The following is a 106,458-nucleotide window of genomic DNA, read 5'->3' on the forward strand; positions in this document are numbered from 1 at the left end:
CAGCAGCGCCGCCACGGCTTCGGGCTCGATGCTCATGCCGGCTTGCTCGCGCATCACCTCCAGCGCCGCATGGCCGCGCCGCTCCAGGCCCTGCAGCAGGGTCAGGTGTTGCGCGGCGATCTGCAGCAGGGCCGCGTCCTCCAGGCTCAGCTCCAGCACACCGCGCAGCTTGTTGCCCAGGCGCCGACCGACCTGGCCCAGGCCCTGGCTGGCCAGACCGCCAATGGTCGCGCCGAGTGTGGCGGCGGCGCCCAGCGAGAGCCCGGCCAGCGCCACATCGGCCACCACGCCGATGGCGCCGCCCACTGCCGCACCGGTGCCGAACTGGCGGCCGGCCTGCTTCAGCAGCTCGGGGTTGAACAGATCGGCTTCCCAGCGCCCGGCCAGCTGGGGCAGCTCGGCAGCCTCGGCCGTGTCGGGGCCAAAACCATGCAGGGCCAGCAGCTGCAAGCGGCTCTGCCGCAGCCGCGCGTTGATGGTCTGGCGAAAAGCGCGCACAAAGGCGGCGCGCGCATGGTTGTCGTCCAGCTGCTGGCCGGGCGCGGCCTCGCGATAGGCCGCCAGGCCCAGCAGCGAGGCGGCAATCAGGCGCAGGCTGGCGCTGCGGCGGGCAGCGCGCTCGCGCTCCAGAAACGCCACCACGCCCGCCAGCTGGGCGCGGCGCTCGGGTAGCAGGGCGCCGAGATCGCCATAGAGATGGGCCTCGGCGCCGACAAAGGGCGCCACCACATCGAAGCGCAGCAGCGCATGCAGGCCATGGGCCGCCAGCAGCGCGCGCCAGCCCGCCTCCTGCGCAGCCGGCTCGCGGACGAAGTTCAGCACCGGCATCAGCGGGCGGCCGCCGAGCATCAGGATCTCGAGCTCGGCGGCGAACTTGGGCAGGGCCGGGTCTTCGCGGGCATCGATCACCAGCAGGCCGGCATCGACCTGCAGCAGCGCGCGCAAGACCTTGGCTTCCTGCTCGAAGGGTCCTTTGGCCGCCTCGCCCTGCAAAAAGGCCTGCAGGCGTTGCGCTCGCGGCAGCGCGGCGTCCAGGCCATGCAGATGATCCAGCAGCGCGACCGCGTCCTCCAGCCCCGGCGTGTCGACAAAGCACAGCGCTGGCTCGCCGTCGTCCAGGTCCAGCGTGATGGCCTCGACATGGCGGGTCGTGCCCGGCCGGTCGGACACCGCGCCGAAATCGGCACGCCGCGTCAGGGTGCGCAGCAGCGAGGTCTTGCCGGCATTGGTGTGGCCGACCACCGCGATGTTCAGCGCCGGGAATTCAGCGGCCATGGTCCACCCCCTCCAGCCAGGCGCGCGCCGGCGCCGGTGCGTCGAACACCGCCTGCAAGGGCAGGGCGCAGTCCGCCACCCAGCTGCGCCAGCGCGCGGCGCCCGCCTCGCCGCTGAGCAGCAGGGCCCCGGTACCGACCCGCTGCAAGGCCTCGCGGACAAATCGCTCGGTGCCGCGGTCGGGGCTGGATGGGCCATGGCAGACCAGCAGCAGGCGCTGCGGGGCCAGGTCTTGCAGCTGGGCCAGCAGGCGGCGTTTTTCATCGGCCGCACCGGCGATGCGCAGGGCCAGCGGCGGCGCCGGCAGCCCAGCCGGCGGCCAGGGCAGGGACAGCGGCAGCTCGTAGCCGAGCAGGGCCACGCCCTGCATCACGCGCCCGCCCTCGGGCGGCGCGGGCGGCGGCGGCGCGCGGTGGTGCTCGGCGTCGAGCAGAGCGCTGGCGTCCAGCGCGGCAAAGCGCTGCATCAGCTGGCGCAGCTGCGGATCTTCGCTGTCCAGGCCCAGCCCGGCGAGCAGGCGGCGCGTGCGCCAGGCGCTCAGCAGCAGCGCGATCAGCCGCAGGCCCAGGCCATAGACCAGGGTGCAGCCCAGCAGCCACAGGGCCCAGCCCCGGTTGTCATCGGCACTGCCGCCCAGCTCCGGCGTGGCAAAGCCCAGCAGCCCCGGCAGCCAGCCGCTGATGCGGGCAAAGCCGGCGAAGAAGCCGGCATCCAGAATCGTCGTTTCCCACGTCAGGCGGTAGGCCAGAAAGGAAAACGCGAACACCAGGCCGGCCAGCGTCAGCAGCAGGGCCAGCGACCAGATCGCATGGTTGACGGCACCCAGCGCCCAGGCGCTCAGCCCCCTCTTGCGGCTCAGCACATCGAGTCCGGCCTCCAGCACCAGGGCCTGGGCGGGCGTACCGCCCGGCAGCCGGGCAGTGGCCCAGGCCAGCCAGCGCGCCAGGCCACCGCCCTCACCCCCATGACCGCCGACCGTCAGCATCAGCAGCCACAGCACCAGGCTCAGCAGATGCGGCCCCAGCACCGCCAGCAGCGCAGCCACAGCGTTGATCTGGCGCTGGCCACCGACCACCGCCTGCAGCAGGCCAAAGCCCAGCAGACCGATCAGCATGGCCGCCACCAGCGCCAGCCAGGGCAGGCGGCCGCGCCACTGCGCCAGCGCCACATCCAGCCCCTGCTCGCGCGCCAGCCAGGCGGCCCGGGCCAGCAGGCGCTGCGGCATCGCGCGCTGCTGCGCATGAGCCTCGCGCATCGCCTGCGCGTCGTCCAGCGGCCCCTGCTGTGCCTCCAGGCGCTGCACGGCGCGCAATAGGATCAACTGGCTCAGGGAGGCGGTGGACGGGGACGACATGCGGCGCAGTTTATGAGCTGCGGCCGCTCGGGACCTGTCAGGACTGAGGGTCGAACTGAAAGACGCGCAGCTCCTGCTGGCAGCGGCAGGCCTTGGCGATGCGCGCGGCCCAGGCAATGGCCGCCTCGCGCGAGGGCAGTTCGAGCACGGTGAAGCCGCCGTTGAGCGCCGGTGCCCAGGGATAGCCGCCCTCGGCCGCCGTGCCGTCGGCCGAGACCAGTACGGGCGGCACGGCCTCATTGATGCCGCCGCCGAAGACATAGACGCCGGCGGCTTTTGCCTCGTCGATCACTGCATGCGCGTCGCGGCCGACGGCCTCCCACTCACCATCGGGCACGACCATCGCGGCGCTGGGGAAGGAGATCAGGTATTTGGCCATGGGGTTGCTTGCGCGCTGGTGGGATGGCGGATCTGTGCGGGGGTCAGGTCTTGATGAGGGAACTCATGCGACGGAACACTCCTGCTACCGTCTAAGCGGCATTTCGATAGAGGCTGGCGGTGCCGCCGGTCGGCTGCACCAGCAGCTGGATCTGAGCGCCGAATCTCTGGATATCCTCGTAGGTCGCCACGAGCTCGAAGCTTGCGCGCCCACGGCTCTCCGGCCGCTGACGCTCATACGTTCCATCGCCCAGCTCCAAGCGAACCCCGATCTCGCCAGTAATGCCAACCGGGTAGATCCGGATGCCGACCAGCACGTCCTTCAGTCGGGTTGGCGAGCAGCTGGAATCCCAATACCCTCCTTCGAGTCGCAGTTCCGTGCCCGGGAGCAGCGGGAAGCACGATTGCAGCTTGGCACCGAAGGCCCGGACTTCCCACTCATGAAACCAAGCCGACCCGGCGCCGGAAAAGTTCTCACACCGGGCCGAGGCGAACAGCTCACCCGTGCCATCCGTGTCGGGTTCGAATCGAAGCTTGAGGTGGTGGGTCATCATGGCGGATCGTAGGAAAGCGGCCGGAACAGTAGCCACGCTGATGGGGTCATGCCTTGACTCTAGGCCTTTGATTCAAGACCTGAACCCTTGCTCCTGCTCGCTGACTATCTGCTTCAGCTGATCAGCAATTGCCTGAGTACCAGTGGTTTGGCTGAAACTGGAATTTGATTGCGCCGCCTTCCGCAGGCAAAAATGAGAAGTAGATGTCGTCGTCCATGCGTTTGACCCAGACACCCTGCCAGGAACTACCTCGTTCGACCTTTGCCTCAAATTCGCGGCCGGCGAAGCGCACCGTGGCTGACGATCCAGAGACCAAGTAACTCAGCTTGTAGCTCACCCCCGCTTTGACGATCTGGCGGTCAAAAGTTTCCAGGTTTCCAAGGCATGTATGGTCTACGAATTGGGCATTCGCCGTGCCTGAGCACAAGGCACCTACGGCAACGAGTGCGATCCTTCTGATCTTTGCATGGTTCAAGCGAGCGCTCCTTGGCAGGCTGACTCCCGACAATCAACGTTTACCTGCCCCCGCACAGCTTTGCCAATCATTGGGAACTTGATCGAAGCGAGCAACTTCATGCACATCATTATGGGCGGCCTGTTGTGTTGGGAAGCAGAGGAGATGACCGCAGAGCCCTCTCGCAGGCACAACCTCGCATGCCGCCCTACCCCGCCTCCCCCGCCCTCCCCAGCAGCAGCTCCCGCTCCCGTCCATTCCTCGTCAGTCCCGCCGCGCGCTCGAACTCGGCGCGGGCCTCGGCGCCGCGTCCCAGCTTGGCGAGCAGGTCGCCGCGCACGCTGGGCAGCCAGTGGTAGCCCTGCAGCTGCGGGTCGGCGGCGAGCGTGTTGACCAGCTCCAGCGCGGCGGCGGGGCCAAGGCCGGGGCCCTGGCCCATGCCGACCGCGACAGCGCGGTTCAGCGCCACCACCGGCGAGGGCATCAGCTGGTGCAGCGCGTCGTAGAGCGCGACGATCTGGGCCCAGTCGGTGTCCTCGGGGCGGGCCGCGCGGGCATGGCAGGCGGCGATCGCGGCCTGCAGGCCGTAAGGGCCTAGCGCCGCGCCGGGGCCGGCGGCGCGCTGCAGCGCGGCCAAGCCGCGGCGTATCAGCAAGCGGTCCCAGCGGCTGCGGTCCTGGGCCATCAGCAGCACCGGCCGGCCTTGCGCATCGGTGCGGGCATGGGTGCGCGAAGCCTGGATCTCCATCAGCGCCACCAGACCATGCACCTCGGGCTCATCGGGTGCCAGCCCGGCCAGCACCCGACCCAGGCGCAGCGCCTCCTCGCACAGCGCCGGGCGCATCCAGTCGTCGCCGGCGGTGGCCGAGTAGCCCTCGTTGAAGATCAGGTAGATCACCTCCAGCACCGAGGCCAGGCGCTCGGCGCGGGCCGGGCCGGCCGGCGGCACCTCGAAGGGCACGCGCGCCGCCGTCAGGCTGCGCTTGGCGCGCACGATGCGCTGGGCCACCGTGGTCTCGGCGGTCAGGAAGGCGCGCGCGATCTCGTCGGTGGACAGGCCACCCAGCAGGCGCAGGGTCAGTGCCACCCGCGCCTCGGTCGAGAGCAGCGGATGGCAGGCGGTGAAGATCAGTCTCAGCAAGTCGTCGCCGATATCGTCCTGGCGGGCGGCGTCGAGCGCGTCGACGAAATCGGGTTCGACATGCTGCTGCAGCGCTTCCAGGTCCAGTCCGATCTCCTCATGTTTGCGCTCGTGCAGCGCATGCTCGCGCAGGCGGTCGAGCGCGCGGCGCTTGGCCGTCGTGGTCAGCCAGGCGCCGGGCTTGTCGGGCAGGCCGTCGACGGGCCAATGCTCCAGCGCGGCCACCAGCGCGTCCTGGGCCAGTTCCTCGGCCAGGCCCACATCGCGCACCATGCGGGCCACGACCGCGATGATCTTGGCCGACTCGATGCGCCAGACCGCATCGATGGCGCGATGGATCTCGCTGCGCTCAGGCATCTTGGGCGGGATTGGCGGCGGCGCTGGCGTCCATGAACATCAGCTCCCAGGCATGGCCGTCCAGGTCCTCGAAGCCATGGGAGTACATAAAGCCATGGTCCTGCGGCGGGCGCGGCACGGTGGCGCCGGCGGCCACCGCCTTGGCGACCAGCGCATCGACCTGGGCCCGGCTGTCGCAGGACAGGCAGGTCAGCACCTCGGTGCTCTGGTGAGCATCGACGAGGGTCTTGGCCGTGAAGCCCTTGAAGAAGTCCTCGACCAGCAGCATCGCATAGAGGTTCTCGCCCAGCACCAGGGCCGCGGCCTGATCATTGGTGAACTGGCTGTTGAACTCATAGCCGATGGCGCGGAAGAAGGCCTGCGAACGCGCCATGTCCTTGATCGGCAGATTGACGAAGATTTGCTTGTGCATGATGGGGTCTCCCCGGATGGTTTGTGTGCTTGGTGGGTGGGTGGGTGATTCAGTGCTGCTCGGCCAGGCTTTTCAGGTTCGCCAGCCCGTCCTCGAAGTCCTGGCCGATCATCCGGTCCATGCTGATGAAGACGCCGATCAGCTTGGAGACAAAGGGCGAGGGGCCTTGCATGGCCCAGCTCACCTGGGTGGCGCCGCCCTCGGGCCTGAGCCTGAACTCCACCTGGTTGTGGGCCTCGAAGGGCTTGACGAAGTCCAGCTTCATGGCGACCCGGCTGGGCGCGGCCACCTCGGTGATCTCCATGCTGCCGACACCGACCTTGTCGCTCTCCCAGCCATAACGAGCGCCAGGGCCGGCGGTGACGGCGCTGTACTGGCCCTTGATGGCTGGGTCCTTCTTCTCGTAGGGGTTCCAGCGGTTGAAGCCCTTCAGATCATGGATCAGCGCATAGATCTTCTCGGGCGGCGCCTGAATGCGGGTGCTGCGCTCAACACGAAAGCTGTCGGGGCGAGTAGCGGCATAGATCAGCAGCAGGGCCAGGGCGGCGACGATGACGAGGGCAATGGTCTTGATCATTGGATGTTTTCCCTGAAGTTTGATGTTAACGATGTGACTCAGTTCTTGTAGGGCGGCAGCTCGCGGAAGCGGTCCACGGAGGCCTGGTCCTCGAAGTCCTCCAGCTCGTAGAGCCGGCGCACCTCGATCTCGCAGAGCTGGTCGCGAAAGGGCGCCGGAAAGCGCCGCGCCCATTCCATCGCCTCTTCGCGCGAGCGCACCTGGATCAGCGTGTAGCCGGCGATCAGCTCCTTGGTTTCGGCGAAGGGGCCGTCGATCAGCAGCCGCTGGCCACGCTGGTGGCGGATGCGCCAGCCTTCGCTGCTGGGCCTGAGCCCGTTGGCGTCGAGCAGCACGCCGGCCTGGGCCAGCTGCTCGTGGAAGGCGGCCATCTCGGCCATCAGCCCGTCCTCGGGCGGCGGCATCACGCCGGCTTCGCTCTGGGCCGTGGCCCGGACGATGATCATGTAACGCATGGTGTTCTCCTTGGCTGGGTGGAGCGTTTCGTCGGCCCCTGCATGCACGACGAAGCAGATCGGACGAAATCGACAAGGCCATCGAAACCAGGGGTTTTCACCGAAGCGGTTGACGATCGGAAATCATGAAACATATGATGTTGCATGACTAGAGACAGCCGCCTCTCCGCCGTTCTGCATGTGCTCTTGCACCTGGCCGAAATGGACGGCCCCGCCACCTCCGAAACGCTGGCCAAGGCGATGGGCAGCAACCCGGTGGTGGTGCGCCGGCTGCTGGGCGGCTTGCGCGAGGCCGGCTTTGTCGCCTCGGAGAAAGGCCATGGCGGCGGCTGGTCGCTGGCCTGCCGGCTGACCGACATCAGCCTGCGCGATGTGCACGAGGCGCTGGGCGCACCGACCCTGCTGGCCATTGGCCACCGCTCGGAGCACCCTGACTGCCTGGTCGAGAAGGCCGTCAATGCGGCTCTGGGCAGCGCCTTCACCGAGGCCGAGGCCTTGCTGCTGGCGCGGCTGGGGGGCGTCAGCCTGGCCCAGCTGTCCGCCGATTTCCATCAACGCCTGAAATCCCACCGGGGCACGGCCCATCAACATCACCATGACCATGACTTTTGATGCGCTGGTCATCGGCGGCAGCTTCGCCGGCCTGTCCGCCGCAATGCAGATCGCGCGCGGGCGCCGTCGGGTCTGCGTCGTCGACGCCGGCGCGCCACGCAACCGCTTTGCCAGCGCCTCGCACGGCTTCTTCGGTCAGGACGGCGAGGCCCCATTGGCAATGATCGCGAACGCGCGCGAGAAGCTGCTGGCCTACCCCAATGTGCGCTTCATCCAGGGGCTGGCCGTCGGCGCGGCGGCCGAGGCTGGCGGCGGCGGCTTCTCGGTGGTGCTGGACACCGGCGAGGCGCTGCTCGCGCGCAAGCTGGTGCTGGCCTGCGGCATCGTCGACCGCCTGCCCGATGGCATCCCGGGCCTGCACGAGCGCTGGGGCCGGACCGTGCTGCACTGCCCCTATTGCCATGGTTACGAGTTCGACGGCCGCCCGCTGGGCGTGCTGTGGCTCGGGCCGATGTCGGCGCACCAGGCCCAGCTGATTCCCGAGTGGGGCCCGACCACCCTGTTGCTGAACGGCCGCGAAGCTGAGCTCGATGGCGAGATGCGGGCCCAGCTGCTGGCGCGCGGTGTCAGTCTGGAGCCGGCGCCGCTGGCCGGCATGGAGGACGGCGGCGTGCGTCTGCGCCACGGCCGGCTGATCGAGATCGCGGCCCTGTATCTGGCCAGCCGCACCGAGATGGCCAGCCCGCTGGCCGAGCAGCTGGGCTGCGAATTCGACGCTGGCCCCTTCGGTCCGGTGATACGCACCGACGCCTTCAAGCAGACCACGGTGGCCGGCGTCTACGCGGCCGGCGATGCCGCGCGTGTGCCGCACAACGCCACTTTCGCCTCGGCCGACGGCGTGATGGCCGGGGCCTCGGTGCATCAAGCGCTGGTGTTCGGGCCGCCGGTCTGAGGGCGGCGGTTCGGCCCAACCGCGCGGGCTGCGGCCGGGCCTTCGTCGGGCGCCGCCGAGTCCGCAGGGACTCGCCGTGACTCAGCCCAGCCGCACGAGACGCGTCTGGGCCTTCGTCGGGCGTCAGTGAGTCCGCAGGGACTCGCCTCGGTCCCGACTCAGTCCTCGTAGCAGGGGGCGATGCGGCGGACCTCGACGCTCGCCCACTGGGCAGCCGGGCATTCGGCGGCGATGGCCAGCGCCTCCTCGCGGCTTTGGCAGTTCAGCAGGAAATAGCCGCCCACCAGTTCCTTGGCCTCGGCAAATGGCCCGTCGGTCAGCACCCGCCGGCCCTCGCGCATCTGCAGGCGCACGCCGGAGGTGGCCAGCGAATTGGCGCCCACCAGCAGACCCTTGGCCTGCAGATCGGCGCCGAAGCGCCCCATCTGCTCACAGGCATCACGGCCCGCGTCAAGACCGCGCTCCGCGCGCTGGCCGGTGGGTTCAACGATCAAAAGCAAGTAGGACATGGGATCTCCCTGATCTTTGTGAACCACGCCATTGTGCAGAAATACCCCGGCTAACGCAGCGGTGGCAGCCGCCGCTGCACCGGGGTGGATTTGACCAGCGCACTATTGGTCTCGGCACAGTCGGCAAAGGGCTCCAGCACCTGGTCCAGATGCTGGATCGAACGCAGGACCAGGCGGGCGACAAAACAGTCCTCGCCGGTGATCTTGTCGCATTCGATGCATTCGGGCGTCTGCAGCAGCAGGGCCTCGACATCGCGCAGCCGGCCCGGCACTGGGCGCAGCCGCACCAGGGCCTGCAGCGGGTAGCCCAGGCGCTGCAGATCGAGCCCGGCCGCATAGCCCCGTATCACGTCCTCGCTTTCGAGCCGGCGCACCCGCTCGGTGACGCTGGGCGCCGACAGGCCCAGCCGCCGTGCCAGTTCGCTGATGGGCAAGCGGCCCTCGTCGGCCAGCAGGGCGAGGATGCGGGCGTCCAAAGCATCGACCACAGGATTGAAGGCAGGCATCGAAAATCTCTTGGTTTTTGAAGGCTGGTGAGCGTTTTTTCTCAGATAAGCCTACGTGAATTTCGGGAGCAAGCCAAGAAAATTGGGCGATGAAACTCAGCACGCAACAGCTCGGCAGCCTGCAGATGGTCGCTGCCATGGCGATCTCCGGCACGATCGGCGCCTTTGTCTTCGAGTCGGGCCAAAGCCCTTTCAATGTGGTGTTCTTTCGCTGCCTGTTCGGTGCCCTGTGCCTGGCGGCCTGGTGCGCCGCGACCGGCCTGCTGCGGCGCCGCCACTTCACGCGCCGCATGCTGGGGCTGTCGGCGCTGGGCGGGGTCTTCATCGTCTTCAACTGGGTGCTGCTGTTCGCGGCTTTCCACCACGCCTCGATATCGATCGCCACCGCGGTCTACAACACCCAGCCCTTCATGCTGGTCGGCCTGGGTGTGCTGCTGCTGGGCGAGCGGGTCGACGCCGCCAAGCTGGCCTGGATCGCGCTGGCCTTTGTCGGCCTGCTGCTGCTGGTCGGCATCGGGCCGCTGAGCCAGGGCGGCGCCAGCCTGCTTGGCTTCGCGATGGCGCTGGGTGCGGCCCTGCTCTACGCCTTCGCGGCCCTGGTGATCAAGCGCCTGGCCGGCGTGCCGCCGCAGCTGATCGCGCTGGTGCAGGTGAGCCTGGGCACGCTGTTGCTGCTGCCGCTGGCCGACTTCGGCGCGCTGCCGGCGCCGCAGCAGTCTCCGGCGCCCTGGCTATGGTTGCTGGGCATGGGGGTGCTGCACACCGGGCTGATGTACATCCTGCTCTATTCGGCCATCCAGCGCCTGCCAACCACGCGGGTTGCTGTGCTGAGCTTCATCTACCCGGCCATTGCCTTGGCCATCGATCACGGCTTCTACGGCCAGCAGCTGGGCTTGCAGCAATGGCTGGGTGTGGCGCTGATCGCGCTGGGCAATCTGGGCGTGAATCTGGGTCTGGGCTGGCGCCGCGCGCAACTCAGCGGCTGAGGCCCCGCGCCGCGATCGGCCAGACGGCCTCGACCCGTCCGGCGCGCAGCACGACGATCTCGTCGTGCAGATTCAAGGTGGGGTCGCAATGGCCGGGCACCAGCAGCAGCTGGCGGCCCAGCGCCGGCCGGGGCACGCTCGCATCGGCGAGCTGCACGAGGCCATGCTCGTCATTGGCCGAGACATAGGCCAGCCCGGCCTCGCCCCAGAGCGTGGGCAGACCGGAGTCCAGCGCCAGCGACTTCAGTCCGGCGTCGACCACCACACGATCGCCGCAGCCCTGGCTCATCACCGTGGTGGCGACAAACAGGCTGTGCTCGAAGCGCAGCGCCTGGCCGTAGTCGTTGCGCCCGTAGTCGCCGTCCATGAAGACATAGGAGCCCGGCTGCAGCTCGGTGTAGACACCCGAGTGCAGATCGAACTCGGCGCTGCCCGTGCCACCGCCGGTCACGGTCTCGCAGCGCACGCCGGCCCGTGCCAGCGCCGCGACGACCGCAGCCGTGCGCGCCGCCGCAGCGGCCACCGCCTCGCGCCGCTCGGCATGGCCGCGCAGATGCTGGAGCGCACCGTGATAGGCCTGCAGGCCCCTGAAGTGCAGCTGCGGATGGGCGGTGATCACCTCGACCAGGCCCAGCACGGCCGGCGCCTCGGCAGCGACGCCGCAGCGGTTCTGGCCGATATTGATCTCGACGAAGACATCGAGCCGGCTGCCGGCCTCGGCCGTGGCTGCGGCCAGCGCCGCGACCTGCTCGGCGTGGTCGACACAGACGCTGAGCCGGCCCTGCAGCGCCAGCCGGGCCAGCAGCGCGGTCTTGGCGGCGCCGACCACTTCGTTGCTGATGTGGATGTCGCTGATGCCGGCCTGCAGAAAAGGGATCGCCTCGCTGACCTTCTGGCAGCAGATGCCTACCGCGCCGCGCGCGAGCTGGGCCTGGGCGATGGCCGGGCATTTGTGCGCCTTGGCATGGGGGCGCAAGGCCAGGCCGGCGGCCGCGGCAGCGGCCTGCATGCGATCGAGATTGCGCTCGAAGGCGTCCAGGTCGAGGATCAGGGCCGGCGTGTCGACGGCCGACAGCAGGTCGCCGGGTCGTGCAGCGGGAGGCAGGGCAAGAGTCATGGCAGGTCTTTTTGTGGCGACCGGTCGATTTTGCTTGGCTCCCGCCGTCGTGCAGATGCCAAGCCCTCTTTTCTAGGAGAACCGAGATGAGTTATGTCGATGGATTCCTGCTCGCCGTGCCCACCGCCAAGCGCGAGGCCTACCGTGAACTTGCCGCCACGGCGGCCCAGGTCTTCAAGGACCATGGCGCCTTGTCGGTGGTCGAATGCTGGGGCGACGATGTGCCCGAGGGCAAGCTCACCTCCTTCACGATGGCCGTGCAGCGCAAGGAGGACGAGAGCGTGGTGTTCTCGTGGATAGTCTGGCCCTCGCGCGGCATGCGCGACGAGGGCATGAAGAACGCGATGGCCGATCCGCGCATGGATATGGATCCGGCCGCGATGCCTTTTGATGGCCAGCGCATGATTTTTGGCGGCTTCGAGGTGCTCGTCGAAGCCTGATCGGGCGCTCAGGCGCCGGCCGGGAAGTCGGTCGAGGCGGCCAGCGCTTGCCACTCGGCCGTCTCCTGCTCGACAAAGGCATTCTTGGCGCGGATCGTCTGCAGCGTATCGCTGCCCAGCGGCAAGCGCAGTGGCGGGCGCGAAGTCTCGACCAGCAGGATCAGGGCCTGGGCCAGGCGCTGCGGATCACCGGGCTGGTTCAGGCTGATGCGCTTGGCCGCCTCGCGCACCTGGCCGGCGCTGGCCGCATAGTCCTCCAACACCTTGGGCGACACGGCCAGCGACTGGCTCTCCAGAAAGTCGGTGCGGAAATAGCCCGGCTCGACCACCGTGGCATGGATGCCCAGCGGCGCCAGTTCGGCGTGCAGCGCCTCGGTCAGGCCTTCGACCGCAAACTTGGTCGAGCAGTAGACACCGAAGCCGGCCGCCGACTGGTAGCCGCCCAGCGAGGAGATATTGATCAGATGGCCGCTGCGGCGCGAACGCATGCTTGGCAGCACCGCCCGCGTGACGTTCAACAGACCGAACACATTGGTCTCGTAGAGACGCCGCACCTCGTCGCCGCTCGCCTCCTCCACCGCGCCGAGCAGGCCATAGCCGGCGTTGTTGACCAGCACATCGAGGCGGCCGAAATGGGCCAGCGCTGTTTCGACCGCATGGGCGGCATCGGCCTCGCGGGTCACATCCAGCGGCAGGGCCAGCAGCCCGGCCTGGGCACCGAAGCGCTGGTGCAGCGCGGCGCTGTCGCGCGCGGTCGCGACGACCGCGTCACCATGGGCCAGCACGGCCTCGACGAGGCGGGCACCGATGCCGCGCGAGGCGCCGGTGATCATCCAGACACGCTTGAAAGAAGGGGAGGAGCTCATGGTCGTTTCCTTGCAGAAAAGTGATGGGGTGAGCTCAATGTAGGTTTTCGATTGCGCGCCAACTAGCCCACAATCTCGTCATTGATCCGCAAGTTAATCATGACAATTGGAGGGCTTGCATGGCATTCAACGAACTGCGCGCCGTCGCCACCTTCATCAAGGCCGTCGAGCTGGGCAGCCTGCGACAGGCCGCCACATCGCAGGGCATCACGCCGCAAGCGGCCAGCTTGTCGCTGAGCCAGTTGGAAACGCATCTGGGGGTGCGGTTGATCCACCGGACGACGCGCAGCCTGAGCCTGACCGAGGAGGGCCGCGCCTTTCTGGAAGCCGCTCAACCGGGTCTGGCGACGCTGCAACGCGCACTGCACGGTGCACGGCGCGGCCGCGACGAGATCGCTGGACCGCTGCGCATCGCGGCGCCGCGCTCCATCATGCTGCCGATGCTGTGGCCGGTGCTGGAGGAGTTCTGCCGGCGCTACCCCGAGGTCGAGCCCGATGTGCAACTGGATGATCGCATCGGCAACTGGGTCGAGGACCGCATCGATGTCGGTTTTCGAGCCGGCAGCCCGCCGGCCGAGGGCGTCGTGGCGCGACGGCTGCTGCCGATCCAGCTGATCGTCTGCGCCGCACCCCGCTATCTGCAGCGCCATGGCGCGCCGTCCAGCATCGACGAGTTGCTGTCCTCACAGCATCGCTGCAGCGGCTTTCGCCACCCGGCCACCGGCAAGCTGATGAGCTGGGACTTCAAGGTCGGTGATGAGATTGTTTCGCGCACGATTCCGGCGCGGCTGTGCACCAACGATGTCGAGCTGGAAGAGAAAGCCGTGCTGGCCGGCGAATTCATCGGCCAGCTGGTCGGCGTCAGCGCCGCGCCGCTGATACGCGCCGGCCTGCTGGTGCCGCTGCTGATCGACCATGTAGCCGAGCATCTGGGCTTGTATGCCTATTACGGCAGCCGGCTCGCGCAGCCGGCCCGGGTGCGCGCCTTCATCGATCTCGCGGTGGAGCGGTTGGCCGGCAACCGCGAGTTCTTCCTGACGGCGCAGGAACTGCGCCAGCACGGGGCGGGGCAGAGGCGGCGGTCGAAGAAGCCCGGCTGATGCCGACCCAGCTACTGGGCCGTGTGGCAGGCCACGCCGAGCTTGTTGCCCTCGGTGTCGCGGAAATAGGCGCCGTAGTAGTGCGGGTGGTAATCGGGCCGCAGGCCTGGCGGGCCCTCACAGCGGCCGCCCAGTCGCAGCGCCAGCGCATGGGCGGCATCCACAACGGCTCGATCAGCGGCCAGAAAAGCCGGCATCTGGCCATTGCCCGGCAGATGGGCCTGGCCGTCATGGGGCCGGCCGATCAGGAATAGCGGGCGGCCGTTGGCGATTCCCGGCGTCTGCCAGCCGGCCCAGGGACGGCCGTGATCGCAAAAGCGCGGCGGCAAGCCCAGGCAGGCCATCAGCGGCGTGTAGAAGGCCAGAGCGCGTTCGAAGTCGCTGACACCGACAAAGACGTGGGAAAACATCGACGAGCTCCCGGTGGCCGAATGGAGGGACGGACCTCTGGATGCTACTGGCGGATCTCGGGCTCGACGAGTTGGGCCAGCAGGGTCAGCGACTCCTGCCAACCCAGATAGCAGGCCTCGGCCGGAATCTGAGCCGGTATGCCCTGCTGCTCGATATGAACTTCGGTGCCGCAGAACACCGCCTTCAGCGTCACGGTGGTGCGCATCTCGCCGGGCAGGTTCAGCGCCGCATCGAAGACGGCTGTATAGCTCAGCCGCTCATGCGGAACCAACTCCAGATAGCGGCCCCCGAAGCCATGGCTTTGCTGGGTCGTCAGATTGGTGAAGGACATGCGGTAGCTGCCGCCGACCCGCGGATCCATCTCGTGGACCGTGCCGGTGAAGCCATGCGGGGGCAGCCATTTGCTGAACGCCGCCGCATCGAGGAAGGCGCGGTAGATGCGCTCGGCCGGCGCGCGCAGCACGCGGTGCAGACGGATGGTGGTCGTGCTCATGGGGATGTTTCTCCTTTGCTTGAGGCGGTTTGGAGGATGTCTCCGTTCAGACGACGTCCGACCGGCCCCCGGATCGACCAGCGAGCCGCGCCCGGATGCGACTCAGCGCCACCGGGGTCACACGCACATAGCTGGCGATATCGCGCTGGCGCAGCTGCGCAGCCAGCTCGGGGCGCTCGCGCAGAAAACCCAGATAGCGCTGCTCGGGCGACAGGGTCAGCAGCTCCATCTCACGCCTCTCCTTGCGCTGGCCGTAAATCTTGAAGGCCTGGCTGAGCGCACGCTGCCAGCCGAGATGGCGCTCGGCCAGCCGCTGGATCTGGCGATAGTCGATCTGCTCGACCAGACAGGCCGACTCGGCATAGGCCGAGTAGCTGGTGCGTGCCTGCTCGCCCTCTTCAAGCGCGGTGAGGCTGGCAAAACAGGTGCTGGCCTCGGCGAAGCCCTTGATCCAGCCCTCACCGCCCGATGTCTCGTAAACCATCTTGATCACGCCCGACAACACGGCAAAGACCTGGGGCCGTTGCTCGCCGGCCAGAAACAGCGGCTCGCCGGGGGCCAGTCGCAAGCGCCGGGTCGCGCCCTCCAGCAGATCCCGCTCGGGCAGCGGCGAGGTCGCCAGGCGGCAGAACAGGTCGAAGCCGGACAAGGCCGCAGCGGGGTCGTTCATGTCTCTCGATCACTTGTTGAGCAGTTAACCCAGGTTATCGCAAGCGGGGCCATGGGTCGGCAGACTGGCCGCCTCATTTCCTTACAGATCGATGCGATGCGAGTGCTGCTGCTTCCCCCTTTTGTCTTTCTGATGCTGGCCGGCCTGATGTGGGCCGCGCATGTCTGCGCCCCGTTGGGCCTGTGGTTGCCACGGCCGCTGAACTGGGCCGGGCTCGGCCTGATCGCCCTGGGTCTGGGTCTGGCCCAGTGGCATGCCCGGCTGTTCCGCCGGATCGGCACCAATATCAACACCTTCGGAGAACCGGACCGGCTGACCACCGAAGGCCTGTTCCGCCGCAGCCGCAACCCCATGTATCTGGGGCTGCTGATCGCACTGCTGGGCCTGGCCCTGACCCTGGGTTCGCTGTCGCCGCTATTCGGGCCGCTGAGCTTCTTCGCACTGGCGCAGTGCTGGTACATCCCGCTGGAAGAGCGGGCGATGGCAGCGAAGTTCGGGGCGGAGTACGCGCGGTATCGGCAGGCGGTAAGGCGCTGGTGCTGAGCCGTCCGATCTCCGGGGCCGCCGTCCCGGCGCCCTGACCGCCGTTCATCCGGCCTTGCCATAGAGCACGGTGCTGTGGCCCTTCCCAAGGCTTTTCATCGTGGCATGACGCTGAAGCGGTGGGCCCGAAGGGACTCGCTCAGGCGCCGGCGCGCGCTGCGGCCAGCAGGGCTTGCAGCGCGCCGAGCAGCACATCGGTGGCCTCCTCGGCGCTGAGCAGGGCCGAGCTGACGAAGGCGCCGTTGACCAGCAGCGCCAGCTGGGCGGCCAGCGGATCGGGGCGCGCCACGCCCAGCCGCCGAGCGATGTCCTGCAGCCGACCGCGCAGCGCCAGCATATGGCGCTGCGCGACCTGGCGGGCCGGGTGATCCTGCTCGGCGAATTCGGCGGCCACATTGATCTGCGGGCAGCCGCGGTAATTGGCGCGGGCCAGGCGTTCGCCGATCCAGCGCATATGGGCGGCCAGCTCGCCGGCGGGGTCGTCGGCATGCTGCGCGGCCACGCTGTCCCACAACGCCCAGAACTCCAGATCCTCGCGCTCCAGAAAGGCGACGATCAGATCGTCCTTGGTCGGGAAATAGCGGTACAGGCTGGTCTTGGCCACCGCCGCCTCCTGCACGACCAGATCGACGCCGACGGCACGCACGCCGCGCCGATAGAACAGCGTGGACGCGGTGTCGAGGATGCGGTCGCGCACGTCCGGCACCGGCTCGATGGCGACACCGCCTGCGGCCTTCGCCGCACGTTTGACGGCCGCACCGGCCATGGGATTTCGCGGGGGACGGGGGGTTGTTGTGCTGCGCATGCTTGACATGATACAGACCTGTCTGTAATCATTGAAGAACAGACAGGTCTGTATCTACTGAAAGGTCATCATGCAAACATCCACGAGCAATCCCTCTTCTGCCACCGCCATCGCCGTCTACGGTGCCAGCGGCACTACCGGTCGGTTCGTCGTTGATGAAGCCCTGCGCCGCGGGCTGAACGTGGTCGCGGTCGGTCGCAATGCCGCACGGCTGGCGGAGATGTTTGCGTCGGCGGCCGTGACCCACCGGGTCGCAGCGCTCGACGACGCCGCCAGTCTTGAACAGGCTTTTGCCGGCTGCGCCGTGGTGATCAACTGCGTCGGGCCCTTTCTCGACACCGCCGGGCCGGTGGCCCGGGCCGCATTGCGCGCCGGCTGCCATTACATCGATGTGACGGCCGAACAGGGCAGTGCCCAGGCCAGCTTTGCCGAGCTCGACGCACCGGCGCGCGCCGCTGGCCGGGTCGTGATCCCGGCGGCCGGCTTCTATGGCGGCCTGGCCGACCTGCTGGCCAGCGCGATGGCCTCGGCCGGCGCGATCGATGAGATCACCGTGGCGATAGGGCTTGACCGCTGGTGGCCCACCCATGGCACGCGCGAGACCGGCGAGCGCAACAAGCTGCCCCGCCTGGTGGTCAAGCAAGGCCGGCTTGCGCCGCTGGTGCCGGCGGCCGAGCCACAGGACTGGCGCTTCGGGGCGCCGCTGGGCCGCTTGCCCATGGTCGAGCTGCCGTTCAGCGAGATCATCACGCTCAGCCATCATCTGGAGATCGGTGCGATCCGCTCCCTGCTCAACCGCTCGGCGCTAGAGGACATCCGCGATGCCACGACGCCGCCGCCCACCGCGGTGGACGACAGCGGCCGTTCGGCTCAGCGCTTCGAGCTGCAGCTGGAGCTGCTGCAAAACGGTGTCAGCAAGAAGGCCGGCGTGCGCGGGCAGGACATCTATGCCGTGACCGCCCCCATCGTCATCGACGCGGCCCGGCGCCTGCTGGCGCCCTCGTATCGGCACAGCGGCGCGCTGGCGCTGGCTGAGGCGGTGGATCCGGCGGACATGCTGCGCACCCTGCACGCGCAGCGGGCGCTGGAAGTGTTCGGGCAGGTGTTCGGCGACGCTGCCGACCTCTTCAGGCCGTGACCCAGACCTTGCGCACGGTCTCCAGGGTGCGCCAGGTGCCGGTGTAGCCGGGCTTCATGATGAAGCAGTCGCCGGCCTTGTAGATGACCGGCGGGTGGCCGTCCTCGGTGATCTCGACCCGGCCGGACAGGATCAGGCAGAACTCCCAGGTTTCGCCCTTGATCGAACGGTTGACGCCCGGCGTGGCCTCGAACACGCCGGCGCGCACCTTGCCGTCCTTGGCGCTGTCGACATCCCAGCTGCGGCAGACGATATCGCCCTCGATGACACGGTCGGCCGGCGGCCGGTATTCATGCGCCTCGCCGAGTTGGTCGAAGTTGAAGGGAACGAGCAGATGGTTTGACATGAAGGACGGCGGCTCTTGGCCAAGGGTCAGCGGAGACCTTCATGCTATGCAGAGACCGTCCTCGGTCGCTGCCGAAGTCGGTGCCCGCGACGGTGGCATCTGCGTGATTGGCGTGGGCTGGCAGTGCATTGTTCTGCGGCGGCACAGACGGGCCTCTACTTCTTGGGCCGCCGCGCCGTAGCCAATGGTTTCACCGCAGCGACCGCCTCCCAAGGATTGAGCAGCGCCACTCCTTGCAGCAACTCGAAGTCCGCGACATTGCGCGTGACGACATTCATGCCATGGACAAGGGCGGTCGCGGCAATCAAGGCATCGCGCTCGGATCGGCGGTCGGGCACATGCAGGCGGGCGCAACGCTGCGCCACCGCCAGATCAACCGCCAGCACTCGTCCTGCAAAAGCCGGCAAGACCTGTCCCTCCAGCCAGGCTCGCAGCAGCGCCCCCTGCGCGGCGTCGCGTCGCTCGATCTGCAGCACGCCTATTTCCAGCTCAAGCACCGTGATCGCCGAGATGAACAGACTGCCGGCCGGCACGCCGGCGGCCCAGCTCAGCACATGCTTGTCGGCCTTGCCTGACTTGGCCTTGCGCAGCTCGGAGACAACGTTGGTGTCGAGAACAAACATCAGGTGGACAGCTCGGCCGGGCGAAACAGCTCGCCGGCACGCGGCGGATCGAAGGACAGATCCTCAGCACCCGCCACCTCGGGCATCGCCAGCATGTCGACGATGCTGCTGGCGTCCGGTCCGCCGACCAACTGCCGGTAATGCTGGATGCTCAGCAGCACATGGGCGGGTCGACCTCGGTCGGTGATAAAGACCGGGCCCTGCTTCGCCGCCTTCTTGGCGGCGCTGGAGTCCTGGTTGAACTCGCGGCTGGAGAGGGTGGTGGTGGTCATGACAGCTCCTCGGGCGACATCTCCACATTGTAGTTACGTTTCTACATTTATGCAGCCACCCGAGGACAGGGCGGCCCGCCGGCCTCTTGTGTTCCACTCCCCAAGTGCCCGATACAAAAACTCTCCCCACCCCCGCGCCGGCCGCCCAACTCCCGCCGGCCACGATGCAACTCCCGAACCCGCGCCATGCGGCCCGCCTGCCGGCCGACATCGATCCCGAGCAATGGCAGCGCATCCGCCAGGCGGCCTATCAGCTGCCGCAGGTACTGACACCTGGTGATTTCGATGGCGAGACCGGCCATGAGGATCAGCTCGACAAGCTGGGCCTGATCCAGATCCAGAAGGCCACCAAGGCCAGCAGCGGCGCGCGGCCCAGCCGCTGGATCGCGCCGCGCCTGATCGCCTCGGCGCTGGCCCATCTCGATGTGATCGGCACCGCGCCGACGGTGCGCGCGCTGATGCAGCAGCGCACGGCCCAGATCGAGACCGCGCTGGGCCTGAGCCGCGAAGGCCAGCGCTGGAGCCGGCTGTGCAAGCTGGTGCTCAAGCTCGCCGAGCCGGGCTGGCAGATCCCCGTCAGCTACCGCGCCGAAATCGCCGATGACGCGCCGATCTGGGACTTCTACCGCAGCGGCGATCTGCATGCGCTGAAGGCCGCGATCGGCCAGATGCCGGCCTACGCCCATGCGGCCGAGCTGCAAGCGCATCTGGAGAATCTTTATCTGCGCAGCGAGTCGGGCCACCCGGAACACCTGGACACGCTGCTGCCGCGCCTGCAGTCGGAGTGCGCGACGCCGCAGTCCTTCGAGACCCTGAAAGCTGGCTGCACGCGAGCGCAGGACCGCTGGGAACACCGCGTCGCCGAGCTCAATGCGCTGGCCGGCCTGAACCAGGACCTGGCCTTTCAGGGCTATCCCGACACCTTCGACATCGCGCGGCGCATGCAGCGCACCGTGACGCTCTATGTCGGTGCGCCCAATAGCGGCAAGACCTATGCGGCCTTTGAGCGCCTGGCCCAGGCCCAGCAGGGGGCCTATCTGGCGCCGCTGCGCCTGCTGGCGCTGGAAGGGCGCGACCGGCTGGTGGGTCGTGGCGTACCCTGCTCGCTGCTGACCGGCGAGGAGAATGTGCCGGCCGAGAACTCGCGCGTGGTCTCCAGCACCATCGAGATGGTCAACACCAACAAGCCCATCGACGTCGCGGTGATCGACGAGGCGCAGATGCTGTTCGATCTGTACCGCGGCTGGGCCTGGACCCAGGCCATCGTCGCGGTGCCGGCCAATGAGCTGATCATCATCTGCAGCGCCTATGCGGTGCCGGCCATCGAAAGCCTCTTGGGCCTGTGCGGCGAGCGCTGCACGGTGCGCCATTTCGAGCGCAAGCAAGAGGTGCAGTTGTTGCCGGCACCGGTGCCGATCACGGCGCTCAAGCATGGCGACGCGGTAGTGGCCTTCAGCCGCCGCGAGGTGCTGATGCTGCGCGACCAGATCGGCGCGGCCGGCCATCCGGTCTCGGTGATCTACGGCGCGCTGCCGCCCGAGGTGCGACGCCGCGAAGCCGAGCGCTTTGCCAATGGCGCGACCCATATCCTGGTGGCCACCGATGCGATCGGCATGGGGCTGAACCTGCCGATCCGCCGCGTGCTGTTCAGCACGATGACGAAGTTCGATGGCCAGGGCGACCGCACGCTGGAGGTCACCGAGGTGCACCAGATCGCCGGCCGGGCCGGGCGTTACGGCATGCATGACGAGGGCTTTGTCGGCGTACTGCGCGAGGCCGAGCCGACGGCGGCGCGCACGCTGAAGGAGCTGCTGCCCAAGAGCCCGCGCGCGCCGCGCGACTTCAAGGCCGCAGTGGCGCCGAACTGGTGGCATATCGACACCATCGCGCAGCGCCTGGGACTGAAGAAGCTGCATGCGGTGCTGATGGTCTTCATGGACCAGCTGCTGCTGGACAACGCCCATTTCGAGGTGGCCGAGCTGGAGCAGATGCTGGCGCTGGCTGAGCAGCTGGACCGCGCGGCCGGTGGCCTGCCGCTGAAGGCCCGCTTCATCTATGCGCAGGCTCCGGTGGACAGTCGCACCGACAGCCAGGTGCAAGAGTATCTGGACTGGGCCAGCCGCCACGCGCTGACCGGCACGGTCGGCGCGCCCTGGTTCCTCGACGATGTCGACGAGCACAGCCGGCTCGACCGCATGGAACAGGCGCTGCGCTCCTGCACGCTGTGGCTGTGGCTGGACCTGCGCTTCCCGGGCGTCTACGGCCATGTGGCGGCCGTCGGGGATCTGCGCAGCCGGCTCAACGACGGCATCGAGCGCCATCTGAAGGGCAAGAAGCCGCTGTGGCAGACGCGCGGCCGGCGCTGAGCCACCGTTCGACAGCGCACAGACGGGCCGGTGTGGACCGGCATACAAGCGAGTTCTCGTCCACTATTGAGGACTCATCATGAGCAAGATCAAGGCCCTGTTGCTCGCCTGCGCCGTCGCCGCTCAGGCGCTCGCGCCGCTCAGCCTCGTCCAGGCCCAGGGCAACAGCCGTGGTGATCACGGCAAGCGCGGGGATGATCGCCAAAGCGAGCGCCGGCATGACCAGCGCCATGAGCAACGCAACGCCCAGGAGCAGCGCCGCGATCAGGCTCAGCAGCAGTATCAGCAGTCGCGCCGCGATGGCCCGCCCCGCTGGGACAGTCGCGACGGCCGCGACTACTGGAACGGCAAGTACGCGAACCGCGGCCGCGGTGCCGGCCCCGATCACAGCTTCTACAAGGGCAACCGGCTGCCGCCCGCCTATCACCAGCGCCGCTATGTGGTGGACGACTGGCGCAGCCACCAGCTGCGCGCACCGCCGCGCGGCTACCACTGGGTGCAGAGCGGCGGCGACTACCTGCTGGTGGCCATTGCCACCGGCGTGATCCTGCAACTACTGCTGAGCAACTGAGCCCGTCCTCTAGACTCCGGGGGCCACCCCCGGGAGTTCATCATCGCCATCACCGTTCACCACCTCAACAACTCGCGCTCGCAGCGCGTGCTGTGGCTGCTCGAAGAGCTGGGCCTGCCCTACGAAATCAAGCACTACCAGCGCGACAAGGCGACGATGCTGGCGCCGCCCGAACTGCGCGCGGTGCACCCGCTGGGCAAGTCGCCGGTGATCAGCGATGGCGAGCTGGTGGTGGCAGAGTCCGGCGCCATCCTCGAATACCTGGTCGATCGCTACGGTCAGGGCCGGTTCAAGCCCGCGGCCGACAGCGCCGAGGCGCTGCGCTACCGCTACTGGATGCATTACGCCGAGGGCTCGGCGATGCCGCCGCTGCTGATGAAGCTGATCTTCGACCGCATCGAGCGCTCGCCCATGCCCTTCTTCGCCAAGCCGATTGCCAAGGGCATCGCGTCCAAGGTCAAGGCCGGCTTCATCCAGCCAGCGATCAAGAGTCATCTGGACTTTATGGAGGCCGAGCTGGCCAAGAGCCCTTGGTTCGCTGGCGCCGAGTTCACGGCTGCCGATGTACAGCTCAGTTTTCCGCTGGAGGCGGCCGCCTCGCGCGGCGGGCTGGCGGCGGACCGGCCGCGGCTGACGGACTTCCTGAAACGCATCCATGCGCGCCCCGCCTACCAGCGCGCGCTGGAGCGCGGCGGTCCTTACGCGCTGTTGAGCTGAGGCCATGGGCCGCCAGGTGCACGGCCCTCGCTCAGTTCGGCACCTGGTCGCTCGGATACTTCCAGAAGTCGCGCAGCAGATAGCTGATCGGCAGATTCAGCGCCGTCTGCTTCGGCGGTATCGGCTGCTGGAACCAGCGCTCATAGAGGGCATGGGCCTCGCGGCTGGCAATCAGACGCTTCATCTCGGCGTCGACGACGCGCTTGAGCTCGGCGTCCTCGCGCGACATCATCACCGCCAGCGGTTCGATGGTGAGGAACTTGCCCACCACCTCCAGGCCCTTGGGATTCTTGCTGCCGGCGATCAGGCCATAGAGCAGCACATCGTCCATCACGAAACCGTCGGCCTCGCCCTTTTCGACCATCTCGAAAGCGCGCCCATGGTCGGGCGCCTCCAGAACCTGGATGCCCAGCAGGCGGTCACGATTGACGGCCTGGATCTCCTTGAAGCTGGTCGTACCCTTGGTGGACACCAGCCGGCGCTTGGCGAAATCGCTGAGCTCCTTGATGCCCGAATCGGCGCGCACCAGATAGCGCGAGCCGGTGATGTAGTGCGGCACGGTGAACGCCACCTTCTCGCGCCGCTCGGCGTTGTTGGTGGTCGAGCCGCATTCCAGGTCGGCACGGCCCTCGGCGATCACCGCGATGCGATCGCTGGAGCTGACCTGCACATAGTCGGTGGCCAGACTCTTGAGTTGCAGATGCTTGCGCAAGGCCTCGCCAAGCCGGTGGCAGAGGTCCAGCGCATAGCCGACCGGCCGACGCTGCGCATCCAGATAGGAAAAAGGTACCGAAGACTCGCGGTGCGCCAGCACGATGCGGCCGCTGGATTTGATGCGCTCCAGCGTCGGCCCGGCCTGCGCCGAGCCGGGCTGCAGCGCGGGCTGGATCAGCAGCAAGGTCAGCAGCAGCGCGAGGGCGGGGCGCCCTTGACGGAATGCTTGGCTTTTCATCGTGTTCACCGCTCGGTTCTTTCGGATGGGCGGGAATATAGGCCCGGCCGGCCCTGCGGCCTGCCAACTCTTGCCGGTTTTTCGGGGCCATCGTCATGAGCAGCCCCTATGTGGTCAAGCAGGAGTGCATTGCCATCGCCGGTGTGGCGGATCTGCATATCCGTTCGCTGCTGGACCGGCAGCAGTTCGACGACCCGCTGGGCGAGGCGCTGGCACGTGGCATCTCGTCGGCGGCCTGGCCGCTGTTCGGCCTGCTGTGGCCCTCGGGCCTGCACCTGGCGGCGGCCATGGCGCGGCGGCCACTGCTGGCTGATGAGAGCATCCTCGAGATCGGCTGCGGCCTGGCGCTGGCCAGCCTGGTCAGCCACCGGCGTGGCGCGCTGGTGACGGCCAGCGACTGCCACCCGATGGCCGCAGGCTTCCTGCTGGAGAACCTGCGACTCAATGCACTGGCACCGATGCGCTACTGCCATGGCGACTGGGGCCCGGCCACCACCGGCCGTGGCCAGAGCGCGCCGCGCGTGCAGGGCCGCTTCGATCTGATCATCGGCAGCGATGTGCTGTACGAGCGCGACGAGGCCGGCAGCCTGGCCGCCTTCATCGCGCTGCATGCGCGGTCGGCCAGCGAGGTCATCATCGTCGACCCGAACCGCGGCAATCGCCCGGCCTTCAGCCGCCATATGGCGACGCTGGGCTACCGGCTGCAGGAGACCGTCATCAAGCAGCCCGGCTATAGCGGACGGCTGCTGCAGTACCGGCGCGACAGCCTGGCGACGCGCGGCCCCGCTTAGATTGTTGCAGTCCGGCTTCGTTTGTTTCAGCCCTGGTTTTTCGCTTCGGCCAGCGATTAAGGTGCGGCCCGGCTTGATGCCACCGAAGCAAGGAAACGCCCATGACCCAGCGAACCTGGCTGCGCCGCAGCCTCTTGATACTGCTTGGCCTCACGGCCGCCCTGGCCGCCACCGTCGGCCTGGCCCTGGCCCGCGCCGACTACAAGCTGCAGCGCCAGGTCGATCTGCGCGTGGCGGCCGTGCCGCTGCCGGCCGATGCGGCCGCGCTGGAGCGGGGCCGCTATCTCTATCTGTCGCGCGGCTGCGTCGATTGCCATGACCGCGCCGGCGGCGGCAAGGTGCTGATCGACGATGGCAAGGGCTTGCTCCTGCGCGGCCCGAATATCGCGCAGGGCTCGCCCACCGTGGCCAACTACCGGGTAGAAGACTGGGTGCGCGCGATCCGCCATGGCGTCAAGCCCGATGGCCGGCCCGCCATCGTGATGCCCAGCGAGGACTACAACCGGCTCAGCGACGAGGACATGGGCGCGCTGATTGCGCATCTGCAGCGCATGCCTGCGGTCGAGGGCGGGCCGGCCATCGTCCAGCTGTCGCTTCCCTTCAAGGCCATGTACGGCCTGGGCTTGATCCAGGATGCGGCCGAGAAGATCGACCACAGCCTGCCGCCTTCGCCAGCGATGGCCTCGACCATCAGCGTCGCCAACGGCGCCTATGTGGCCAGCATGTGCATAGGCTGCCACGGGCCCGGCTTCTCGGGCGGCAAGATCCCGGGCACGCCGCCCGACTGGCCGCCGGCCTCGAACCTGACGCCGGGCGAGGGCAGTGCGATGCCGGCCTACAGGAACGCCGAGCAGTTCGCCGCGATGATGCGCAGCGGCCGGCGTCCCGATGGCAGCGCGGTCAGCCCGGTGATGCCCTTCAACGCGCTGAAGGAATTGAACGACGCCGACCTGCACGCGATGTACGCCTATCTGCAGACCCTGCCTGCCAAGCCGGCGGGCCGGCGCTAAGAGGCCCGGAACCAGGCACGGCATCCCTATCTTGCAGGAGCAAAGCCGCCGCCGACGGCTAGGCGCCGACCCTGCGATCCCCTAATGTCGGGCGCACACTCCCTGGAGACCGCCATGCCCGACAGCGCCGACATCCTGTGGTTCAAGAAGCAGTTCCAGGCCCGCATCACGCCGGCCCTGGCCGGCACGCCGCTGACGGTGGACATGATCACCGCGATCGCCTGCCAGGAAACGGGTGCCATCTGGTCGCTGCTGCGGCGCAAGAACCTGGGCACGAACAAGATCCTGGCGCTGTGCGTCGGCGACACGCTCGATGCCGACAAGGGCCGCCGCGCCTTCCCGCAGACCAAGGCCGATCTGCTGGCCGCGCCCGATGGCGCGGCGATGTTCGAAATCGCCCACCAAGCCCTGGTCGATATGGCCCAGCACATCCCCGGCTTCGCCGGCGTGGCGGCCCGGCCGCACAAGTTCTGCCACGGCTTCGGCCTGTTCCAGCGCGATCTGCAGTTCTTCCTCAACGACCCCGACTACTTTCTGGAGAAGCGCTACGAGCGTTTCGAAGACACCCTGGCCCTGTGCGTCGATGAGCTGAAGAAGGGCTTGCGCAAGCTGGGCCTGCAGGACCGCAGCGCGCTCAGCGACCAGGAGCTGGCCGCCGTCGGCATCGCCTACAACACCGGCGGCTTCAAGCCGGCCAAGGGCCTCAAGCAGGGGCATTTCAACGGCACGCAGTTCTACGGTGAGGCGCTGTTCGACTTCATACGCCTGGCCCATACGGTGGCGCTGAGCGGCGAAGATGCGCTGCTCGAAGCGCCACCACCCGGCCAGGCCATCGTGCCGCCGCCCAGCCCCGTGACGGCCAGCGGCCCGCAGTTCCGGGTCAAGACCCAGCTCTCGATGCTGCGGGTGCGCAGCGAGCCGCTGATCAGCCAGCCCGAGACCGCCAATGTGATCAGCCACCTGCCGGACGGCCATCCAGTGCGCGCCGTCAGCGGCAAGCCGGTCAAGGGCTTTCTCGAGATCGAGACCAGCCTGGCCGGCGCGTTGATCCATGGTTTTGTCTCGGCCAAGCTGCTGGTGGCCGATGCCGCGCCCGAGCCGATTGCCGTCGTCGAGCCGGCGCCAGCCCTGCCCAGCAGCGGCATCGTCGCGGTATGGATGCCACGCAAGAGCGGCTCGGTGACGCGCCGCATCGACCTGGCCAATGCCCATTCGCTCAACGAAGCCGGTCAGCCGCAACGCAAGGGCACGGATGCCGAAACGCTGCGTCAGGAGCTGGCCGCCATCATCGACTGGCTGGCGGTGGACAAGCCGGCCCATGGGCGCTACCAGCCGCGCAGCGGTCTGACCTTCTGCAATATCTACGCGCATGACTACTGCCATCTGGCCGGTGTCTACCTGCCGCGGGTCTGGTGGTCGGCCCATGCCTTGCTGAAGCTGGCCCAGGGCGAGACCGTGGCGCCGCTGATCGGCAACACCATTGTCGAGCTGCGCGCCAACGATCTGTTCCGCTGGCTGCGCGACCATGGCCCCGCCTTTGGCTGGCGCCAGACCGGCTCCTTGAGCAAGCTGCAGCAGGCCGCCAACCAGGGCGCGATCGGCCTGATCATCGCGCGGCGCAGGGAAGACGGACGCTCCGGCCATATCGTGCCGGTGGTGCCCGAGCTCGGCGAGCTGCGGGCCAGGCGCGACAGCGCCGGCGAGGTCACGGCGCCGCTGCAAAGCCAGGCCGGGGCCAGCAACTTCCGCTTCGGCACCGGCAAGGCCGGCTGGTGGCTGGGCCAGGAGTTCGCCGAAAGCGCCTTCTGGATACACGCCTGAACAAACGAAACCGCCAGACCCGGCCGCAGAAGCCGGGCTGAAACCGCAGCGGCCGAGACTGCCAGCCTGTTGTTGAACAAGACAAGGCTCGCACGATGAACGCCACCCTCTCCCTGAATATGCAGCGCCTGGGCCAGGGCCGTCCGCTGCTGTGCCTGCATTCCAGCAGTGCCAGCGCCGGCCAATGGCGCGGGCTGGCCGAGCAGCTGCAAGAGCAGCGCGAGCTGCTGATCCCCGATCTGCCCGGCCACGGCCGCAGCCCGGACTGGCCCGCCGATGCGCCCATCGGGCTGGGGCTGGAGAGCGACGCGGTCTGGGCCGCGCTGGGCGATATCGAGGAGCCGCTGGACATCGTCGGCCATTCCTATGGCGGCGCGCTGGCGCTGCAGATGGCGGTGGAGCGCCCGTCTTGTGTGCGCTCACTCACCTTGTATGAGCCGGTATTGTTTGGCCTGCTGCGCCGGCACGAGCCCTGGGGCGAGGCCTGGAGCGAGATCTCCCAGATCGCCCGCATCGTCAGCGAGCTGGTCGGCGCCGGCCGCTTCGAGGCGGCGGGCCAGATGTTTTGCAACTACTGGGCGGCCGGTCCGGCTTGGCAGGGCATGAACGACAACCAGCAGCAGCGCATCGCGCGCTGCATGCCCAGCGTCGATCGGCATTTCGCCGCGCTGTTCGCCGCCACCTGGGGGCCGCGCGAGCTGGCCCGGCTGCGGGCGCTGCCGCTGCGCCTGGTCTGTGGTTCGCTGACCCGGGCACCGGCACGCCGGGTCAGCGAGCTGCTGTCCCTGGCGCTGGAACAGTCCGAGCTGTGCATGCTGCCCGGCGCCGGCCATCTGGGGCCGATCAGTCATGCGGCGGCGTTCAATGCGATGGTCGGGTCCTTGCTGGAGGCGGTGCCGGCACTGTGACGGACAAAGCTGTGCACAACATTTGAACAAGACCTGGCTTATCCACAGCTGTTGGCATTGAGCCGGAGTTGTTATCTATTGGTGTGCCCCGCCGACCCCAGCCGGCCCACATGCTTTGACTGCGTACAAGTGCTTGAATCAAAAAGGAAAAAATAGCTTGTCCACAGCCTAAGCGCTGCTCTACTAAGACTACTAATTTGAAAGATAGAAATACCAGTAAGAAGAGCGGAGCGCTTCTCCGCTGTATTTCAAAGCCTGAGCGGTCCGGGCGGGCTTGGCCGCGCGGTGAGCGCACAAAGCCCGGCTCATGTCACACTGCCGCCCCGTGTGCATCGCGCCACGGAGCGCTATGAACACGACACCCTCAGCCCCCAACTCCTCCACGCTGTACTCGGCGTCTTGCGGTTTCGAAGCCGCCTGCCAGATCCCGGCCTTGCCCGAGGGGCACCGCAGCCGCGGTCTGCACGGCCACAGCTATCTCGCCACCGTCAGGGCCGCGCTGCCGCCCGGCTGGGCGCCGTTTCCCGGTGCCGAGGTCGAGGAATTGCGCCGGCGGCTGGAAGCCTGTCTGGCGCCGCTGGACCACGGGCTGCTGAACACCACGCTGGAACAGCCGACCGACGAGAACATCGCGCGCTGGATCAAAAACCGTCTGGAGCAAGACTTCGGCGTGCCGGGCATCCAGCAGATCGGCATCCAGAGCACCGCGCACAGCGGGGTCGATCTGGATGTCGGCGGCCGCGCCCATGTCTGGCGGCGCTACCGTTTCCAGGCCGCGCACCAATTGCCGAATGTGCCGCCCGGCCACAAATGCGGCCGCATGCACGGCCATGGTTTCGAGGTCATCGTTCATGCCAACCAGGATCTGGGCGAGCGCGATCTGAGCATCGACTACGACCATCTGGACGAGGTCTGGGCGCCCTTCCATATGCTGCTGAACTACCAGTGCCTCAACGAGATCGAGGGTCTGGACAACCCCACCAGCGAGGTGATCTCGGCCTGGCTGTGGCAGCGGCTGAAGCCGCAACTGCCCGAGCTGTCCTGGGTCACGGTCTATGAGACCGGCTCCTGCGGCGCCAATTTCGATGGCCAGCAGTACCGGATCTGGAAGGAGCTGACCTTGGACAGCGCGATCCAGCTCAAGCGCGCGCCGGCCGGCAGCCCGCTGCGGGCCATCCATGGCCATACCTACACCTTGCGCCTGCATCTGAGCGCCGAGCTCGATGCGCTGAAAGGCTGGACGGTGGACTTCGGCGATGTGAAAACGCGCTTCGATCCGATCTTCAAGGCCATCGACCACCGCCCGCTCTACGAGATCGCTGACCTGCCCGATGGCGACAGCGCCAGCCTGGCGGCCTGGGTGCTGACCAAGGGCCGGGCCGTGCTGCCGCAGCTGGACCGGGTCGATATGTATGAAACCCGCGGCTCGGGCGCCATCGTCAGCGCCTCGGGCATTGATGATCTGATCCCCGTATGACTTACGCCGTCAAGGAAATCTTCTACACGCTGCAGGGCGAGGGCGCGCAGGCGGGCCGGGCTTCGGTGTTCTGCCGCTTTGCCGGCTGCAATCTGTGGAGCGGGCGCGAGCAGGACCGGGCCAGCGCCGTCTGCAACTTCTGCGACACCGATTTTGTCGGCACCGATGGCCAGGGTGGCGGCAAGTTCGCCACGGCCGAGGCCCTGGCCGCCGCGATTGCCTCGCGCTGGCCCGCAGACCGGCCTGGCAAGCCTTATGTGGTCTGCACCGGGGGGGAGCCCCTGCTGCAGCTCGACGCTGCGCTGATAGAGGCGCTGCACGCCCGCGGCTTCGAGATCGCGGTCGAGACCAATGGCACACAGCCGGCACCCGAGGGTTTGGACTGGATCTGTGTCAGCCCCAAGGCCGACAGCGAGATCGTGCTGACCCGCGGCCATGAGCTGAAGCTGGTCTATCCGCAGCCGGCCGCGCTGCCCGAGCGCTTTGCCGGCCTGGACTTCGAGCATTTCTTCTTGCAGCCGATGGACTCGCTGCTGAAGGCCCAGCACACCCGCGCGGCCGTGGCCTATTGCATGGAACACCCGCAATGGCGGCTGAGCGTGCAGATGCACAAGGTCATCGGCATCGAGTGATGGAACAAGTCTGTGGATAAGTCCTGAGCAAGTGAGCGCTTGTCCACAGCAACGCCTTGCAGGGCCCAGTTGTTATCGGCTGAGCCCGGCGCTGTCCTATCTCCGGCGCACAGACTTTTGGTACCGCTAAGTCTTTGAAATCAAAGCAACTTTCCGACCTGTCCACAGTGGGCTGCCCGCTCTACTACGACTACCAAGTTAAAAGATCTAAATACAGGGATTGAAGACATGGACATCCGGAACCTGCAGCAGCGGCTGCGCCAGTTCGCCGCCGAGCGGCAGTGGCAGCCCTACCAGACGCCCAAGAACCTGGCGATGGCCATGGTCGTGGAGGCTGCCGAATTGGTGGAGATCTTTCAGTGGATGACACCGGAAGAGTCGCAGACGATTGCGCAGGACCCGGCCAAGCTCGAGCATCTGGGCGATGAAGTTGCCGATGTGATGCTCTACTTGCTGCAGATTGCCGATCACAGCGGCGTCGATATGGCGGCGGCGGTGGAACGCAAGCTGGCCAAGAACGCCTTGAAGTACCCGCCGCCCTGAACCTCTTCTTCTCGCAATCGCATGCAGACCATCGCCGTCATCGACTTTGAAACCACCGGCCTCGGACCCGGCGCGGGCGGCCGCGCCACCGAGATTGCGGCGGTGCTGGTGCGCGGCGGCGAGATCGTCGGCAGCTACCAGAGCCTGATGAACAGCGGCGCCTGGGTGCCGCCCTTCATCGAGCAGTTGACCGGCATCAGCAATGCGATGCTGGCCCAGGCGCCCGACTCGGCGCGGGTGATGCGCGAGGTGGCCGAGTTCACGCGCGGCTGCCCGCTGGTGGCGCACAACGCCTCCTTCGACCGCGGCTTCTGGTTCCATGAGCTGGAGCGGGCCGGCTGGGAGCGCGACAGCGCCCATGAGTTCGCCTGCACCGTGCTGCTGGCGCGCCGGCTCTATCCCGAGGCGCCGAACTGCAAGCTCGGCACGCTGGCCCAGTTCCATGCGCTGCCCGTTATGGGCCGGGCCCACCGCGCGCTGGCCGATGCGCAGACCACCGCCCATCTGCTTCTGCGCATGCAGGCCGATCTGGCGCAACGCTTTGCGCGCGAGCTCGGACCCTTGCGGGTCGAGCACGCGCTGCTGGCGCGGCTGCAGCGCACGGCCAAGACGGCTTTGCAACGCTGTGTATCCGACTACGCCCGGCCGCAGCTGGCGGCGCGCAGTCCGGCACTGGCCGCGAACTGACGGCAGAAAAAAACCCGCTGTCAAGCGCTCATCGCGGCGCTTTAGGGGCGCAAAATTCCGCCCTTCCGTTTTTGTTTGAGTTCCCAGAGTTCTATTCATTCGTATGTCGAGTATTCAGGTCCGTCCGGCCACCCTGCGTGACGCCAAAGCCATTGCCGAAATCCATGTTGCAGCCTGGCAGGACGCGTACAAGGGGCTGCTGCCCGATGCCGCACTGGACGCGCTGTCGGTGCAGAAGCGCCAGGCCTTCTGGCGCGAGGCCATCGATCTTTGCGAGCCCCAGGTGCTGGTGGCCCATATCGACAACGAGGTGATGGGCTTTGTCGGCTTCGACCGCTCGCGCGACAAGGGCACGCCGTCGACCACCGGCGAGATCTGGGCCATCTATGCCTCGCCGGTGCATTGGGAGAAGGGCGTTGGCCTGGCCCTGTGGGACGCGGCCCGCGACGGGCTGCAGGAAGAAGGCTGCACCAAGGTGACCTTGTGGACCTGGCTGCGCAATGAGCGCGCACTGCGTTTCTTCGAGCTGGCCGGTTTCAAGCGCGAGCTCGGCAGCACCAAGACCACCGAGGTCAGCGGCGTGCGTCTGGAAGAGCTGCGCCTGCAACGATCGCTGGTCTGAGACCCCAATCTCCATCGATGAAGCGCCCTTCAACGGGCGCTTTTTTTCGTCCCTCCGATCACCCTTTTAAGTCACAAGGGCCAGGTCTTGCCTACGCACTTTCCGCCGGTCGGAAAACGTTAAAGTAATGGCCCCTTACTTTCCACAAGTCCTCCAAGTGCTGGCCAAGATCACCTCCAAGAACCAATTGACGCTGCCCAAGAGCGTGACCCAGGCCCTCGGGCCGGTGCAGTATTTCGAGGTGCAGGAGAAGGCCGGGCAAATCATCCTGACCCCGGTGCGCATCCAGCGCGGCGACGCGCTGCGGGCCAAGCTGGCCGAACTGTCCATCGACGAAAAAATGCTGGATGCGGCGCTGGACTGGGCCCAGAAGGCAGCGGCAAAACCATTGAGTGCCAAAAAGACCGCAGCGGCCAAGAAACCAGCCGTCACGAAGCTGGTGACGGCGCGCAAAACGGCGGCGGCAAAAAAGCCATCGAGTGCTGCCAGGCCGGCCGTCAAGACAGTCAGCAAGCGCAAGAGCGCGCGATGAGCACCGCTCGCCGATTGGCCAAAGCGGTCGCCGCGCCGGCCGTGGTGTTCGACACCCGGCTGCTGCTGGGCGCCCTGGTGTCGGGCGATGCCCGGGCGCAGCAGCTGCGCCAGAGCTGGCAGCTCGGACGCTGCCAGGCCCTGGTTGATCCGGCCAGCGCACGGGCGCTGATGCTGGCGCTGGCCTGCCCGGTGCTGGGGCTGTCGCCGACGCAGCAACATGAGTTGCTGGCCGACTATCTGCCCTATGCCCAGGTGCTGCCGGCCGAGGCGCCGGCAGCTGCCACGGCCGCGCGGCTGCCGGCCTTCGAGCAGCTCGCACTGAGCCTGGCACAGGGCGCGCGCGGCCGGGTTCTGGTCAGCGACAGCATGGCGTTGCGGGCGCTTGTCGCACGTTCCGCCAAGCCCGGTTTCAAGCTGCTGGGCAGCGAGGAATTTTTGACATCGCTGAGGGTTTGACGGGGCGGCGGTGTCACACAAGCTCTGCTAGATTCGCCGACCGATGAGCAACTTCGACCGATCAATTTCCAGTGGCATGTGGCGCGTGGTGTTCTATGAGCGCCGCGGCAACCGCGTACAGATGGACCGCACCGGTCCCTGGCTGCCCAACAAGAAGCTGGCCGAGCAATGGGCGCACTGGTTCGGCGAGCGCGGTCACCATGTGGCCCTGCAGGACCAGAGCGGCGGCATGGAGAAGGTCAGCCAGGGTTTGCCGGGCTGAATTTTCCTCAGGCGGCCGCCCGGTAGCCGCCGCGCTCCAGCGCCCAGCCCTCGGTGGCGGTCAGGCGGGGATGGCGCTGCACATGGACCGTGCTGAGCCGCTTGGCGGCGGCGCGCTGCACCAGCTTCTCGGCCTGGGTGGCGTTCAGCTGCAGCGCGAAACGGACCCAGCGCTTTTGCACCAACGCATCGCTCCAGGCGTCTTCGAGCGCCCAACGGATGTCCTGAGCCTCGGTCAGCGCACCGACCCGCAGCACCCGGGGTGCCAGCGCCATCAGGAAGCGGTTGAAGTCGGCGCGCAGCGCATCGCCCGGCAGCAAGGCCTCGATGCGCGCGAGGCGGGCGCTCCAGCCCGGTGTCGCGAGCTGGCGGGTCACCAGGGCCTGCAGCGCCTGGATCGGGTTGAACAGGCGCAGCCGGTTCGGCGGCAGCAGATGCAGCGGGATCGTCGCCGCTTCCTCATGGGACAGCTCGGTGACAAAGCTGCACAGCACCGCGACCCGCTGCCATTCGGCCGGGCCCAGGCCGGCGATGCGCTGGAAAGGGCCGTCATTGACACTGCCGGCAATCTCGTTTGCCTCGGCCCAGCCATGGGCGGCCTTGGCCGCATTGGCACCGGCACTCATCATCGCCAGATTGCCGGCCGCGTAGCCGGCATCGTTGCGGACGCGGTCGATGGAGGCCTGGCCCAGCAGCGGCTGGCGCAGGATGGGGCAGTAGTCGACCGTGATCTGCTGCAGATAGTTGGGTGTGACTTGCACATCCTCGAAGCTGCGCCCGCGTGCCCAGGCATGGGTGCGCAGTTGCAGCCACAGCTGGGTGTGACGGGAGGGCTTCAGCGTGCGGCGGCCGAAAGTGGCCGAGCCGGCCTGCCAGCCTTGCAGCAGCGGTGACTGTGCATACAGATGGGCGACCGGCGGCGCCACCCCATGGTGGGCGAAATCCCAGCCCAGCTCGAAACCGAGGCTGGCATTGGCCGGCGCGGCCTGTTCGACGGGAAGGATGCCCAATTCCATCTGGGCGGATGCTGCTGCGATCTGTGCCATGAGGTGCTCCGGTTGCGGCTGCCATCGATTTGTCAGCAACCATGTGGCACAGTGTCTGACCTCACTGGCTCATGGGATGAGCCAGAAAAAAGAATCAGGGAAGGGATGGCGATCGCATGGACAGGACCGAGCGCTTCTACAAGATCGAGCTGCTGATACGCGGCCGTGAATGTGTCAGTTTTGCGACTTTGCTGGAGGCGCTGGAGGTGTCGCCGGCGACCTTGAAACGCGATCTGCAGTATCTGCGTGAGCGCATGGATGCGCCGATCGAGTACGACGCGCTGGCCAATGGCTACCGTTTCGGCCAGCAATGGCGCGGCCAGCAGCATGAGCTGCCGGGGGTCTGGTTCAACGAGAAGGAGCTGCATGCGCTGCTGACCATGCACCAGCTGCTGTCCGGGCTGGACGAGAACGGCATCCTGAGCCGGCATCTGCAGCCGATGTTCGACAAGCTGACCGGCATGCTGGGCACCGATGCGGCCGAGGCCAAGGAGATGACACGGCGCGTCAAGCTGATCAGCACCGCACGCCGGCGCGTGGCCAGCGAGTATTTCGAGACGGTGGGCAGCGCGGTGGTGCAGCGCCAGAAGCTGCGCATCAGCTATCGCAAGCGCGGCAAGGGCGGCGGCACGGTGGGCTCGCGGGTGGTGTCGCCGCAGCGCCTGGTGCATTACCGCAACACCTGGTATCTGGATGCCTGGTGTCATCAGAGCGAGGGCCTGCGCCGCTTTGCGCTGGACGCGATGGAGGCTGCCGAGCTGCTGGACGAGAAGGCCAAGCCGGTGGCGCTGAAGGCGCTGGAGAGCGAGCTGGACCAGGGCTACGGCATTTTCGCCGGTGGCCAGACCCAGCAGGCGAGGCTGGTGTTCAGCGCCGAGGCGGCGGCCTGGGTCTCACGCGAGGAGTGGCACGCCAGCCAGCAAAGCGAGTGGCTGGCGGACGGGCGCTGGCAGCTGGAGGTGCCGTATGTGGATGCCACCGAGCTGCTGATGGATCTGCTGCGCCACGCCGGCCAGGTCGAGGTGCTGGCGCCGCCGGCGCTGCGCCAGGCCTATGCGAAGCGGCTCAGGGAGGCGGCGGCTCAGCTGGATTGATCGGCGTCCTGGCGCTTCAGACGCTCGCTGTGCCAGTAGACATCGTCGCCGCCCAGCCCGTCGAGGTTGGCACGGTTCAGCACGCGGGCCAGCACGAAGAGCAGATCGGACAGGCGGTTCAGGTACTGGCGCGGGGCGGCATTGATGCTCTCCTGCGCGGCCAGCGTGACGACGGCACGCTCGGCGCGGCGGGCCACGGTGCGGCAGACATGGGCGATCGCGGCGCTGCGCGTGCCGGCCGGCAGGATGAACTCCTTCAGCCGGGGCAGGGCGGCGTTGTAGTGGGCCAGCGCCTCGTCCAGGCGCAGCACGGCATCCATCTTCAAGAGCTCGTAGCCGGGCATGCAGAGCTCGCCGCCGAGATTGAAGAGCTCATGCTGAATCGTGATCAGCAGCTCGCGAACATCGCCGGGCAGCGGCTCGGCCAGCAGCACGCCGATCTGCGAATTCAGCTCGTCGACATCGCCCATGGCCTGCACACGCAGATGGTCCTTGGGCACGCGGCTGCCATCACCCAGGCCGGTGGTGCCGTCGTCGCCGGTGCGGGTTGCGATTTGAGAGAGTCGGTTGGCCATGGGGCTTGATGTCTGCGGGTCTTGGGAAGACCCGCATCTTGCCCGAGTTCGGCCCTGGGGTCAGCCGCGCCGGCCGCTGCGGTGGAAGTCAGGTTTGTGGGCGGCGGCCGGGCTGCGATGCGGCAGGTGGCCGGACCGGCCCTGATAGGGGCCGTGGGCGGAGTCGGCCGGCGGCAGGGCGCTGCCCTTGTTGCCGAGCTTGAGCCACTCGCGCCAGATCAGGCCCATCAGATCGAAGCGCAGCGCGCCGATCACGGCCAGCAGCAGGACGAGCAACAAGAGCAGGCTGGCGGGATCCGACATGGCCGATCTCCTTCATCAGGAACAGGCCTCTATGGTGGCACCGGCCGGCCTTGGGGGCAAGCCGGCGCCGACCCGGGTTCAGAACTGATGGTTGTACTGCAGGCCGAACAGGACCGAGCTCAGCTGATAGCGGCCGCGCAGCGTGGCGCAGCTGGAGGTATTGCCGGCCGTGTTGCAGACGGCCGAGCCGACCGCATTGCGCTGGCCGCCGTTGTCGAACATATCGATCTGGCTGTCGGCCACATGGATATAGCTCATCGCGAAGTCCACCGAGCGCTTGTTGTCGAGCTTCCAGTTGAAGCCCCCGGACAGCCAGGTGCGATCGTTGTCTGGGATCGACGGGGTGCGGCGCGCGGCGGTCACCGGCGACTGGTCGAAGGCCACGCCAGCGCGCAGGGCCAGCGCATCGCTCCATTTGTAGTTGACGCCCAGCGAGGCACGCACCGTGTCTTCCCAGCGCTGCGGCGTGGTCGAGTCGGGCAGGTTGTTGGCGAAGTCGATGCGCAGCTCCTGGAAGCGCGAATGCTTGGTCAGCGTCACATCACCCATCACCGCGAACTTCTTGTCCTGCTCCTTGTAGAAGGAGAAGGACAGCGATTCCGGCGTGTTCACCTTCAGGCGCGCATCGCTGTCGGTATAGAGGCCGACCAGGCGCTGCTGCACCTGGGTGCCGGCGCCGGGCAGGGCAGCGTTCAGCAGCGCACCCAGATTGCCGGCGGGGGTCTGCACTTGCCATTGCGATTCGCCCTTGAGCTGGTGCTTGATGCGCGAGCGATAGGCGATGCCGAAACGCGTACTCTCGTCATAGTGATACATCAGGCCCAGATTGAAGCCGAAGCCCCAGTCCTTGCCCTCGACATCGACCCGGCCTGAATAGGTCGGATTGCCGGAGACCTGCTTGATCAGCCCGCCCAGCTGGTTGATCACCGCGGCGCGCACCACGTCCAGCGGCACGCCCGGCGCCGCATTCGCGGCCACCTGCTGCTCGATCACCAGATTCATCGCGCCCGAGCCGAAGTCGGCGGCCTTGGACAGCTTGCCCTCGATGTGCTGGGCCGTCAGGCCGGCACCCAGGCTCAGCTTCTCATTGAGCTTGAAAGCGATCGAGGGGTTGAAGGCCAGGGTCTTCAGCTCGGTGCCGATGCTGTTGTAGCGGCCGGTCCAGTCGGTCGAATACTCGCTCTTGGAGCCGAAGGGCACGAAGATGCCCAGGCCCAGGCTGAGACGGTCCGAATACTTGTGGGTGAAGTAGCCATGGGGCACGGCCGTGGCCTCGACGAACTTGCCGCCGTTGCTGCCGCTGATGGGCAGGCCCAGCGAGGTGACGCTGCCCTGGTCCTTGAATTTGCCCTCGGGCACGACGACATTGAGCACGCCGCTGGCGCGGGTGCCGTCCAGGCGGGTCATGCCGGCCGGGTTGTAGAACACAACCGTGGCGTCGCCGGCTTCGGCGGCGTTGGCATTGGCCGTGCCCTGAGCCGAGGCCGACTGCGAGCCGAAGTGATAGCCCGAGGCCATCACGGAGGAAGCGCTCAGTGCGGACAGCAGACCGAGCAACAGGGGAGTGGGGGCGAATCGCATGCGGTCTCCGTATGTTTTGAGGGTAGGCCGGGTAGCTGGCCTTTTGCATTTGATGATAGCCTGCCTGACGTATACGGAAGCCCGCTCTGCGTTACGGCTCGCACAGGCCGTTGTCGCGATAAAACACTAAGGAGACACCCGATGACAAGACAGACAAAAACGCCGACTGCCGCGCGCAGGCAAGGCCTGACCCCCGTCGCCGGCGCCTGCAGCCTGCTGGCCCTGGCCGCGCTGCTGAGCGCCTGTGGCGGCTCCGGCGATGCCGATCCGACCGCGCCGCCACCGCCGGCCGCGCCCGGCTTCGCCGCCGAGATCCGCTACACCAGCTACGGCGTGCCCCATATCAAGGCCGACAACTTCAAGGGCGCCGGCTATGGCTACGGCTACGCTTTTGCCGAGGACCATGTCTGCCTGTTCGCCCAGGAGCTGGTGACGATGCGCGGCGAGCGTTCGCGCTACTTCGGCGACTTCGATGCCAAGGGCGTGCCGATCAACTATCTGGGCCAGTTCGGTACCGCCACGCCCAATCTGGCCTCCGACTTCTTCTACAAGCTGCACCTGACCCCGGCCCTGGCGCAGGCGATGCGGTCCGCCGCCGGCGCCGACACGCGCGATCTGGTCAGCGGCTTTGTGGCCGGCTACAACCGCTATCTGCGCGACAAGGGCGTCAACGGCCTGCCGGTCGAGTGCAAGGGTGCGGCCTGGGTCAAGCCGATGACCGAGGACGAGGCCTACTGGCGCTTCAGCCAGGCGGCGATGGCCGGCAGCTCGATCCAGTTCATCGAGGCCATCGGCAGTGCCCAGCCGCCGGTCGTCAAGGTGGCGGCGGCCCCGGCCTTGAGCGCCAAGGCGCTGAAGACGCAGCGCAGCCAGCTGGCGGTGCTGAACAGCCCGCTGGTGCAGGCCACCAACCCGCTGTTCGAGCACGCGGTCGGCTCGAATGGCTACGGCCTGGGCAAGGACGTGACGCAGAGCGGCGCAGGCATGGTGCTGGGCAACCCGCACTTCCCCTGGTGGGGCGCGCTGCGTCTGCACAAGCTGCACCTGACCATTCCCGGCAAGCTCGATGTCTTCGGCTCCACCCTGCTGGGGGCGCCGGTGCCGCTGATCGGTTTCAACAAGGACGTGGCCTGGACCCACACCTTCTCCACCGACAACCGCTTCACGCTGTTCCAGCTGAAGCTGGACCCGGCCGACCCGACCCGCTACCAGGTCGACGGTAGCTACAAGGCAATGAGCAAGACCGCGCTGACGGTCGAGGCCCTGCAGCCCGATGGCAGCCTGAAGACGCATCAGCGCACGCTGTACGGCACCGACTTCGGCCCGCTGCTCAGCGATGGCGCCACCTTCAACTGGAGCGGTGCGGCGGCCTTTGTGATCCGCGATGCCAATTACACGAACTACAAGCTGATCGACCAGGCGCTGCTGAACAGCATGTCCACCAGCGCCGAGAGCCTGCGCCAGAACCTGGCCACGCACAACGCGCTGCCCTGGGTCAACACCATGGCGGCCGACAAGAACGGCAAGACCCTCTACGCCAACTACTCGGTGGCGGCCAATGTCAGCGATGCCCAGCTGGGGGACTGCGTCAACAGCCCCACCGGTCAGTTCCTGCTGGCCACGCGCGGCCTGGTGCTGATGGACGGCAGCAAGAGCAGCTGCCAGTGGACGGGCGCGATCCCGGCCACCCAGCGGCCCTATGTGCTGCGCGACGACTACATCGTCAATGCCAACGACAGCCACTGGCTGCCCAATGAACAGGTGCGGCTGACGGCCTTCCCGAAGATCATCGCCACCGGGCCTGATGCCGAAGGCATGCCCCAGGGCGAGCGCACCCGCATGGGCATCGTCCAGGTCAAGGACCGGCTCAGCAATGCCGATGGCCTGGGCGGCAACCGCTTCACCCTCGCCAATCTGCAGCAGGTCTATGCCAAGAGCCGCTTCTTCCGCGCCGAGATGTGGCTGGACGAGTTCCTGGCCGCCACTTGCGCCGGCAAGCCGCAGCCCATCGTCGTCAAGGGCACGAACGGCGTCGACACCGACATCACCAAGGCCTGCGGCGTGCTGGCCATCTGGAAGAAGACCGAGGGCCTGACCGATCCGGGCGCCTTGCTGTTCCGCAAGCTCTATGAGCTGGCCGGCGAGCTGGAGGAGGCCAGCTACTGGCGCGTGCCCTTCAGCGCGGCCGACCCGGTGATGACGCCGCGCGGCTTCAACACCGCCAACACCAAGGCCGTCACCTTGCTGGCTGACACGGTGCAATGGTTCGCGACCAACAAGTTCGCGCTGGAGGAGGTCAATGCGCGCAAGCAGGTGATCATCCGTGACAGTGCGCCGATCCCGTTCCCCGGGGGTCGCTACACCTTCAACAATGTGCGCGGCAATCTGGGCGCCTCGGGCCTCTATGGTGATCCGGTCTATGGCAACAGCTATATGCAGTTCGTCACCTTCGATGCCAACGGCCCGGTGGCCGAGGGGGTGCTGACCTACTCGCAGTCCAGCCATCTGCTGTCGCCGCACTTCTCGGACCAGACCAAGCTCTACTCGGACATCTTCCTGAAGGGGGCCAAGTGGGCCAAGCTGCCCTTCAGCGAGGCCGAGATCAAGGCCGACCCGGCCTACAAGAGCATGAGCATCAGCGAGTGATGCGCCAAGGTCTGGGCGCATCGCGCTCAGACCGCCGTCGCAAACGCGCAGAATGGGCGCTTCGGACACCCGGAGCGCCCGCGATGAATGCTTCTTCCCCTCCCGCCCATCTTCTCGCCGCCGAGCGCCGGCCCCTGCCGGCCGCAATGCTGGAGGCGCTGAAGACCCGCTTTGCCGAGCGCTGCGCCACTGCGCTGGCGGTGCGCGAGCAGCATGGCCGCGATGAGTCACCCTTCGATGTGGCGCCGCCCGACTGCGTGGTGTTTGCGCAGAGCACCGAGGAGGTGGCCTGGGTGCTGGCCTTGGCGCATGAGCACCATGTGCCGGTGATCCCCTATGGCGCCGGCTCCTCGCTGGAGGGCCATCTGCTGGCGGTGCAGGGCGGCGTCAGCCTGGATGTCTCGCGCATGAATGAGATCCTGCGGGTCAATGCCGAGGATCTGACCGTGACGGTGCAGGCCGGCGTCAGCCGCAACCAGCTGAACAACGAGATCCGCCACAGCGGCCTGTTCTTCCCGATCGACCCCGGCGCCGATGCCTCGCTGGGCGGCATGGCCGCAACGCGGGCCAGCGGCACGAACGCGGTGCGCTACGGCACGATGCGCGAGAACGTCCTGGGGCTGACGGTGGTGACGCCGCAGGGCGAGATCATCCGCACCGGCTCGCGCGCCCGCAAGAGCAGCGCCGGCTATGACCTGACGCGCCTGTTCGTCGGCAGCGAGGGCACGCTGGGCGTGATCACCGAAGTCAGCCTGCGCATCTACCCGCTGCCCGAGGCGCTGTCGGCGGCGATCTGCTTCTTCCCCAGCATTGATGCGGCGGTGCAGACCACGATGCAGATCATCCAGATGGGTGTGCCGATCGCGCGCTGCGAGCTGCTGGACGGGCATTCGGTGCGGGCCGTCAATCTGCACGACAAGCTGGGCCTGCGCGAGGCACCGATGCTGCTGATGGAGTTCCATGGCTCAAAGGCCGGCGTGGCCGAGCAGGCCGAGACGGTGCAGGAGATCGCCCGCGAGTTCGGCGGCGAGGACTTTGAATGGGCGACCACGCCCGAGGCCCGCAGCAAGCTCTGGACCGCGCGCCACCACGCCTATCTGTCGGCGCTGCAGACCAAGCCCGGCTGCCGCTGTGTCACGACCGACACCTGCGTGCCGATCTCGCGTCTGGCTGAGAGCATCAACGAGTCGGTGCGCGAGGTTGAGGAGGCCGGCCTGCCGTACTTCATCGTCGGCCATGTCGGCGACGGCAACTTCCATCTCGGCTATCTGATCGACCCCGCGATCCCGTCCGAGCGCGAGACCGCCGAGCGTCTCAGCGCCCAGATGGTGCAGCGCGCGCTGCGCCTGGAGGGCACCTGCACCGGCGAGCACGGCATCGGCCTGCACAAGCAGGGCTTTCTGGTCGAGGAGGCGGGCGAGGGCGCCGTGGACGTGATGCGTCAGCTGAAAAAGGCGCTGGATCCCCGCAACATCATGAATCCGGGCAAGATCTTCGCGCTCTGACCCTGCGGCGAGCTCAATGCTCGGGGGCGGGCACGCTCCAGCGCTTGGTGATGTCGCCCTTGTCGTTGGCGCTCTCCATATGGACGCCGAAGCCCCACAGCCGCGCCACATGCTTGAGCACCTCCTGCGCACTCTCATGCAGGGGCCGGTTCTGATGTTGGGTATGACGCAGGGTCAGTGAGCGGTCGCCGCGCAGATTGACGTTCCAGACCTGGATATTGGGCTCGCGGGTGCTGAGGTCGTATTGGCGCGACAAGGCCTCGCGCACATGCTGGTAGCCGGCCTCGTCGTGGATGGCCGAGATCTCGTACTCGCGCTGCGCGGCATCATCGACGATGGAGAACAGCCGGAACTCGCGCATCAGATGCGGGCTCAGGTACTGGCCGATGAAGCTCTCGTCCTTGAAGTTGCGCATCGCATGGTCCAGCGTCGGCAGCCAGTCGGCGCCGGCCAGATCGGGGAACCAGCGGCGGTCCTCGTCGGTGGGCTTCTCGCAGATGCGCTTGATGTCGGTGTACATCGCGAAGCCCAGCGCATAGGGGTTCAGATTGGCCATGGGTTGCTGGGCCACGACATTGGTGTGGGACTTGAGCCACTCGATCATCATGCCGTCGCTGAGATAGCCATCGTCATACATCTGGTTCAGCAACCGGTGGTGCCAGAAGGTGGCCCAGCCCTCGTTCATCACCTGGGTCTGGCGCTGCGGGTAGAAGTACTGCGCGATCTTGCGCACGATGCGAACGATTTCCCGCTGCCAGGGTTCCAGCAGCGGTGCATTCTTCTCGATGAAGTACAGCAGGTTCTCCTGCGGTTCCTCGGGAAAGCGCCGTGCCTCCTTCTCTTCCTCGGCCTTGTCGGCCCGGCGCGGCAAGGTACGCCAGAGGTCGTTGATCTGCTGCTGGGCATAGGCTTCGCGGTCGTGCAGACGGGCGCGCTCCTGGGCCAGCGAGAGTTTGGCGGGGCGGCGGTAGCGGTCGACGCCGTGGTTCATCAGCGCATGGCAGGAGTCCAGCGTCTGTTCGACGGCGTCCAGGCCATGGCGCTCCTCGCATTCGGCGACGAAGTTCTTCGCGTAGACCAGATAGTCGATGATGGACGAGGCATCGGTCCACATGCGAAACAGGTAATTGCCCTTGAAGAAGCTGTTGTGGCCGTAGCAGGCATGCGCGATCACCAGGGCCTGCATGGCCAGGGTGTTCTCCTCCATCAGATAGGCGATGCAGGGGTCGGAGTTGATGACGATCTCGTAGGCCAGACCCATCTGGCCGCGCGAGTAGTTGCGCTCGGTGGCGATGAACTCCTTGCCATAGCTCCAGTGCCGGTAGTTGACCGGCATGCCGACCGAGGCATAGGCGTCCATCATTTGCTCGGAGCTGATGACCTCCAGCTGATTGGGATAGGTGTCTAGGCCGTAGCGCTCGGCCGTAGCCCGGATGACATCGTGATAGTCCTCGATCAGGCCGAAGGTCCAGTCGCTGGGCGAAGGCAGGGGTGCTGCGGGGCGCTGCTTCAGCGGCAGCATCTGCCGCAGTGGCTCGCGGTGGCGGCGCCCGCCGTACTCATGCTTGTCGGGGGCGATGCCGATATTGCGGCGGTTCTCGATCACGCTCATTTGCTGGCCCCTTCCTTCTTGAACAGCTCGCGGAAGACCGGGTAGATCTGCGAGGCCTCGACGGCCTTGCGCATCGCGAAGTGACCGACCTCGTCGCTGAGCTTGGCGTACTCCTCCCAGAGGTTCTGCTCGGCCTCGGCCACCTGCACATAGGCGAAGTAGCGGCACAGCGGCAGGATCTTGTCGGCCAGCAGCTCGCGGCAACGGCCACTGTCATGGTGCCAGTTGTCGCCGTCGCTGGCCTGGGCGCCGTAGATATTCCATTCGCTGCGCGGATAGCGCTCGCGGATGATCTCTTCCATCAGCACCAGGGCGCTGGAGACCACGGTGCCGCCGGTCTCGGTGGCGTGGAAGAAGTTCTGCTCGTCGACCTCCTGGGCCTGGGTGTGGTGGCGGATGAAGACCACCTCGATCTTCTCGTAGTGTCGGGTTAGGAACAGATAGAGCAGGATGAAGAAGCGCTTGGCCAGGTCCTTGCGGCTCTCGTCCATCGAGCCGCTGACATCCATCAGGCAGAACATCACGGCCCGGCTGGTCGGCACCGGCACCCGCACGCGGTTGCGAAAGCGCAGATCGATCGGGTCGAGAAAGGGAATGGCCTTGATGCGCTGGCGCAGGAACAGGATGCGGGCCTCGGTCTCCTGCAGCGCGGCCTGGACGTCGGGCTTGCGCGCATCCTCGCGGTGCAGCAGGTCCAGGCGTTCCTCCAGCTCGTGCAGCTCGCGGCGCTTGCTGGTGCCCAGCGCGATGCGCCGGCCCAAGGCGCCGCGCATTGAGCGCACCACATGCAGATTGGTCGGTGTGCCGTCCGAGACGTAGCCGGCACGGTGGCTTTTGTATTCCGGCGTGTCGGCCAGCTGGGTGCGTTCGAGGTTGGGCAGGGCCAGGTCGTCGAAAAAGACCTGCATGAACTCCTCACGGCTGAGGTGGAAGACGAAGTCGTCCTCGCCCTCGCCCGAGTCGCTGGCCTTGCCGCCGCCCTGGCCACCGCCGCCACCGGGCGGTTTGGCGATGCGGTCACCACGCACGTGCTCGGTATTGCCGGGCCGCACCACCTCGCGCACGCCGCCCTCGCCATGGCCGAACACCGGCTCGCTGAGGTCCTTCTTCGGGATGCGCACCTCTTCGCCTCGCTCCATATCGCGTATGCCGCGGCCGTCGACGGCCCGCTTCACCGCCTCGCGGATCTGCTCCTTGTGGCGGCGCAGAAAGCGCTCGCGGTTGCCTATCGACTTGTTTTTCCCTGACAGCCTGCGATCGATGATTTGTTGAAGCATCGGGGCTCCTCAGATCATGAGCTCTTGCGGACTCTGAGATACCACTCGCACAGCAAACGCACCTGCTTGGCCGTGTAGCCCTTGTCCACCATGCGCTGGACGAAGTTCTCATGTTTCTTGGCCTCGTCGGCGCTGGCCTTGGCATTGAAGCTGATCACCGGCAGCAGCTCCTCGGTGTTCGAGAACATCTTCTTCTCGATCACAGTGCGCAGCTTCTCGTAGCTGGTCCAGGCCGGGTTCTTGCCGGCATTGTTGGCGCGCGCGCGCAGCACGAAGTTGACGATCTCGTTGCGGAAATCCTTGGGATTGCTGATACCGGCCGGCTTCTCGATCTTCTCCAGCTCGCCGTTCAGCGCCGAGCGATCAAACACCTCGCCGGTGTCGGTATCGCGGTACTCCTGGTCCTGGATCCAGTAGTCGGCATAGGTGACGTAGCGGTCGAAGATGTTCTGGCCATACTCGCTATAGCTTTCCAGATAGGCGGTCTGGATCTCCTTGCCGATGAACTCGGCATAACGCGGCGCTAGCAGCTCCTTGATGAAGCCGACGTACTTCTGCTCGGTCTCGGCCGGGAACTGCTCGCGCTCGATCTGCTGCTCCAGCACATACATCAGGTGCACCGGATTGGCCGCCACCTCGGCGCTGTCGAAGTTGAAGACCTTGGAGATGATCTTGTAGGCGAAGCGGGTCGAGACGCCACTCATGCCTTCGTCGACGCCGGCGTAGTCGCGATACTCCTGATAGCTCTTGGCGCGCGGGTCGGTGTCCTTCAGGTTGTCACCGTCGTAGACCTGCATCTTCGAATACAGCGAGGAGTTTTCCGGCTCCTTCAGCCGCGTCAGGATCGCAAACTGGCTCATCATCTTCAAGGTGCCGGGCGCGCACTTGGCCTCGGCCAGCGAGGAGCCGCGGATCAGCTTCTCGTAGATCTTGACCTCTTCGCTGACGCGCAGGCAGTAGGGCACCTTGACGATGTAGATGCGGTCGAGGAAGGCCTCGTTGTTCTTGTTGTTGCGGAAGGTCTTCCACTCGCTCTCATTGCTGTGGGCCAGCACGATGCCGTCGAAGGGAATCGCGCCAAAGCCCTCGGTGCCCTTGAAGTTGCCCTCCTGGGTCGCGGTCAGCAGCGGGTGCAGCACCTTGATCGGCGCCTTGAACATCTCGACGAACTCCAGCAGGCCCTGGTTGGCCAGGCACAGGCCGCCGGAATAGCTGTAGGCATCGGGATCGTCCTGCGCATAGGTCTCGAGCTTGCGGATGTCGACCTTGCCGACCAGCGAGCTGATGTCCTGGTTGTTCTCGTCGCCCGGCTCGGTCTTGGCCACGCCGACCTGCTTGAGCACGCTGGGATAGCGCTTGACCACCTTGAAGCGGCGGATGTCGCCGCCAAACTCCTCAAGCCGCTTGACGGCCCAGGGGCTCATCACGCGGTTCAGGTAGCGCAGCGGGATGCCGTATTCCTTCTCCAGCAGCGGGCCGTCCTCGGCCGCATTGAACAGGCCAAGCGGCGACTCGTTGACCGGTGAGCCGGCCAGCGCGTAGAAGGGCACCTGTTCCATCAGGTACTTGAGGCGTTCGGCGATCGAGCTCTTGCCGCCGCCGACCGGGCCCAGCAGGTAGAGGATCTGCTTCTTCTCCTCCAGCCCCTGCGCGGCGTGGCGGAAGTAGCTGACCACCTGCTCGATCGCGTCCTCCATGCCGTAGAACTCGGCGAAGGCGGGATAGATCTTGATGGTCTTGTTCGCAAAGATGCGCGACAGCCGCGTGTCGTTGCGGGTGTCCACCATCTGCGGCTCGCCGATGGCCTGCAGCATGCGTTCGGCTGCGGTGGCGTAGGCGAGGGGATTGCGTTTGCACTCGGCCAGATACTCTTCGAGAGAGATCTCTTCAACCCTTGTGCGTTCGTAGCGAGCGGCGAAGCTGCTGATCACGTCCATGCTGACCTCCTGTGTCGGGGTGAGACGGCGCGGGTCATGGGCTACCCGGCGTCGTCTGGGAAGTTCTGATGGCGCCCCTAAATCTGGGCCGAGGCGTCATCAGAGCTTTCCGAGGTTCAGCGTGATCTCTTCAACTCTAGCTTCGTTCAAGGCCGAGGCCTTGAATGCAGGATAAGCCCTGTCTTAGTCCTTCAACACGTCGAATGCTCCCTGCGTTGACACCATGCTACGCCCTTCTGTGATTTTTCGTGCAAGGCAAGACCTGACCCCCTGTGCCGACCCCCCGAAAGCGGTGGAAGGGCTGCGAATATCAATATGCATAGGGCGTGCCAGCTTTGTCCGCGGCCATCAAAAAAGCCGTGAACGAGTCACGGCTTTGCGCGGCTTTACCTGCGGACTTACTGCGGGCCGCGCAGCCGGTCGATCAGCCCGTTGAGTTCGTCCAGCGAGCCGAACTGGATCGACACCTCGCCCTGCTCGCCGCGCTTGGTGCGCTTCTTGACGCGCACCTCGACCTGGGCCGTCAACAAATCCGACAGCTCTTCCTCCAGGCGCAGCAGGTCGCGGCTCTTGTCGTTCTTGACGCGCAGCAAGGGCGACTGGCGACCCGCGCCCTGATGGCGCGCGACCAGCTTCTCGGCTTCGCGCACGCTGAGCTTCTTGGCGGCGATCTCGGTGGCCGTGGTGATCTGGTGGGCGCCATCCAGCGGCAGCAGCGCACGGGCATGGCCCATGTCGAGATCACCGGCCATCAGCATGTTCTGCACCGGCTCGGCCAGCTGCAGCAGGCGCAACAGATTGCTGGCGGCGCTGCGCGAGCGGCCCACCGCTTGGGCGGCCTGCTCGTGGGTCAGGCCGAACTCCTCGGTCAGGCGCTTCAGGCCTTGCGCTTCTTCCAGCGGGTTCAGGTCCTCGCGCTGGATGTTCTCGATCAGGGCCATCGCGGCCGCGGCCTCGTCGGGCACGGTCTTGACCAGCACCGGCACCTCGCGCAACCCCGCCAGCTTGGCGGCGCGGAAGCGCCGTTCGCCGGCGATGATCTCGTAGCGGGCCTCGCCGTCCTTGGAGGCCTCGGCGCTGATGGGGCGCACGAGGATGGGCTGCATGATGCCCTGGCCCTTGATGCTCTCGGCCAGCTCGTACAGCGAGCCCTCGTCCATGCGGGTGCGCGGCTGGTATTTGCCGGCCTGCATCAGCTCCAGGCGCAGGCTGCTGGGTTCGCCGTCGCGGGCTGCGGCGCCAGCGTTCTCGCTGACTTTGGGGCCCAGCAGGGCCTCCAGGCCCATGCCGAGGCCTTTGGGTTTTTTCGTGACCATAGGGGCGGATTGTCGCTTATGACCTCAGAGAGGCCAGCAAGGCCTGACCCTCGGGCCAGTCGCCCAGGCCGGACTCGCTGTTCAGGTGGCCCAGCGCACCGGCCAGCACCAGCTCGGCACCCCAGTCGGCCGCCATCTGGCTGGCGCGTGCCGGATCGCAGTAGGGGTCGTCGCTGCTGACCACGGCGATGGCCTTGAAGGGCAGGCGCGGGCGGCGGATGGGCCGCCAGTTGTGCAGCTGCGGCGGCATGTGCTCGGCCTCGGTATCGGGAGGCGCCACCAGCAGAGCGCCGGTGACCCGAGCCGTGTGCTGCGAGTGTTCGGCCCAGGCCGCGACGAGCTGGCAGCCCAGCGAGTGCGCGACCAGCAGGGCGGGGCGCGGATCGGCCAGCAGCACCTCGTCCAGCCGGGCCATCCAGTCGCCACGCCGCGGCCATTGCCAGTCGGCCTGCTCGACGCGCTGGTAGCCGAACTGCCGCTCCCAGCGGCTTTGCCAGTGATAGTGGTCGGAGTTCAGCCAACCGGGCAACAACAACACGCGTTCGTCAGACATCGTCATGCTTTATGCTTCGCTTCCTTTGTTGCTCATTGTGCTGGAGATGTCATGACGTACGCGGTGTTTGTCGATGGTCAAGAGGGCACGACCGGCCTGCGCATTCATGAGTATCTGGCCGCACGTCGAGACATCGAGGTGCTTCGCATCGATGCAGACAAGCGCAAGGACCCGGCCGAGCGCGCCCGCCTGCTGAACGCGGCCGACGTCGCCTTCCTGTGCCTGCCCGATGTGGCTTCGCGCGAGGCGGCCGCGATGATCAGCAACCCCAACACCTGCCTGATCGACGCCAGCACCGCGCATCGCACCGTGCCCGGCTGGGCCTTCGGTCTGCCCGAGCTGGCCCGCGAGCAGCGCGCCAAGATCCGCGCCGCCAAGCGCATCGCCAATCCTGGCTGCCATGCCAGCGCCTTCATCCTGGCGTTGCGTCCGCTGGTCGATGCCGGCCTGCTGCCGGCCGACGCCCTGGTGTCGGCGACCTCGATCACCGGCTATTCGGGTGGCGGCAAATCGATGATTGCGCAGTACGAGGCCGGCGGCGACGCCAAGCTGGATTCGCCGCGCCCCTATGCGCTGGGCCTGGCCCACAAGCATCTGCCCGAGATGATGGCGCATACGGGGCTGAAGACCGCGCCGGTCTTCATGCCCATCGTCGGCAAGTTCTACAAGGGCCTGGCCGTGACCGTGCCCCTGCATCTGAGCCAGCTGCGCGCCGGCGCGAAGGCAGAGGACATCCAGCAGGCGCTGGCGGCCCATTACGAAGGCGAGCGCTTCATCCGCGTGATGCCGCTGCGCGATGCGGCGACCCTGGAAGCAGGCTTCTTCGATGTGCAGGCCTGCAATGACACGAACCGGGTCGACCTGTTTGTGTTCGGCTCCGACACGCAGGTGCTGGTGATGGCCCGCCTGGACAACCTGGGCAAGGGCGCCAGCGGCGCCGCCGTGCAGGCGATGAATGTGCATCTGGGCCTGGACGAAGGCCTGGGCCTCTGATGAGCGCAGCGCGGCAGTGGCGTCGCGATGACGCCGTGCCGCAATCGGCGCTGGAGGCGATCCGTGACGGCGTGATCAGCCATGGTCGCCAGCAGGCCCAGGGCAGCGATGCGGCCGATATTGCCTGTGCGCTGTACGAAGGCGAGGAGCCGATAGCTGGCGCCTGGGGCCGTACCGAGTTCCAGCGCCTCTATGTCAGCTATCTGTGGGTCCGCGATGCTGATCGCGGCCAGGGGCTGGGTGGCGACTGCCTGCGCCAGCTGGAGGCTCAGGCCTTGCGTCGCGGCTGCGTCGATGCCTTGATCGAGACTCTGCTGGACGAGGTGGCCGAGATCTACGAGCACCTCGGCTATGCCTGCATCGCCCATGTCCACGACTTTGTGCCCGGTTTCACGCGCCACACCTTGCTGAAGGTCTGGAAGCCGCGCGACTGAGCCGCGCTCGTACTCAGTCCACGGCGGCCGGGTTGTCGCTGCGGTAGTGGTAGCGGTAGGCGAAGCGAAATCCCAGGCGCGTGTACAGGCGCTTGGCGACCTCGTTGTCGCTGCCGACCTGCAGATAGGCCTGCGTTGCGCCCTGGGCCTTGGCGGCCTGCAGCAAGGCGCTGCACAGCTGCTGGGCATGCCCCTGGCCGCGCTGCTCGGGCGGCGTGAAGATGTCGTAGAGGCCGACGATATCGCCCTCGCGGACGAATTGCCCGCAGGCCAGCAACTGCCCCGCGCCGCCCTGCAGCACAAAGCCCTGATAAGGCACAGCAGCGGCCTGCATGCGCTCGGCATGGGCAGCGATCGCGCCGGCACTGGAGCCGCGCAGCTCGCCAACAATCTGCGCGTAGCGCGGTGCATCGACGGCTTGCAGCCGCTGATGGACGGTCGGCAGCTCATCGAGCTGCGGGCGCACCATCACATCGGCCGGATCAAATTCGAACCAGCCCTTGGCTGCCAGCTGAGCGTCCAGATCGGCCGGCTGGCTGAAGGGGGTGATGCGCACGATCAGCGGCAGCTGGGCCGCATCGAAGGCCTGCCGGCACCGGTCCAGCAAGTGCTCCAGCGCGGTGCTGCCGGCGCTCAAGGCATTGACGCAGCGCGAGCGCTTGGCCTTGCCCGGCGACAGGCGGATCAGCCAACCGTCGACCTGGGCTTGCTGGGGCGGGGCGCTGGCATTGAGGCCGGCCTCTTCGGCGCGACGCGCCAGTGCTTCGAGCCCCATCACATCGCCCCCACGCGGCGCACCATCTCCCGGGCGAACTCGACAAAGGCCTGCGCGCCCTTGGAGGCCGGGTCGAACACCACGCCCGGCAGACCGTAGCTGGGCGCTTCGGCCAGGCGCACATTGCGGGGGATCACGCTGTCAAAGACCTTGTCGCCGAAATGGCTCTTCAGCTGCTCGCTGACCTGCTGCTGCAGGGTGATGCGCGGGTCGAACATCACCCGCAGCAGGCCGATGATCTGCAGGTCCGGGTTCAGATTGGCATGGACCTGCTTGATCGTGTTGACCAGGTCGGACAAGCCCTCCAGCGCGAAGTACTCGCACTGCATCGGCACGACCACGCCATGGGCCGAGCACAGGCCGTTCAGCGTCAGCATCGACAGCGAGGGCGGGCAGTCGATCAGCACGAAGTCGTAGTCGTCCTTGGCGGCGGCCAGCGCACCCTTGAGGCGGCGCTCGCGGCGTTCCAGCTCGACCAGTTCGACCTCGGCGCCGGCCAGCTCTCGATTGGCACCCAACACGTCATAGCCGACCTTGTCATTGCGCTGCTTGGCCTCGGCGATGCTGGCCGACTCCAGCAAAACGTCATAGACGCTCAGCTCCAGTGCGCGCTTGTCGATGCCCGAGCCCATCGTGGCATTGCCCTGTGGGTCCAGATCGACGACCAGCACCCGCTGGCCGACCTGGGCCAGACCGGCCGCGAGGTTGACCGTCGTGGTGGTCTTGCCGACCCCCCCTTTTTGATTGGCAATGCAGAAGATTTTGGCCATGGTCTAGTTTTTCTCAGCAGGCAGCGATGGTAGCCCGGATGGGCGGGGCAAAAGCCCAGATCAGGCCCTGGGCTTGATCCAGATGAGACAGCGCTTGGCATCGAGCCCGGGCACCTGCAGTTGTTCCACGTGAAACACATCCAGATCGGAGGGCAGGGTGGCCAGCTCCTCGGCGGGGTGTTGGCCCTTCATCGCCAACCAGATGGCATCGGACTTGAGGTGCTGACGGGTCAGCGTCGTGAAGTCCAGCAACGAGGCAAAGGCGCGCGAGGTGATCAGATCGAAGGGCGCGGTGTCCAGCGCCTCGACACGCGAATGCTCGCCATGCAGATTCGGCAGGCCGATCTCAGCCGCGACCTGCTTGATGAAAGTGGCCTTCTTGGCGACGGCATCGACGCAGGTGACGTCGATGGAAGGGTCGCAGATCGCCACCACCACACCAGGCAGGCCGCCGCCGCTGCCCACATCCATCATGCGCAGCGCTTGGCCTTTGGCATGGCGCCGCAGCGCCGGGATGAGGCTGAGGCTGTCCACCAGATGCTGGGTCAGCATGGCCTGGGGTTCGCGCACCGCAGTCAGGTTGTAGACCTTGTTCCACTTCTGTATCAGCGCCAGATAGTCCAGCAGCTGATCGAGTTGCGTCTCGGTGAGCGCCAGGCCCAGTTCGGCGGCAGCACCGGCCAGCGCCGGCTTCATGTCATGCGGCATCAACGAATCCCTTGAATCGACCCTTTTTCAGATGGACCAGCAGCAGCGAGATCGCCGCCGGTGTCACGCCGGAGATGCGCGAGGCCTGGCCCAGGGTCTCGGGCTGGTGCTTGCTGAGCTTCTGGCGCACCTCGAAGGAGAGGGCCTGGACCTGGCCGTAGTCCAGTTCCGCCGGCAGCTTCAGGTTCTCGAAGTGGGCCGCGCGGGCAACGTCCTCGACCTGCTTGTTGATGTAGCCGGCGTACTTGACGCTCGTTTCGATCTGCTCGATGACGGCATCGGCCATCGTTGCACCCAACTCTGTCGTCAGCGTTTCACGTGAAACACTGGCTTCGGGTCGCGCGATCGAAGCGACTTCGACCAGCGTGTCAAACACCACGCCAGGCCTACGCAGCAGGTCGATGAAGTTGTACTCACGCTCGAGGGCCTTACCGACCAGGCGCTCGGCGTCGGCTGCCGGCAGAATGCTGGGGTGGACCCAGGTCGACTTCAGTTTCTCTGTTTCACGTGAAACAGCATCACGCTTGCGATTGAAGGCCTCCCAGCGAGCATCATCGACCAGACCCAGCTCACGGCCGGCCTCGGTCAGTCGCATATCGGCGTTGTCCTCACGCAGCTGCAGCCGGAACTCGGCGCGGCTGGTGAACATGCGGTAGGGCTCGGTCACGCCCTTGGTGATCAGGTCGTCGACCAGCACGCCCAGATAAGCCTGCTCGCGGCCGGGCAACCAGGGGCCCTGGTCCTTGACCTGCAGCGCGGCGTTCAGCCCGGCGAACAAGCCCTGGGCCGCCGCCTCCTCATAGCCGGTCGTGCCATTGATCTGGCCGGCGAAGAACAGGCCCTGGATCGCGCGGGTCTCGAAGCTGCTCTTCAGCTCGCGCGGGTCGAAGTAGTCGTATTCGATCGCATAGCCGGGCCGCAGGATGTGGGCGTTCTCCAGGCCGGGGATCGATTGCACCGCGGCCAGTTGGATGTCGAAGGGCAGGGAGGTCGAGATGCCGTTCGGGTAGAACTCGTGCGTGGTCAGGCCTTCGGGTTCCAGGAAGATCTGGTGGCTGTCCTTGTCGGCGAAGCGATTGACCTTGTCCTCGATCGAGGGGCAGTAACGCGGGCCGACGCCTTCGATCACGCCGGTGAACATCGGGCTGCGCTCGAAGCCGGAGCGGATGATCTCGTGGGTGCGGGCCGAGGTGTGGGTGATCCAGCAGGGCACCTGCTGCGGATGCTGATCGGCCGAGCCCATGAAGCTGAACACCGGCACCGGATCCAGGTCGCCCGGCTGTTCCTCGCATTTCGAGAAGTCGATGCTGCGGCCGTCGATGCGCGGCGGCGTGCCGGTCTTCAAGCGGCCCTGTGGCAGCTTCAGCTCCTTGAGCCGGCCCGACAGCGAGACCGCCGGCGGATCACCGGCCCGGCCGGCGCTGTAGTTCTGCAGACCCACATGGATGCGGCCGTCCAGAAAGGTGCCGGCCGTCAGCACGACGGCGCGAGCGCGGAACTGCAGGCCGATCTGGGTCACGGCGCCGACCACACGGTCGCCCTCAACCATCAGGTCATCGACCGCCTGCTGGAACAGCCACAGATTCGGCTGGTTCTCCAGCCGGCGGCGGATCGCCGCCTTGTAGAGCACGCGGTCGGCCTGGGCGCGGGTGGCGCGCACGGCCGGGCCCTTGGAGCCGTTGAGGATGCGGAACTGGATGCCCCCCTCATCGGTGGCCGCAGCCATCGCACCGCCCAGCGCGTCGACCTCCTTGACCAAATGGCCCTTGCCGATGCCGCCGATCGAGGGGTTGCAGCTCATCTGGCCCAGGGTCTCGATATTGTGGGTCAGCAGCAGGGTCTTGACGCCCATGCGGGCGGCGGCCAGCGCTGCCTCGGTGCCGGCATGGCCGCCGCCGACCACGATGACGTCGAATTCCTTGGGGTAGAGCATGGGGGAGTGCCTCGATCAGGCGCCGAAAATGCCGGCGCGGGCAAACCCTGAATTTTACCGGGGGGCTGTGGATAAGTCACGGCTGGGGGCTGCAAGGGCCGCGACAATATCGCGATGAAGTGCCGAGACCATTGCGCCGCCTGCTGTATCGCGCCGTCGATCAGCTCGCCCATACCCGGGATGCCGCAGGGCAAGCCGGCCGGTGTGCGCTGCATCCAGCTCGACGAGCAGGACGCTTGCAAGATCTTTGGCCGGCCCGAGCGCCCGGCCGTCTGTGGCTCGCTGCAGCCCAGCGAGATGATGTGTGGCGAAACGCGCGAACAGGCCATGCGCTGGCTCGGTTGGATGGAGCGCGAGACAGCGCCTTGACAGGCGGCAGGCCTAGACTGGCTCCACAACAACGATGGAGACAAGCCCATGCCCGTAGATCGCCGCCTTATTCTTCAATCCGGCCTGGCCGGTGCCGCCGGCCTGGTGGGCCTGCCGGCTGCCGCACAGGCCGGCCCGTGGCCGAGCCGCTCGGTGCGCCTAGTCGTGCCCTTCGCACCGGGGGGCAGCAGCGAGATCGTCGCCCGCGCCACCGCCTTCGAGCTCAGCAAGACCCTGGGCCAGACCGTCTATGTCGAGAACAAGCCCGGCGGCGGCGGCAATATCGCGATGGGCGAGGTGGCCCGCGCCGATGACCAGCACACGCTGATCCTGGGTCATATCGGCACCTTGGCGGTGAACCCCTTCATCTACGACAAGCTGCCCTTCGACACCAACAAGGATTTCAAGCCGGTGACCCTGCTGGCCAAGGTGCCCAGCCTCTATGTGGTCCATCCGGATGTGCCGGCCAAGGATCTCAAGGAATTCGTCGCGCTGGCACGCAGCAAGCCCGGCAAGCTCAACTACGGCTCGGCCGGCAACGGCAGCGCCGGCCACCTGGCTTTCGAATACCTGAAGATGGCCGGCAATCTCTTCATCCTGCATGTGCCTTACCGCGGCACCGGCCCGCAGCTGACCGATCTGCTAGCCGGCCGGCTGGATGCGGCGGCCGTCGGTGCGCCGGCCATCCTGCAATTCATCAAGACCGGCAAGCTGCGCTGCATCGCCACCGGCTCCAAGGAGCGCCTGCCCCAGCTGCCCGATGTGCCGACCGTGGCCGAGCAGGGCTTCCCCGGCTTCGAGATGACGCAGTGGTACGGGCTGAATGCGCCGGCCGCTATGGCGCAGGCCCATATCGACAAGCTGGCGGTCGAGGCCGTCAAGGCGATCCGCTCGGTCAGCGCCAGGGAACGCCTGGCCACCGATGCCGCCGAGCCGGTGGGCAACACCCCCGCTCAGTTCGCCAGCTTCATCGCCCAGGAGCAGCAGCGCTGGAAGGCCGTGATCGCCCGCGCCAAGATCAAGCCCGATTGAGGCCGGAGAACCGAGTCAGACGCGGCAGGTGCTGGGCGATGCGGTCCCAGTGCTTGTCGTGGAAGTAGTGCATCACGGTGTTGACCATCGGTTCGACAAAGGTCACGGCACCGGCGATCGCGACATCGCCGGTCAGCGCATAGGTGACGCCGAAGGCGGTGCCCAGGTGCAGGATGCCGAAGCTGGCGGTTTTGGCCATGGTGTTACTCCTATCGATATCGAAAATCAGATAGGAGAATGCTAATTATTCCCATCTGGGCCGGCCAGTTGAATCTGGCCATCGTGGCGATAGCCCCCCCTCGGGGGACCTCGCGCGAAGCGACAGGTCTAGGGGCGCGATCAGGCCTGGGCGCCTGGTGGCGGCACGCTGCGCAAATCCTGCGCGACCCGGCCCTGCTGCAAGGTGATGACGCGCTGCGCCGCCGCAATCGTCTCCGGCCGGTGTGCGATCACGATGCGGGTCAGCGGCAGCTGGCGCAGCGAGGCATTGACCTGGCGCTCGCGCTCCACGTCCAGTGCGCTGGTGGCCTCGTCGAGGAAGAGGAAGGCCGGTTTCTTGTACAGCGCGCGGGCCAGCAACACGCGCTGGCGCTGGCCGCCGGACAGGCTGGAGCCCATATCGCCGATCAGGCTTTCGTAGGCCATGGGCATCGCGACGATGTCCTCGTGCACGCAGGCCAGCACCGCGCAGCGCTCGATCCAGGCGGCATCGGCCTCGGGGTCGAAGAAGGAGATGTTGTCGGCGATGCTGCCGGCAAACAGCTGGTCGTCCTGCATCACCGTGCCGATGCGCGCACGCCAGTCTTGCAGGCCGATCTGCGACAGCGCCTGCTGGCCGAGCCGGATCTCGCCCGATTGCGGCGCATGGATGCCCAGCATCAGCTTCAGCAAGGTGGTCTTGCCGCAGCCCGAGGGGCCGACGATGGCGACCGACTCGCCGGCCTCGATGCGCAGGCTGCAGCCGGAGATCACCTCGGGCTCGCCGTCGGCATAGCGGAACGACACCTCGCGCAGCTCCAGCGCCGCCGCCTGCTCGACCGGGCGGGGCAGGGCGGGGGCCTCGCTCGGCTCGGGCGCCGTCAGCACGATATCGGCCAGGCGCTCGCCCTGCAGGCCCAGCATCTTCAGGCTCACCGCCTTGTCGATCAGCGCGCTGATGCGCAGGCTGAACTGTTCCTTGTAGGCCATGAATGCGAACAGCATGCCCACCGACAGCTGCCGGTCCAGCACCAGCAGGGCGCCCAGCCAGATGATGATGACGCGCTCCAGCCCGAACAGCAGCTTGTTGGCCACGCCCATGCCCAGCTCCAGCCGGTGCGTGCCGAGCTGGGCGTTCATGGTCTCGACGACGAGATTGGCGAAGCGCGCGCTGCGGTCGGCCTGGGCATTGAAGAGCTTGACGGCCTGGGCCCCGCGCAGCGATTCCAGGAAGTGGCTGGTCTGGCGCGCCTCGTGCACCAGGGCCTCCTCCGAGGCTAGCCGCAGCGGCCGGAAATAGACCCAGCGCAGCAGGCCGTAGGCCAGCACGGCGGCCAGCGCCACCAGGGCCAGACGCGGGCTGTAGATCCACATCATCACCAGCGTGATCAGCACCATCAGCCCGTCCAGCAGGGCCTCGATGAAGTGGGTGGTCAGCGTCTGCTGCATCTGCTGCACGCTGCCGAAGCGCGACAGGATGTCGCCCAGATGGCGCTTCTCGAACCAGGCCAGCGGCAGGCGCAGCAGATGGGTGAACACATTGCTGAGCCACTGCAGGTTCAGGCTGGCCGAGAGCTGCAGCACGGCCCAGGAGCGCAGCGCACCGATGCCCACCTGCAGCAGCACCAAGAGACCGAAGCCCAGGCCCAGGGTCACCAGCAGGTCGTGGTCGGCGCTGACCAGCACCCCGTCCACCACCCATTGCATGAAGAAGGGCGACAGCAGCACCAGCAGCTCCAGCGCCAGCGCCAAGGCCAGGATTTGGGCCAGCGAGCGCTTCAGCCCGGTGATGCGGCCCAGCAGCTGCTGCCAGCGGATCTTGGGCGGTGCCGGCTTGGGCGCGAAATCGGCGCCGGGCCGCAGTTCCAGCACCACGCCGGTGAAGTGGCGCGACAGCTCGGCCAGCGTGATCCAGCGCTGGCCGGCCACCGGGTCGTGCAGCAGCGCCCGGTCGCCGCGCACCTCGGCCAGCACGACGAAGTGCTTGAAGTCCCAGTGCAGGATGCAGGGCAGCTGCAGCTGGGCCAGATGCTCGGGTTCGGCGCGCAAGGCCCGGCTGGCCAGGCCCAGCTGGTCGGCCATCCGGACCAGGTCGGCCATCGTTGCGCCCTTCAGCGACAGCGAGAAGCGCCCGCGCAGCTCGGCCAGATCGCAGCGCTGGCCATGGAAGCTGGCCACCATCGCCAGGCAGGCCAGTGCGCATTCGGCGCCCTCGGTCTGCAGGATCAGCGGCAGCCTGGAGCGCCGGCCCAGGCCCAGGTGCAAGCGGTTCAACAAGGACTCAGACACGTCGGGCCAGACTCAGCAAAGGTTCGAAAATCCACTCGATCAGGCGGCGCTTCTCCAGCAGCACATCGGCGTCCAGCTGCATGCCGACCGCCAGCGGCTGTTCCTGCCCGTAGGCGGCCACCGACTGATGTTCCAGGGCAACGGTAATGCGGTACAGCGGCTCGTTGCCGTTGTTCTCGCCCAGCGGCAGCGCCGCCAGATCCTGGCTCGCCAGTGGGGTGCGCGAGACCTGCAGCACCCGGCCGTGCTGATGGCCGAAGCGCTGATAGGGGAAGGCCTGGTAGCGCAGGCGCACGGCCTGCTCGGGGCGCACAAAGCCGACCGCGCTGGACGGCGCATACAGATGGGCCAGCATCTGGGTCTGCGCCGGCAGCACCTGGGCCAGTGCCATCGAGGGGTTGACCGGCTGACCCGGCTCGGCCTGCACCGTGCTGACGACGCCATCGGCCGGCGCCCGCAGTATCAGCCGGCGCCGCGCCTCGGTCTCCAGGCCCAAAGCCTTCAGGCTGGCCAGGTCGCGGGCGATCTGGCCCTGCTGCACCTGGCTGCGCAAAGGCAGCTCGCGCGCCTCGGCCTGCAGGGCCAGCAGATCTCGCTGCGAGGCCTCGCGCTCGCGTGCCAGGTTCTGGGCCTGGGCCTGGGCCAGCAGCAGCTCCTGGCGCTTGTTCTGCAGCAGGGTGTCGGAGTAGAAGCCCTGCTGGCGCAGCGCCTCATGCTTGCCCAGATCCTCGCGCAGCAGGCGCAGCCGTTCGGCATAGGCCTGCGCCTCGACGGCGGCGGCGGCCAGCTCCCGCTGCAAGGTGGCGATGCGGGCCCGCAGGCTCTCGTCCTGCTGGCTGGCCAGGCGGCGCTGCTGCTCGGCTGCCTCATTCAGAGAAAGTTGGCGCTCGCTCAGGCTTTGTGCCACACCCTCGCCGGCACCACTGGCGGCGTCCAGGCTCAGCACGAACAGCACATCGCCGGCCTTGACGGCCTGGCCCTCGCTGACCTGGCGGGCCAGCACCGTGGCCGCCTGCGGCGAGCTGATGCGCAGCACGCCGCGGTCCGGCACCAGATAGCCGGCGACACGGGCCTTGCGGCTGTACTCGGCCGTGCACAGAAAAGTGACGACCAAAAAAACACTGCCCACGGCAACAGCCGTGAGCAGCTTCAGCGAGAGGGGCCTGAGAAGTTGAATGCTGCCAAGCCAGGCTTGCTGCTGGCCGGCCAGCGCCTCTTTACGAAACAGCATTCAGACTCGGCACAAAGATGCCCGCTCGCGCGAGCCGATGACAGCGAGAACTTGTGATTTACCAGGTGCTCTTGGGGGCCTGGGTGGACAGGGTCTGTGCGCCCCAGGTGCTCTTCGGTGCACCGCCGCTGACCAGATGCAGCAGGCTGGCGTCGATTTCGCGGGGTGCTGCCAGCTTGTCGTTCGACAGGGTTTGCGACGGGGAAACTTGCTTTTGGTTTTGCATGACCGGCTCCAAATTCGTTGAAGTGCGAGGAAGTGCACAGAACGAATTTGAGCAGCAAGAACATTCATGAGTAACTGTCAACTCTTACAGTGGGGGATGTACGGCAGCGTGCTAGCGTATTAGGCCTAAGCGCAACGCTTTGAGAACGGCTTGATGCTTGTTATGGCTACCCAGCTTGTGCATCGCGTTATTGATATGCAGCACCGCCGTCCGCTCGGTGATGCTCAATATCGTGCCGACCTCCCAGGCCGTCTTGCCCTCCATGGTCCAGCGCAGGCATTCGAGCTCGCGCGGCGTCAGCTTGGGCGCGTCCAGCTGCTGCTCCGGCGGCAGCAGCACGCGCATCGCCGCATCCAGCGCATGGACCGCAAACAGCTGCAGATCGGCCACCAGCCGGGTCAACTCGGTGGCGTCCTTGGGCAAGGCCTTGTCGCGGTCCACCCCCAGCACGAAATGCCGCCCCTCGGGCAGATGCAGGGCCAGGCAGATGCCGGTTCGATAGCCAAAGCGCGCCTGGGTTTCCCATAGGTCGCCCGCACCCTCTCTCGCATAGGTTTTTTGATCCCAGACGATTGGAACGCTATGACGCTTGCAGTGCTGCATCACCGGGTCTTGCCGACCGAGCTGGGGGCTGTCCATCGCCTCCCTAAATCCCGGAGGGCAGTTGTCGATAACGATGAACTCCGACTTGCTGATCGCATGGTCGACCACGGTGATCGCCGAGAAGGTCTCGAATTCCAAGGCTTCCGTGAAGCGGCTGATCTCCCCGCGAAATTCATCACGGGTTCTGGCTTCGAGCACCGACTGGTAACCGCCCTGCAGCATCTAACTTGTTTCCAATGGCTTGACCGGGCCGCAGCTGCGACGCCGGACGTCATATCCCTGACAAGGTTTACAGCTAGCGATTTACGTTGCCCGTCAGCAAACTGGCAAGACCCAGAACGCTTGGTTCCACAACCGCACCCGAAAATCTATAGACAATGACTCCAGCTTGGATTGTGTACGCATGGCCACGGATTTTGTGTGAGGCGGAACGCGCACCGCGTCTGCATTTCGCGCATTTAAGCACCCGGGTGTTGGTGTCGGGAGACGCCGAGCATCCGGCCCTGGGGCAAACCCTGTGGACCGGTGAATCCGACAGCGGCGCCGCCGGGGTCGCCTGGGACTGGATCCGTCTGCCCGAGGGCGTGGTCGCGATGGTCGATCCGATGTCGCTGGTGACCAATCTGCAGTTCCTGAGCCCGGCCGGCGAGGTGCTGGCGCCCATGCAATCGGTGCTGCAGCTCAACGAGATCGTCCATGCGCTGCCCTGGCAGAACGAGGTGCAGCGCGTGCTCGGTCTGCACTGAAACGATCCAGCACTTCCTCACCGGGCTACCGCGCTGCGCATCGAGCGGGCCACGAAGGCCAGGCAGACCCAGGTCAGCGCCACGCCCACCGCCATCGAAGGCAGCAGCTTGGGCCAGGGCAGCGCCTCGCCCTTGAGCACCAGCATCATCAGGCTGTTCTGCGCCAGGCCCGGCACCCAGTAGTACCAGGCCGCCTCGCCGCCCGGGTTCAAGAGGCTCACCATCGGCGTCAAGGCCACCAGGGTGATGACGATGGTGGTGCTGGCCTGGGCTTCCTTGAAGGTCTTGGTGCGGATCGCGATGGCCATCAGCAGCGCGCCCAGCCCGGCCGCCAGCGGCAGCTGCAGCAGCACGAACACCGCCACCTCGTAGCCGCCGAACTGGAACATCGCCTGCAGGCTGTCGCTCTGGATCAGGCGCTGGGCCGGGATGAAGCTCAGATTGGCCAGCACGGCCACTACCATGCCCAGCAGGGCCACCGCGCCCCACTTGCCCAGCACCAGGGCCATATGCGGAGCCGGGTTCATCAGGAGCGGCTCCAGCGAGCCGCGCTCGCGCTCGCCCGAGGTGCTGTCCAGCGCGGCGGTCAGCGCACCGTAGAGCACGGCCATGATGATGAACATCGGCACGATGGCCGTCAGCCGCGCCGCGCGCGCCTGCGTGCTGGCCAGATCGCGCTCCTCCACCAGCACCGGCTGCAGCAGGCTGGCCGAGACGCCGCGCAGCGCCAGCAGCACGCCGGCGCGCTCGCGGTTGAAGCCCTGCAGCAGCCGGCCCAGCGTGCCGACGCTGGCGCTGGCGCGCTGATTGGCACTGTCGCTGACCAGCTCCACAGCCGGCTGCTCGCCGCGCGCCAGCGCGGCCTCGAAGTCCGGGCTTATCACCAGCACCGGATCGAGCAGGGTGGTGGCGCGCAGCCCGGCCTCGTAGTCGGGCGGCGCGGTCTTGATCGTGTAGGTCTGGCGCTCCAGGAAGTTGCGCAGGGTCGGCGCGTGTTCGATGCCGACGACCAGGATCTCGCGCTTTTCGGCCCGCTCCTCCAGCGAGGCGATCAGGCCGGACAGGGCCAGCAGCAGCAGCGGCCCCATCAGCACCGCCGGAATCAGCAGCCTCAGCAGGGTGCGGCGGTCGCGCAGCGCGTCGACCACCTCCTTGGCAAACACCACCCGCAGCGCGCGCGTGAAACTCTTGCTCATGGCCGTGCCTCCAGTGTGTCGGCAAACGCCAGCGCTACGAAGGCGTCCTCGAAGCGCTGCTGTCCGGTGCGCTCCAGCAGCGCCGCCACCGAGCCCTCGGCCACAGACCGCCCCTGAGCCATCACGACGACATGGTCACACAGCAGCTCGACCTCCTGCATGATGTGGCTGGAGAAGACGATGCATTTGCTGCCCCCGGCCGGCGAGCGCAGATGGCGCAGCGCCTCGCGCAGCGCGCGGGTGGCCAGCACATCGAGCCCGTTGGTCGGCTCGTCCAGCACGATATTGGCGGGGTCATGCACCAGGGCGCGGGCCAGCGCGGTCTTCATCCGTTCGCCCTGGCTGAAGCCCTCGCTGCGCCGGTCCAGGATGGCGCGCATGTCCAGCAGCTCGGCCAGCGCCTCGGCGCGCGCATGGGCCGCCTCCGCCTCCATGCCCTGCAGCCGCCCGAAATAGACGATGTTCTCGCGCGCCGACAGGCGCGGATAGAGGCCATGGGCATCGCCCAGCACCCCCATGCGCGCCAGCGCCTGCTGCGGTGCCTGCCGCACATCGATGCCGTCGACGCTGATCGCGCCGCTGTCCGGCGCGAACAGGCCGGCCAGCATGCGCAGGCTGGTGGTCTTGCCGGCGCCGTTCGGTCCCAGCAGTCCGGTGATGCGGCCGTTCGGTGCCTCCAGATCGAGATGCTGCACCGCCCGCACGATCTGCTTCGGGGCGCGCTTGAATACCGAGCCGCCGGGCCGGGACGTGAACTGCTTGCTGAGCTGGCTGATGCTGATCATCGCGTCGCGGTCTGGATGGGGAATACCGCCGTCGGGCGCGGCATCTTGGCGGCGCAAGCGGCCTCGACGGCCAGCGCCTCGGTCTCGGTCTTGCTGTTGATGAAGCGGTGCAGCAGCTCGCCCATGCAGGCGATGGACAGCACGCCGTGCCCGGCCGCCGGCACCTGCAGATGCCGGGCCTTGGGGCCTAGCGCGCCGGCGATGCGCTCGCCATGGCGTGGCGGTGTCACCGGGTCGGCCCCGCCACTGAGCAGCAGCACCGGCGCGGGCGCGGCGCCCACCCGGTAGAAGGCCTCGGCCACCGTGCCGCGCGGCCACTGCGCGCAGGCCTGTCGGTAGAACTCGGCATCGATGCGGCCGAAGTCGGCGCCCGGCGCATCGGCCGTGCGCTCCAGGCGCGGCAGGTCCTCGCTGCAGATCACCGACAAGTGCATGCCCATCGCCAGCTTGCCGCTGCGGCCGCTGCCCAGCGCGCCGCTCAGCCCCGAGATCGCCTCGAAGCGGCCACCGGCCGCCGCATTGATCGCGGCCGGCAGCCCGGCTGCGTAGGCCGGCACATACATGGGCGCGCGCACCGCCCGCATCAGCAGCTCGCGCGTGATCGTCAGCCGCTCGGGCGCGCCGCTGAGCGGATGCGCCAGCACCACCTGCCGAGGCAGGCCTTGCAGCAGGGTCGCCCAGTCCTGGCGCAGCCGGGGAAAGGCGGTCTTGCAGGCGGCTTCGTCCTCGCAGGCCTTGAAGACCGCGTCCAGCGCCGCCTGCCCGTCGGTCGAGAAACTGGCCGGCAAGGCCATATCGGGCGGCGCCATGCCGTCCAGCACCGTGCGGCGCACCCGCTGCGGAAACAGGCGTTGATATTCCAGCGCGGCGCGTGTGCCGTAGGAGGCGCCGACCAGATTCCATTGCGCGGCGCCGAGCTGCTCGCGCACTGCGTCGAAGTCCTGCATCGCGATCGTGGTGGTGTAGAAGCGCAGATCGCCATGGGGCAGCTTCTGCAGCTCGATCAGGCATTGCGCCAGGCGGCGCTGCTGGGCCTGCGGGTCCAGCGCCTCGGCCATCGCCAGGCGGCTGTCATCGGCGCATTGCAGCGGCGTCGAGCGGCCGGTGCCGCGCTGGTCAATGAAGACCAGGTCGCGCCGGTTGTTCAGCCGCGCAAGCCGAGGCAGGACCCGGCCGGCGATCTCGATCGCGCTCTGCCCGGGCCCGCCGGCCAGCAGCAGCACCGGGTCGGGCTGCTTGTTGCGCGCCATCGCCGGCACCACCAGATAGTGGACGCTGATCTGCCGGCCCTGCGGCTGGCCGGGGTCGAGCGGCCGCTGCAGCCGGCCACAGCGCAGCTCGGTGGCCACGCCCTCGATGCGGCAGGGCTCGGTGGGGCCAGGTGTTGTCGCAGCCCTGGCCGGCTGGCCCAGCGCCGCGGCCAGCAGGGCCAGCGCCAGGATTCTTCTGCACATCGCCATCTGCCCATGCTCCTTGCTTGATGCGAGCGGATTATGAGCAGGCTTGCGACAAGTGCCGCGCGGCGATGTCCCGAACGGCGGCCGGGGGCGGCGAACGGCAAGTTTTCGTTAGCTGGTGGTTGTGGCCTCGCGTCGGCCGAACATGCCCCAGCCCTCCATCGTCATCACCGCCTCGTCGCGCTGGTTGAAGACCTCCCAGGCCGAGCGCACCAGGCCGAGCTGCGGGCGGCTCTTGCTGGCTTTCGTCTCCTGCACCGTCATGCGTACCCGCAAGGTGTCACCGGGGCGCACCGGCTTGAGCCAGCGCAGATTGTCAAGGCCCGGCGAGCCCTGGCTGGTCGAGTCCAGCAGGTAGGCATCGCACATCATGCGCATCACCATCGCGCAGGTGTGCCAGCCGCTGACCGACAGCCCGCCCAGCACCGAGGCGTTGGCGGCCTCCTCGTCCAGGTGCAGGGGCTGCGGGTCGTAGGCGGCGAAGCTCAGGCCTTCGGCCTTGTCGACGACCCGGCCGCCAAACTCGCGCACCTGGCCGACCTGGAAGTCTTCGAAAGCATGGGTTTTTGTCGTGGCGTCCATGCGCCGACTATAGGCAGGGCCGGGCCGGCCGGGCATCGCCTCGGCGACAGCCGGCTCTGCTACAGCTCGCCGATCGCGATCTGCGACAGCACATCGAGCTGCATCAGCTCGTCCAGCGCCGGGTCGGGCCGGCTGCACCAGGCCAGCGCCAGCAGCAGGGTCGCGGCCAGCGCGGCGGCGCCCAGCCAGCGCCGCGGGCGCGAGGCGGGCCAGTCCTGCCCGCCGGCGCTTGCCAGCCTGGCCTCGGCGGACAGCGGTGCATGGCGCTGGCGCCACTGGGCCAGCACGCGGGCCTGCAGCGCCTCACGGGAATCGTCGGCCGCGTGGAGGCCGGTGCGCAGGGTCTGGCGCAGCGCTTCGTCAGCGCCGGCTTCATCGGGCTTCATCATGACTCTCCTTCCCGCAGCTGCTGGCGCAGCGCCAGCTTGGCGCGGTGCAGCAGCTGGTGGGCGGCATTGGGTTCGAGGTCCAGCGTGGCGGCGATCTCGGCCACCGAGGCATCGGCATAGGCCCACATCGCCAGCGCCATGCGCTGGCGCGCCGGCAGGCGCTGCATCGCCGCAGCCAACTCGCTGGCGCTGCGGGCCGGGGCGGGCGCTATGGGCTGTTGCTGGGCATCGGCCAGCTCGGTCAGCAGCGCCTGTTCGGTGGCCAGCTCCTGGCGCCGGCCCAGCCAGGTCTTGCAGCGGTTGATCACGATGGTGTTGAAGAAGGTGGCCAGGCTGGCGCCGCGCGCATCGCTGGGCCGGCTGCCCCACAGGCGCAGAAAGGACTCCTGCACCGCATCCTCGGCGTCCTCGCTGCGACGCAGTAGCTGCAGGGCCAGACCATGGGCCTGGGGTGTCAGCCGGCGCACCAGCTCGGTGGCCGCGAGCGCCTCGCCCTCGCAGGCGCGGCGCCACAGCGCCCAGTCCTCGCCGGCTTGGCGCGGCGCGCGGCCGAACCAGCGGGCCAGCAGGCCGGGCGCGGTGGCAGCGGCGCTGTCGCTCATCGCTCGGGCAGCTTCTCGCGCAGTGCCCGCCGCTCCTCGGGGCTGAGTTTGTCCAGCATGGCCCGGCGCTGCCGCAGCAGCTCGCGGCGCTGCTCAGGCGACATGGCCTGGATCTCCTGGCGGCGCTGCTCGGCCATGCGCTGGCGCTGCTCGGGCGGCAGCTGATCCCAGCGCTCGCGGGTCTGAGCGACCAGCGCGCGGCGCTCGGCCGGGCTCAATGTCTCGAGCCGCTGGCGCAGTTGCTCGCGGAACTCGCGGCGCTCGGCCGGCGTGGCCTGCTGCAGCCGCTGCTTGAGCTCGCTGCGGCGTTGCTGCTGCTGCTCGGGCGTCAGCCGCGCCCAGTCCTGTGGGTCGGGCACGTCCGGTGGTGCCGCGTGGGCCGCCGCGCAGACCAGCCCCACCAGCAGAAGAGAAATCAGCGTTGCTTTCATCCTGTTCACCATCATCGCTCAGGCGCGCCACAGCGCCAGCTCACGGGCGCTCACACCGGGCAGCACGCCGCCCGCCAGCTGGGCCTGGCTGAGGCCGAACTGGCGCTGCAACAGGGCCGCGATCAGCTGGCGCAGGTCCAGGGTCGGGCGCAGATCGCGGCCATCGAGCAGCTGGGTCCGGGCCAGGCCGGGCCAGTCGGTCAGCACCTTACCGCCGGCCACCGCGCCACCGGCCAGCAAGGCCATGCCGGCCGTGCCATGGTCGGTGCCGCCGCTGCCGTTCAGCACCGCCGAGCGGCCGAACTCGGTCATCACCAGCACCGTGCTGTGCGGCCACTGCGCGCCCAGCGCCTCGCGCAGCGCCAGCAGGCCCTCATCCAGGCCTGCCAGCAGGCGCTGCAAACGGCCGGCCTGGTTGGTGTGGGTGTCCCAGCCATTGGCTTCCAGCCAGGCGACACGCGGACCCTGTTCGGCCGCCAGAAAAGTGCCGGCCTGGCGGGCCAGCGCGGCAAAACCATTGCCCGTGCCGGCCGACTCCCCGCCCAGCATGCCCTGCTGGGCCATCGCCCGCTGCCAGGCGGCGGACAGCGCGGCGTCGTCCTGGTAGAGCTGGCCGACGCGGGCCAGCAGGTCCTCGTCGGCGCCGCCGCGCCGCGCCGGGGTCCAGGTGCCGGCTCGCTGGGCACCGCGCAGCGCCAGCGGCAGGCTGCTGCTCAGCGCCACCGCGCTGCCCTGGCCGCTGGCCTGCAGCGCCCGGCCCAGCCAGCCGGTGCCGAGCTCGAAGGGCCGCTCGCCGCCGCTTTCCAGCAGCTGCTGGGCATCGAAATGCGAGCGCTCGCGGTAAGGGCTGGCCGCCGCATGCAGCAGCAGCAGCTGGCCTTCGCCCCACCAGCGCTGCAGCCCGGTCAGCGCCGGATGCAGACCGAAAAAGCCGTCCAGCGGCAGCGGGGCCGGGCCGTCGGCACCGCGCAGCGCGGCCCAGGCCGGGTCGCCGGGGGCCGGCACCGCCGCCAGCCCGTCCAGCGCGCCACGCAGCATCACGACGACGAGGCGCGGCGCCTCGGGTGACGTACTGTTGCTGGCGGCCAGGGCCAGGCGGGTCGGCAGCAGGGTGGCCAGCCCCAGGCCTTGAAGCAGAAGCCGGCGTTGTGTGTCGATGCGCGTCATCATCTGCTCACCTCCGTTGGAAGTCGGGACTGGCCAGCCACAGCGCCAGCGCCTGGGCCGGGCTGGCTGCGCGATCGATCTGCTGCCGCGTGGCCGCGCCCAGATCTGGGCCGAGGCTCAGCGGGGCCAGCAGCCGGGCATCGGCCGCATCGGCATGGTCCTGGGCGAAGCGCTCGGCCCATTGCACCCGCTTGAGCAGCGCGTCCGGCGAGAGCCAGTCCTCGCTGCGGTCGGGCCAGCCCTGCGGCGAGGGCGCACGACCCGGTGCCTGGCCCATCGCCAGCAAGGCCTGGCTGGCGGCAGCCAGCTGTTGCGGGCCTATCGGCAGCTTCAGCATGCGGTGGGCCGAGAGCAGCAGCTCCTCGGGCCGCTTGAACTTGGGGCGATGCTCGGCGCGCCAGCTCTGCTCATGGGAGAACAGGGCCTGCGCGGTGGCGCGCAGATCGCCGTCGCTGGCCAGGAAGCGGGCGGCCACCGCGTCGACCAGGGCGGCCGGCGGGTCGTCGGTGACGAAATGCCGGGCCAGCTTCAGCGCCAGATGGCGGGCCGTGGCCGGGTGGCGGGCCAGATCGGCCAGCAGCAGGTCCAGGGCCTGCGGGCCTTCCGGATAGCGCCTGCCCAGAACCGTCTTCGGCCCCGGTTCATGCAGGGCCGGCTCGAAGCCGGCGCGGCCGTCGCCACGCAGGCGCACGGTCCAGCCGGTCAGCAGGCGGGCGGTCTCGGTAACGTCGGTCTGGGTGTAGCCGCCACCCACTCCCAGCGTGTGCAGCTCCAGCAGCTCGCGCGCCAGGTTCTCGTTCAGGCCACGCTCGCGGCGCCGGCCGGCGCGCGACTTCGGGCCTATCGACTGCGCATTGTCCAGATACAGCAGCATCGCCGGATGCAGGGTCGAGGCGCGCAGCAGGTCCTCGAAGCGGCCCAGCGCCTGCGGGCGTATCGCTTCGTTCTCATGCGGCCACACCAGGCCGGCCACCGCCAGCTTGGTGGCCGCGACGCAGCAGTGATTGGCCCAGAACTGCACCCAGCGCTCGGCCACCGGCGACTCGGTTGTGATGATGTGCTGCCAGCGGCGCTGCAGGCCGGCGGCGTTCAGCGCGCGCAGGCGCTGCCTGGCCTCGCGGACCGCCTCGGTCTCGCCCGGCTGGCGCAGCGCCTGCAGCAGCTCGGCGCTGAGCGCCAGCGCGCTCGCGCTGCCGGGCAGGCCGCTGGCGTCGAAAGGGGTCGGGTCTTGCCGATCGACAGCGAACTGGGCCTGGACCCAGGCACGCGGGTCGGCCTGCATGGCGCGCAGGCTGGTCTCGGCATAACCGAAGCGATGGGCGGCGAGGGCAGGGGCTTGCATCGCTGTTGAACCCGGCCGGCCGCAGTCTCTTACGGCAAATCCGAGCGGTGTGCAGGGATTTGCCGTCAAGTCGTAAGCCCGCCGGCTGGCGCGGGTTCAAGCGCCGTAGACCAACTTTTTGTTCTCAACCCCGAAAGGAAGCACCATGACTGTGGTTCGCAGCTTCATCTCCATCGCCGCTTTGAGCCTGGCTGTCGGCAGCGCCCAGGCCGGCTGGGCCGATCATCAAGAGCAACGCGTCGATCAGCGCCAGGAACGCCAGACCGGCCGCATCGCGGCCGGCATCGAGTCCGGCCAGCTGACCCGTCGCGAGCAGCTGCGCCTGGAGCACCAGCAGGCCAGGACCGCCCGGCTGGAGCAGCGGGTCGAGGCCGATGGCCGCGTCACCGGCAAGGAGGCGCTGCGGCTGGAGCAGCGTCAGGACCGCAACAGCCGCAGCATCAAGCGTGCGCGGCACGACGGCCAGACGCGCCCCTGAAGGGCCCACCAGGGTCAGGGCTTGCCGGCGGCGCGCAGCCGCGCGTAGTGATCGGCCTGGGCCGCATCGCCGCGCGCCCGGTACAGCGCCTCCAGCTCCTCGAACACATAGGGGTCGGGCGCGCCGGCTGCGGCGTTGTCCTGCGCCAGCGCCAGCTGCAGGGCCAGGGCCTCGTCGGCGCGGCCCAGCAGACGCAGCTGGTTGGCGACCATCCACTGCGCTATGAGGGCCCGCGCCGCCTCGCCGGCCTCCTGGCGTAGCGCCAGCGCGGTGCGAAACTCGGCCAGCGCCTCCTCGGGCCGGCCCAGCTCGCGCAGCGCGATGCCGATATTGTTGTGCAGCGTGGCGCGCCAGCGCCGCGCGTCCGGCTGCTCGGAGGCCTGGGCCAGGGCCAGCGCCTCGCGGCCCCAGCGCAACTGATCGGCCGGCGCGGTGTCGACGAAGGCCAGCATGTGCAGCACGTCCACCGCCAGGCCGTCCAGCCGCGCGGCGCGCGCCTGCTCCAGCGCGCGCTGATAGGCGGCGCGGGCGAGGGCGCGCGTCTCTGCGGTCTGGGTGGCCGGCGCATGGGTGGCCGAGCTGTAGCTGCGGCCCAGCTCCAGCGCATGGCGCACGCGCGGCTCGGGGCCGGCGCTCGCCAGCTGCGGCTCGATGGCGGCCAGCACGGTGCGCGCCGTCTCGAAATCGCGCCGCAGGCCATGGGTGCGGGCGATCTGGGTCTGCAGGATCAGCGCCTCGTCGCCACTGGCCTGGACCAGCGCCGCGCGGAAACGCTGCTCGCTGAGCGCGGGGTCGGAGAAGTTCCAGAGCGCGTTGAGGTCGAGGGCCATTGCGGGCGTGCCGATCAGGAGAAGCGCGAGCAGCGGCAGCCGGCTCATTCGCACAGCGCCTTCAGCGCCGCCAGGGCCTTGGGCCACATCTCCTGCATCATCGCCTCGTAGTCGGTGGCGATGTCTTGATCGATGCGCAGCTCGGTACGGCCGGCGTCCAGCGCGATCAGCGTGTAGTTTTCGAAGGCCGGGGTCCAGGCGCGCACCATGGGGCTGTCACAGTCCACCACGCCGTTCGCGTCGATCATGCCCAGGTGCTGGATCGAGATGAACTCGGGTTCGCGGCGCTCGGCGATGCGCGCCAGCATGCCGCCGGCGCCGGGCGCCAGGAAGCGGATCTCGGCCCCCTCATCCCAGGAGCCCTCGTAGCAGGAGTTGGGCGCGAAGGCGGCGGTCCACTGGCGGTAGGTGTCCTGCTCCAGCAGCGTGTGCCAGACCTTGTCGCGCGGCGCCTGGATGGTGATGGAAAAGTGCAGCTGGGTCTTGCCGGCAGAGGCAGAACTGGAAGAGGGGCTGTCGCTCATGGCGTCCGGTCTCCTGAGTTGCGGGGGCGGGGCGGAAAATAGCACCAGGCGGCCAGCACCAGCAAGCCGAAGCCGCTGTAGAGCAGGGCAAACACCCAGTCCGGCGCACTGTAGAACAGCAGGCGGTGCAACCAGTCGGCGATGAAACCCTGCCTGCCGTAAGCGGGCTGGCCGGCCTGGTGGCGCAGCCAGTTCTCCAGCAGGGTCAGCGGGCAGGTCTGGCCCAGCCAGGCCTGGGCCGCGACGATGCCGATCGCCGCCAGGTGGGCGAGGCGGAAGCCTAGGCGGTTGACACCAGGCCAGCGCCGCCTGCCCATATTTCCGGCGACGATGGCCACCAGACCGATGATGACGAACAGCACCACCGCCAGGTGCAGGATCAGCACCAGGTCGGCAAGTGGGGCGGCGAGGGCGGTGGGCATGGCCGGGCAGGGAAATCGAAAGCATCGTATCGTTGCGGCCCCAAACAAACTCACACCCGACGGAGGCACTCCCATGAAGCTCTACTACAGCACCGGCGCCTGCTCCCTGTCCCCGCATATCGTGCTGCGCGAGGCGGGTCTGCCCTTCGAGCTGGTGCTGGCCAGCACCAAGACCCACAAGCTGCAGGACGGCACCGATTTCTACACCATCAATGCCAAGGGCTATGTGCCGCTGCTGGAGCTGGACAACGGCGAGCGCCTCAGCGAAGGCCCGGCCATCGTGCAGTACATCGCCGACCAGGTGCCTGACAAGCAGCTGGCGCCGGCCAATGGCAGCTGGGCGCGCTACCGCCTGCAGGAGCTGCTGAACTTCATCACCAGCGAGCTGCACAAGGGCTTCTCGCCGCTGTTCAACCCGGCCATGCCCGAGGAAGCCAAGGCGCTGTCACGCGCCAAGCTGGCCGAGCGCCTGGGCTGGATTGACGCCCAGCTGGCCGGCAAGCCATTCCTGATGGGCGATCAGTTCACGGTGGCCGACGCCTATCTGTTCACCGTCAGCAACTGGGCCAAGATGGTCCATGTCGACCTCAGCACCTACACCCATCTGCTGGCCTGGCGCGAGCGCGTCGCGGCCCGCCCGGCCGTGCAGGAAGCGATGAAGGCCGAAGGCCTGATCAAGTGAGAGCGCAGGCGCGCCAGCAGCTGGCGCTCTATCTGCAGCGCTTTCCGGCCGAGGCGGCGCGCCTGGCCGCGCTGCGCGCGCAGCTCGACGAGGACGCCGGCGACCCGCTGAGCCGCGCCAATATGCGCGGCCATGTGACGACCAGCGCCCTGGTGCTGGACGCGTCGCTGCGCCACATCCTGCTGATACACCACCGCGTGATCGGCCGCTGGCTGCAGCCGGGCGGGCATTACGAGCCGGGACAGGACCTGTGGGGGTCGGCGCTGCGCGAGGTGGCCGAGGAAACCGGGGTGACGGCTCTCGCCGCTCACCCGGCCTGGGGTCAGGCCTTGCCGCTGGACATCGACAGCCATCAGATCGCCGCCAATCCAAAGAAGGGCGAGGGCGATCACTGGCATCACGACTACGCCTATCTGGTGATCGCGCCGCTGACGCAAGACCTGGCCCCGCAATTGGCCGAGGTGCATGGCGCGGCGTGGCGGCCGCTGGACGAGTACCTGGCGGCCAGCGACGAGGCCCGCTACCGGGGCCTGGCCGCCAAGCTGCAGGCGCTCAGGTTTTCTTGACCGGCGCCTTGATCAGGCCTTCGCAGGTGGCGCGCTGCTGGTCGGCGCTGTCGACCTTGGCGCAGATGCCGTTCAGCTGGGTCTTGAGCCGGTTCAGCACCGCCTGGTGCTGGCCCTCGGCGCCCCAGCTGGCCAGCTGGGTGCCGACGCGCTGCAGCGAGCGGGCGCTGCGTTCGTAGAAGGCGCCCTTGTCCTTGGCGGCCTCGGCGAAGAGCTGGGCAGCGGTCTTCTCGATCTTGGCCGCGTCCAGCGGCGCCAGCTCGACCAGCGCGCTGAAGTAGCTGGAGCCCCATTGCAGCCGGGTGGCCGGGCCTTCGCTCTTGTTGAAGGCCTCCTCGTACCAGCGCAGCGCCTCGTCGTTGCGGCCCTGCTTCTTGGCATTGCCGCCCAGCTGGCTCATCAGGTAGTAGGGCGAATGGCTCTTGGCCAGGCTGGCCTTCAGCAGCTCGTCGCTGTCCTTCCAGAGCCCCGCCTGGCCCAGCAGATAGGCGGCCGAGGTGATCACGGCCTGGCGCTCGTAGCCGTCGCTGATCTCGCGGTCGGCGCGGGCCGCATGAGTCTTGACCTCCTGCTGCAGGGCCGGCGCGATCTTGGGGTGCAGCTCGGTCTTGGGCTGGTCGATGCGGGCCAGGCCGACCCGGGCCAGCAGCGCACCCAGGCGGTCGGCGCGCGACAGCGTGACATCGGCCTCCAGGCGCTTGAGCGCGGTCTCGAACTCGGCCACCAGGGCCTGGCGCTCGGCGCCGGGCTCGTTGTGCAGGGCTCGGACGATGTCGGCGGCCTCGTTGGTCAGCACATCGGCCTGGCTGCGGCTCTGCCTGGCGTCGGCCAGCACCGCGCGCACCCGCTCGCGCAGCGCGGCATCGGCCTTGACGCCCTGGCCGTCGTTGCTGGCGGCCAGCGCTTTCAGCCACAGCCGGGTGGTGGTCTCGGCATCGACGCCCTGGCTGGCCACGGCCAGCTGGGTCAGCAGCCCGGGCCGCTCAGCGGCCGGCACCAGCTGCTGCTCGTCGGTTTCCCAGGAATAGAAGCCCAACAGCCGCCACTCGTTGGCGGCCAGCTTCTTGCCGGCTTTTGCATCGGCCAGCACCGCCTTGACCGGACGGCCACCGGCCAGGCCCAGCTGCAGCACCTTCATGACCTGGGGCGCATCGGCCTCGCCGGGCAGGCGGGTGATCTCGCTGCCCTCGGGGCTGAACAGAATCATGGTCGGATAGCCACGCACCTTGAAGCGGCTGCCGAGCTTCTGCGCGCCGGGCAGGTCGCCATCGATATTGACGGCGACGAAGGCGCGCGACTGCTCGATGAAGTCCTGGCGGTTGAACAGCGTGGCCTTCAGCTGGTTGCAGGGCGGGCACCATTTGGCGCCCCAGTACAGCAGCACCGGCTTCTTCTCGGCCTTGGCCTGCGCGAAGGCGCGCTCGATATCGGCATCGGCGGCGGCCGCCTGCCAGCTGACGCCGGCGGGCGCGGCGGCCTGCAGGACGGTGGGGCTGCTCAGGGCGAGTGCCAGGGCGAGGGCGGTCAGGCGTGGTGTCATGGGGCGAGCGCGCCGCCCTTGTGAGGCGGGCCGGGCTTGTTGATTAGGAGGGATATTGTCTGCCCAACAGCCAGGCCCTGCCCATGAGGGGAATGCAGGAGCTTATGCGCGCTGCGCACAAGCGCCCGCTAGGATGGCCCACCGCGCAAGACCTGCCCCTCAACTCCCATGCCCAACGCCCCTCGCCGTGTCTCGCCGCCGGCCGACAGCGTGCTCGCTGCGGACTACGGGGCCGCGCATCTTGCCGATGCCTTTGCCATCGCGTTGCCCGATGGGGTGCCTAGTGATGCCGATGCGCTGACGCTCGCGCGCTCCGTGCTGGCCCACCCGCCGCGCTGGATGCGCGCGCTGCTGGCGATCCGCGACGCGCTGGTGAAGCCCTTCGGCCTGAAGACCACGGCGGCGATGCGCGAGCATCTGGCGCGCAGCGGTGTCGCGCATGTCGACATCTTTCGCCTGCTGTCGGCCAGGCCGCAGGAGGCCGTGTTCGGGGAGATGGACCGCCATCTCGATTTCAAGTTGTCGATCCTGCTCAGGCCGGTCGAGGGCTTTTCTTCATCGTCTTCATCATCACCCCGCCGCGAGGTTGTCGCGACCACGGTGGTGCATTGCCACAACGTGCTGGGTCGGGCCTACCTCGCCTTGATACTGCCGGGGCATGTGCTGGTGGTGAGGTCGTTGCTGGCCGAGGCGGTTCGGAGATACCCAGGCGGGGCCGAGGATCGTGCTCAGCGGTAGGCAGGTCTACGCTGCTCAATGAGGGCAGATGGTTTGACTGGCCGGCCGGATGCGACCCGTTGCTGTCCTTCAATACGGCGTACGCGAGGCTTGCAAACTATCGTCCAACTCTGCGCCACGGGGCCAAATGCTTGTTCATTCGTCCAAGAACTTCCAAGTGTCCGCACCGTCGAATTTGCGAACCTGCACGGATGCGATCAACTTTGGGTCGAAGTTTCCAAGATGGACGCCATGCCTCGCGACAGCCTCCATCACGATCGGCTCCCAGTGCGTGACGCAGCCGCAATGCCTGCATCGGATCGTGCGCAGGGTCTTGTCGCCCTGGACGTAGGCTTCGGTCGAGTCGGGATGACCTTCGATCATCACAGTTCCGAACTCGAAGTACACCCAGGGCCCGCCAATCCTGCGGCACAGCGAGCAGTTGCAATCCGTGGCGACCTCGGGCGTCGAGGGGAGTGTGAGGCGGACCGCGCCGCAGTGGCATGCGCCTTGATGCGTCATCAGAAATTCCCGGTTGATCTTCAGCTTCGATAGCCTGACCGTCTGCGTAGCTCCATATTCCGCGATGTGACCAGTTTTCTGGTGCCTGCCTGCTGGCTACGGCACCGCGAGCATAACCAAGATGAGATGCCGGAACGGAGCCGGTACTGAGCGACTCTTGGTCGCCGACAGCGTCAGCAGGTCGAGGCACGAGGGAAGCTGCCGCTGGTCATTCGCCCGATTGGGATCATTGGGTGCTCGCTGGCTGCCGCCTCTCATGTCGAGTCGGTGCTCCCGCAAATGACGCGGGCGCTGCCCTTCACAGGGAAGCGCCCGCGGGTCCGGCTACAGGCGCCGGGCTACATGAAGTAGGAATCCGTTCCGGCCCTCTTTCAAGGGCTGGAGGCTGCCCCGGACCTAGAAGTTGTTTGCATATCACCTCCTTATCTGGTTGCCATGGAAGCCACAGCCTACTCGCTTCCGAGATTTCCGTCGATGCTCTTGCCGGACGGCCGATGTGGTCTTCAGCCAGTCTTGCCGTTGCGGACTGATTTGAACGACTGGCTTTGGCCGCGAGCAGCCAGCACGCCAGTGGCAACCACTGCCGGGCTCAGCCGGCATCGCGCTGCCGACTGGACATTCGTCCAATGGCGCGGCGAGCCCCGCAGAGAGACAGTGAGGCTTCCTCCAACCACCTGTCTTGTCCTCCATCATGAAAATCCTCAAGCTCGCCACCCTCGGCCTCGCCGCGTCCATCATGGCCGGCTCCGCCGCTGCCGCCACGCCGATTGATGTCGCGAAACCCAGCGTCGTCATCGTGCACGGCGCCTTTGCCGACGGGTCCGACTGGGCCAAGGTGATCCCGCTGCTGCAGGCCCAAGGCGTGCGCGTGACCGCCGTGCAGAACCCGCTCAGCTCGCTGGCCGACGATGCGGCCGCTGCTAAGCGCGCGATCGACGCGCAGCCCGGCAAGGTGGTGCTGGTCGGTCACTCCTGGGGCGGCGCGGTCATCACCGAGGCCGGCGTCAACTCGAAGGTGGCCGCGCTGGTCTATATCGCGGCCTTCGCGCCCGATGTCGGCCAGGCCGTCGGCGAGCTCGGCAAGAACTACCCGACCCCCTCGGGCCTGGCTCATTTCGCGCCCGATCCCGCAGGCTGGCTGTACCTGACGCCCGAAGGCATGAGCCAGCACTTCGCGCAGGACCTGCCGGCCGCGACCACCGCCGTGATGGCGGCCACGCAGGGCCCGATCCTGGGTACCGCCTTCGGCGACAAGGTCTCGGTGGCCGCCTGGAAGCACAAGCCCTCGTGGTATCTGCTGGCCGAGGCCGACCGCATGATCGCGCCGGAGCTGCAGCGCGCCACGGCCCAGGCCATCAAGGCCAAGCTGAGCACCGTCAAGGCCAGCCATGTGCCGCAGCAGTCGCAGCCGGCCAAAGTGGCCGCGGTGATACTGGACGCGGTGCAGAGCGTCAAGTAAGCAACAGGGCATGATGGGCGGGCGCGCCGTGCGATGCGGCGCACCCGCTTCCGTTCAACGCACACCATGTCTGTCGTCAGCGCCCCCGTCCTCGCGAACGCCCAGGTCCAGGTCTTCGATGCCGTCAGAGCGCTTGCCTTTGTCGGCGACCTGAGCATGGGCCAGCCGATCGACCAATCCGCCCGCAGCGCCTGGCTGGCCGTGCAACTGGCGGCGGCGCTGGGCCTGGATGCCTCGCTGCAGGCCAACGCGGCCTACGTCGCGCTGCTGCGCTGGTCCGGCTGCACCGCCAACGCCTCCGAGGTCGCCGAGGTGATCGGCGACGATGTCGGCGGGCGGCAGGCGATGCTGGCGGTCGGCCTGCCGGCCCATCTGTCCGGCCGGCTGATCCCGGCGGCGCAGATCCATTGCGAGGTGTCGGGCGATGTCGCGCGCACCTTGGGCCTGCCGCCGCAGATCGAGCGCGCGCTGCGCCGCATCTTCGAGAAGCTGGACGGCAGCGGTCAGCCGAACGCGCTCGCCGGCGCCGAGGTGCCGGTCGAGGTGCTGCTGGCCCAGGTCGCCAGCGACCTGGAGATCCAGAGCCGCGTCCATGACCTGGAACACGCGCTGGCCGGCCTAGCCGCGCGCGCCGGCCGCCACTACCCCGCCGCGTGGCTGCCGGTGCTGCGCCGGCATGCGGCCGACTGGCTGCACACGCTGGAGAGCGAGCCGGCCTGCATCGATGCGCCGGCGCAGCTGCCGCTGCCGACCGCGCCGCTGGAGCTGATCGCCGATGTGATCGACCTGAAGCTGCCCTGGCTGACCGGCTACTCGCGCCGCGTTGCCGAGGCGGCGCGCGCCGCCGCGCTGCGGCTTGACTTGAGCGAGGCGCAGGCGCAGCGCATTTACCGCGCCGCGCTGATCCACGGCATGGGCCGCGCCGCGGTGCCCAACGAGATCTGGAACCGGCCCGGCCCGCGCAGCGAGGCAGCGCTGGAGCGGCTGCGCCTGGTGCCCTACTGGACGGCGCGTGCCGCGCGCCGAATCGGCAGCCTGAGCGAGGAGGCCGACATTGCCTCCCAGGCCGACGAGCGCCTGGACGGCTCGGGCTTCTTCCGTGGCGCGTCGGGCGACGCGATCGGCATCGAGGGCCGCGTGCTGGCCGCGGCCGCGCAATGGCTGCTGTGGCAGACCAATCGGCCCGGCCAGCCGGGCCTGGACGTGGCCGAGGCCAGCCTGCGCCTGCGCGATGAGGCGCAGCGGGGCCGTTTCGATGCGCGTGTGGTGGCCGCGCTGACCGGCGCGCCGGCGCCATCGCCGGCGCCCGTCGACCCGGCCGGGCCGCTGAGCGCCCGCGAGATCGAGGTGCTGCGCCGCATCAGCCATGGCGAGAGCAATAAGGAGGCGGCGCGTGCGCTGGGCATCAGCCCGAGCACGGTGCGCGCGCACCTGGAGAACATCTTCCGCAAACTCGACTGCACGACGCGTGCCGCCGCCACGCTGAAGGCGCTGACGATGGGGCTGCTGTAGCCGGGGGCCAGGCTCAGCGTTGGCTGAAGTGCTTGGCCACCAGCCGGCTCAGCGTGCCCCAGTTGCGCATCGTCGTCGGCGTGCCCAGGGTCTTCTCCAGCAGCGCATTGCTGCTGCCGGGGCTGGCTCCGAGCTGGCGGCTCAGGCCCAGCGCCGTGTGGCTGGCGGCGTGATAGGCGAACACCTCGGCGTCGCCGCGCGCCGAGCACAGCGGCAGTGCCGGCAGCTCGCCGGCCTCGGCGGACAGAAAGCTGATGCAGCAGTCGTAGACATCGTCGAGCCGCTGGCTCGCGAAGGGCTGGCTGTCGACCAGCTCGGCCACCGCCGCGAGCCGACGCAAAAAGCCCGGCTCGCGCAGTCCGCAGGCCGCCTGCAGCCGGGCCGAGGCCGCCGCCAGCACGCGCCGCGCCGCCGCATCGCCGCGGGTCTCGAACACCAGGGTGCCGTTGACCTGGAAGGAGGCCGGCCGCAGCGCGCCGGCCGCCTCGAAAGCCTGTTCCAGCAAGGCCTTGTCCGGGCAGTTGCGGCGGCCCAGATTGAGATTGCGAAAGAAGACGACGTATTTCATCGGTGGCGGCGCTTCAGCCTGCTGTCCTGTGCTGCGCTTATGCTAACGGCCATGAACATCTCCACGGTGCCAGGTCTTGCCGAAGGTATGTCCGAGAGGCTGGCCGAGGCCTTGCAGCTGATCCGGGCCGAGGCCCGACCCGAGGCGCTGCAGGCGCTGGCGCGCTTTGCGATCGGGGGCGAGGGGCGGCTGGGCTTGTCGGTGCCGCAGATGCGTGACGTGGCCCGGCAGCTGGGCCGCGACCACGAACTGGCGTTGGCGCTGTGGGACACGGCCATCCCCGACGCGCAGATCGTCGCCGGTCTGATCGCCGAGCCGGCAAAGCTGACGCTTGCGCAGATGGACCGTTGGACCCAGGGCATGGCGGCCTGGGATGTCTGCGACCAGGCTTGCAACAATGCCTTGCGCAAATCGCCGCTGGCCTGGGCGCGCATTCCCGTCTGGGCCGCCAGCCGCGAGGAGTTCGTGCGGCGCGCCGGCTATGCGCTGCTGGCCGTGATGGCGGTGCATGACAAGAAGCGGCCCGATGCCGACTTCATCGCGCTGCTGCCGCTGATCGAGGCGGCGGCCGACGATGAGCGCAACTTCGTCAAGAAGGCCGTCAACTGGGCGCTGCGCCAGATCGGCAAGCGGTCGGATGCGCTGCTGCCGGCGGCGATTGCCTGCGCCGAGCGCCTGCGTGAGCGGCCCGAGAAGAGCGCCCGCTGGATTGGCGCCGATGCGCTGCGCGAGCTGGGGCCGCGAGTCCACCGGCCCGGGGCGGGCGCTTAACGGGCGTTGCGCTGGGGCCGCCCCGCTCAGCCCTTGCCCAGCGGCGGCCGGCCGAACAGGCTGGAGGCGTTGCTGATCGGTCCGAGCTCGGCGGTGGCAGCGAGCAGGGCGGGCACCAGATCGCGGGCCCGCGCGCTGCTCAGGCGGGTACGGGGGCCGGCGATGCTGATGACGCCGATCGCCTGCTGGCGACAGAACACCGGGGCCGCGATCGCCGCCATGCCCGGGGCGAACACCTCATCGATCAGCGCATAGCCGCGCACACGCGCCGCGTGCAGAAACCCGACCAGGGCCTTGATGGTGGTGGGTGCCTTGGGACCATAGTCGCTGGGCTGGCCAAAGCCTTGGCGCGCGACCAGTTCGAATGCGCGTTCATCGCTCAGCGTCATCAGCCAGGCGTGGCCCGAGGCCGTGCAGGACAGCCGGGCGTCCATGCCCATGTCCGGGTCATAGCGCAGGCCCGCCTGCCGCGTGCCCTGTGACTTGGCGACCCAGGTCAGCCGATCGTCGTCGACGATGGACAGCCGCACCAGCTCGCCCGAGGCCTGCGCCAGCCGCTCCAGCAGCGGCTCGGCGATGTCGACGATGCCCGCGCTGCTGAGGAAGCCCAGGCCCATGGACACCACCTTGGTCGTCAGCACATAGTCGCCCTGCTTGTGGGCCTGGCGCACATAGCCGTAGCGCTGCAGGTCCGCCAGCAGGCGGTGGCAGACGCTGAGCGGCATGTCCAGCTCGGCGGCGATCAGGGTCAGGGGCAGGCCTTGCGGGTGCTGGATCAGATGTTCCAGCAGCGCCAGTCCGCGTTCCAGAGCGAGGGTCATTCCTGTATTGTGAAACAGGTTTCCTGAATGGAAAGTCTTTCTGGGCCGCGCCCAACAATCAAGCCCATGAGTGCCACCCTCTACATCCTCAACGGCCCCAATCTGAACCTGCTGGGCATACGCGAGCCGCATCTGTATGGCAGCACCTCGCTGCCGCAGATCGAGCAGCTGTGCCAGCGCGTGGCCGCCGAGCTGGGGCTGGCTTGCGAGTTCCGGCAGAGCAATCACGAGGGCGTGCTGGTGGACTGGGTGCAGGAAGCCCGTGAGCGGGCGGCGGCGCTGGTGATCAACCCGGCGGGCCTGTCGTTCAGGTCCATCCCGCTGCTGGATGCGCTGAAGACGCTGGAGCAGCCGATTGCCGAGGTCCACCTGACCAATATCCATAGACGCGACCCGCTCTACCAGCATTCGCTGATCTCGCTCGCCGCCACCGGCGTGATCTGCGGCTTCGGCGCCTTCGGCTACGAGCTCGCGATCCGGGCGCTGGCCCAGCGGCTGGCGGCCGCCTCGCCTTGAAGAACCGGCCCTCAACACAATTCCAAAGGAGACGACCATGAACCCTTCTCGCATCGATCGCCGCAGCTTGCTGGGCGCGGGCGCCGCGCTGGCCGCCGGGGCCATGCTGCCGGCCTGGGCACAGACACCGACCACCCTGCGCTTCGCCGCCGTGTTTTCCGACAAGGACATCCGTGCCGAGATGATGAAGATGTTCGCCAAGGACATCGAGGCCGACTTCAAGCTCGAGATGCATCTGAACTCGACGCTGTTCCGCCAGGGCACCGAGCTGGTCGCGCTGCAGCGCGACAACCTGGAGATGGGCAATATCTCGCCCCAGGACATTTCCAAGCAGGTGCCCGCCTGGTCGCTGCTGACCTCGGCCTATCTGTTCCGCGATGCCAACCACCTCAACAGCTTCTTCGCCAGCGAGGCGGGCGCGCAGATGAAGAAGCTGGTGGAGGACCAGCTCAAGGTGAAGATCCTGGGCCCGACCTTTTTCGGCACCCGGCATCTGGGGCTGAAGACCAAGAAGCGCATCAACGTGCCCGCCGACCTGGCCGGCGTGAAGCTGCGCATGCCGCCCGGCGACACCTGGCAGATGCTGGGCCGCTCGATCGGCGCAAATCCGACGCCGATGGCCTATGCCGAGACCTATACCGGCCTGCAGACCGGCGCCATCGACGGCCAGGACAACCCGCTGCCCAATGTGCAGAACATGAAGTTCTACGAGGTGATGTCGCAGATCGTGCTGACCTCGCATCTGGTGGCCTTTGATCTGCTGACCGTCAATATGAAGACCTGGCAGGGCCTGGCGCCGGCCCGGCAGCGCGCCTTCCAGGCCGCCGCCGACAAGGCCATCGCCTGGAGCACGAGCGAACACCAGAAGCGCGAGGCCGAGCTGGCCGAGACCTTCCGCAAGCAGGGGCTGGAGGTCTATGTGCCCAATATCGCGGCCTTCCGCGAGCATGCCCAGAAGGTCTATCTGGGCTCGGACGAGGCAAAGACATGGCCGGCCGGCATGCTCGACAAGATCAACGCCATGAAGTGAGCTGGAGATGCTGCGTCGGCTCATGCGTTCCTTGCACCGCTTCGCCGAAGCGGTCGCGGTGGTCTTGCTCGCACTGATCTTCGTCGCCTTCCTGCTGCAGATCGCCATGCGCTATCTGTTCAACTGGCCGGTGGGCTGGACCACCGAGCTGTCTCTGGCGGCCTGGCTATGGCTGGTGCTGTGGGGCGCGGCCTTTGTGCTGAAGGACGAGGACGAGATCCGCATCGACCTCTTTGCCGAGCGGGCGAGCCGGCGCACGCGCCGGGTGGTCGGCGGCATCGGCGCCCTGAGCCTGATCCTGCTGTTCGGCATGTCGCTGCCGGCCTCCTGGGCCTATGTGAGCTTCATGAAGGTCGAGAAAAGCGCCTACCTGGGGATCCGCATGGACCTGATGTACTCGATCTACCTGCTGTTTGCCGTCGCCGTCATGGCCCGCAGCCTGCTTCATCTGGTCCGCGGCCCGGCCGCGCCGGGCGGTGATACGCCCCCCACGCCGCCATCCGCGCTGTGAACAGCCCCTTCTCGCTGGCGCTGGTCGTCATCGTCGCGCTGAGCCTGCTGGGCGTGCCGGTCGGCCACGCGATGATCGGCGGCTCGGTGCTCTACCTCTACCTCAAGGGCATGGACATGGGCGCGGCCGCCGAGCAGCTGCTCAACGGCACCTACTCCAGCTTCCTGCTGCTGGCGATACCGCTGTTCATCCTGGCCGCCAGCATCATGAGCAGCGGCAGCATCCTGGATCGCCTGCTGCGCTTCTGCAATGCCATCGTCGGCCGCTTTCCCGGCGGGCTGGCCCAGGTCAATGTGCTGCAGAGCATTGTGTTCGCCACCATGTCGGGCTCCGCGCTGGCCGACGCCGCCGGCTCTGGCAAGCTGATGCAGGCAATGATGACCAAGGACGGCAAGTACACGCCGGGCTTCGCTGCCGCGCTCAGCGCGGTGTCCTCGGTGATCGGGCCCATCCTGCCGCCCTCGATCCCGCTGGTGCTCTATGCGCTGGTGTCCGGCAGCTCGATCGGCTATCTCTTCATCGCCGGCGTGCTGCCGGGGCTGCTGCTGGGTGCGGTGCAGATGGGGCTGATCTATGGACTGGCGCGGCGGCGCGGCTTTCCGGTGGAGGCCAGGACGCCGCTGCGCGAGATGCCCCGCATCACGCGCGAGGCCTTCCCGGCGCTGATGCTGCCGGTGATCCTGCTGGGCTGCATGTACAGCGGCATCACCACCCCCACCGAGGCGGCCGGCATCGCCGCCGCCTACGCGCTGCTGATCTCGGCCGGGCTGTACCGCAGTATGGGCTGGCGCGAGCTCTACGAGGCGCTGCTGTCCAGCGCGCGCATGAGCATCTCGATCGGGATGCTGATCGCCGGCGCGCTGGTGTTCAACTACGTCATCACCTCGGAGAACATCCCCGCCACGCTCAGCAGCTCGATGCGGGGCCTGGAGCTCTCGCAGCTGGGCTTTCTGCTGCTGGTCAATCTGATCCTGCTGGGCCTGGGCATGTTCCTGGAGGGCTCCACCATCATCCTGGTCATCCTGCCGGTGCTGCTTCCCACCGCCACCGCGCTGGGCGTCGATCCCGTTCACTTCGGCGTGATGGCGGTGCTGAACATCATGATAGGCCTGGTGACGCCGCCCTATGGCCTGCTGCTCTTCATGATGATGCGCATCGCCAATGTGTCGCTGCCGGTGCTGATGCGCGATGTGCTTCCCTTCCTGCTGGTCATGCTGGGCGCGCTCGCGCTGGTGACGGTGTGGCCGGACATGGTGCTGTGGCTGCCGCGCCTGGCGGGGTATACCGGGTGAACGCGCCGGGCGAGAAGCTGCTGCTCGGCCTGATCGGCGCCGGCATCCAGCGCTCGCTCAGCCCGGCCCTGCACGAAGAGGAAGCGCGCCGGCACGGGCTGCGCCTGCACTACCAGCTGATCGATCTGGACCTCTGTGGAGCAACACCCGGACAGCTGCCGACGCTGCTTGCCGCCGCCCGCATGATGGGCTTTGCCGGCCTGAACATCACCTATCCCTGCAAGCAGGCCGTGATACCGCTGCTCGACGAACTCTCACCGCAGGCTCAGGCCATGGGCGCGGTCAACACGGTGGTCTTGCGCGGCGGCCGGCTGCTTGGCCACAACACCGATGGCTCCGGTTGGACCTGGGGCTTCCGGCGAGCGCTCCCGGGTGCCGACCTCGGCTGCGTCGTATTGCTGGGCGCCGGCGGCGCCGGCTCGGCCATCGCCGAGGCGGTGCTGAGTCTGGGCGCGGCGCAGCTGCGCCTGGTGGACACCGACGCCGCGCGGGCTCAGGCGCTGGCCGAGGCGCTGAACCTGCGCTACCCGTTTCGCGTCAGCGCGCATGGCGATGCGGCGCGGGCCCTGCAAGGCGCGACCGGCCTGATCCACGCCACGCCCACCGGCATGGCCAAGCTGCCCGGCCTGCCGCTCGCCGCCGAGCTCTTGCAGCCCTCGCTATGGGTCTCGGAGGTGGTGTACTTTCCGCTCGAGACCGAGCTGCTGAAGGCGGCCCGCGCCCGAGCTTGCGCGACGATGGACGGCGGCCACATGGCCGTCGGCCAGGCGGTGGGTGCGTTCGAGCTGTTCACCGGCCTGAAGGCCGATGCGGCGCGCATGGAACAGCACTTCCGGCGCCTGCTGCGGCTCGCGCCGCCCGATCCCGACAGGAGCACATGATGCTGGGTCAAGCCGCGCTCGCGATGTGGTGGGACATCGATGCCGAGGTGCGCGAGGAGTTCGAGCACTGGCACTCGCACGAGCACTTCCCGGAGCGGCTGGCGCTGCCGGGTTTTCTGCGGGCATCGCGCTGGGCGGATGCCGAGGGCGGCCCGGGCTTCTTTGTGCTGTACGAACTGGCGAGCTACGAGGCCCTGGTCTCGCCGGACTATCTGGCGCGCCTGAACGCCCCCAGCGATTGGTCGAAGAAGATGATGCCGCAGCACCGCGCCATGGTGCGCAGCCCATGCCGCGTGCTGGAAAGCTGCGGGAGCGCCGTGGCGGGCCACGCGCTGACGCTACGCTGCTCACCGGCGGCCGGCGAGCAGCAGCGCTTGCAAAGCCATCTGCGCGCGCTGGTGCGGACGCTTCCCGCGCATCCGGGTCTGGTCGGCGCGCAACTGCTGCAGACCGACAAGCCGGCCATCGCACCGACCACCGAGCAGCGCCTGCGCGGCCTGGCAGACCAGGCGGCGGACTGGATCTTCATCGCGACCGGCTACGACGCCCCGGCGCTGGCGCGGCTTGCCGAATCCGCACTGTCAGCGGCAGCGCTGCAGAACGCCGGGGCGGCCACCGGGTCGGTCACTGCGGCCTATGGGCTCAGAGGCGCATCGACCAGCGCAGAAGCCTGCTGAACCGAGCCCCAGGTTTAGACTCGATTCCAATCAGGGGAGTTCGTTCACGCCCTTAACCATGGAGTCGCCACTTGATAACCAAGTCCATTGCTGCCGCTGCTTTCTCGCTGGCGATGTCCTCGCTCGCTACTGGTGCCGCAATCACGCAACAGGAAAAAGACCTGATCGTAGGCAAGCTCAGGCAAGAGATAGGAGACAACTACGTACTTAGCGAGCATGTCGGTGCGATCAACAAGACGCTGGATGAAGCGATTCGTTCGGGTTCGATGGAACGTGTTTCAACACACCAGGAAATGACCGAGCTGTTGACCGCATCGTTGCGCCGGTTCGACAAGCATTTTGGCGTCCAGTGGAGAGATCAGAAGCACGCAAGTGCGGGGGCTGGCGGCGAAGACTGGTTCGCCAAGCTGGGACGAAAGAATTCTGGCTTTGAGAGAGTCGAAATACTTGACGGCAATATCGGCTATGTCGATTTCTGGGGTTTCGACAATGTCAATGACGCCTCGAGAACCCGGGTCAAAACGGTCATGGCCATGGTTGCCGACACCGATGCCATCATTTTCGACCTCAGGAAGAATGGTGGCGGCAGTGGCGATATGGTGCGACTGATCAGCAGCTACCTGCTGGCTGGCAAGGTTCACTTGAACAGCTTCTATTGGAAGCCGTCGAACACCACCACCGAATTCTGGACCCTGGAAGACATCGACGGCAAAAGGCGTACGGATGTGCCGCTGTACGTCCTGACCAGCGCTGAAACGTTTTCGGCCGCCGAGGAGTTTGCCTACAACCTGAAACAGCTGCGTCGGGCAACCATCGTCGGCGAAACCACCAAAGGGGGTGCGAACCCTTGGCGCTTTTTCGAACTGGGCCATGGGTATCGCGCTGCCATTCCCATTGGGCAGGCGATCAACCCCATCTCGAAGGCAAACTGGGAGCATGTCGGCGTTCAGCCCGACGTGAAAGCGACGAGTGCACAGGCGCGCCATGTGGCTTACAGGATGGCGCTGGCGGCACTGAAGGAGTCCACTCGGAACCCTCGTCAACTGGAAGAAATAAACAAGAAGTTGAACGAGTAGGGCGACGGGGGCCTGGGACTCCCGCGGCTGCACCGGTGGCTTCTGGAGTTGCGAGGGCGTGCGCCGCGATGACAGCCTTTGCAATCATGGAAGGTTCAAGTCCAAGCCGAGGCTTGTGCCAACGCTGAAGGTGACGAGCAACAGGACGACGACCAACACCACGAACACTGCGGCGAGCTTCAGGCTCGCGCGAAGTACTGCGCGCTGCGTCTCCGTCCCCTTCTTCTGTCCTTGGTCGTAGTGCCATTTGACGGCATAGAACATGCCAATGCTCAGCACGCCGACCTTGAACGCGATGAAGACCGTAGGGACCCATTCCATGATTTCGATATGCCAGTAGCGCGCTTTCTCACGAGCTGCCACTGTGCGCTCAATAGCGCAAAAAATATAGCACCAGCTTCTTGGAAAAGAGACCGGATCAGTTTAGGTTTGTCGGACACCCGCCCTCACGGTGGTGTCGTTCGCGACGCTGCGCTGACACCGGGCAGGTGTCCGACAAACCTAGACTTTTCCAGCCATCGGTTGCAGCGTAGTGCCGCCGATCGGTTGGTCATGGCCGGCACAAGTGGTCAGCGTGGCTGGCACCTGCAGCGCATCGCTGCCAAGTCAGAAAAGGGTGGTGGGGCTTCCCCCTCTGCCTAAGTTCTGCGGCCGTAGACCGCCAGAGCTGCAGGTGGCATAATCGAACTTAACGAACTTACCGTCATGGAGGTCGTGATGATCGTCTTGAAAGACTCACTGGACAAGGTGCTCTCAGCCCTTCAGGCTGTGGCCGGCATCATCGAGCGCCGCCACACGCTGCCCATCTTCGTCGAGTTATTCAGCAACCGCTGCAAGTCTCTCGCCGCCATCTTCAACGCCGGCCCGGAGAACCGTAGGTCCCTCCGCCTGCTGCCGCTGCGCAAGCCCGCGCCGAAGCCCAACAACGGTCACTCCATCGTCATTCTCGCCCGTGCGCTGGCTGGCTTCTTCAGCCCAGCCAAGGTGAACGCCCGCAATGCACCCTGATTCGAGCTCACTCATGAAGCCCGCCACCTCCTCCATTTCCACCGTCCGCAACACCGCACGCGTTGTCAGGGCGCCCAAGCGCCCCTCGCCCTATGTCTCAGCCGCCCAGACCAAGTCGCTCCTGGCGAGCAGCCTTGCTGCTCGGAATGAGCGCCTGCAGGCCGCGGACATCGTGAACACAGACGACGCGGCCAGCATCGCCGCCACCACTCGCGTGACCATCAACGCCTGGATCTCCAAGGGCCGAGCAATCGGCCTCACCCAGACCCGCCGAGGATTTCGGCTGCCCGTTTGGCAGTTCGACCCGCAGTTCTGGGAGCTAATCCCGAAGCTCTCCAAGGCCCTGGGAACCACCGAAGGGTGGACCCTCCTGTCGTTCCTGGAGACCCCTCTCGGAGGCCTCGACGGGAAGACACCCAGGGCGGCGATCGAGCAAGGCCTCACGGAGCGCGTGCTTGACCTGGCTGCGGCGGAAGGCACCTGACGCATTCGCATGAAGCTCTCCGATCTCGAATACGCCCCGGCGTTCGATCTCCTCGCGCCCACGGCGCTCTTCCGCATCCAGCGCAGCCGCGTGCGCGCCGGCACCGTCCGGATCGGCAGGCTGTTGCTCCCTCCCTCGACACTCCTGAACGGCCGCTTCGATGTCGCTGGCGTGCCGGTGGGCTATTTCGCCGAAGCGCCCGACACGGCAGCCTACGAGGCTCTCGCCAGACGCGAGACGACCTTCCTGTCCATTCAAACCATCACAGGCCGGAGCCTCCTGTGCGTGCAGGCGAGCCGCACGCTGACGCTCCTCGATTTGAGGATGCATGCGTCGAGCTGGCCCGTGCTTCAGTCATTGCGTCTGGCGCATACCCAGGAGCTCGCTGCGGACGCCCATGCGCAGGGGTTTGCGGGCATCGTGTACTGCTCGGCCCAGCAGAACAACATGGCCTGCTACGCGGTCTTCGGCGATGCCATGGCCTCCCTGAAGGTGGCGTGGACGGAGCGCCTGGTCGAACCCGGCACGGGCAACCTGCACACAGTGATCGCAGCCGCGCTGAAGGGCTCCCAAGTCCCGCTGACACCGTGATGGCGCCGGTCTGACTTGAAGGCCTGACACGGCCCAGTGCCCGCAAGCACCTGACCCACTAGAGCCGATCTCCTTCGTCACGCTGCCTAGCGGGGCAGTGACGTTCCATCAGCGCCCGCCCAACCTGCCCGCCTTCCCCACCCCGCCCCTCCTCCCCGCCGGCTTCCTCGCTGCCACCGCCGCCTGCACGGCCAAATCCGCCCAGGCCTGCATCGCGGCGCGGGACTCGAGCGCGCTGTCGGGGGCGGTGTAGTAGTGCAGGCGCCGGGTCTTGCCCTGGGCTTCGTATTCGAAGAGCTGGCAGCCGGCGGCGGCGAAGTGGGGCTGGGTCTGGGCGTTGGCCTTGAGGTAGAGCCGGTCCCAGGCAATGATCGCGACCGTGAGGCCGTCCACGCTCAGGCCCCAGCCCGAGAACATGCGCCTGGCCTGCACCTCGCCCAGGCTGCCCAGCAGCTCGCAGCAGTAGTCGGCGAAGTCCGCGCCCGGCGGCCGGGCTTTGGCGCGGGTGATTTCGGGGGCGGTGCTGCGCGGCATGGCGACTCCAGGAGGTGCGGAAGGAACGAGGAGGGTAAAGAAGAACGAGCAGTGGTCAGCAAGGGCGGGGCGCGATGGCATCGGCCCGCCCGGGTGATGCTAGCGGCCCAAGTGCCGACAATCCTCCCATGCACTGGCTCCTGAATCTCCTGCTGGCCCTGGCCGCGATCGGCGTTGCGCTGCTGCTGCGCCCCTGGCGCGGCCTGCCGCCGGGCGGTCCGCCCTGGCCCTGGCTGGCCTGGGGCGTGGCGGGGATGCCGCTGCTGTGGAGCGCCGACCGGCTGGCGCAGTCGGCGGTGCTGCAGCCGCTGTCGGGGGCCTGCCTGCTGCTGCTGATGGCGGGCTGGCCGCTGGCGGTGCTGGGCCTGGTGCCGGTGACGCTGTTGACGGCCTGGCTGGCCGATCTGTCCTGGGCCGAGGCGCTGCAGCGCGGTGTGTGGCTGGGCCTGCTGCCGGCCACGCTGGCGCTGGGACTGGGCGCCGGTGTGCGGCGCTGGCTGCCGCAGCATCTGATGGTCTACATCCTGGGCCGGGGCTTCTTCGCCACCCTGCTGGCCGGCACGCTCAGCGGCGCGGCGGCGCTGGCCCTGCATGGCGGCATGGCCTCGCTGAGCGAGGCCGACCTGATGCTGGGCCGCTGGCTCAGCGCCTGGGGCGATGCCTTCATCACCGGCATGTTCAGCGCCATCTTCGTGGCCTTCCGGCCGCAGTGGCTGGCCACCTATTCGGACCGGCTGTATCTGCCGCGGTGATCCGCCGCGCTGCTGGTCAGACCAGATCCAGCACCTCGGCGAGCGGGCGGCGTGGCTTCTGCGGCCAGTTGCCGGGTGAGGCATGGCCGACCGCCAGCAGCAGCACCGGGATCTCGTCGGCCTTCAATCCGAAGGCGCTCGCTACCGCGTCGGCATCGAAGCCTATCATCGGCGCCGCGCCCAGGCCGGCGCCCTGCGCGGCATGGATCAGCGTGGCGGCGCCCAGAGTGGCGGAGCGCACGGCCTCGTCGCGCTGGCGCTGCGGCTGCTCGTGATACAGGCTCTTCGCCGCGCCCTCCCAGCCCGCCACCATCTCGGCCGGCATGAAGCCTGCGGCGACCGACGGGGCCAGGCGTGCCGCCATCACCTCATGGCTGGCAAGTTGCCCGCAGACGATGAAGGTCACGGCCGCCTCGGTGATCTTGGCCTGGTTCCAGGCCAGCGGGCGCAGACGCTCCTTGGCGGCCTGGCTGCGCACGGCGATGAAGCGCCAGTTCTGCAGATTGAAGGAGCTGGGTGCCAGGGTGGCGAGCTGCACCAGCTCGCGGATCTGCGCATCGTCGAGGCCGCGCAGCGGGTCGAAGAGCTGGGTGGTGCGGCGGTGCTGGATGGCTTGATGGACGGGGTTGGTCATGGGGATCTCTTGTATCGAGGGTGAGCTTGGCCCGCGCGACCGGAGGCCGGTGCGCGAGGGGAGGCGCGAGGGGACTGGGGAGGGGCTCAGGCGATGGTGTCGACGACGCCACCATCGACGCGCAGGGCCGCGCCGGTGGTGGCCGAGGCCTGCGGCGAGCAGACATAGACAACCATGTTTGCCACCTCTTCCGGCGTGGCCACCCGCTGCAGGATGGACGAGCTGCGGTGCGTCCTGACGAAGGCATCGGCGAGCCGCCGCGCGGCGTCGGCATCGACGCCGGGCGCCACCATCTGGTGAACGCCTTCGGACAGCGTCGGCCCCGGCAGCACCGCGTTGACCGTGATGCCGGTGCCGGCCAGGCTCTTGGCCAGCCCGCGCGAGACAGCCAGGTTGCCGGTCTTGGTGAAACCGTAGTGGATCATGTCGGCCGGGATGTTCAGGGCCGATTCGGACGAGATGAAAACGACGCGGCCCCAGTTCTTGCGCCGCATGTCCGGCAGATAGTGGCGGCTGGCGCGCACGCCGGACATCACATTGATCTGGAAGAAGCGCTCCCATTCCTCGTCGTCGATCTTCTCGAAGGCCTGAGGATTGAAGATGCCGAGGTTGTTGACCAGGATGTCCACCGTCGGCTCCGCCGCTTTCAGCGCGTCAAAGCCGGCGGCCGTTCCCAGATCGGCGGCGAAGCCCCGGGCCTGGGCGCCGGGCACGGTGGCGCGCAGCCGCGTGATCGCCTGGTCCACATCCTCCTGCCGGCGGCCGGTGATGATCACGGCCGCGCCGGCACGGGCCAGGCCGGTGGCGATGGCATGGCCGATGCCGCGCGTGGAGCCGGTGACGAGGGCCGTCTTGCCACTCAGATCGATATTCATGGAAGACCTCTTCGATATTGATCGGCCCGTTCGCGCATCGATGGCGGTGGGCAGTGAAGAGATCGTAGGAGCGGAGGCGCCTGCTGATAATCCGTCCGGCCGCGAAAGCAGTTTTCGAGCTTTCGCGAAGCAGGCGCTGAGTCGGCTGACGAGTCAGGGGGCCAGGGCCGCGGCCAGGTGCTCCACCAGTGCGGCGACCCGCCGGCTCGGCGGATGGCCGGCGTAGACGGCGAACAGGTCGATGTGCCCGGCGGCAAAGCCGTCCAGCGCGGTCTGCAGGCGGCCCTCGGCCAGATCCTGGCTGACATCCCAGCGGTTTTTCAGGATCACGCCGTGCCCCTCCAGCGCCCATTCGCGCAGCAGGCCGCCATCACTGGCCTCGCGGTCGCCGCTGACCTTGACGCTGAAGGCCTTGCCGTCTTCACGGAAGGGCCAGGCCGCCAGCGGCGCATCGGGCCGGGCCAGCACGATGCAGTTGTGCGCCACCAGTTCGCGCGGATGGGCGGGCTTGCCGTGCCGGGCCCAGTAGGCCGGCGCGGCACACACCAGGCGCTCGCCGCGCACGAGCAAGCGCGCATGCAGGCCGGAGTCGACCAGCGGGCCGGTGCGTATCGCCAGGTCGATCTGCCCGCCGATCAGGTCCAGCGTGCTGTCGCTGAGCAGCAGGCTTAGGCGCAGCTTCGGGTGCCTCGCCTGGAAGGTGTCCAGCAGCGGGCGCAGCTGGCTGCGCCCGAAGTCGTTGGTCGTCGTCAGGCGGATCGGGCCGACCAGGGCGCCCTGGTCCTTCAGCCCGGACAGCGCCGCGTCCCAGTCGGCCACGATGCGCCGGGCCTCCGCCAACAAGACCTGACCCTCGTGGGTCAGTACCAGCCGCCGGGTCGAGCGCGCCATCAGTGCGACGCCGCACTCCTGTTCCAGCTGGCTGACCGCCGAGGCGACCGTGGAGGTGGCGAGCCCGCGCTGCCGCGCCGCGCCGGAGAAGCTTCCGGCCGCGGCCACGTCCAGCAGCAAGCGCAGTGCATCGATCCGGTCCATCGCTGGGGCCTGTGGAGGCTAAGTGGAGCTGGGTGATTGTGAGGGAAAGGGGGGCCGTCAGTCCGACGCCGCCCGCGCCAGCGCCTCCCGCGTGGCCGCATCGGCCGGGAAGAAATGCTCGACTCTCAGCGAGGCCACGGTCACGTCCAGCGGGGTGCCGAAGGTCGTGAAGGCCGAGAACAGCGCGAGCTCCCCGGCCGAGGAGCGCAATCGGGTGTGCATCAGCGGCGTCACCGGCGCGGGTGCCAGCGCCTTCGGCACATGGGGGCGCAGCTCCTCCAGCAGCGGGCGCAGCGCCGGCACATGGTGGGCTTCGCCGCTGGCGCGCTGCCACAGGCCGGCACAGACCTCGTCCTCGTTGACGCACAGATGGCGCAGGCCGCCGGGCAGCAGGCAGGCGCGCAGCAGATTGAAGTCGCCGCTGTCCAGCAGGGCCGGGTCCACGCCTAGCAGGCGCATCAGGCCGCGCATGCCCCTGTTGGCCATCAGCAGTGTCCATGTGCCGTCCATCACCAGGGCCGGGGCGGGGTCATGGGCCTGCAGCAGATGGCTCAGGGCTGCGCGCACCGGCGCCATCTCGGGGTCGTCGAGGCTGGTCTCGGTGTAAGCCGGCGCATAGCCGGCCGCCAGCAAGGCCTTGTTGCGCTCGGCCAGCGGCGCGTCGAGCGCGTCCAGCACGGCCATCAGCATCTCGCGGCTGGCGCGCGAGCGGCCGGTCTCTATGCAGCTGAGGTGGCGTTGCGAGACGCCCACCCGCATCGACAGTTCCAGCTGGCTGATGCGGCGTTGGGTGCGCAGGGCGGCGAGGGTGGAGGTGTTCATGGCTGCCATCCTAGCGGGGCCAGGTCTTGCCGCAATGACCTGGCAGGTCATCGCCAGCAGCAGCCCAACTCAGCGCAGGTCTTCGGCGCGCGGCCTGATGCCGTAGGCCTTGAACAGGCGCTCGATGCTGCCGTCGCGCAGCATCGCCTGCCGGGCGTCCTGCAGCCGCGCCAGCTCGGCCTCGTCGATGCCGGCGCTGGCCGCCAGCCAGACCTCGCCGGACTCCAGCTCCAGGCCGACCTGGAACTGCGCGGGGTCGCGGCCGCTGCCACGCACCTTGTCCATATTGATCACATCGCCGCCATAGATCGCGTCGACATGGCCGCGTTCGAGCTGGCGCAGCATGTCCTCGACGCTGTGGGCCTGCAGCACCAGCTCCTCCTTGAAGCCGTGGCGCTGCAGTTGGGCCAGATTGGGGCTGGCGCGCAGCACCGTCAGCTTGAGCCGCTTGGCCTGCTCCAGGCTGCTGACCGGGGGGCGGCCGGCGCGGTTGATGAAGACGAAGTGCTGCACATAGAGCTTCAGCAGCCATTGGTAGTGCGGCTCGCGCTCGGGCGTGCGCGTCAGCGGCAGGATCGCGACGCGGGGCTGGGCGCTGGCCATCTGCATGGCCCGGGCCCAGGGGTAGAACTCGACCTTGACGGCGTGGCCGGCGCGCCGCGCCAGCTCCTCGACCAGCTCCACCAGCACGCCCGGCCGCCCGGGCTGGCCTTCGATCGCAAACGGTGGCAGATCACCGCTGACGATGCGCAAAGAGGGGGTGGCTCGGGCCCCCGCTGGCAGGGCCAGGGCGGCGCCGAACAGATGGCGTCGGGAGATGAAGAACATGGGGCGATGCTCGCACAGCAGACCGGCTACCGCCAAGCGCACGGCGCTAGTCCAGTGGCGGTGTGTCCTTTGCGACCAACGCCGCCTGGCCCTGCTTGGCGAACTGGGCCAGCGCGACACCGCCCAGCGCCACCGCGGCGCCCAGCAGCTTGACGGCGGTGTAGGACTCGCCGGTGCTGGCCCAGGCGGCCAGGCCGGCGATCGGCGGCATCAGATAGATCAGCGGCGCGGTGCGCGCAACGCCGCGCTTGGCATTGACCCACCCCCAGGCCAGCCAGCCGATGAAACCGCTGGCGACCACGGCCCAGACCGCGCCCAGCCACAGCCAGGGCGACAGGCCGGCCCAGTCGACCCGCAGCGCGGCCGGCGCGCTGAAGAGCAGCACCGGCAGCGTGGCGATCAGCGTTGCATGGCCCATCACCAGCACGCCGCCATGGCGCGCGATCAGCGGCTTGCTGGCCACCGTGTAATAGCTGAACAGCGCCGCCGCCAGCAGCAGCACCAGGTCGCCGCCGCTGGCCTGCCATTGAACCTGATTGGCGCCGAGCAGCTTGTCCGACATGAAGAGCAGGGCGCCGGCCGCCGCGACCGCAACGCCGCCGACCTGGGCGCGGCTGAGCCGCTCCAGCCCCGAGGCGCGCAGTATCAGCAAGGTGAACACCGGCCCGCAGGCCAGCAGCACCGAGCTGGAGAAGGCGGTGGACCAGTGCACGCCATAGGTGGCCAGCGCCAGATGCAGGCCCTGGCCGATCAGGCCCAGGCGCAGCAGCGCCAGCCAGTCGGCGCGTGGCAGGCGCGGCCAGGCCAGGCCGAAATGCCAGAGCAGCAGCGCGGCCGCGCAGATGGGCATCAAGAGATAGCGCAGGAACAGAAAGCCTTCCGGCCCCATCGCGCCGAACAGGGTCTTCTGCAGCGGGAAGTTCAGGCCCCAGACCAGGATGGTGGCGAGGCCGACCCAGAGGGCCTGGCGGGCGGCTGCGGCGGCGCTGGCGGGCATGGGCGCCATCTTGCATCAGGCGCGGTCGGGGCTTGTGCGCCTGGCGGCCTGCGCGCGCAAAAAAGACCCCGCAGCGCCGAACGCTGGACGGGGTCACAGGGGAGGAACTCTGGGAAGGGGGCGTCGGCTCAGCGCTCGCGGCGCAAGGTGCCCTGGATGTTGTTGGCGCCGCCCATCATGAAGACGGTGTAGATGCCGCCGGACAGCACCGGCAGGCTGGAGACGCTGTAGACCGGTGTGGCCGAGGTCGGCGCGGTGATATTGAGCAGGGAGCTGCTGCTGCTGTTGACCGTGGCGACCGCCGAGGCCGTGCCCGGCGTCACATTGCTGGCGATGGCGCTGTAGTCCAGCGTCATCGTCAGGCCGGCGTTCAGGCGCGCGACGCCGTTGATGACGCGGAACTTGGCCGTGCCCGTGGTGGCGGGCAGGCGGTTGTCATCGCCGATCACGCTGACCTGCGGCGCGCCGGGCTCGCCCCAGACCAGCACCGTGTAGTCATTGCCGGCCGTCAGCGCAGGGGCGGGCACGGGCACGGCCTGGCCGTTGACGTGGACCAGCAGGCTGGGGCTGCCGGCGGCGACGATCTGGTACTCGCCAATACTGGGCGCGGTCGAGGTCGGCATCAGGGCCGTGCCGGCCAAGCTGGCATTGACCTGGGCGCCGTCGGCCACCGCCGCGACCACACGGGCCCGCGCATTGGTGGCGCCATGGGCGGCAACGCTGCCCTGCTGGGTCATCAGGATGCTGTTGACCAGCACGCCGCCGGGGGTCGGCGTGATCACCAGCGAGCCGACCTGCTTGCTGCTCAGCGTGATGCTGGGAATGTCCAGGCGCAGATCGCTCTTCTTGCCCGCGCCGGTGACGCGCACGCGGTAGGTGCCGCTGCTGATCGAGGTGTAGCCGCTGCTGCCGCCGCCGGTGATGGCGCTGATGGTGGGCGAGGCGTTGTCCAGGCTGTCGGTGTTCTGGGTCAGGTAGACGTCCAGCGTGCCGGCGTCGGCGGCCAGATTCAGCACCAGCAGCTTGCTGTAGTTCTCGGCCGGCGCCACTTCCTCTTCCTGAAGAATGGTGCTCTTCATATTGCCGGACCAGCCATAGGCGATCAGGCTGTAATGGCTGCCCTTGGTCAGGGTCGGGTAGAGCGAACTCAGGGTGCTTCCGGCCGACTTGACCAAGGCGGTGACACTCTCGCCCGCCTTGGCCGAGGCATAGCTGCTGGCGCCGCCGTAGGCCACGCCGGTGGCCACATTGCTGTCGCTGACCGTCAGGTCCAGCGTGCTGTAGGCGCTGCTGGCGTTGACCAGGCGGATCTGCGCGCTGCCGCTGTCGTCGTCGCTGCCGCCGCCACCGCAGGCCGCCAGCATTGCTGCGGAAACCGCCACACCCATGATCAAGCGCCTCGAAACCATCTCTCACTCCTTGTTGTTGGGCGCGATTGGAGCGGGCCGACATTGCTGGGCTTTGTCCTGGTATTGCTGAGTGTGAAGAAGTGTTGGGGCTACCATCCCAGGTGTCATCCGACACGACCTGACCCCCGAGGATTGCCCGCCATGTCTTATCCCCATCTGCTGCAGCCGCTGGACCTCGGTTTCACGACCTTGAAGAACCGCGTGCTGATGGGCAGCATGCACACCGGGCTGGAGGACGGACGCAAGCACTTCGAGCGCATGGCGGTCTACTTCGCCGAGCGCGCGCGCGGCGAGGTCGGGCTGATCGTGACCGGCGGCTTCGCGCCGAATATCGAGGGCTGGGCCAAGCCCTTCGCCGGCACGCTGGCGAGCTCGGGTGCGGCGCGGCGGCACCGGCAGATCACCCAGGCCGTGCATGCCGAGGGTGGCAAGATCGCTTTACAAATCCTGCACACCGGGCGCTATGGCTACCACCCCTTCTGCGTCGCGCCCTCGCGCATCCAGTCGCCGATCTCGCCCTTCACGCCGCGCGAGCTGTCGGCACGAGGCATAGAGCGCCAGATCCGCGCCTTTGTGCGCTGCGCCCGGCTGGCCCGCGAGGCCGGCTATGACGGCGTCGAAGTGATGGGCTCGGAAGGCTATTTCATCAACCAGTTCCTGGTCACCCACACCAACCAGCGCAGCGACGGCTGGGGCGGCTCTTATGAAAACCGCATGCGTCTGCCGCTGGAAATCCTCGCGCGCATGCGCGAGGCGGTCGGGCCCGACTTCATCATCATCTACCGGCTTTCGATGCTGGATCTGCTGCCCGGCGGCAGCAGCTGGGACGAGGTCCTGACCCTGGCCAAGCGGGTCGCGGCCGGCGGCGCGACCATCATCAACACCGGCATCGGCTGGCACGAGGCGCGCATCCCGACGATTGCCACCAGCGTGCCGCGCGCCGGCTTTGCCTGGGTGACCGCCAAACTCAGGGCCGAGCTGCGGGCAGCGGGCATCACGACGCCGCTGATCACCAGCAACCGCATCAATACGCCCGAGGTGGCCGAGCGCCTGCTGGCCGAGGGCAGCGCGGACATGGTCAGCATGGCGCGGCCCTTTCTGGCCGACCCCGAGTTCGTCAAGAAGGCGCGCGAGGGCCGGGCCGACGAGATCAACACCTGCATCGCCTGCAACCAGGCCTGCCTGGACCACACGTTTGCGCAAAAGATCTCGACCTGCCTGGTGAACCCGCGCGCCGCCTTCGAGCAGGAGCTGCGCATCGTGCCGATCTCGGCCACGCAGACGCCGCGCAAGAAGATCGCCGTGGTCGGCGCCGGCCCGGCGGGCCTGGCTGCGGCCACCACCTTGGCCGAGCGCGGCCACGAGGTGCATCTGTTCGACAGCGCGGCCGAGATCGGCGGCCAGTTCAACCTGGCCCGGCGCATTCCCGGCAAGGAAGAGTTCAGCGAGACCCTGCGCTATTTCGGCCGCCGCCTCGAGATCACCGGCGTGCGGCTGCATCTGCAGCAGCGGGTGGCCGCCGCCGAGCTGATGGCGTTTGACGAGGTGCTGCTGGCGACCGGCGTGACGCCGCGCAACCCGCGCATCAAGGGCCAGGACGATCCGGCGCTGGCCGGCATGGTGCTGTCCTATATCGATGTGCTGCTCAGGCGCGCGCCGGTGGGGCAGCGCGTGGCCATCGTCGGCGCCGGCGGCATCGGCTTCGATGTGGCGGAGTTTCTGGTCGACGGGGGGCACTCCCTGACGCTCGATCCGGCGGCCTGGCAGCGCGAGTGGGGCGTGGCCGATCCCGGCGAGGTGCGCGGCGGCGTGCGCCGGCCGCAGCCCTCGGCGCCGGCGCGTGCGATCACGCTGCTGCAGCGCAAGGCCGGCAAGCCCGGTGCGGGCCTGGGCAAGACCACCGGCTGGATCCATCGCGCGGCGCTGAAGATGAAGCAGGTCGAGATGCTGGCGGGCGTCAACTACGAGGCCATCAGCGCCGAGGGCCTGTGGGTCAGCTATGGCGAGAAGCGCCAGGACATGCAGTTGGTCGCGGCCGACACCGTGGTGCTGTGCGCCGGCCAGGAGCCGCTGCGCGAACTGGAGGCGCCGCTGCGCGCGGCCGGGCGCAGCGTGCACCTGATCGGCGGCGCGCTGGAGGCCGGAGAACTCGATGCCAAGCGTGCAATATTGCAGGGAACCCGGCTCGGCAGCAGCCTGTAAACCCTAGCCAGACTCAAGCCGGGCGCGGACACTTCCGACAGCCTCAGGGAATGATGAGGGCACAAGCGCCACGAGCGCTTGTGACACATAAAGCAGTCACCACCGGTGCAGCGTCGCGCCGGCATGTCGTGAACCGAGGGTCTGTCCGTCCATGAGCTTGATCAACCGTCGCCGTCACCGGCCGCTGGCTGGATTCGCGCTGCTGTCGCTGCCGGCGGCCGCCGCCTGGGCGGACACCGCCGGCGGACTGCACGACCCGACGCTGTGGCTGGGCGCCTTCTGCGTGGTCGGCGCGCTGGCCATGGGCGCGACCCTGGGCCTGGTCTGGCAGCAGCGCCGCTGGCTGCGCCAGCGCCGCGCCGAGCTGCTCACCGCGCGGCGCGAGCGCAGCCGCCTGGCGGCCCTGCTCAATGCCATCCCCGACGCGGTCTATCTGAAGGACGCTAGCGGCGCCTACGAGGCCTGCAACCCGGCCTTCGAGCGCCTGATCGGCCTCAGCGAGGCGCAGCTGCAGGGCAAGCGCGATGCCGACCTGCCCGAGCCGCTGCCCGAGCGCGGCCGCGCCTGGGCGCGCGGCACCGACGGTGTGCGCCTGTGCCTGGACATGCAGCAGGCGCCGGTGCGGGCCGAGGGCCAGTCGCTGGGCCTGCTGGGCGTGGCGCGCGACATGACCGAGCTGCAGCTGGCGCTGGACGAGCTCAAGCGCGCGGCCATGGTGTTCGAGCATTGCGCCGAGGGCATTCTGCTGCTCGACGCCCAGGTGCGGGTGGTCGATGCCAACCCGGCCTTCTTCCAGATCAGCGGCCTCGACTCGCGCGAGGTGCTGGGCCAGCTGCCGCAGCCGCTGCGCCCCGGCGAGCAGGCGCCCGAGCTGCAGGCCCAGCTTGCCGAAGCGCTGGAGCGCGAGGGCAAGTGGTGCGGCGAGCTGACCTTGCGCCGGCGTGACGGCGAGCCGGTGCCGGTCTGGGCGACGCTGGTGCGGGTGCAGCCCGGCAGCTCCAGCCCGCTGCAGCATCTGCTGGTGCTGACCGATATTTCCAAGATCAAACAGACCGAGGCCGAGCTGCTGCACCAGTCGCTGCACGACCGCCTGACCGGCCTGCCCAATCTGGCCTTGCTGCGCGACCGCGTGACGCGCCAGATCAGCATCGCCCAGCGTGACCACACCTGCGTGGCCGTGCTCTATATCGATCTGGACGGTTTCCGCGATGTCAACGACATCGCCGGCCATGCCGCCGGCGACGAGGTCATCAAGGTCACGGCCGAGCGCTTCATCAATGTGGTGCGGGCCAGCGACTCGGTGGCGCGGGTCGGGGCCGACGAGTTCGTCGTCGTGCTCTCGGGCCTGGTCGACGAAGAGACCGCAATGCGCCTGGGCGACCGGCTGATCCAGGCCATGGACGAGCCCATCATGGTCGGCGCCCAGCGCTTCAATCTGGGCGCCAGCATCGGCCTGGCGCTGTTCCCGACGGACGGCACGACGGTGGACGACCTGCTGCGCAATGCCGAGGCCGCGATGTGCCGCGCCAAGCTGAGCGCGCGCAACACGGTCCAGGCCTACCGGCCCGAGCTGACCCAGGCGGTGCAGCAGCGCTTCGAGCTGACCCATGCGCTGCGCCTGGCCAATGAGGCGGCGCAGTTCCGCATCGAATACCAGCCGCAGGTGCGCCTGTCCGACGGCGAGCTGATCGGCGCCGAGGCCTTGCTGCGCTGGCGTCATCCGACCCGCGGCCCGATCTCGCCGGCCGAGTTCATCCCGCTGGCCGAGGACACTGGCCTGATCATTCCGATCGGTCGCTGGGTGCTGCAGGAGGCCTGCGCCCAGGCGGCGCGCTGGCAGGGCCAGCCGGGCAAGCCGCAGCAGATCGCGGTGAACGTCTCGGCGCGCCAGCTGCGCCAGGCCGATTTTGTCGAAACCGTCGATTTCATCCTGGCCGAGACCGGCTGCCCGCCGCAGGCGCTGGAGCTGGAGGTCACCGAGAGCCTGCTGCTGGAGGACGCCGAGGCGGCCATCGCGCTGCTGACCCAGCTGACCGAGCGCGGCGTGCGGGTCGCGATCGACGACTTCGGCACCGGCTATTCCTCGCTGTCCTATCTGAAGCGCATGCCGGTGCAGACCCTGAAGATCGACCGCAGCTTCGTCTCCGAGCTGGGCACCGACAGCAATGTGGCGGCGATTGCCCGCACCGTCATCGTGCTGGCGCGCAGCCTGAACCTGGATGTGCTGGCCGAGGGCGTCGAGACCGCCGAGCAGGCCGCCTGGCTGAAGCGCGAGGGCTGCGACTGGGCCCAGGGCTGGTTCTACGGCCGTGCGATGCCACCCGAGGACTTCAGTTTCACGCCGCCGCCCGAGCCCGACCGCAAGCCGGCCGTGCGCCGCCTGCAGCTGGCCTGATCGGCCGGGGCGTCATCGCGTAGCATGCCGGCCATGCTGGAAAACCCGGACTCTTCACCGCTCGCCGTCTGGACGCTGCTGACCCGGCTGGGCGAGGCGCAAATCCTTGTGCCGCTGCTGCTGGCCGCGATGCTGTGGCTCTGGCTGGGTGCCGGCCAGGGTCGGCTGGTGCTGCGCTGGCTGGTCTGCCTGGCCCTGGCCGCCGGGCTGACCGCGCTCAGCAAGGTGGCCTTCATGGGCTGGGGCCATGGCTCGGCGCGCTGGGACTTCACCGGTTTCTCAGGTCATGCGATGTTTGCCGCCGCCTGCTTTCCGCTACTGGCCTGGGTCGCGCTGCTGGGGCGAGACAAGCTGATGCAGAAGCTGGCCGTGATCGCCAGCTTTGTGCTGGCTGCCCTGGTGGCCTACTCCAGACTGGAAGTACACGCTCACTCGGCCTCGGAATCGGCGAGCGGTTTCGCGCTCGGCGCGCTGGCCAGCGTGATGGCGCTGCGCGGCGCGCCGGCCTTGCGCCTGGCCCTGCCGCTGTGGCTGCCGGCCGTGCTGGCCGCCGGCCTGCTGGTCCTGCCGCTGAGCGCGCCGCGCTCGCGCAGCCATGATCTGATGGTGGAGCTGTCCTTGCAGCTCTCGGGCCGGCCCCAGGTCTATACCCGCCAGGACCTGCATCGTCGCCGGCTGCCGCCCAGGCTCAGTGCAGCGCCGCACCGCCTTGCTGGCACCACAGCGCCAGCACCGTCTCGTCCGCTTCCTCGCTGATCACCAGGCCCTGGCTCAGCTCGAAGCTGGAGTCGAACCAGCCGCAGCGCGCACCCGGCTCCGTCAGCAGCGCGGCCATCAGGGCCTGGCCGGCTTGGGTGGCGGTGGTGGTCTGGCGGGCCTGGACTTGCATGGTGGACTCCGGGAAAGTGGGCTGGCGATGGATTCAGTGTGGTCGCCGGCCGGGCGCTTTCCCATCACACGCAGGGAGGGGCGATGGGGGAGGGGTGGTCTTGCCACCCCCGCCGGGGGGCTCCGAAAGACCTTGAAACTCAGCCTTTCACCGCCTAGGCACCTCAGATCGGCAGCGCCGTCGTGTGCTTGACCTCCTCCATCACCGCATAGGTGCGGGTCTCCCGCACGCCCGGCAGGGTCCAGATCACGCTGCCGATGAACTCGCGGTAGTGGCCCATGTCCGCCACCCGGGTCTTCAAGAGGTAGTCGAAGCCGCCGGCCACCAGATGGCATTCCATGATCTCGGGCCGGGCCTGGACGGCGGCCTTGAAGTTGTCCATCACATCATGCACCGTGCGGTCCAAGAGGATCTCGATGAAGACCAGCATGCTGGCGCCCAGCTTGGCCGGGTTCAGCCGCGCCTCGTAGCCGAGGATGTAGCCCTCGCGGGTCAGGCGCTTGACACGCTCCAGCACCGCGGTCGGCGACAGATGCACCGCCTCGGCCAGCTTCAGGTTGGAGATGCGGCCATCGGCCTGCAGCGCGCGCAGAATGCGGGCATCGATCTTGTCGAGGTCGTCGGTCACGGGATTTTTCTCGTCTGAAGTGTCTTGCTTCCGAATTTAATCCATGTGAGAGACCAATAAAGTTCAGGCATTCACTAGCTCCACCACTCTGGGGACCGTCATGACCGCCTTTGCCCTGCTGCCCGAAGCTGCCCGTCTGCCCGACCCCTACCGCGCCGAGATCCCGGTGGTCAGCGCGCTGGCCGCCAGCGTCAGCCTCGACTGGCCGGCGGTGATCGATCAGGCCGGCCCCTGGGTGCAGCAGGTGCGCGCCAACCCGGCGCCCTTCTGGGCCATGGAATCGCTGCTGCGCGAATACCCGATCACCAGCAGCGAGGGCCTGGCGCTGATGCGCCTGGCCGAGGCGCTGCTGCGCGTGCCCGATGTGCCGACCGCGATCGCCTTGACGGCCGACCAGCTGGGCCGGGGCCAGTTCGACGGGGCGTCGGAGGGGCCGCACAAGATGCTGGCCAGCCTGTCCGCCTCGGCCATCTCGCTGTCCAAGAAGTTCCTGCCCAATGCCGAGGGCGAGGGCGGCTTGCTGACCCGGCTGGGCGCGCAGACGGTGGTCGCGGCCACGGTGCGCGCGATCCAGCTGCTGGGCCGCCAGTTCGTCTTGGGCCGCCAGATCCAGGAGGCGATGAGCGAGGCGGCGGATGCCCGCAAGGCCCAGCCGATGCTGCGCTTCAGCTACGACATGCTGGGCGAGGGCGCCCGCACCGAGAGCGACGCGCGCCGCTACCAGGCCGCCTATGTCGGCGCGATCAAGGCCATCGCGGCCGGCGCCAAGGCAGCCTCGCCGGAGTCCGCTGACGGCATCTCGATCAAGCTCAGCGCGCTGTTCTCGCGCTACGAGGTGCTGCAGCGCGAGCGCGTGTTCGCCGAGCTGCTGCCCCGGGTCTGGCAGCTGATCGAGCTGGCCGCCCAGGCCAATATCAATCTGACCATCGATGCCGAGGAGGTCGACCGCCTCGAGCTCTCGCTGGATGTGCTGGACGCGCTGGCGGCCCGCATCGCCGGCCACTACCCGCAGTGGCGCGGCTTCGGCCTGGCCGTGCAGGCCTACCAGACCCGCGCGCTGGACGTGGTCAACGAGGTGGCGGCGATTGCCCGCAAGCATGGGCTGCGCTTCATGGTGCGCCTGGTCAAGGGCGCCTACTGGGACGGCGAGATCAAGCGCGCCCAGGAGCAGGGCCTGGCCGCCTACCCGGTGTTCACCCACAAGCAGCACACCGATGTCTCCTATCTGGCCTGCGCCCAGGCGCTGATCGCGCATGCCGATGTGATCTATCCGCAGTTCGCCAGCCATAACGCCGGCACCATCGCGGCCATCGTGCAGATGGCGCGCAAGGCCGGTGCGCCTTTCGAGATGCAGCGCCTGCACGGCATGGGCGAGGGCGTCTACCGCGAGGTCTTGAAGGACGGCACGATTCCCTGCCGTGTCTACGCCCCGGTCGGCGAGCACCGCGATCTCCTGGCCTATCTGGTGCGCCGCCTGCTGGAGAACGGGGCCAACAGCTCCTTCGTCCACCAGTTGGCCGATGTAAATGTGCAGGTGCCCGAGCTCCTGGGCTCGCCGCTGGAGCAGGTGGCCGCTCAGGGCGCCCTGCCGCTGCCGCTGGCGCTGTACGGCAGCCGCCGCGCCAACTCCAGCGGCGCCGACCTGACCGCGCCGGTCCAGCGCCAACCCTTTGTCGACGCGATCGCCGCCGCCCGCATCGAGTCGGTGGCCGAGGCCACGGCCGCCGAGGTCGAGGCCGCGATGCAGCGCCTGGCGGCCGGCTTCCCGGCCTGGAACGCCACGCCGGTGGCCGAGCGCGCCGCCATCCTGCGCCGCGCCGCCGATGCGCTCGATGCGCGGCTGCACGAGTTCAGCGGCCTGCTGGTCAAGGAGGCCTACAAGACCGCCGGCGACTGCATCGCCGAGGTGCGCGAGGCGGTCGACTTCCTGCGCTACTACGCCGACGAGGCCCAGGCCCAGCCTTCGCCATTGAGCGGCCGGGGCGTCTTCGTCTGCATCAGCCCCTGGAACTTCCCGCTGGCCATCTTCGCCGGCCAGGTGGTCGCCGCCCTGGTGGCCGGCAACACGGTGGCGGCCAAGCCGGCCGAGCAGACCCCCTTTGTCGCGCTGAAGCTGGTCGAGCTGCTGCACGAGGCCGGCGTGCCGGCCGATGCGCTGCAACTGCTGCACGGTGCCGGCGAGACGGTCGGCGCCGGCCTGGTGGCCCATGCGCAGACCGCCGGCGTCTGCTTCACCGGCTCGACCCAGGTGGCGCAAATCATCAACAAGACCCTGGCCGCCAAGCCGGGCGCCATCGTTCCCTTGATCGCCGAGACCGGCGGCATCAACGCGATGCTGGTCGACTCGACCGCCTTGTCCGAGCAGGTCATCGACGCCGTGGTGCAGAGCGCCTTCCGCTCGGCCGGCCAGCGCTGCTCGGCGCTGCGCCTGCTGTGCGTGCACGAGAGCATTGCCGACGGCCTGATCGAGATGCTGGCCGGCGCGCTGCGCGAGCTGTGGGTCGGCCGTCCGGACGATCTGGCCACCGATGTGGGCCCGGTGATCGACGACGAGGCCTTCGAGAACATCAGCCGCCATGTCGAGCGCCTGAAGCGCGAGGCGACACTGATCGCCGAGGCGCCGGTGCACGACAGCATGCCGCGCCTGGTCCAGCCGGTGGCCTTCGAGCTGGGCCGCATCGCCCAGCTGGGCGCCGAGATCTTCGGCCCGGTGCTGCATGTGGTGCGCTGGAGCGGCGAGCCGGACGCGGTGATCGAACAGATCAACGCGCTGGGCTTCGGCCTGACTTTGGGCATCCAGACCCGCATCGACAGCCGCGCCCAGCGGCTCGCGAGCCTGGCCAGGATCGGCAATGTCTATGTGAACCGCAACATCATCGGCGCCGTGGTCGGCGTCCAGCCCTTCGGCGGCGAGGGCCTGTCCGGCACCGGCCCCAAGGCCGGCGGCCCGCACTATCTGCAGCGCTTTGCGGCAGTGGCCGAGGCCGGCCTCGAATCGTCCGCAGCGGCCGTTTCCACTTCAGGCACCAGCGGCAACGCGGCACCGTTCCCCGCCGACGCGCTGGCCGCGCTGCAGCAGGCCCAGGCGCACTGGCGCGAGCGCCCGGTGGCCGAACGCGCCGCGCTGCTCAAGCGCGCCGGCGCTGGCCTGGACACCGCCAGCGCCGCGCTGATCGCTGCCCTGGCCCAGCAGGCCGAGCAAGACCTGACCCCCAAGACCCTGCCCGGCCCCACCGGCGAAAGCAACGAGCTGCGCCAGCATGCCCGCGGCGTCTTCGTCGCCCTGGCAGCCGGCGCCGGCCAGCGCGGCCTGAGCGGTGTGGTCGCCAGCGCACTGCTGGCCGGCAATGCGCTGGCCCTGCTGGTCGATGAGCACAGCCGGCCGCTCGCCGAGAAGCTGCTGCAGGCGCTGAGCGGCGCCGGTCTGGACCGGAGCCTGGTGCAAGTCATCGGCCACGAGGGCCAAACCGCCTGGATCGCCAGCGCCGGCATCGCCGGCGTCTGCCTGGCCACGCCCGACGCCGCGCTGGCCCGCCAGGTCCAGCGCCAGCTGGCCGAACGCCCCGGCGCCATCCTCCCGCTGATCACGGTCTTCGAAGCCTGCAGCGTCGGCCAGCTCTACCGCTTCGCGGCGGAGCAGACG

Annotated in this window: 118 protein-coding genes (2 of these 118 running past the window's edge); 52 read left to right on the plus strand and 66 right to left on the minus strand. The window is 68.0% G+C overall.

The window, feature by feature from the left end:
- From O5M90_RS16265 to O5M90_RS16305, 9 genes are all read right to left on the minus strand, one after another.
- Positions 1–1,275, minus strand: partial view of a GTPase/DUF3482 domain-containing protein gene (locus O5M90_RS16265; RefSeq protein ID WP_440402178.1) — the 5' portion only. It extends 189 nt beyond the left edge of the window; only the first 1,275 of its 1,464 coding nucleotides appear in the window; the start codon lies at positions 1,273–1,275; the stop codon falls past the left edge of the window.
- Positions 1,265–2,629 carry a DUF2868 domain-containing protein gene (locus O5M90_RS16270; protein ID WP_440402179.1) on the minus strand — a complete coding sequence of 455 codons (1,365 nt, stop codon included), beginning with the start codon at positions 2,627–2,629 and terminating at the stop codon, positions 1,265–1,267. Before O5M90_RS16270 ends, O5M90_RS16265 begins: the two co-directional genes overlap by 11 nt.
- A 37-nt stretch (positions 2,630–2,666) precedes the next feature.
- Complete coding sequence (locus O5M90_RS16275; RefSeq protein WP_269839570.1) at positions 2,667–3,008, minus strand: transcription initiation protein; 342 nt, start codon at positions 3,006–3,008, stop codon at positions 2,667–2,669.
- Between the two features lie 91 nt (positions 3,009–3,099).
- Positions 3,100–3,561 carry a hypothetical protein gene (locus O5M90_RS16280; RefSeq protein ID WP_440402180.1) on the minus strand — a complete coding sequence of 154 codons (462 nt, stop codon included), beginning with the start codon at positions 3,559–3,561 and terminating at the stop codon, positions 3,100–3,102.
- A 121-nt stretch (positions 3,562–3,682) separates the two neighbouring features.
- Entirely contained in the window at positions 3,683–4,036 is a 354-nt protein-coding gene (locus tag O5M90_RS16285) for a hypothetical protein (protein WP_269839572.1), read from the minus strand.
- Positions 4,037–4,223: 187 nt separating this feature from the next.
- Positions 4,224–5,513 carry an RNA polymerase sigma factor gene (locus tag O5M90_RS16290; protein WP_262972245.1) on the minus strand — a complete coding sequence of 430 codons (1,290 nt, stop codon included), beginning with the start codon at positions 5,511–5,513 and terminating at the stop codon, positions 4,224–4,226.
- Entirely contained in the window at positions 5,506–5,925 is a 420-nt protein-coding gene (locus O5M90_RS16295) for a VOC family protein (protein ID WP_137945326.1), read from the minus strand. Before O5M90_RS16295 ends, O5M90_RS16290 begins: the two co-directional genes overlap by 8 nt.
- Before the next feature lie 49 nt (positions 5,926–5,974).
- Entirely contained in the window at positions 5,975–6,502 is a 528-nt protein-coding gene (locus tag O5M90_RS16300) for an SRPBCC family protein (protein WP_262972244.1), read from the minus strand.
- 38 nt (positions 6,503–6,540) lie between these two features.
- A complete protein-coding gene (locus tag O5M90_RS16305; RefSeq protein ID WP_262972243.1) occupies positions 6,541–6,957 on the minus strand; it encodes a YciI family protein in 417 nt (138 codons plus the stop codon).
- Between the two features lie 144 nt (positions 6,958–7,101).
- Between O5M90_RS16305 and O5M90_RS16310 the strand changes: the two genes are divergently transcribed.
- Complete coding sequence (locus tag O5M90_RS16310; RefSeq protein ID WP_269839573.1) at positions 7,102–7,569, plus strand: Rrf2 family transcriptional regulator; 468 nt, start codon at positions 7,102–7,104, stop codon at positions 7,567–7,569.
- A complete protein-coding gene (locus O5M90_RS16315; protein WP_269840089.1) occupies positions 7,559–8,461 on the plus strand; it encodes an NAD(P)/FAD-dependent oxidoreductase in 903 nt (300 codons plus the stop codon). The genes O5M90_RS16310 and O5M90_RS16315 overlap by 11 nt, the downstream gene beginning before the upstream one ends.
- 158 nt (positions 8,462–8,619) lie before the next feature.
- On the opposite strand, the gene O5M90_RS16320 is transcribed toward O5M90_RS16315, so the two are convergent.
- A complete protein-coding gene (locus O5M90_RS16320) occupies positions 8,620–8,970 on the minus strand; it encodes a YciI family protein (protein WP_269839574.1) in 351 nt (116 codons plus the stop codon).
- A gap of 50 nt (positions 8,971–9,020) precedes the next feature.
- The gene (locus O5M90_RS16325; RefSeq protein WP_269839575.1) at positions 9,021–9,476 is read right to left on the minus strand and encodes an Lrp/AsnC family transcriptional regulator; all 456 of its coding nucleotides are present in this window, start codon (positions 9,474–9,476) and stop codon (positions 9,021–9,023) included.
- 89 nt (positions 9,477–9,565) lie between these two features.
- Between O5M90_RS16325 and O5M90_RS16330 the strand changes: the two genes are divergently transcribed.
- Positions 9,566–10,462, plus strand: coding sequence for a DMT family transporter (locus tag O5M90_RS16330; RefSeq protein WP_269839576.1), 897 nt, complete (start codon positions 9,566–9,568; stop codon positions 10,460–10,462).
- Here the strand turns inward: O5M90_RS16330 and O5M90_RS16335 are convergent.
- Positions 10,452–11,579, minus strand: a complete 1,128-nt coding sequence (locus O5M90_RS16335; protein ID WP_269839577.1) for a DSD1 family PLP-dependent enzyme — start codon at positions 11,577–11,579, stop codon at positions 10,452–10,454. The genes O5M90_RS16330 and O5M90_RS16335 overlap by 11 nt on opposite strands.
- 86 nt (positions 11,580–11,665) lie before the next feature.
- Between O5M90_RS16335 and O5M90_RS16340 the strand changes: the two genes are divergently transcribed.
- Positions 11,666–12,019, plus strand: a complete 354-nt coding sequence (locus O5M90_RS16340) for a DUF1428 domain-containing protein (protein WP_269839578.1) — start codon at positions 11,666–11,668, stop codon at positions 12,017–12,019.
- Between the two features lie 8 nt (positions 12,020–12,027).
- Here O5M90_RS16340 and O5M90_RS16345 read toward each other — a convergent pair whose 3' ends face one another.
- Complete coding sequence (locus O5M90_RS16345; protein WP_269839579.1) at positions 12,028–12,885, minus strand: oxidoreductase; 858 nt, start codon at positions 12,883–12,885, stop codon at positions 12,028–12,030.
- Positions 12,886–13,004: 119 nt separating this feature from the next.
- Between O5M90_RS16345 and O5M90_RS16350 the strand changes: the two genes are divergently transcribed.
- The gene (locus tag O5M90_RS16350) at positions 13,005–13,985 is read left to right on the plus strand and encodes a LysR family transcriptional regulator (RefSeq protein WP_269839580.1); all 981 of its coding nucleotides are present in this window, start codon (positions 13,005–13,007) and stop codon (positions 13,983–13,985) included.
- Positions 13,986–13,996: 11 nt separating this feature from the next.
- Here the strand turns inward: O5M90_RS16350 and O5M90_RS16355 are convergent, their stop codons facing one another.
- The 3 genes from O5M90_RS16355 to O5M90_RS16365 are packed head-to-tail and all read right to left on the minus strand — an operon-like array spanning position 13,997 to position 15,559.
- Positions 13,997–14,395, minus strand: a complete 399-nt coding sequence (locus O5M90_RS16355; protein ID WP_269839581.1) for a VOC family protein — start codon at positions 14,393–14,395, stop codon at positions 13,997–13,999.
- 44 nt (positions 14,396–14,439) lie between these two features.
- Entirely contained in the window at positions 14,440–14,889 is a 450-nt protein-coding gene (locus O5M90_RS16360; RefSeq protein ID WP_269839582.1) for an SRPBCC family protein, read from the minus strand.
- 46 nt (positions 14,890–14,935) lie between these two features.
- Positions 14,936–15,559, minus strand: a complete 624-nt coding sequence (locus tag O5M90_RS16365; protein ID WP_269839583.1) for a Crp/Fnr family transcriptional regulator — start codon at positions 15,557–15,559, stop codon at positions 14,936–14,938.
- A gap of 96 nt (positions 15,560–15,655) precedes the next feature.
- Here O5M90_RS16365 and O5M90_RS16370 point away from each other — a divergent pair, with 96 nt between their 5' ends.
- Complete coding sequence (locus O5M90_RS16370; protein ID WP_269839584.1) at positions 15,656–16,102, plus strand: methyltransferase family protein; 447 nt, start codon at positions 15,656–15,658, stop codon at positions 16,100–16,102.
- 139 nt (positions 16,103–16,241) lie between these two features.
- On the opposite strand, the gene O5M90_RS16375 is transcribed toward O5M90_RS16370, so the two are convergent.
- The gene (locus O5M90_RS16375) at positions 16,242–16,868 is read right to left on the minus strand and encodes a TetR/AcrR family transcriptional regulator (protein ID WP_269839585.1); all 627 of its coding nucleotides are present in this window, start codon (positions 16,866–16,868) and stop codon (positions 16,242–16,244) included.
- A 109-nt stretch (positions 16,869–16,977) separates the two neighbouring features.
- Between O5M90_RS16375 and O5M90_RS16380 the strand changes: the two genes are divergently transcribed.
- Positions 16,978–18,045 (plus strand): saccharopine dehydrogenase family protein, encoded by a 1,068-nt coding sequence (locus O5M90_RS16380; RefSeq protein WP_269839586.1) that lies wholly within the window; start codon positions 16,978–16,980, stop codon positions 18,043–18,045.
- Here the strand turns inward: O5M90_RS16380 and O5M90_RS16385 are convergent.
- From O5M90_RS16385 to O5M90_RS16395, 3 genes are all read right to left on the minus strand, one after another.
- Positions 18,035–18,391, minus strand: a complete 357-nt coding sequence (locus O5M90_RS16385) for a cupin domain-containing protein (protein WP_137945341.1) — start codon at positions 18,389–18,391, stop codon at positions 18,035–18,037. The genes O5M90_RS16380 and O5M90_RS16385 overlap by 11 nt on opposite strands.
- 155 nt (positions 18,392–18,546) lie before the next feature.
- Entirely contained in the window at positions 18,547–19,017 is a 471-nt protein-coding gene (locus O5M90_RS16390; RefSeq protein ID WP_137945342.1) for a type II toxin-antitoxin system VapC family toxin, read from the minus strand.
- On the minus strand, positions 19,014–19,286 hold the full coding sequence (locus O5M90_RS16395) for a type II toxin-antitoxin system Phd/YefM family antitoxin (RefSeq protein WP_137945343.1): 273 nt from the start codon (positions 19,284–19,286) through the stop codon (positions 19,014–19,016). Before O5M90_RS16395 ends, O5M90_RS16390 begins: the two co-directional genes overlap by 4 nt.
- A gap of 164 nt (positions 19,287–19,450) precedes the next feature.
- On the opposite strand from O5M90_RS16395, the gene O5M90_RS16400 reads away from it, so the two are divergent.
- The 3 genes from O5M90_RS16400 (at position 19,451) to O5M90_RS16410 (ending at position 22,940) form a co-directional block, all read left to right on the plus strand.
- On the plus strand, positions 19,451–21,652 hold the full coding sequence (locus O5M90_RS16400) for a helicase-related protein (RefSeq protein WP_269839587.1): 2,202 nt from the start codon (positions 19,451–19,453) through the stop codon (positions 21,650–21,652).
- 79 nt (positions 21,653–21,731) lie between these two features.
- The gene (locus O5M90_RS16405; protein ID WP_269839588.1) at positions 21,732–22,223 is read left to right on the plus strand and encodes an RcnB family protein; all 492 of its coding nucleotides are present in this window, start codon (positions 21,732–21,734) and stop codon (positions 22,221–22,223) included.
- A 48-nt stretch (positions 22,224–22,271) separates the two neighbouring features.
- A complete protein-coding gene (locus tag O5M90_RS16410; protein WP_269840090.1) occupies positions 22,272–22,940 on the plus strand; it encodes a glutathione S-transferase in 669 nt (222 codons plus the stop codon).
- A 31-nt stretch (positions 22,941–22,971) separates the two neighbouring features.
- Here O5M90_RS16410 and O5M90_RS16415 read toward each other — a convergent pair whose 3' ends face one another.
- Positions 22,972–23,892, minus strand: coding sequence for an amino acid ABC transporter substrate-binding protein (locus tag O5M90_RS16415; protein ID WP_269839589.1), 921 nt, complete (start codon positions 23,890–23,892; stop codon positions 22,972–22,974).
- Between the two features lie 95 nt (positions 23,893–23,987).
- Between O5M90_RS16415 and O5M90_RS16420 the strand changes: the two genes are divergently transcribed.
- From O5M90_RS16420 to O5M90_RS16475, 12 genes are all read left to right on the plus strand, one after another.
- Positions 23,988–24,683, plus strand: a complete 696-nt coding sequence (locus O5M90_RS16420) for a class I SAM-dependent methyltransferase (RefSeq protein WP_269839590.1) — start codon at positions 23,988–23,990, stop codon at positions 24,681–24,683.
- A gap of 101 nt (positions 24,684–24,784) precedes the next feature.
- Positions 24,785–25,693, plus strand: a complete 909-nt coding sequence (locus tag O5M90_RS16425) for a c-type cytochrome (RefSeq protein WP_269839591.1) — start codon at positions 24,785–24,787, stop codon at positions 25,691–25,693.
- A gap of 114 nt (positions 25,694–25,807) precedes the next feature.
- Positions 25,808–27,514: a hypothetical protein gene (locus O5M90_RS16430; protein ID WP_269839592.1), complete on the plus strand. Its 1,707-nt coding sequence runs from the start codon at positions 25,808–25,810 to the stop codon at positions 27,512–27,514.
- A gap of 95 nt (positions 27,515–27,609) precedes the next feature.
- Entirely contained in the window at positions 27,610–28,422 is an 813-nt protein-coding gene (locus O5M90_RS16435; protein ID WP_269839593.1) for an alpha/beta fold hydrolase, read from the plus strand.
- 349 nt (positions 28,423–28,771) lie between these two features.
- Positions 28,772–29,899 (plus strand): 6-pyruvoyl trahydropterin synthase family protein, encoded by a 1,128-nt coding sequence (locus tag O5M90_RS16440; RefSeq protein ID WP_269839594.1) that lies wholly within the window; start codon positions 28,772–28,774, stop codon positions 29,897–29,899.
- Positions 29,896–30,531: a 7-carboxy-7-deazaguanine synthase gene (queE, locus tag O5M90_RS16445; RefSeq protein ID WP_440402182.1), complete on the plus strand. Its 636-nt coding sequence runs from the start codon at positions 29,896–29,898 to the stop codon at positions 30,529–30,531. Before O5M90_RS16440 ends, queE begins: the two co-directional genes overlap by 4 nt.
- A gap of 228 nt (positions 30,532–30,759) precedes the next feature.
- Entirely contained in the window at positions 30,760–31,074 is a 315-nt protein-coding gene (locus tag O5M90_RS16450) for a nucleotide pyrophosphohydrolase (RefSeq protein ID WP_137945353.1), read from the plus strand.
- Between the two features lie 21 nt (positions 31,075–31,095).
- A complete protein-coding gene (locus tag O5M90_RS16455; RefSeq protein ID WP_269839595.1) occupies positions 31,096–31,761 on the plus strand; it encodes a 3'-5' exonuclease in 666 nt (221 codons plus the stop codon).
- Between the two features lie 103 nt (positions 31,762–31,864).
- Positions 31,865–32,383 carry a GNAT family N-acetyltransferase gene (locus tag O5M90_RS16460; protein ID WP_137945355.1) on the plus strand — a complete coding sequence of 173 codons (519 nt, stop codon included), beginning with the start codon at positions 31,865–31,867 and terminating at the stop codon, positions 32,381–32,383.
- A gap of 157 nt (positions 32,384–32,540) precedes the next feature.
- Positions 32,541–32,915: an AbrB/MazE/SpoVT family DNA-binding domain-containing protein gene (locus O5M90_RS16465; protein ID WP_269839596.1), complete on the plus strand. Its 375-nt coding sequence runs from the start codon at positions 32,541–32,543 to the stop codon at positions 32,913–32,915.
- The gene (locus O5M90_RS16470; protein ID WP_262972220.1) at positions 32,912–33,373 is read left to right on the plus strand and encodes a hypothetical protein; all 462 of its coding nucleotides are present in this window, start codon (positions 32,912–32,914) and stop codon (positions 33,371–33,373) included. The genes O5M90_RS16465 and O5M90_RS16470 overlap by 4 nt, the downstream gene beginning before the upstream one ends.
- 43 nt (positions 33,374–33,416) lie before the next feature.
- Positions 33,417–33,635: a hypothetical protein gene (locus tag O5M90_RS16475; RefSeq protein WP_137945357.1), complete on the plus strand. Its 219-nt coding sequence runs from the start codon at positions 33,417–33,419 to the stop codon at positions 33,633–33,635.
- A gap of 7 nt (positions 33,636–33,642) precedes the next feature.
- Here O5M90_RS16475 and O5M90_RS16480 read toward each other — a convergent pair whose 3' ends face one another.
- Positions 33,643–34,680: a hypothetical protein gene (locus O5M90_RS16480; protein WP_262972219.1), complete on the minus strand. Its 1,038-nt coding sequence runs from the start codon at positions 34,678–34,680 to the stop codon at positions 33,643–33,645.
- Between the two features lie 116 nt (positions 34,681–34,796).
- Here O5M90_RS16480 and O5M90_RS16485 point away from each other — a divergent pair, with 116 nt between their 5' ends.
- Positions 34,797–35,774 (plus strand): helix-turn-helix transcriptional regulator, encoded by a 978-nt coding sequence (locus tag O5M90_RS16485; RefSeq protein WP_262972218.1) that lies wholly within the window; start codon positions 34,797–34,799, stop codon positions 35,772–35,774.
- Here the strand turns inward: O5M90_RS16485 and O5M90_RS16490 are convergent.
- The 3 genes from O5M90_RS16490 to O5M90_RS16500 form a co-directional block, all read right to left on the minus strand.
- Positions 35,762–36,349, minus strand: a complete 588-nt coding sequence (locus tag O5M90_RS16490; RefSeq protein WP_137945360.1) for a cob(I)yrinic acid a,c-diamide adenosyltransferase — start codon at positions 36,347–36,349, stop codon at positions 35,762–35,764. The two genes, O5M90_RS16485 and O5M90_RS16490, sit on opposite strands and share 13 nt — an antisense overlap.
- Before the next feature lie 60 nt (positions 36,350–36,409).
- Positions 36,410–36,652 carry a hypothetical protein gene (locus O5M90_RS16495; RefSeq protein WP_137945361.1) on the minus strand — a complete coding sequence of 81 codons (243 nt, stop codon included), beginning with the start codon at positions 36,650–36,652 and terminating at the stop codon, positions 36,410–36,412.
- 78 nt (positions 36,653–36,730) lie between these two features.
- Positions 36,731–38,233 (minus strand): OmpP1/FadL family transporter, encoded by a 1,503-nt coding sequence (locus O5M90_RS16500; protein ID WP_262972216.1) that lies wholly within the window; start codon positions 38,231–38,233, stop codon positions 36,731–36,733.
- Between the two features lie 141 nt (positions 38,234–38,374).
- Here O5M90_RS16500 and O5M90_RS16505 point away from each other — a divergent pair, with 141 nt between their 5' ends.
- Both O5M90_RS16505 and O5M90_RS16510 read left to right on the plus strand, forming a co-directional pair.
- A complete protein-coding gene (locus tag O5M90_RS16505) occupies positions 38,375–40,879 on the plus strand; it encodes a penicillin acylase family protein (RefSeq protein ID WP_269839597.1) in 2,505 nt (834 codons plus the stop codon).
- A gap of 83 nt (positions 40,880–40,962) precedes the next feature.
- Positions 40,963–42,384: an FAD-binding oxidoreductase gene (locus O5M90_RS16510; RefSeq protein WP_269839598.1), complete on the plus strand. Its 1,422-nt coding sequence runs from the start codon at positions 40,963–40,965 to the stop codon at positions 42,382–42,384.
- Between the two features lie 13 nt (positions 42,385–42,397).
- On the opposite strand, the gene O5M90_RS16515 is transcribed toward O5M90_RS16510, so the two are convergent.
- The 5 genes from O5M90_RS16515 to O5M90_RS16535 form a co-directional block, all read right to left on the minus strand.
- Positions 42,398–43,906, minus strand: a complete 1,509-nt coding sequence (locus tag O5M90_RS16515; RefSeq protein ID WP_269840091.1) for a SpoVR family protein — start codon at positions 43,904–43,906, stop codon at positions 42,398–42,400.
- Between the two features lie 86 nt (positions 43,907–43,992).
- Positions 43,993–45,273 (minus strand): YeaH/YhbH family protein, encoded by a 1,281-nt coding sequence (locus O5M90_RS16520; protein ID WP_137945366.1) that lies wholly within the window; start codon positions 45,271–45,273, stop codon positions 43,993–43,995.
- A 14-nt stretch (positions 45,274–45,287) separates the two neighbouring features.
- Positions 45,288–47,210, minus strand: a complete 1,923-nt coding sequence (locus O5M90_RS16525) for a PrkA family serine protein kinase (protein ID WP_137945367.1) — start codon at positions 47,208–47,210, stop codon at positions 45,288–45,290.
- A gap of 398 nt (positions 47,211–47,608) precedes the next feature.
- Positions 47,609–48,526 (minus strand): ParB/RepB/Spo0J family partition protein, encoded by a 918-nt coding sequence (locus O5M90_RS16530; protein ID WP_262972213.1) that lies wholly within the window; start codon positions 48,524–48,526, stop codon positions 47,609–47,611.
- A gap of 16 nt (positions 48,527–48,542) precedes the next feature.
- On the minus strand, positions 48,543–49,085 hold the full coding sequence (locus O5M90_RS16535) for an RBBP9/YdeN family alpha/beta hydrolase (RefSeq protein ID WP_440402184.1): 543 nt from the start codon (positions 49,083–49,085) through the stop codon (positions 48,543–48,545).
- Between the two features lie 45 nt (positions 49,086–49,130).
- Here O5M90_RS16535 and argC point away from each other — a divergent pair, with 45 nt between their 5' ends.
- Together argC and O5M90_RS16545 are read left to right on the plus strand one after the other, a co-directional pair.
- Positions 49,131–50,072: an N-acetyl-gamma-glutamyl-phosphate reductase gene (gene argC, locus O5M90_RS16540; RefSeq protein WP_269839601.1), complete on the plus strand. Its 942-nt coding sequence runs from the start codon at positions 49,131–49,133 to the stop codon at positions 50,070–50,072.
- Entirely contained in the window at positions 50,072–50,506 is a 435-nt protein-coding gene (locus O5M90_RS16545) for a GNAT family N-acetyltransferase (protein WP_269839602.1), read from the plus strand. Before argC ends, O5M90_RS16545 begins: the two co-directional genes overlap by 1 nt.
- Before the next feature lie 13 nt (positions 50,507–50,519).
- Here O5M90_RS16545 and O5M90_RS16550 read toward each other — a convergent pair whose 3' ends face one another.
- The 4 genes from O5M90_RS16550 to mnmG are packed head-to-tail and all read right to left on the minus strand — an operon-like array spanning position 50,520 to position 54,692.
- Entirely contained in the window at positions 50,520–51,281 is a 762-nt protein-coding gene (locus O5M90_RS16550) for a GNAT family N-acetyltransferase (RefSeq protein WP_269839603.1), read from the minus strand.
- Complete coding sequence (locus tag O5M90_RS16555; RefSeq protein ID WP_137945373.1) at positions 51,281–52,051, minus strand: ParA family protein; 771 nt, start codon at positions 52,049–52,051, stop codon at positions 51,281–51,283. The genes O5M90_RS16550 and O5M90_RS16555 overlap by 1 nt, the downstream gene beginning before the upstream one ends.
- A 60-nt stretch (positions 52,052–52,111) precedes the next feature.
- Positions 52,112–52,759 carry a 16S rRNA (guanine(527)-N(7))-methyltransferase RsmG gene (gene rsmG / locus O5M90_RS16560; protein ID WP_269839604.1) on the minus strand — a complete coding sequence of 216 codons (648 nt, stop codon included), beginning with the start codon at positions 52,757–52,759 and terminating at the stop codon, positions 52,112–52,114.
- A complete protein-coding gene (mnmG, locus tag O5M90_RS16565) occupies positions 52,749–54,692 on the minus strand; it encodes a tRNA uridine-5-carboxymethylaminomethyl(34) synthesis enzyme MnmG (RefSeq protein WP_269839605.1) in 1,944 nt (647 codons plus the stop codon). The genes rsmG and mnmG overlap by 11 nt, the downstream gene beginning before the upstream one ends.
- Positions 54,693–54,806: 114 nt before the next feature.
- Between mnmG and O5M90_RS16570 the strand changes: the two genes are divergently transcribed.
- Together O5M90_RS16570 and O5M90_RS16575 are read left to right on the plus strand one after the other, a co-directional pair.
- Entirely contained in the window at positions 54,807–55,061 is a 255-nt protein-coding gene (locus O5M90_RS16570) for a YkgJ family cysteine cluster protein (protein WP_137945375.1), read from the plus strand.
- A gap of 48 nt (positions 55,062–55,109) precedes the next feature.
- A complete protein-coding gene (locus O5M90_RS16575) occupies positions 55,110–56,093 on the plus strand; it encodes a Bug family tripartite tricarboxylate transporter substrate binding protein (RefSeq protein WP_269839606.1) in 984 nt (327 codons plus the stop codon).
- Here O5M90_RS16575 and O5M90_RS16580 read toward each other — a convergent pair.
- From O5M90_RS16580 to O5M90_RS16600, 5 genes are all read right to left on the minus strand, one after another.
- Complete coding sequence (locus O5M90_RS16580; RefSeq protein WP_137945377.1) at positions 56,080–56,292, minus strand: DUF2061 domain-containing protein; 213 nt, start codon at positions 56,290–56,292, stop codon at positions 56,080–56,082. The genes O5M90_RS16575 and O5M90_RS16580 overlap by 14 nt on opposite strands.
- A 140-nt stretch (positions 56,293–56,432) precedes the next feature.
- Positions 56,433–58,565 (minus strand): peptidase domain-containing ABC transporter, encoded by a 2,133-nt coding sequence (locus O5M90_RS16585; protein WP_269839607.1) that lies wholly within the window; start codon positions 58,563–58,565, stop codon positions 56,433–56,435.
- A gap of 7 nt (positions 58,566–58,572) precedes the next feature.
- A complete protein-coding gene (locus O5M90_RS16590; protein WP_440402188.1) occupies positions 58,573–59,811 on the minus strand; it encodes an HlyD family secretion protein in 1,239 nt (412 codons plus the stop codon).
- Positions 59,812–59,869: 58 nt separating this feature from the next.
- Positions 59,870–60,037, minus strand: coding sequence for a hypothetical protein (locus O5M90_RS16595; protein WP_262972203.1), 168 nt, complete (start codon positions 60,035–60,037; stop codon positions 59,870–59,872).
- Positions 60,038–60,148: 111 nt separating this feature from the next.
- Positions 60,149–60,862 (minus strand): helix-turn-helix transcriptional regulator, encoded by a 714-nt coding sequence (locus tag O5M90_RS16600; protein ID WP_137945380.1) that lies wholly within the window; start codon positions 60,860–60,862, stop codon positions 60,149–60,151.
- 251 nt (positions 60,863–61,113) lie between these two features.
- Between O5M90_RS16600 and O5M90_RS16605 the strand changes: the two genes are divergently transcribed.
- On the plus strand, positions 61,114–61,386 hold the full coding sequence (locus O5M90_RS16605; protein ID WP_137945381.1) for a hypothetical protein: 273 nt from the start codon (positions 61,114–61,116) through the stop codon (positions 61,384–61,386).
- Positions 61,387–61,403: 17 nt separating this feature from the next.
- Here O5M90_RS16605 and O5M90_RS16610 read toward each other — a convergent pair whose 3' ends face one another.
- The 9 genes from O5M90_RS16610 to O5M90_RS16650 all read right to left on the minus strand — a co-directional run bounded on the left by O5M90_RS16610 (position 61,404) and on the right by O5M90_RS16650 (position 69,337).
- The gene (locus tag O5M90_RS16610; RefSeq protein WP_269839609.1) at positions 61,404–62,582 is read right to left on the minus strand and encodes an ABC transporter permease; all 1,179 of its coding nucleotides are present in this window, start codon (positions 62,580–62,582) and stop codon (positions 61,404–61,406) included.
- Positions 62,579–63,367, minus strand: a complete 789-nt coding sequence (locus O5M90_RS16615) for an ATP-binding cassette domain-containing protein (RefSeq protein WP_137945417.1) — start codon at positions 63,365–63,367, stop codon at positions 62,579–62,581. The genes O5M90_RS16610 and O5M90_RS16615 overlap by 4 nt, the downstream gene beginning before the upstream one ends.
- Positions 63,364–64,827, minus strand: coding sequence for an alpha/beta hydrolase (locus O5M90_RS16620; protein WP_269839612.1), 1,464 nt, complete (start codon positions 64,825–64,827; stop codon positions 63,364–63,366). The genes O5M90_RS16615 and O5M90_RS16620 overlap by 4 nt, the downstream gene beginning before the upstream one ends.
- 108 nt (positions 64,828–64,935) lie before the next feature.
- Positions 64,936–65,406 carry a MaoC family dehydratase gene (locus O5M90_RS16625; RefSeq protein WP_269839613.1) on the minus strand — a complete coding sequence of 157 codons (471 nt, stop codon included), beginning with the start codon at positions 65,404–65,406 and terminating at the stop codon, positions 64,936–64,938.
- 59 nt (positions 65,407–65,465) lie between these two features.
- Positions 65,466–65,792, minus strand: coding sequence for a hypothetical protein (locus O5M90_RS16630; protein WP_269839614.1), 327 nt, complete (start codon positions 65,790–65,792; stop codon positions 65,466–65,468).
- Positions 65,792–66,397 (minus strand): RNA polymerase sigma factor, encoded by a 606-nt coding sequence (locus O5M90_RS16635; protein WP_137945386.1) that lies wholly within the window; start codon positions 66,395–66,397, stop codon positions 65,792–65,794. The genes O5M90_RS16630 and O5M90_RS16635 overlap by 1 nt, the downstream gene beginning before the upstream one ends.
- Positions 66,394–66,828, minus strand: coding sequence for a DUF3106 domain-containing protein (locus O5M90_RS16640; RefSeq protein ID WP_269839615.1), 435 nt, complete (start codon positions 66,826–66,828; stop codon positions 66,394–66,396). Before O5M90_RS16640 ends, O5M90_RS16635 begins: the two co-directional genes overlap by 4 nt.
- A gap of 18 nt (positions 66,829–66,846) precedes the next feature.
- Positions 66,847–67,995, minus strand: a complete 1,149-nt coding sequence (locus O5M90_RS16645; RefSeq protein WP_269839616.1) for a DUF1501 domain-containing protein — start codon at positions 67,993–67,995, stop codon at positions 66,847–66,849.
- Positions 67,996–68,002: 7 nt separating this feature from the next.
- Positions 68,003–69,337, minus strand: coding sequence for a DUF1800 domain-containing protein (locus O5M90_RS16650; protein ID WP_269839617.1), 1,335 nt, complete (start codon positions 69,335–69,337; stop codon positions 68,003–68,005).
- A gap of 145 nt (positions 69,338–69,482) precedes the next feature.
- On the opposite strand from O5M90_RS16650, the gene O5M90_RS16655 reads away from it, so the two are divergent.
- The gene (locus O5M90_RS16655; protein WP_137945390.1) at positions 69,483–69,815 is read left to right on the plus strand and encodes a hypothetical protein; all 333 of its coding nucleotides are present in this window, start codon (positions 69,483–69,485) and stop codon (positions 69,813–69,815) included.
- A 14-nt stretch (positions 69,816–69,829) separates the two neighbouring features.
- On the opposite strand, the gene O5M90_RS16660 is transcribed toward O5M90_RS16655, so the two are convergent.
- The 3 genes from O5M90_RS16660 to O5M90_RS16670 are packed head-to-tail and all read right to left on the minus strand — an operon-like array spanning position 69,830 to position 71,591.
- Positions 69,830–70,693 (minus strand): tetratricopeptide repeat protein, encoded by an 864-nt coding sequence (locus O5M90_RS16660; protein WP_269839618.1) that lies wholly within the window; start codon positions 70,691–70,693, stop codon positions 69,830–69,832.
- Positions 70,690–71,169 (minus strand): SRPBCC family protein, encoded by a 480-nt coding sequence (locus tag O5M90_RS16665; protein WP_440402192.1) that lies wholly within the window; start codon positions 71,167–71,169, stop codon positions 70,690–70,692. The genes O5M90_RS16660 and O5M90_RS16665 overlap by 4 nt, the downstream gene beginning before the upstream one ends.
- Positions 71,166–71,591, minus strand: a complete 426-nt coding sequence (locus O5M90_RS16670; RefSeq protein WP_269839620.1) for a DUF2784 domain-containing protein — start codon at positions 71,589–71,591, stop codon at positions 71,166–71,168. The genes O5M90_RS16665 and O5M90_RS16670 overlap by 4 nt, the downstream gene beginning before the upstream one ends.
- Positions 71,592–71,664: 73 nt before the next feature.
- Here O5M90_RS16670 and gstA point away from each other — a divergent pair, with 73 nt between their 5' ends.
- Both gstA and O5M90_RS16680 read left to right on the plus strand, forming a co-directional pair.
- On the plus strand, positions 71,665–72,273 hold the full coding sequence (gstA, locus tag O5M90_RS16675; RefSeq protein ID WP_269839621.1) for a glutathione transferase GstA: 609 nt from the start codon (positions 71,665–71,667) through the stop codon (positions 72,271–72,273).
- Positions 72,270–72,839 carry an NUDIX hydrolase gene (locus O5M90_RS16680; protein WP_269839622.1) on the plus strand — a complete coding sequence of 190 codons (570 nt, stop codon included), beginning with the start codon at positions 72,270–72,272 and terminating at the stop codon, positions 72,837–72,839. Before gstA ends, O5M90_RS16680 begins: the two co-directional genes overlap by 4 nt.
- Here O5M90_RS16680 and O5M90_RS16685 read toward each other — a convergent pair.
- Positions 72,826–74,379 carry a thioredoxin family protein gene (locus O5M90_RS16685; RefSeq protein WP_269839623.1) on the minus strand — a complete coding sequence of 518 codons (1,554 nt, stop codon included), beginning with the start codon at positions 74,377–74,379 and terminating at the stop codon, positions 72,826–72,828. The two genes, O5M90_RS16680 and O5M90_RS16685, sit on opposite strands and share 14 nt — an antisense overlap.
- Positions 74,380–74,547: 168 nt before the next feature.
- Between O5M90_RS16685 and O5M90_RS16690 the strand changes: the two genes are divergently transcribed.
- Positions 74,548–75,117: a DUF2867 domain-containing protein gene (locus O5M90_RS16690; protein WP_269839624.1), complete on the plus strand. Its 570-nt coding sequence runs from the start codon at positions 74,548–74,550 to the stop codon at positions 75,115–75,117.
- Positions 75,118–75,252: 135 nt separating this feature from the next.
- On the opposite strand, the gene O5M90_RS16695 is transcribed toward O5M90_RS16690, so the two are convergent.
- Positions 75,253–75,618 carry a GFA family protein gene (locus O5M90_RS16695; protein WP_269839625.1) on the minus strand — a complete coding sequence of 122 codons (366 nt, stop codon included), beginning with the start codon at positions 75,616–75,618 and terminating at the stop codon, positions 75,253–75,255.
- Between the two features lie 691 nt (positions 75,619–76,309).
- Here O5M90_RS16695 and O5M90_RS16700 point away from each other — a divergent pair.
- The gene (locus O5M90_RS16700; RefSeq protein WP_269839626.1) at positions 76,310–77,077 is read left to right on the plus strand and encodes an alpha/beta hydrolase; all 768 of its coding nucleotides are present in this window, start codon (positions 76,310–76,312) and stop codon (positions 77,075–77,077) included.
- A 66-nt stretch (positions 77,078–77,143) separates the two neighbouring features.
- Entirely contained in the window at positions 77,144–78,589 is a 1,446-nt protein-coding gene (locus O5M90_RS16705) for an HD domain-containing phosphohydrolase (protein ID WP_269839627.1), read from the plus strand.
- Between the two features lie 13 nt (positions 78,590–78,602).
- Here the strand turns inward: O5M90_RS16705 and O5M90_RS16710 are convergent, their stop codons facing one another.
- Entirely contained in the window at positions 78,603–79,157 is a 555-nt protein-coding gene (locus tag O5M90_RS16710) for a DUF1697 domain-containing protein (RefSeq protein WP_269839628.1), read from the minus strand.
- A gap of 51 nt (positions 79,158–79,208) precedes the next feature.
- Here O5M90_RS16710 and O5M90_RS16715 point away from each other — a divergent pair, with 51 nt between their 5' ends.
- Positions 79,209–79,928 (plus strand): DNA alkylation repair protein, encoded by a 720-nt coding sequence (locus O5M90_RS16715; protein ID WP_269839629.1) that lies wholly within the window; start codon positions 79,209–79,211, stop codon positions 79,926–79,928.
- A 26-nt stretch (positions 79,929–79,954) separates the two neighbouring features.
- Here O5M90_RS16715 and O5M90_RS16720 read toward each other — a convergent pair whose 3' ends face one another.
- Positions 79,955–80,749 carry an IclR family transcriptional regulator gene (locus O5M90_RS16720; RefSeq protein WP_269839630.1) on the minus strand — a complete coding sequence of 265 codons (795 nt, stop codon included), beginning with the start codon at positions 80,747–80,749 and terminating at the stop codon, positions 79,955–79,957.
- A gap of 66 nt (positions 80,750–80,815) precedes the next feature.
- Here O5M90_RS16720 and O5M90_RS16725 point away from each other — a divergent pair, with 66 nt between their 5' ends.
- The 7 genes from O5M90_RS16725 to O5M90_RS16755 all read left to right on the plus strand — a co-directional run bounded on the left by O5M90_RS16725 (position 80,816) and on the right by O5M90_RS16755 (position 86,732).
- Positions 80,816–81,265 carry a type II 3-dehydroquinate dehydratase gene (locus O5M90_RS16725; RefSeq protein ID WP_262972183.1) on the plus strand — a complete coding sequence of 150 codons (450 nt, stop codon included), beginning with the start codon at positions 80,816–80,818 and terminating at the stop codon, positions 81,263–81,265.
- A gap of 37 nt (positions 81,266–81,302) precedes the next feature.
- A complete protein-coding gene (gene dctP, locus O5M90_RS16730; protein WP_269839631.1) occupies positions 81,303–82,295 on the plus strand; it encodes a TRAP transporter substrate-binding protein DctP in 993 nt (330 codons plus the stop codon).
- A gap of 7 nt (positions 82,296–82,302) precedes the next feature.
- Positions 82,303–82,806: a TRAP transporter small permease gene (locus O5M90_RS16735; RefSeq protein WP_269839632.1), complete on the plus strand. Its 504-nt coding sequence runs from the start codon at positions 82,303–82,305 to the stop codon at positions 82,804–82,806.
- Positions 82,803–84,098 (plus strand): TRAP transporter large permease, encoded by a 1,296-nt coding sequence (locus tag O5M90_RS16740; RefSeq protein WP_269839633.1) that lies wholly within the window; start codon positions 82,803–82,805, stop codon positions 84,096–84,098. The genes O5M90_RS16735 and O5M90_RS16740 overlap by 4 nt, the downstream gene beginning before the upstream one ends.
- Complete coding sequence (locus tag O5M90_RS16745) at positions 84,095–84,979, plus strand: shikimate dehydrogenase (protein WP_269839634.1); 885 nt, start codon at positions 84,095–84,097, stop codon at positions 84,977–84,979. Before O5M90_RS16740 ends, O5M90_RS16745 begins: the two co-directional genes overlap by 4 nt.
- Positions 84,979–85,656 carry a DUF4286 family protein gene (locus tag O5M90_RS16750; RefSeq protein ID WP_269839635.1) on the plus strand — a complete coding sequence of 226 codons (678 nt, stop codon included), beginning with the start codon at positions 84,979–84,981 and terminating at the stop codon, positions 85,654–85,656. Before O5M90_RS16745 ends, O5M90_RS16750 begins: the two co-directional genes overlap by 1 nt.
- Before the next feature lie 71 nt (positions 85,657–85,727).
- Positions 85,728–86,732, plus strand: coding sequence for a S41 family peptidase (locus O5M90_RS16755; RefSeq protein ID WP_269839636.1), 1,005 nt, complete (start codon positions 85,728–85,730; stop codon positions 86,730–86,732).
- Between the two features lie 84 nt (positions 86,733–86,816).
- On the opposite strand, the gene O5M90_RS16760 is transcribed toward O5M90_RS16755, so the two are convergent.
- Positions 86,817–87,095, minus strand: a complete 279-nt coding sequence (locus O5M90_RS16760) for a hypothetical protein (RefSeq protein WP_332909468.1) — start codon at positions 87,093–87,095, stop codon at positions 86,817–86,819.
- Between the two features lie 354 nt (positions 87,096–87,449).
- On the opposite strand from O5M90_RS16760, the gene O5M90_RS16765 reads away from it, so the two are divergent.
- The 3 genes from O5M90_RS16765 to O5M90_RS16775 are packed head-to-tail and all read left to right on the plus strand — an operon-like array spanning position 87,450 to position 88,815.
- Positions 87,450–87,740 (plus strand): hypothetical protein, encoded by a 291-nt coding sequence (locus O5M90_RS16765; RefSeq protein ID WP_269839637.1) that lies wholly within the window; start codon positions 87,450–87,452, stop codon positions 87,738–87,740.
- 13 nt (positions 87,741–87,753) lie between these two features.
- Positions 87,754–88,224, plus strand: a complete 471-nt coding sequence (locus tag O5M90_RS16770) for a hypothetical protein (RefSeq protein ID WP_269839638.1) — start codon at positions 87,754–87,756, stop codon at positions 88,222–88,224.
- 9 nt (positions 88,225–88,233) lie between these two features.
- A complete protein-coding gene (locus O5M90_RS16775) occupies positions 88,234–88,815 on the plus strand; it encodes an RES family NAD+ phosphorylase (RefSeq protein ID WP_269839639.1) in 582 nt (193 codons plus the stop codon).
- 108 nt (positions 88,816–88,923) lie between these two features.
- On the opposite strand, the gene O5M90_RS16780 is transcribed toward O5M90_RS16775, so the two are convergent.
- Positions 88,924–89,349 carry a TfoX/Sxy family protein gene (locus O5M90_RS16780; protein ID WP_269839640.1) on the minus strand — a complete coding sequence of 142 codons (426 nt, stop codon included), beginning with the start codon at positions 89,347–89,349 and terminating at the stop codon, positions 88,924–88,926.
- Between the two features lie 128 nt (positions 89,350–89,477).
- Between O5M90_RS16780 and O5M90_RS16785 the strand changes: the two genes are divergently transcribed.
- Entirely contained in the window at positions 89,478–90,101 is a 624-nt protein-coding gene (locus tag O5M90_RS16785; RefSeq protein WP_269839641.1) for a hypothetical protein, read from the plus strand.
- A 16-nt stretch (positions 90,102–90,117) separates the two neighbouring features.
- On the opposite strand, the gene O5M90_RS16790 is transcribed toward O5M90_RS16785, so the two are convergent.
- The 7 genes from O5M90_RS16790 to O5M90_RS16820 all read right to left on the minus strand — a co-directional run bounded on the left by O5M90_RS16790 (position 90,118) and on the right by O5M90_RS16820 (position 96,701).
- The gene (locus O5M90_RS16790) at positions 90,118–90,735 is read right to left on the minus strand and encodes a nitroreductase family protein (RefSeq protein WP_269839642.1); all 618 of its coding nucleotides are present in this window, start codon (positions 90,733–90,735) and stop codon (positions 90,118–90,120) included.
- A gap of 86 nt (positions 90,736–90,821) precedes the next feature.
- Positions 90,822–91,610, minus strand: coding sequence for an SDR family NAD(P)-dependent oxidoreductase (locus O5M90_RS16795; RefSeq protein WP_269839643.1), 789 nt, complete (start codon positions 91,608–91,610; stop codon positions 90,822–90,824).
- Positions 91,611–91,763: 153 nt separating this feature from the next.
- On the minus strand, positions 91,764–92,645 hold the full coding sequence (locus O5M90_RS16800; protein WP_269839644.1) for a LysR family transcriptional regulator: 882 nt from the start codon (positions 92,643–92,645) through the stop codon (positions 91,764–91,766).
- Positions 92,646–92,702: 57 nt separating this feature from the next.
- Positions 92,703–93,467: a helix-turn-helix domain-containing protein gene (locus tag O5M90_RS16805; protein ID WP_269839645.1), complete on the minus strand. Its 765-nt coding sequence runs from the start codon at positions 93,465–93,467 to the stop codon at positions 92,703–92,705.
- Positions 93,468–93,536: 69 nt separating this feature from the next.
- Complete coding sequence (locus tag O5M90_RS16810) at positions 93,537–94,295, minus strand: substrate-binding periplasmic protein (protein ID WP_269839646.1); 759 nt, start codon at positions 94,293–94,295, stop codon at positions 93,537–93,539.
- Between the two features lie 46 nt (positions 94,296–94,341).
- The gene (locus O5M90_RS16815) at positions 94,342–95,292 is read right to left on the minus strand and encodes a DMT family transporter (protein ID WP_137944357.1); all 951 of its coding nucleotides are present in this window, start codon (positions 95,290–95,292) and stop codon (positions 94,342–94,344) included.
- A 128-nt stretch (positions 95,293–95,420) separates the two neighbouring features.
- Entirely contained in the window at positions 95,421–96,701 is a 1,281-nt protein-coding gene (locus O5M90_RS16820) for a DUF4397 domain-containing protein (RefSeq protein ID WP_269839647.1), read from the minus strand.
- 141 nt (positions 96,702–96,842) lie between these two features.
- Here O5M90_RS16820 and O5M90_RS16825 point away from each other — a divergent pair, with 141 nt between their 5' ends.
- The 3 genes from O5M90_RS16825 to O5M90_RS16835 all read left to right on the plus strand — a co-directional run bounded on the left by O5M90_RS16825 (position 96,843) and on the right by O5M90_RS16835 (position 102,054).
- A complete protein-coding gene (locus O5M90_RS16825; RefSeq protein ID WP_269839648.1) occupies positions 96,843–98,903 on the plus strand; it encodes an NADPH-dependent 2,4-dienoyl-CoA reductase in 2,061 nt (686 codons plus the stop codon).
- Between the two features lie 151 nt (positions 98,904–99,054).
- Entirely contained in the window at positions 99,055–101,298 is a 2,244-nt protein-coding gene (locus O5M90_RS16830; protein ID WP_269839649.1) for a putative bifunctional diguanylate cyclase/phosphodiesterase, read from the plus strand.
- A 33-nt stretch (positions 101,299–101,331) separates the two neighbouring features.
- Positions 101,332–102,054, plus strand: coding sequence for a phosphatase PAP2 family protein (locus O5M90_RS16835; RefSeq protein WP_269839650.1), 723 nt, complete (start codon positions 101,332–101,334; stop codon positions 102,052–102,054).
- On the opposite strand, the gene O5M90_RS16840 is transcribed toward O5M90_RS16835, so the two are convergent.
- Both O5M90_RS16840 and O5M90_RS16845 read right to left on the minus strand, forming a co-directional pair.
- Complete coding sequence (locus O5M90_RS16840; RefSeq protein WP_137944352.1) at positions 101,987–102,187, minus strand: hypothetical protein; 201 nt, start codon at positions 102,185–102,187, stop codon at positions 101,987–101,989. The genes O5M90_RS16835 and O5M90_RS16840 overlap by 68 nt on opposite strands.
- A 163-nt stretch (positions 102,188–102,350) precedes the next feature.
- Positions 102,351–102,815: an Lrp/AsnC ligand binding domain-containing protein gene (locus O5M90_RS16845; RefSeq protein WP_262972160.1), complete on the minus strand. Its 465-nt coding sequence runs from the start codon at positions 102,813–102,815 to the stop codon at positions 102,351–102,353.
- 100 nt (positions 102,816–102,915) lie between these two features.
- On the opposite strand from O5M90_RS16845, the gene O5M90_RS16850 reads away from it, so the two are divergent.
- On the plus strand, positions 102,916–106,458 hold the 5' portion of the coding sequence (locus O5M90_RS16850) for an L-glutamate gamma-semialdehyde dehydrogenase (RefSeq protein WP_440402195.1). The gene runs 60 nt beyond the window's last position; the window shows 3,543 of its 3,603 coding nt (coding positions 1–3,543); its start codon is at positions 102,916–102,918; its stop codon lies beyond the right edge, outside the window.

Source organism: Paucibacter sp. M5-1 (genome assembly GCF_027498415.2).
In the GTDB taxonomy this organism is placed as follows: domain Bacteria; phylum Pseudomonadota; class Gammaproteobacteria; order Burkholderiales; family Burkholderiaceae_C; genus Roseateles_E.

Coding starts and splice junctions, on each gene's coding strand:
- O5M90_RS16600 (WP_137945380.1), bottom strand. CDS start 60,862: ATGCTGCAGGGCGGTTACCAGTCGGTGCTCGAAGCCAGAACCCGTGAT.
- O5M90_RS16645 (WP_269839616.1), bottom strand. CDS start 67,995: ATGACGCGCATCGACACACAACGCCGGCTTCTGCTTCAAGGCCTGGGG.
- O5M90_RS16295 (WP_137945326.1), bottom strand. CDS start 5,925: ATGCACAAGCAAATCTTCGTCAATCTGCCGATCAAGGACATGGCGCGT.
- O5M90_RS16725 (WP_262972183.1), top strand. CDS start 80,816: ATGAGTGCCACCCTCTACATCCTCAACGGCCCCAATCTGAACCTGCTG.
- O5M90_RS16545 (WP_269839602.1), top strand. CDS start 50,072: ATGAGCGCAGCGCGGCAGTGGCGTCGCGATGACGCCGTGCCGCAATCG.
- O5M90_RS16405 (WP_269839588.1), top strand. CDS start 21,732: ATGAGCAAGATCAAGGCCCTGTTGCTCGCCTGCGCCGTCGCCGCTCAG.
- O5M90_RS16420 (WP_269839590.1), top strand. CDS start 23,988: ATGAGCAGCCCCTATGTGGTCAAGCAGGAGTGCATTGCCATCGCCGGT.
- O5M90_RS16290 (WP_262972245.1), bottom strand. CDS start 5,513: ATGCCTGAGCGCAGCGAGATCCATCGCGCCATCGATGCGGTCTGGCGC.
- O5M90_RS16775 (WP_269839639.1), top strand. CDS start 88,234: ATGAAGCTCTCCGATCTCGAATACGCCCCGGCGTTCGATCTCCTCGCG.
- O5M90_RS16670 (WP_269839620.1), bottom strand. CDS start 71,591: ATGCCCACCGCCCTCGCCGCCCCACTTGCCGACCTGGTGCTGATCCTG.
- O5M90_RS16510 (WP_269839598.1), top strand. CDS start 40,963: ATGAATGCTTCTTCCCCTCCCGCCCATCTTCTCGCCGCCGAGCGCCGG.
- O5M90_RS16270 (WP_440402179.1), bottom strand. CDS start 2,629: ATGTCGTCCCCGTCCACCGCCTCCCTGAGCCAGTTGATCCTATTGCGC.
- O5M90_RS16700 (WP_269839626.1), top strand. CDS start 76,310: ATGAAAATCCTCAAGCTCGCCACCCTCGGCCTCGCCGCGTCCATCATG.
- O5M90_RS16765 (WP_269839637.1), top strand. CDS start 87,450: ATGATCGTCTTGAAAGACTCACTGGACAAGGTGCTCTCAGCCCTTCAG.
- O5M90_RS16275 (WP_269839570.1), bottom strand. CDS start 3,008: ATGGCCAAATACCTGATCTCCTTCCCCAGCGCCGCGATGGTCGTGCCC.
- O5M90_RS16665 (WP_440402192.1), bottom strand. CDS start 71,169: ATGAGCGACAGCCCCTCTTCCAGTTCTGCCTCTGCCGGCAAGACCCAG.
- O5M90_RS16395 (WP_137945343.1), bottom strand. CDS start 19,286: ATGACCACCACCACCCTCTCCAGCCGCGAGTTCAACCAGGACTCCAGC.
- O5M90_RS16350 (WP_269839580.1), top strand. CDS start 13,005: ATGGCATTCAACGAACTGCGCGCCGTCGCCACCTTCATCAAGGCCGTC.
- O5M90_RS16630 (WP_269839614.1), bottom strand. CDS start 65,792: ATGAAGCCCGATGAAGCCGGCGCTGACGAAGCGCTGCGCCAGACCCTG.
- O5M90_RS16505 (WP_269839597.1), top strand. CDS start 38,375: ATGACAAGACAGACAAAAACGCCGACTGCCGCGCGCAGGCAAGGCCTG.
- O5M90_RS16620 (WP_269839612.1), bottom strand. CDS start 64,827: ATGGCGATGTGCAGAAGAATCCTGGCGCTGGCCCTGCTGGCCGCGGCG.
- O5M90_RS16625 (WP_269839613.1), bottom strand. CDS start 65,406: ATGGACGCCACGACAAAAACCCATGCTTTCGAAGACTTCCAGGTCGGC.
- O5M90_RS16660 (WP_269839618.1), bottom strand. CDS start 70,693: ATGAGCCGGCTGCCGCTGCTCGCGCTTCTCCTGATCGGCACGCCCGCA.
- O5M90_RS16825 (WP_269839648.1), top strand. CDS start 96,843: ATGTCTTATCCCCATCTGCTGCAGCCGCTGGACCTCGGTTTCACGACC.
- O5M90_RS16375 (WP_269839585.1), bottom strand. CDS start 16,868: ATGGCCGGTGCGGCCGTCAAACGTGCGGCGAAGGCCGCAGGCGGTGTC.
- O5M90_RS16795 (WP_269839643.1), bottom strand. CDS start 91,610: ATGAATATCGATCTGAGTGGCAAGACGGCCCTCGTCACCGGCTCCACG.
- O5M90_RS16400 (WP_269839587.1), top strand. CDS start 19,451: ATGCAACTCCCGAACCCGCGCCATGCGGCCCGCCTGCCGGCCGACATC.
- O5M90_RS16790 (WP_269839642.1), bottom strand. CDS start 90,735: ATGACCAACCCCGTCCATCAAGCCATCCAGCACCGCCGCACCACCCAG.
- O5M90_RS16425 (WP_269839591.1), top strand. CDS start 24,785: ATGACCCAGCGAACCTGGCTGCGCCGCAGCCTCTTGATACTGCTTGGC.
- O5M90_RS16830 (WP_269839649.1), top strand. CDS start 99,055: ATGAGCTTGATCAACCGTCGCCGTCACCGGCCGCTGGCTGGATTCGCG.
- queE (WP_440402182.1), top strand. CDS start 29,896: ATGACTTACGCCGTCAAGGAAATCTTCTACACGCTGCAGGGCGAGGGC.
- O5M90_RS16785 (WP_269839641.1), top strand. CDS start 89,478: ATGCACTGGCTCCTGAATCTCCTGCTGGCCCTGGCCGCGATCGGCGTT.
- O5M90_RS16770 (WP_269839638.1), top strand. CDS start 87,754: ATGAAGCCCGCCACCTCCTCCATTTCCACCGTCCGCAACACCGCACGC.
- O5M90_RS16480 (WP_262972219.1), bottom strand. CDS start 34,680: ATGGCACAGATCGCAGCAGCATCCGCCCAGATGGAATTGGGCATCCTT.
- O5M90_RS16595 (WP_262972203.1), bottom strand. CDS start 60,037: ATGCAAAACCAAAAGCAAGTTTCCCCGTCGCAAACCCTGTCGAACGAC.
- O5M90_RS16500 (WP_262972216.1), bottom strand. CDS start 38,233: ATGCGATTCGCCCCCACTCCCCTGTTGCTCGGTCTGCTGTCCGCACTG.
- O5M90_RS16455 (WP_269839595.1), top strand. CDS start 31,096: ATGCAGACCATCGCCGTCATCGACTTTGAAACCACCGGCCTCGGACCC.
- O5M90_RS16520 (WP_137945366.1), bottom strand. CDS start 45,273: ATGCTTCAACAAATCATCGATCGCAGGCTGTCAGGGAAAAACAAGTCG.
- O5M90_RS16580 (WP_137945377.1), bottom strand. CDS start 56,292: ATGGCCAAAACCGCCAGCTTCGGCATCCTGCACCTGGGCACCGCCTTC.
- O5M90_RS16320 (WP_269839574.1), bottom strand. CDS start 8,970: ATGTCCTACTTGCTTTTGATCGTTGAACCCACCGGCCAGCGCGCGGAG.
- O5M90_RS16280 (WP_440402180.1), bottom strand. CDS start 3,561: ATGATGACCCACCACCTCAAGCTTCGATTCGAACCCGACACGGATGGC.
- O5M90_RS16815 (WP_137944357.1), bottom strand. CDS start 95,292: ATGCCCGCCAGCGCCGCCGCAGCCGCCCGCCAGGCCCTCTGGGTCGGC.
- O5M90_RS16340 (WP_269839578.1), top strand. CDS start 11,666: ATGAGTTATGTCGATGGATTCCTGCTCGCCGTGCCCACCGCCAAGCGC.
- O5M90_RS16415 (WP_269839589.1), bottom strand. CDS start 23,892: ATGAAAAGCCAAGCATTCCGTCAAGGGCGCCCCGCCCTCGCGCTGCTG.
- O5M90_RS16515 (WP_269840091.1), bottom strand. CDS start 43,906: ATGCTGCCGCTGAAGCAGCGCCCCGCAGCACCCCTGCCTTCGCCCAGC.
- O5M90_RS16315 (WP_269840089.1), top strand. CDS start 7,559: ATGACTTTTGATGCGCTGGTCATCGGCGGCAGCTTCGCCGGCCTGTCC.
- O5M90_RS16715 (WP_269839629.1), top strand. CDS start 79,209: ATGAACATCTCCACGGTGCCAGGTCTTGCCGAAGGTATGTCCGAGAGG.
- mnmG (WP_269839605.1), bottom strand. CDS start 54,692: ATGCTCTACCCCAAGGAATTCGACGTCATCGTGGTCGGCGGCGGCCAT.
- O5M90_RS16650 (WP_269839617.1), bottom strand. CDS start 69,337: ATGCAAGCCCCTGCCCTCGCCGCCCATCGCTTCGGTTATGCCGAGACC.
- O5M90_RS16525 (WP_137945367.1), bottom strand. CDS start 47,210: ATGGACGTGATCAGCAGCTTCGCCGCTCGCTACGAACGCACAAGGGTT.
- O5M90_RS16305 (WP_262972243.1), bottom strand. CDS start 6,957: ATGCGTTACATGATCATCGTCCGGGCCACGGCCCAGAGCGAAGCCGGC.
- O5M90_RS16360 (WP_269839582.1), bottom strand. CDS start 14,889: ATGAGCACGACCACCATCCGTCTGCACCGCGTGCTGCGCGCGCCGGCC.
- O5M90_RS16780 (WP_269839640.1), bottom strand. CDS start 89,349: ATGCCGCGCAGCACCGCCCCCGAAATCACCCGCGCCAAAGCCCGGCCG.
- O5M90_RS16495 (WP_137945361.1), bottom strand. CDS start 36,652: ATGTCGGATCCCGCCAGCCTGCTCTTGTTGCTCGTCCTGCTGCTGGCC.
- O5M90_RS16720 (WP_269839630.1), bottom strand. CDS start 80,749: ATGACCCTCGCTCTGGAACGCGGACTGGCGCTGCTGGAACATCTGATC.
- O5M90_RS16655 (WP_137945390.1), top strand. CDS start 69,483: ATGACTGTGGTTCGCAGCTTCATCTCCATCGCCGCTTTGAGCCTGGCT.
- O5M90_RS16435 (WP_269839593.1), top strand. CDS start 27,610: ATGAACGCCACCCTCTCCCTGAATATGCAGCGCCTGGGCCAGGGCCGT.
- O5M90_RS16550 (WP_269839603.1), bottom strand. CDS start 51,281: ATGGGGCTCGAAGCACTGGCGCGTCGCGCCGAAGAGGCCGGCCTCAAT.
- O5M90_RS16490 (WP_137945360.1), bottom strand. CDS start 36,349: ATGGCCAACCGACTCTCTCAAATCGCAACCCGCACCGGCGACGACGGC.
- O5M90_RS16385 (WP_137945341.1), bottom strand. CDS start 18,391: ATGTCAAACCATCTGCTCGTTCCCTTCAACTTCGACCAACTCGGCGAG.
- O5M90_RS16635 (WP_137945386.1), bottom strand. CDS start 66,397: ATGAGCGACAGCGCCGCTGCCACCGCGCCCGGCCTGCTGGCCCGCTGG.
- O5M90_RS16380 (WP_269839586.1), top strand. CDS start 16,978: ATGCAAACATCCACGAGCAATCCCTCTTCTGCCACCGCCATCGCCGTC.
- O5M90_RS16485 (WP_262972218.1), top strand. CDS start 34,797: ATGGACAGGACCGAGCGCTTCTACAAGATCGAGCTGCTGATACGCGGC.
- O5M90_RS16835 (WP_269839650.1), top strand. CDS start 101,332: ATGCTGGAAAACCCGGACTCTTCACCGCTCGCCGTCTGGACGCTGCTG.
- O5M90_RS16820 (WP_269839647.1), bottom strand. CDS start 96,701: ATGGTTTCGAGGCGCTTGATCATGGGTGTGGCGGTTTCCGCAGCAATG.
- O5M90_RS16345 (WP_269839579.1), bottom strand. CDS start 12,885: ATGAGCTCCTCCCCTTCTTTCAAGCGTGTCTGGATGATCACCGGCGCC.
- argC (WP_269839601.1), top strand. CDS start 49,131: ATGACGTACGCGGTGTTTGTCGATGGTCAAGAGGGCACGACCGGCCTG.
- O5M90_RS16705 (WP_269839627.1), top strand. CDS start 77,144: ATGTCTGTCGTCAGCGCCCCCGTCCTCGCGAACGCCCAGGTCCAGGTC.
- O5M90_RS16310 (WP_269839573.1), top strand. CDS start 7,102: ATGACTAGAGACAGCCGCCTCTCCGCCGTTCTGCATGTGCTCTTGCAC.
- O5M90_RS16300 (WP_262972244.1), bottom strand. CDS start 6,502: ATGATCAAGACCATTGCCCTCGTCATCGTCGCCGCCCTGGCCCTGCTG.
- O5M90_RS16555 (WP_137945373.1), bottom strand. CDS start 52,051: ATGGCCAAAATCTTCTGCATTGCCAATCAAAAAGGGGGGGTCGGCAAG.
- O5M90_RS16450 (WP_137945353.1), top strand. CDS start 30,760: ATGGACATCCGGAACCTGCAGCAGCGGCTGCGCCAGTTCGCCGCCGAG.
- O5M90_RS16355 (WP_269839581.1), bottom strand. CDS start 14,395: ATGTTTTCCCACGTCTTTGTCGGTGTCAGCGACTTCGAACGCGCTCTG.
- O5M90_RS16430 (WP_269839592.1), top strand. CDS start 25,808: ATGCCCGACAGCGCCGACATCCTGTGGTTCAAGAAGCAGTTCCAGGCC.
- O5M90_RS16535 (WP_440402184.1), bottom strand. CDS start 49,085: ATGACGATGTCTGACGAACGCGTGTTGTTGTTGCCCGGTTGGCTGAAC.
- O5M90_RS16695 (WP_269839625.1), bottom strand. CDS start 75,618: ATGACGCATCAAGGCGCATGCCACTGCGGCGCGGTCCGCCTCACACTC.
- O5M90_RS16640 (WP_269839615.1), bottom strand. CDS start 66,828: ATGAAAGCAACGCTGATTTCTCTTCTGCTGGTGGGGCTGGTCTGCGCG.
- O5M90_RS16335 (WP_269839577.1), bottom strand. CDS start 11,579: ATGACTCTTGCCCTGCCTCCCGCTGCACGACCCGGCGACCTGCTGTCG.
- O5M90_RS16440 (WP_269839594.1), top strand. CDS start 28,772: ATGAACACGACACCCTCAGCCCCCAACTCCTCCACGCTGTACTCGGCG.
- O5M90_RS16810 (WP_269839646.1), bottom strand. CDS start 94,295: ATGTTCTTCATCTCCCGACGCCATCTGTTCGGCGCCGCCCTGGCCCTG.
- gstA (WP_269839621.1), top strand. CDS start 71,665: ATGAAGCTCTACTACAGCACCGGCGCCTGCTCCCTGTCCCCGCATATC.
- O5M90_RS16840 (WP_137944352.1), bottom strand. CDS start 102,187: ATGCAAGTCCAGGCCCGCCAGACCACCACCGCCACCCAAGCCGGCCAG.
- O5M90_RS16370 (WP_269839584.1), top strand. CDS start 15,656: ATGCGAGTGCTGCTGCTTCCCCCTTTTGTCTTTCTGATGCTGGCCGGC.
- O5M90_RS16735 (WP_269839632.1), top strand. CDS start 82,303: ATGCTGCGTCGGCTCATGCGTTCCTTGCACCGCTTCGCCGAAGCGGTC.
- O5M90_RS16610 (WP_269839609.1), bottom strand. CDS start 62,582: ATGAGCAAGAGTTTCACGCGCGCGCTGCGGGTGGTGTTTGCCAAGGAG.
- O5M90_RS16590 (WP_440402188.1), bottom strand. CDS start 59,811: ATGCTGTTTCGTAAAGAGGCGCTGGCCGGCCAGCAGCAAGCCTGGCTT.
- O5M90_RS16325 (WP_269839575.1), bottom strand. CDS start 9,476: ATGCCTGCCTTCAATCCTGTGGTCGATGCTTTGGACGCCCGCATCCTC.
- O5M90_RS16710 (WP_269839628.1), bottom strand. CDS start 79,157: ATGAAATACGTCGTCTTCTTTCGCAATCTCAATCTGGGCCGCCGCAAC.
- O5M90_RS16365 (WP_269839583.1), bottom strand. CDS start 15,559: ATGAACGACCCCGCTGCGGCCTTGTCCGGCTTCGACCTGTTCTGCCGC.
- O5M90_RS16530 (WP_262972213.1), bottom strand. CDS start 48,526: ATGGTCACGAAAAAACCCAAAGGCCTCGGCATGGGCCTGGAGGCCCTG.
- O5M90_RS16470 (WP_262972220.1), top strand. CDS start 32,912: ATGAGCACCGCTCGCCGATTGGCCAAAGCGGTCGCCGCGCCGGCCGTG.
- O5M90_RS16330 (WP_269839576.1), top strand. CDS start 9,566: ATGAAACTCAGCACGCAACAGCTCGGCAGCCTGCAGATGGTCGCTGCC.
- rsmG (WP_269839604.1), bottom strand. CDS start 52,759: ATGCCGCATGACATGAAGCCGGCGCTGGCCGGTGCTGCCGCCGAACTG.
- O5M90_RS16750 (WP_269839635.1), top strand. CDS start 84,979: ATGCTGGGTCAAGCCGCGCTCGCGATGTGGTGGGACATCGATGCCGAG.
- O5M90_RS16690 (WP_269839624.1), top strand. CDS start 74,548: ATGCCCAACGCCCCTCGCCGTGTCTCGCCGCCGGCCGACAGCGTGCTC.
- O5M90_RS16570 (WP_137945375.1), top strand. CDS start 54,807: ATGAAGTGCCGAGACCATTGCGCCGCCTGCTGTATCGCGCCGTCGATC.
- O5M90_RS16805 (WP_269839645.1), bottom strand. CDS start 93,467: ATGAACACCTCCACCCTCGCCGCCCTGCGCACCCAACGCCGCATCAGC.
- O5M90_RS16685 (WP_269839623.1), bottom strand. CDS start 74,379: ATGACACCACGCCTGACCGCCCTCGCCCTGGCACTCGCCCTGAGCAGC.
- dctP (WP_269839631.1), top strand. CDS start 81,303: ATGAACCCTTCTCGCATCGATCGCCGCAGCTTGCTGGGCGCGGGCGCC.
- O5M90_RS16800 (WP_269839644.1), bottom strand. CDS start 92,645: ATGGACCGGATCGATGCACTGCGCTTGCTGCTGGACGTGGCCGCGGCC.
- O5M90_RS16615 (WP_137945417.1), bottom strand. CDS start 63,367: ATGATCAGCATCAGCCAGCTCAGCAAGCAGTTCACGTCCCGGCCCGGC.
- O5M90_RS16575 (WP_269839606.1), top strand. CDS start 55,110: ATGCCCGTAGATCGCCGCCTTATTCTTCAATCCGGCCTGGCCGGTGCC.
- O5M90_RS16475 (WP_137945357.1), top strand. CDS start 33,417: ATGAGCAACTTCGACCGATCAATTTCCAGTGGCATGTGGCGCGTGGTG.
- O5M90_RS16460 (WP_137945355.1), top strand. CDS start 31,865: ATGTCGAGTATTCAGGTCCGTCCGGCCACCCTGCGTGACGCCAAAGCC.